This is a genomic window from Halomonas sp. HP20-15 (assembly GCF_033446685.1).
Taxonomy (GTDB): domain Bacteria; phylum Pseudomonadota; class Gammaproteobacteria; order Pseudomonadales; family Halomonadaceae; genus Modicisalibacter.
This window is the reverse complement of record NZ_JAWQLY010000003.1, coordinates 286081-388098: the sequence shown is the minus strand read 5'-3', so window position 1 is coordinate 388098 and position 102018 is coordinate 286081. Positions and strand designations below refer to the sequence as shown.

At 65.9% G+C, this 102018-nt stretch carries 97 protein-coding genes, 1 tRNA gene and 1 pseudogene (1 of these 99 only partly in view); 55 read left to right on the top strand and 44 right to left on the bottom strand.

The window, feature by feature from the left end; translation table 11 throughout:
• From R6258_RS06450 to R6258_RS06430, 5 genes and pseudogenes are all read right to left on the bottom strand, one after another.
• Positions 1-197: pseudogene (locus R6258_RS06450) on the bottom strand (dihydroxy-acid dehydratase); the annotation flags it as partial.
• 11 nt (positions 198-208) lie between these two features.
• Positions 209-1213, bottom strand: coding sequence for an L-arabinose ABC transporter permease AraH (gene araH / locus R6258_RS06445; RefSeq protein ID WP_318448754.1), 1005 nt, complete (start codon positions 1211-1213; stop codon positions 209-211).
• A gap of 25 nt (positions 1214-1238) precedes the next feature.
• Entirely contained in the window at positions 1239-2732 is a 1494-nt protein-coding gene (gene araG / locus R6258_RS06440; RefSeq protein ID WP_318448751.1) for an L-arabinose ABC transporter ATP-binding protein AraG, read from the bottom strand.
• Positions 2733-2792: 60 nt separating this feature from the next.
• Positions 2793-3788 carry an arabinose ABC transporter substrate-binding protein gene (locus R6258_RS06435; protein WP_318448749.1) on the bottom strand — a complete coding sequence of 332 codons (996 nt, stop codon included), beginning with the start codon at positions 3786-3788 and terminating at the stop codon, positions 2793-2795.
• 321 nt (positions 3789-4109) lie between these two features.
• On the bottom strand, positions 4110-5357 hold the full coding sequence (locus R6258_RS06430; protein ID WP_318448747.1) for an aldose epimerase family protein: 1248 nt from the start codon (positions 5355-5357) through the stop codon (positions 4110-4112).
• Between the two features lie 115 nt (positions 5358-5472).
• On the opposite strand from R6258_RS06430, the gene R6258_RS06425 reads away from it, so the two are divergent.
• Positions 5473-6447 (top strand): LysR substrate-binding domain-containing protein, encoded by a 975-nt coding sequence (locus R6258_RS06425; protein ID WP_318448745.1) that lies wholly within the window; start codon positions 5473-5475, stop codon positions 6445-6447.
• Between the two features lie 37 nt (positions 6448-6484).
• Here R6258_RS06425 and R6258_RS06420 read toward each other — a convergent pair whose 3' ends face one another.
• The 3 genes from R6258_RS06420 to R6258_RS06410 all read right to left on the bottom strand — a co-directional run bounded on the left by R6258_RS06420 (position 6485) and on the right by R6258_RS06410 (position 9513).
• Positions 6485-7414 carry a Gfo/Idh/MocA family oxidoreductase gene (locus R6258_RS06420; protein WP_318448743.1) on the bottom strand — a complete coding sequence of 310 codons (930 nt, stop codon included), beginning with the start codon at positions 7412-7414 and terminating at the stop codon, positions 6485-6487.
• A gap of 124 nt (positions 7415-7538) precedes the next feature.
• On the bottom strand, positions 7539-8243 hold the full coding sequence (mtgA, locus tag R6258_RS06415; RefSeq protein WP_318448741.1) for a monofunctional biosynthetic peptidoglycan transglycosylase: 705 nt from the start codon (positions 8241-8243) through the stop codon (positions 7539-7541).
• Between the two features lie 127 nt (positions 8244-8370).
• A complete protein-coding gene (locus R6258_RS06410) occupies positions 8371-9513 on the bottom strand; it encodes a GlxA family transcriptional regulator (protein ID WP_318448739.1) in 1143 nt (380 codons plus the stop codon).
• Positions 9514-9928: 415 nt separating this feature from the next.
• On the opposite strand from R6258_RS06410, the gene R6258_RS06405 reads away from it, so the two are divergent.
• Positions 9929-11575 carry an acyl-CoA dehydrogenase family protein gene (locus tag R6258_RS06405; RefSeq protein WP_318448737.1) on the top strand — a complete coding sequence of 549 codons (1647 nt, stop codon included), beginning with the start codon at positions 9929-9931 and terminating at the stop codon, positions 11573-11575.
• Positions 11576-11611: 36 nt separating this feature from the next.
• Here the strand turns inward: R6258_RS06405 and R6258_RS06400 are convergent, their stop codons facing one another.
• Both R6258_RS06400 and R6258_RS06395 read right to left on the bottom strand, forming a co-directional pair.
• Positions 11612-12220 (bottom strand): LysE family translocator, encoded by a 609-nt coding sequence (locus tag R6258_RS06400; protein ID WP_318448735.1) that lies wholly within the window; start codon positions 12218-12220, stop codon positions 11612-11614.
• A gap of 34 nt (positions 12221-12254) precedes the next feature.
• Entirely contained in the window at positions 12255-12668 is a 414-nt protein-coding gene (locus R6258_RS06395) for a GreA/GreB family elongation factor (protein ID WP_318448733.1), read from the bottom strand.
• 556 nt (positions 12669-13224) lie between these two features.
• Here R6258_RS06395 and R6258_RS06390 point away from each other — a divergent pair.
• From R6258_RS06390 to R6258_RS06365, 6 genes are all read left to right on the top strand, one after another.
• On the top strand, positions 13225-13443 hold the full coding sequence (locus tag R6258_RS06390) for a hypothetical protein (RefSeq protein ID WP_318448731.1): 219 nt from the start codon (positions 13225-13227) through the stop codon (positions 13441-13443).
• A 325-nt stretch (positions 13444-13768) separates the two neighbouring features.
• Entirely contained in the window at positions 13769-14047 is a 279-nt protein-coding gene (locus R6258_RS06385; RefSeq protein ID WP_318448729.1) for an alpha-L-arabinofuranosidase C-terminal domain-containing protein, read from the top strand.
• A gap of 384 nt (positions 14048-14431) precedes the next feature.
• The gene (gene pgaA / locus R6258_RS06380) at positions 14432-16849 is read left to right on the top strand and encodes a poly-beta-1,6 N-acetyl-D-glucosamine export porin PgaA (RefSeq protein WP_318448727.1); all 2418 of its coding nucleotides are present in this window, start codon (positions 14432-14434) and stop codon (positions 16847-16849) included.
• Complete coding sequence (gene pgaB / locus R6258_RS06375) at positions 16846-18816, top strand: poly-beta-1,6-N-acetyl-D-glucosamine N-deacetylase PgaB (RefSeq protein WP_318448724.1); 1971 nt, start codon at positions 16846-16848, stop codon at positions 18814-18816. The genes pgaA and pgaB overlap by 4 nt, the downstream gene beginning before the upstream one ends.
• Entirely contained in the window at positions 18813-20060 is a 1248-nt protein-coding gene (gene pgaC, locus R6258_RS06370; RefSeq protein WP_318448722.1) for a poly-beta-1,6-N-acetyl-D-glucosamine synthase, read from the top strand. The genes pgaB and pgaC overlap by 4 nt, the downstream gene beginning before the upstream one ends.
• A complete protein-coding gene (locus tag R6258_RS06365) occupies positions 20053-20334 on the top strand; it encodes a hypothetical protein (RefSeq protein WP_318448719.1) in 282 nt (93 codons plus the stop codon). Before pgaC ends, R6258_RS06365 begins: the two co-directional genes overlap by 8 nt.
• A gap of 460 nt (positions 20335-20794) precedes the next feature.
• Here R6258_RS06365 and R6258_RS06360 read toward each other — a convergent pair whose 3' ends face one another.
• Together R6258_RS06360 and R6258_RS06355 are read right to left on the bottom strand one after the other, a co-directional pair.
• Complete coding sequence (locus R6258_RS06360; RefSeq protein WP_318448716.1) at positions 20795-21517, bottom strand: DUF2726 domain-containing protein; 723 nt, start codon at positions 21515-21517, stop codon at positions 20795-20797.
• 301 nt (positions 21518-21818) lie between these two features.
• A tRNA-Leu gene (locus R6258_RS06355) sits at positions 21819-21905 on the bottom strand.
• Between the two features lie 191 nt (positions 21906-22096).
• Here R6258_RS06355 and queA point away from each other — a divergent pair.
• From queA to secF, 5 genes are all read left to right on the top strand, one after another.
• On the top strand, positions 22097-23134 hold the full coding sequence (queA, locus tag R6258_RS06350; RefSeq protein WP_318448714.1) for a tRNA preQ1(34) S-adenosylmethionine ribosyltransferase-isomerase QueA: 1038 nt from the start codon (positions 22097-22099) through the stop codon (positions 23132-23134).
• Positions 23135-23190: 56 nt separating this feature from the next.
• Entirely contained in the window at positions 23191-24327 is a 1137-nt protein-coding gene (gene tgt / locus R6258_RS06345; protein WP_412176357.1) for a tRNA guanosine(34) transglycosylase Tgt, read from the top strand.
• Positions 24328-24408: 81 nt separating this feature from the next.
• A complete protein-coding gene (yajC, locus tag R6258_RS06340) occupies positions 24409-24738 on the top strand; it encodes a preprotein translocase subunit YajC (protein WP_318448709.1) in 330 nt (109 codons plus the stop codon).
• Positions 24739-24808: 70 nt separating this feature from the next.
• On the top strand, positions 24809-26653 hold the full coding sequence (secD, locus tag R6258_RS06335; RefSeq protein WP_318448707.1) for a protein translocase subunit SecD: 1845 nt from the start codon (positions 24809-24811) through the stop codon (positions 26651-26653).
• Positions 26654-26665: 12 nt separating this feature from the next.
• Positions 26666-27577 (top strand): protein translocase subunit SecF, encoded by a 912-nt coding sequence (gene secF, locus R6258_RS06330; RefSeq protein WP_318448705.1) that lies wholly within the window; start codon positions 26666-26668, stop codon positions 27575-27577.
• A gap of 66 nt (positions 27578-27643) precedes the next feature.
• Here secF and R6258_RS06325 read toward each other — a convergent pair whose 3' ends face one another.
• Positions 27644-29050 (bottom strand): sigma-54 interaction domain-containing protein, encoded by a 1407-nt coding sequence (locus tag R6258_RS06325; protein WP_318448703.1) that lies wholly within the window; start codon positions 29048-29050, stop codon positions 27644-27646.
• 195 nt (positions 29051-29245) lie between these two features.
• Between R6258_RS06325 and speB the strand changes: the two genes are divergently transcribed.
• The 6 genes from speB to R6258_RS06295 all read left to right on the top strand — a co-directional run bounded on the left by speB (position 29246) and on the right by R6258_RS06295 (position 36987).
• Positions 29246-30199: an agmatinase gene (gene speB, locus R6258_RS06320; protein ID WP_318448701.1), complete on the top strand. Its 954-nt coding sequence runs from the start codon at positions 29246-29248 to the stop codon at positions 30197-30199.
• A gap of 78 nt (positions 30200-30277) precedes the next feature.
• Positions 30278-31675, top strand: a complete 1398-nt coding sequence (locus R6258_RS06315) for a YjiH family protein (protein WP_318448699.1) — start codon at positions 30278-30280, stop codon at positions 31673-31675.
• A gap of 85 nt (positions 31676-31760) precedes the next feature.
• Complete coding sequence (locus R6258_RS06310; protein ID WP_318448697.1) at positions 31761-33365, top strand: 5-guanidino-2-oxopentanoate decarboxylase; 1605 nt, start codon at positions 31761-31763, stop codon at positions 33363-33365.
• 54 nt (positions 33366-33419) lie between these two features.
• Positions 33420-34739 (top strand): purine-cytosine permease family protein, encoded by a 1320-nt coding sequence (locus R6258_RS06305; RefSeq protein WP_318448695.1) that lies wholly within the window; start codon positions 33420-33422, stop codon positions 34737-34739.
• A complete protein-coding gene (locus tag R6258_RS06300) occupies positions 34736-35470 on the top strand; it encodes an MBL fold metallo-hydrolase (protein WP_318448693.1) in 735 nt (244 codons plus the stop codon). The genes R6258_RS06305 and R6258_RS06300 overlap by 4 nt, the downstream gene beginning before the upstream one ends.
• Positions 35471-35478: 8 nt before the next feature.
• Positions 35479-36987: an aldehyde dehydrogenase family protein gene (locus tag R6258_RS06295; protein WP_318448692.1), complete on the top strand. Its 1509-nt coding sequence runs from the start codon at positions 35479-35481 to the stop codon at positions 36985-36987.
• Positions 36988-37072: 85 nt separating this feature from the next.
• On the opposite strand, the gene R6258_RS06290 is transcribed toward R6258_RS06295, so the two are convergent.
• The 7 genes from R6258_RS06290 to R6258_RS06260 all read right to left on the bottom strand — a co-directional run bounded on the left by R6258_RS06290 (position 37073) and on the right by R6258_RS06260 (position 43477).
• Positions 37073-37624: a cytochrome b gene (locus R6258_RS06290; RefSeq protein ID WP_318448691.1), complete on the bottom strand. Its 552-nt coding sequence runs from the start codon at positions 37622-37624 to the stop codon at positions 37073-37075.
• A gap of 26 nt (positions 37625-37650) precedes the next feature.
• Complete coding sequence (locus tag R6258_RS06285; RefSeq protein WP_318448690.1) at positions 37651-38433, bottom strand: copper resistance protein B; 783 nt, start codon at positions 38431-38433, stop codon at positions 37651-37653.
• The gene (locus tag R6258_RS06280; RefSeq protein ID WP_412176358.1) at positions 38426-40285 is read right to left on the bottom strand and encodes a copper resistance system multicopper oxidase; all 1860 of its coding nucleotides are present in this window, start codon (positions 40283-40285) and stop codon (positions 38426-38428) included. Before R6258_RS06280 ends, R6258_RS06285 begins: the two co-directional genes overlap by 8 nt.
• A gap of 56 nt (positions 40286-40341) precedes the next feature.
• The gene (locus tag R6258_RS06275; protein WP_318448687.1) at positions 40342-40860 is read right to left on the bottom strand and encodes a plastocyanin/azurin family copper-binding protein; all 519 of its coding nucleotides are present in this window, start codon (positions 40858-40860) and stop codon (positions 40342-40344) included.
• Positions 40861-40957: 97 nt separating this feature from the next.
• A complete protein-coding gene (locus R6258_RS06270; protein ID WP_318448685.1) occupies positions 40958-41413 on the bottom strand; it encodes a DUF411 domain-containing protein in 456 nt (151 codons plus the stop codon).
• Positions 41414-41514: 101 nt separating this feature from the next.
• A complete protein-coding gene (locus R6258_RS06265; RefSeq protein ID WP_318448683.1) occupies positions 41515-42831 on the bottom strand; it encodes a sensor histidine kinase in 1317 nt (438 codons plus the stop codon).
• Entirely contained in the window at positions 42812-43477 is a 666-nt protein-coding gene (locus R6258_RS06260) for a response regulator transcription factor (RefSeq protein ID WP_318448682.1), read from the bottom strand. Before R6258_RS06260 ends, R6258_RS06265 begins: the two co-directional genes overlap by 20 nt.
• A gap of 309 nt (positions 43478-43786) precedes the next feature.
• On the opposite strand from R6258_RS06260, the gene R6258_RS06255 reads away from it, so the two are divergent.
• Complete coding sequence (locus tag R6258_RS06255) at positions 43787-44038, top strand: SHOCT domain-containing protein (RefSeq protein ID WP_318448680.1); 252 nt, start codon at positions 43787-43789, stop codon at positions 44036-44038.
• A 79-nt stretch (positions 44039-44117) separates the two neighbouring features.
• Here the strand turns inward: R6258_RS06255 and R6258_RS06250 are convergent, their stop codons facing one another.
• Entirely contained in the window at positions 44118-45341 is a 1224-nt protein-coding gene (locus tag R6258_RS06250) for an MFS transporter (protein WP_318448678.1), read from the bottom strand.
• 96 nt (positions 45342-45437) lie between these two features.
• On the opposite strand from R6258_RS06250, the gene R6258_RS06245 reads away from it, so the two are divergent.
• Positions 45438-46013: a TetR/AcrR family transcriptional regulator gene (locus R6258_RS06245; RefSeq protein WP_318448676.1), complete on the top strand. Its 576-nt coding sequence runs from the start codon at positions 45438-45440 to the stop codon at positions 46011-46013.
• A gap of 93 nt (positions 46014-46106) precedes the next feature.
• Here the strand turns inward: R6258_RS06245 and R6258_RS06240 are convergent, their stop codons facing one another.
• Positions 46107-46901 carry an inositol monophosphatase family protein gene (locus tag R6258_RS06240; RefSeq protein WP_318448675.1) on the bottom strand — a complete coding sequence of 265 codons (795 nt, stop codon included), beginning with the start codon at positions 46899-46901 and terminating at the stop codon, positions 46107-46109.
• 158 nt (positions 46902-47059) lie between these two features.
• Here R6258_RS06240 and R6258_RS06235 point away from each other — a divergent pair, with 158 nt between their 5' ends.
• The 14 genes from R6258_RS06235 (at position 47060) to der (ending at position 60945) form a co-directional block, all read left to right on the top strand.
• Positions 47060-47884 carry an RNA methyltransferase gene (locus R6258_RS06235; RefSeq protein WP_318448673.1) on the top strand — a complete coding sequence of 275 codons (825 nt, stop codon included), beginning with the start codon at positions 47060-47062 and terminating at the stop codon, positions 47882-47884.
• Between the two features lie 113 nt (positions 47885-47997).
• Positions 47998-48942 carry a serine O-acetyltransferase gene (gene cysE, locus R6258_RS06230; RefSeq protein WP_412176356.1) on the top strand — a complete coding sequence of 315 codons (945 nt, stop codon included), beginning with the start codon at positions 47998-48000 and terminating at the stop codon, positions 48940-48942.
• A 194-nt stretch (positions 48943-49136) separates the two neighbouring features.
• Positions 49137-49607 carry a Fe-S cluster assembly transcriptional regulator IscR gene (gene iscR, locus R6258_RS06225; protein WP_318448669.1) on the top strand — a complete coding sequence of 157 codons (471 nt, stop codon included), beginning with the start codon at positions 49137-49139 and terminating at the stop codon, positions 49605-49607.
• Between the two features lie 31 nt (positions 49608-49638).
• Complete coding sequence (locus R6258_RS06220; RefSeq protein ID WP_318448667.1) at positions 49639-50787, top strand: aminotransferase class V-fold PLP-dependent enzyme; 1149 nt, start codon at positions 49639-49641, stop codon at positions 50785-50787.
• 63 nt (positions 50788-50850) lie between these two features.
• Complete coding sequence (locus R6258_RS06215; RefSeq protein WP_318448665.1) at positions 50851-51177, top strand: iron-sulfur cluster assembly accessory protein; 327 nt, start codon at positions 50851-50853, stop codon at positions 51175-51177.
• A 161-nt stretch (positions 51178-51338) separates the two neighbouring features.
• Positions 51339-51764 (top strand): nucleoside-diphosphate kinase, encoded by a 426-nt coding sequence (gene ndk / locus R6258_RS06210; RefSeq protein WP_318448663.1) that lies wholly within the window; start codon positions 51339-51341, stop codon positions 51762-51764.
• An 84-nt stretch (positions 51765-51848) separates the two neighbouring features.
• Entirely contained in the window at positions 51849-52976 is a 1128-nt protein-coding gene (gene rlmN / locus R6258_RS06205; RefSeq protein WP_318448661.1) for a 23S rRNA (adenine(2503)-C(2))-methyltransferase RlmN, read from the top strand.
• A gap of 171 nt (positions 52977-53147) precedes the next feature.
• Positions 53148-53897: a type IV pilus biogenesis/stability protein PilW gene (gene pilW / locus R6258_RS06200; protein WP_318448659.1), complete on the top strand. Its 750-nt coding sequence runs from the start codon at positions 53148-53150 to the stop codon at positions 53895-53897.
• A 26-nt stretch (positions 53898-53923) separates the two neighbouring features.
• Complete coding sequence (locus R6258_RS06195; protein WP_318448658.1) at positions 53924-55024, top strand: RodZ domain-containing protein; 1101 nt, start codon at positions 53924-53926, stop codon at positions 55022-55024.
• Positions 55025-55029: 5 nt separating this feature from the next.
• On the top strand, positions 55030-56145 hold the full coding sequence (gene ispG / locus R6258_RS06190; protein WP_318448656.1) for a flavodoxin-dependent (E)-4-hydroxy-3-methylbut-2-enyl-diphosphate synthase: 1116 nt from the start codon (positions 55030-55032) through the stop codon (positions 56143-56145).
• 67 nt (positions 56146-56212) lie between these two features.
• Positions 56213-57493 carry a histidine--tRNA ligase gene (hisS, locus tag R6258_RS06185; protein ID WP_318448654.1) on the top strand — a complete coding sequence of 427 codons (1281 nt, stop codon included), beginning with the start codon at positions 56213-56215 and terminating at the stop codon, positions 57491-57493.
• Between the two features lie 87 nt (positions 57494-57580).
• Positions 57581-58240, top strand: coding sequence for a tetratricopeptide repeat protein (locus tag R6258_RS06180; RefSeq protein WP_318448652.1), 660 nt, complete (start codon positions 57581-57583; stop codon positions 58238-58240).
• Positions 58237-59394, top strand: a complete 1158-nt coding sequence (gene bamB / locus R6258_RS06175) for an outer membrane protein assembly factor BamB (protein ID WP_318448650.1) — start codon at positions 58237-58239, stop codon at positions 59392-59394. Before R6258_RS06180 ends, bamB begins: the two co-directional genes overlap by 4 nt.
• Before the next feature lie 147 nt (positions 59395-59541).
• Positions 59542-60945: a ribosome biogenesis GTPase Der gene (der, locus tag R6258_RS06170; RefSeq protein WP_318448648.1), complete on the top strand. Its 1404-nt coding sequence runs from the start codon at positions 59542-59544 to the stop codon at positions 60943-60945.
• A gap of 18 nt (positions 60946-60963) precedes the next feature.
• On the opposite strand, the gene R6258_RS06165 is transcribed toward der, so the two are convergent.
• Positions 60964-61821: an ATP-binding protein gene (locus R6258_RS06165; protein WP_318448646.1), complete on the bottom strand. Its 858-nt coding sequence runs from the start codon at positions 61819-61821 to the stop codon at positions 60964-60966.
• Positions 61822-62037: 216 nt separating this feature from the next.
• Here R6258_RS06165 and R6258_RS06160 point away from each other — a divergent pair, with 216 nt between their 5' ends.
• On the top strand, positions 62038-62832 hold the full coding sequence (locus tag R6258_RS06160) for a M48 family metallopeptidase (RefSeq protein WP_318448644.1): 795 nt from the start codon (positions 62038-62040) through the stop codon (positions 62830-62832).
• A 21-nt stretch (positions 62833-62853) separates the two neighbouring features.
• Here the strand turns inward: R6258_RS06160 and aroE are convergent, their stop codons facing one another.
• The 5 genes from aroE to R6258_RS06135 form a co-directional block, all read right to left on the bottom strand.
• Positions 62854-63672 carry a shikimate dehydrogenase gene (gene aroE, locus R6258_RS06155; protein WP_318448642.1) on the bottom strand — a complete coding sequence of 273 codons (819 nt, stop codon included), beginning with the start codon at positions 63670-63672 and terminating at the stop codon, positions 62854-62856.
• A gap of 162 nt (positions 63673-63834) precedes the next feature.
• Positions 63835-64758 (bottom strand): oxygen-dependent coproporphyrinogen oxidase, encoded by a 924-nt coding sequence (gene hemF, locus R6258_RS06150; RefSeq protein WP_318448640.1) that lies wholly within the window; start codon positions 64756-64758, stop codon positions 63835-63837.
• Between the two features lie 30 nt (positions 64759-64788).
• Positions 64789-65343: an L-threonylcarbamoyladenylate synthase gene (locus tag R6258_RS06145; protein WP_318448638.1), complete on the bottom strand. Its 555-nt coding sequence runs from the start codon at positions 65341-65343 to the stop codon at positions 64789-64791.
• Positions 65344-65442: 99 nt separating this feature from the next.
• The gene (gene dprA, locus R6258_RS06140) at positions 65443-66531 is read right to left on the bottom strand and encodes a DNA-processing protein DprA (protein ID WP_318448770.1); all 1089 of its coding nucleotides are present in this window, start codon (positions 66529-66531) and stop codon (positions 65443-65445) included.
• Positions 66531-67631, bottom strand: a complete 1101-nt coding sequence (locus R6258_RS06135; protein ID WP_318448636.1) for a LysM domain-containing protein — start codon at positions 67629-67631, stop codon at positions 66531-66533. Before R6258_RS06135 ends, dprA begins: the two co-directional genes overlap by 1 nt.
• Before the next feature lie 214 nt (positions 67632-67845).
• Between R6258_RS06135 and def the strand changes: the two genes are divergently transcribed.
• The 7 genes from def to R6258_RS06100 all read left to right on the top strand — a co-directional run bounded on the left by def (position 67846) and on the right by R6258_RS06100 (position 75452).
• Positions 67846-68352 (top strand): peptide deformylase, encoded by a 507-nt coding sequence (def, locus tag R6258_RS06130; protein ID WP_318448634.1) that lies wholly within the window; start codon positions 67846-67848, stop codon positions 68350-68352.
• Positions 68353-68482: 130 nt separating this feature from the next.
• Complete coding sequence (fmt, locus tag R6258_RS06125) at positions 68483-69463, top strand: methionyl-tRNA formyltransferase (RefSeq protein WP_318448632.1); 981 nt, start codon at positions 68483-68485, stop codon at positions 69461-69463.
• On the top strand, positions 69460-70788 hold the full coding sequence (gene rsmB / locus R6258_RS06120; RefSeq protein WP_318448630.1) for a 16S rRNA (cytosine(967)-C(5))-methyltransferase RsmB: 1329 nt from the start codon (positions 69460-69462) through the stop codon (positions 70786-70788). The genes fmt and rsmB overlap by 4 nt, the downstream gene beginning before the upstream one ends.
• 76 nt (positions 70789-70864) lie before the next feature.
• Complete coding sequence (locus R6258_RS06115; protein ID WP_318448628.1) at positions 70865-71080, top strand: dodecin; 216 nt, start codon at positions 70865-70867, stop codon at positions 71078-71080.
• Positions 71081-71223: 143 nt separating this feature from the next.
• Positions 71224-72597, top strand: coding sequence for a Trk system potassium transporter TrkA (gene trkA, locus R6258_RS06110; protein ID WP_318448626.1), 1374 nt, complete (start codon positions 71224-71226; stop codon positions 72595-72597).
• Between the two features lie 64 nt (positions 72598-72661).
• Positions 72662-74110, top strand: a complete 1449-nt coding sequence (locus R6258_RS06105) for a TrkH family potassium uptake protein (protein WP_318448623.1) — start codon at positions 72662-72664, stop codon at positions 74108-74110.
• A 118-nt stretch (positions 74111-74228) separates the two neighbouring features.
• Positions 74229-75452 (top strand): TraB/GumN family protein, encoded by a 1224-nt coding sequence (locus tag R6258_RS06100; protein WP_318448621.1) that lies wholly within the window; start codon positions 74229-74231, stop codon positions 75450-75452.
• 8 nt (positions 75453-75460) lie between these two features.
• Here R6258_RS06100 and R6258_RS06095 read toward each other — a convergent pair whose 3' ends face one another.
• From R6258_RS06095 to R6258_RS06080, 4 genes are all read right to left on the bottom strand, one after another.
• Complete coding sequence (locus tag R6258_RS06095; protein WP_318448619.1) at positions 75461-75655, bottom strand: SEC-C metal-binding domain-containing protein; 195 nt, start codon at positions 75653-75655, stop codon at positions 75461-75463.
• 74 nt (positions 75656-75729) lie between these two features.
• Entirely contained in the window at positions 75730-76491 is a 762-nt protein-coding gene (locus tag R6258_RS06090) for a tRNA-uridine aminocarboxypropyltransferase (RefSeq protein WP_318448617.1), read from the bottom strand.
• A 158-nt stretch (positions 76492-76649) separates the two neighbouring features.
• A complete protein-coding gene (locus R6258_RS06085) occupies positions 76650-77597 on the bottom strand; it encodes a bile acid:sodium symporter family protein (protein ID WP_318448615.1) in 948 nt (315 codons plus the stop codon).
• 162 nt (positions 77598-77759) lie between these two features.
• Complete coding sequence (locus R6258_RS06080) at positions 77760-78479, bottom strand: SIR2 family NAD-dependent protein deacylase (protein ID WP_318448613.1); 720 nt, start codon at positions 78477-78479, stop codon at positions 77760-77762.
• Between the two features lie 176 nt (positions 78480-78655).
• On the opposite strand from R6258_RS06080, the gene R6258_RS06075 reads away from it, so the two are divergent.
• The 5 genes from R6258_RS06075 (at position 78656) to R6258_RS06055 (ending at position 82290) form a co-directional block, all read left to right on the top strand.
• Positions 78656-79462: a pseudouridine synthase gene (locus tag R6258_RS06075; RefSeq protein WP_318448612.1), complete on the top strand. Its 807-nt coding sequence runs from the start codon at positions 78656-78658 to the stop codon at positions 79460-79462.
• Positions 79459-80289: a tRNA cyclic N6-threonylcarbamoyladenosine(37) synthase TcdA gene (gene tcdA / locus R6258_RS06070; RefSeq protein ID WP_318448611.1), complete on the top strand. Its 831-nt coding sequence runs from the start codon at positions 79459-79461 to the stop codon at positions 80287-80289. The genes R6258_RS06075 and tcdA overlap by 4 nt, the downstream gene beginning before the upstream one ends.
• Positions 80279-80512: a DUF1653 domain-containing protein gene (locus R6258_RS06065; RefSeq protein WP_318448609.1), complete on the top strand. Its 234-nt coding sequence runs from the start codon at positions 80279-80281 to the stop codon at positions 80510-80512. The genes tcdA and R6258_RS06065 overlap by 11 nt, the downstream gene beginning before the upstream one ends.
• Before the next feature lie 176 nt (positions 80513-80688).
• Positions 80689-81195, top strand: a complete 507-nt coding sequence (gene purE, locus R6258_RS06060) for a 5-(carboxyamino)imidazole ribonucleotide mutase (RefSeq protein ID WP_318448607.1) — start codon at positions 80689-80691, stop codon at positions 81193-81195.
• A gap of 3 nt (positions 81196-81198) precedes the next feature.
• Positions 81199-82290 carry a 5-(carboxyamino)imidazole ribonucleotide synthase gene (locus tag R6258_RS06055; protein ID WP_318448606.1) on the top strand — a complete coding sequence of 364 codons (1092 nt, stop codon included), beginning with the start codon at positions 81199-81201 and terminating at the stop codon, positions 82288-82290.
• A 103-nt stretch (positions 82291-82393) separates the two neighbouring features.
• Here the strand turns inward: R6258_RS06055 and bfr are convergent, their stop codons facing one another.
• The 4 genes from bfr to lptF all read right to left on the bottom strand — a co-directional run bounded on the left by bfr (position 82394) and on the right by lptF (position 85574).
• On the bottom strand, positions 82394-82876 hold the full coding sequence (gene bfr / locus R6258_RS06050) for a bacterioferritin (protein WP_136066517.1): 483 nt from the start codon (positions 82874-82876) through the stop codon (positions 82394-82396).
• A gap of 196 nt (positions 82877-83072) precedes the next feature.
• On the bottom strand, positions 83073-83303 hold the full coding sequence (locus tag R6258_RS06045; RefSeq protein ID WP_318448603.1) for a bacterioferritin-associated ferredoxin: 231 nt from the start codon (positions 83301-83303) through the stop codon (positions 83073-83075).
• Between the two features lie 127 nt (positions 83304-83430).
• Positions 83431-84495 (bottom strand): LPS export ABC transporter permease LptG, encoded by a 1065-nt coding sequence (gene lptG, locus R6258_RS06040; protein ID WP_318448601.1) that lies wholly within the window; start codon positions 84493-84495, stop codon positions 83431-83433.
• Positions 84495-85574 carry an LPS export ABC transporter permease LptF gene (gene lptF, locus R6258_RS06035; RefSeq protein ID WP_318448599.1) on the bottom strand — a complete coding sequence of 360 codons (1080 nt, stop codon included), beginning with the start codon at positions 85572-85574 and terminating at the stop codon, positions 84495-84497. The genes lptG and lptF overlap by 1 nt, the downstream gene beginning before the upstream one ends.
• A 164-nt stretch (positions 85575-85738) precedes the next feature.
• Here lptF and R6258_RS06030 point away from each other — a divergent pair, with 164 nt between their 5' ends.
• From R6258_RS06030 to R6258_RS06015, 4 genes are all read left to right on the top strand, one after another.
• A complete protein-coding gene (locus R6258_RS06030; RefSeq protein WP_318448597.1) occupies positions 85739-87262 on the top strand; it encodes a leucyl aminopeptidase in 1524 nt (507 codons plus the stop codon).
• Between the two features lie 223 nt (positions 87263-87485).
• Positions 87486-88586 carry a branched-chain amino acid aminotransferase gene (locus R6258_RS06025; RefSeq protein ID WP_318448595.1) on the top strand — a complete coding sequence of 367 codons (1101 nt, stop codon included), beginning with the start codon at positions 87486-87488 and terminating at the stop codon, positions 88584-88586.
• Between the two features lie 169 nt (positions 88587-88755).
• Positions 88756-89190: a DNA polymerase III subunit chi gene (locus R6258_RS06020; protein ID WP_318448593.1), complete on the top strand. Its 435-nt coding sequence runs from the start codon at positions 88756-88758 to the stop codon at positions 89188-89190.
• Positions 89191-89361: 171 nt separating this feature from the next.
• Positions 89362-92211, top strand: coding sequence for a valine--tRNA ligase (locus R6258_RS06015; RefSeq protein WP_318448591.1), 2850 nt, complete (start codon positions 89362-89364; stop codon positions 92209-92211).
• A 27-nt stretch (positions 92212-92238) separates the two neighbouring features.
• Here R6258_RS06015 and R6258_RS06010 read toward each other — a convergent pair whose 3' ends face one another.
• A complete protein-coding gene (locus tag R6258_RS06010; RefSeq protein WP_318448589.1) occupies positions 92239-93396 on the bottom strand; it encodes a GGDEF domain-containing protein in 1158 nt (385 codons plus the stop codon).
• Between the two features lie 394 nt (positions 93397-93790).
• On the opposite strand from R6258_RS06010, the gene R6258_RS06005 reads away from it, so the two are divergent.
• On the top strand, positions 93791-94195 hold the full coding sequence (locus R6258_RS06005; protein WP_318448587.1) for a DoxX family protein: 405 nt from the start codon (positions 93791-93793) through the stop codon (positions 94193-94195).
• A gap of 20 nt (positions 94196-94215) precedes the next feature.
• On the opposite strand, the gene R6258_RS06000 is transcribed toward R6258_RS06005, so the two are convergent.
• Together R6258_RS06000 and gloA are read right to left on the bottom strand one after the other, a co-directional pair.
• Positions 94216-94890 (bottom strand): uracil-DNA glycosylase family protein, encoded by a 675-nt coding sequence (locus tag R6258_RS06000; RefSeq protein WP_318448585.1) that lies wholly within the window; start codon positions 94888-94890, stop codon positions 94216-94218.
• 25 nt (positions 94891-94915) lie between these two features.
• The gene (gloA, locus tag R6258_RS05995) at positions 94916-95356 is read right to left on the bottom strand and encodes a lactoylglutathione lyase (RefSeq protein WP_318448583.1); all 441 of its coding nucleotides are present in this window, start codon (positions 95354-95356) and stop codon (positions 94916-94918) included.
• A gap of 172 nt (positions 95357-95528) precedes the next feature.
• On the opposite strand from gloA, the gene R6258_RS05990 reads away from it, so the two are divergent.
• The gene (locus tag R6258_RS05990) at positions 95529-96065 is read left to right on the top strand and encodes a DNA-3-methyladenine glycosylase I (protein WP_318448581.1); all 537 of its coding nucleotides are present in this window, start codon (positions 95529-95531) and stop codon (positions 96063-96065) included.
• Between the two features lie 111 nt (positions 96066-96176).
• On the opposite strand, the gene R6258_RS05985 is transcribed toward R6258_RS05990, so the two are convergent.
• The 3 genes from R6258_RS05985 to metE all read right to left on the bottom strand — a co-directional run bounded on the left by R6258_RS05985 (position 96177) and on the right by metE (position 100141).
• Positions 96177-96791 (bottom strand): FMN-dependent NADH-azoreductase, encoded by a 615-nt coding sequence (locus tag R6258_RS05985; protein ID WP_318448578.1) that lies wholly within the window; start codon positions 96789-96791, stop codon positions 96177-96179.
• A 99-nt stretch (positions 96792-96890) separates the two neighbouring features.
• Entirely contained in the window at positions 96891-97667 is a 777-nt protein-coding gene (locus tag R6258_RS05980; protein ID WP_318448576.1) for an MliC family protein, read from the bottom strand.
• 176 nt (positions 97668-97843) lie between these two features.
• Positions 97844-100141 carry a 5-methyltetrahydropteroyltriglutamate--homocysteine S-methyltransferase gene (gene metE / locus R6258_RS05975; protein ID WP_318448575.1) on the bottom strand — a complete coding sequence of 766 codons (2298 nt, stop codon included), beginning with the start codon at positions 100139-100141 and terminating at the stop codon, positions 97844-97846.
• 135 nt (positions 100142-100276) lie between these two features.
• On the opposite strand from metE, the gene R6258_RS05970 reads away from it, so the two are divergent.
• Positions 100277-101191 carry a LysR family transcriptional regulator gene (locus R6258_RS05970; RefSeq protein ID WP_318448573.1) on the top strand — a complete coding sequence of 305 codons (915 nt, stop codon included), beginning with the start codon at positions 100277-100279 and terminating at the stop codon, positions 101189-101191.
• A 10-nt stretch (positions 101192-101201) separates the two neighbouring features.
• Here the strand turns inward: R6258_RS05970 and R6258_RS05965 are convergent, their stop codons facing one another.
• Both R6258_RS05965 and R6258_RS05960 read right to left on the bottom strand, forming a co-directional pair.
• Entirely contained in the window at positions 101202-101651 is a 450-nt protein-coding gene (locus tag R6258_RS05965; RefSeq protein WP_318448571.1) for a lipocalin-like domain-containing protein, read from the bottom strand.
• A gap of 23 nt (positions 101652-101674) precedes the next feature.
• Positions 101675-102018 carry the 3' portion of an ATP-binding protein gene (locus R6258_RS05960; RefSeq protein WP_318448569.1) on the bottom strand. The gene runs 1285 nt beyond the window's last position, so 344 of the gene's 1629 nt are visible here — the last part of the coding sequence; its start codon lies off the right edge, out of view; the stop codon is at positions 101675-101677.

The following is a 102018-nucleotide window of genomic DNA, read 5'->3' as shown; positions in this document are numbered from 1 at the left end:
TCCGACCAGGTGTTGCAGATGCCGATGATCGGCTTGCCCTGGAACTCGTGATCGGGAATGCCCTGGTTCTTCATCCAACTGCGGTACATGAAGCCGTTCTTGTCGGCGCTGCCGAACCAGGCGGCGCTGCGCAGCGGCTTTGCTCGAGAACGCAGCGGTCTGGCTTGAGAGCTAGGCGGACGTTTTTGATCAGTCATGAATCAGCTCCTTACGCCTTCGCTCGCCGGGTCTGCTTCCAGCGATCGAACATCACGGCCAGCAGCAGGATCGCCCCGCGCACCAAGTACTGATAGAAGGTCGGCACGTTGAGTAGGCCCATGGCGTTCTGCACGCAGCCCATGATCAGTACGCCGACCAGCACGCCGGTGATCGACGCCACCCCGCCGGACAGCGACACGCCGCCCAGCACACAGGCCGAGATCACCGCGAGTTCCAGCCCCAGCGAGGTGTTGGGATCGCCCAGGCCCATGCGCGAGGTGAGCAGCACCCCGGCGATGCCGGCGACCACGCCCTGCAGCGCGAACACGGTGATCTTGAGCCGGCGTACGTTGACCCCGGCCAGGCTCGCCGCCTCGGCGTTGCCGCCGGTGGCCAGCACGTTGCGGCCGAAGGCGGTCATGTTGAGCAGCACGCCGAAGATCACGAAACACACGATCATCGTCCACACCGGCAGGGTCAGGCCCAAAAAGGAGGCGCTACCCAGGTCGAAGAACCCCGGCACGGTGATCATCACCGCGTCGCCGCCGGAAGTGATGTAGGCCAGCCCGCGCACGAACTCCATGGCCGCCAGCGTGGCGATCAGCGAGTTGATGCCGAAGCGCGCCACCACGAAACCGTTGAAGGCGCCCACCGCGCCGCCGGCGGCCACACCGCCCAGCACGCCGACGACCACGCTGCCCGAGGTCGAGGTGATCACCGCCGCCACGACGCCGGCGAAGGCGACGATCGAGGCCACCGAAAGATCGACCTCGCCCAGCGCCAGCACCATCATCATGGTCGTGGCGATGGTGCCGATCAGCGTCACCGAAAGCAGCAGGCCGACGATGTTGCGGCCGGTCAGGAAGTCCGGCACCAGTACCGACAGGCCGATGAACAGCAGGATGAAGATGGCGATCAGCCCCGAGGTATCGAGCAGCGTGCGCAGCGGCTTGGGCAGACCGCGCCGTCCCTCGGGCTGCGCCGTCGTGGAGGAGGCGAGTTTTTCACTGGACATGCGTAATTCCTCTCTGAAATCTTCGTCAGGCCGGCAGGGCCAGGCCCAACAGGCGTTCGGGGGTGGCCTCGTCGCGCTCGACGATGTCGATCAGCGCGCCGTCGCGCATCACGCCGATGCGATCGCAGATCGAGCTGACCTCGGCCAGGTCGCTGGAGATCACCACCACGCTCTTGCCCTGCTCGGCGAGATCGTAGAGCAGCGAATAGATGTCGCGGCGCGCGCCGACATCGATGCCGCGGGTCGGCTCGTCCATCACGAACAGCTCGATCTCCTCGGCCAGCCAGCGCGCCACGATCACCTTCTGCTGGTTGCCGCCCGACAGATTGCTGATCGGAGTCTTGGGGCCCGGCGTCTTGATGCTCAACTGACGGATATATGCGTTGGCGTTGTCGGTCTCGCGGCGGGCATGACGGAACAGCCCCCAGCGCATGAAGAAGCGTCGGCAGCTTATGTTGAGGTTGTCGGCGACACTCGCCACCGGAAAGATGCCCTGCGACTTGCGATCCTCGGGACACATGGCGATGCCGGCGCGTATCGCCTCGCGGGGGCTGGCGAAAAGGCACGTATCGCCGGCGAAATTCACCTGCCCCTGGGTGGCCCTCTCGACGCCGCAGACCAGCCGCATCAGTTCGCTGCGCCCGGCGCCGACCAGACCGAACAGCCCCAGCACCTCGCCGCGCTTGACCTCGAAACTGACCGGCTCGCGCACGCCGTGGCCCTTGAGGCCCTCGACGCGCATCAGCGTCTCGCCGTGCTGACGCGGACGATAACCGTACACGTCGGCGATCTCGCGTCCGACCATCTCGCTGACCAGGGTGTCGTGATCGATCCCGGCGAGCGAGTCGTGGGTGGCGATATGGCGGCCGTCGCGGAACACCGTCACCGCATCGCACATCTCGAAGACCTCCTCCATGCGATGAGTGACATAGAGCACCACCCGGCCCTCGTCGCGCAGCCGCGCGACGATGCGCTTCAGATGGCGAATCTCCTGCACTGAAAGGCTGCTGGTGGGTTCGTCGAAGGCGATGATCCGGGTATCGCGCAGCAGCGCCCGGCCGATCTCGATCATCTGCTGCTGGCCGATCGACAGGTCGCGGACCTTGGTGGCGGGATGGATGTTCGCCTCGCCGAGATCCTCGAGTACCTTGAGCGCGCGCTCGCGCAGCTGACGGCGATCGATGAAACCTCGGCGCTCGGGCAATTGACCGAGCAGCAGGTTCTCGGCCACCGACAGATTCGGCGACAGCGTCAGCTCCTGGTAGATGATCGCGATGCCCTGGCTCAGCGCCTCGCGGGCATTGCTGAAGACGTGGCGCTCGCCGCCGATCCACAGCGCGCCGGCGGTGACCTTGTTGACCCCGCTGAGCACCTTGAGCAAGGTCGACTTGCCGGCGCCGTTCTCGCCCATCAGGGCATGGACCTCGCCCGCGCGGGCGCTGAAGCTGACCGTGTCGAGCGCGCGCACGCCGGGGAACTCGACGGTAATGCCGTCGACGCGAAGATAAGGTTCGGACATGGGTCTGGACTCCGAAGGGACGAACAGGGCCCATGACGTGTTCGTCATGGGCCGGGCGACTCAGAGATTCAGGTCCTTACGAACCTGCTCCCAGTTGTCGCGGGTCATCAGCGTGCCGGTGGTTTCGGTGTTGGCCGGCGGCTTCTCGCCTTCGGTGATCCAGGTGTAGAGGTTGTCGGCACTCTGACTGCCGTGCATGGTCGAGCTCACCGCCACGGTGCCGTGGAAACCGGTAGGCTTCTCGCGGGAGAACTCGGCGAAGGCCGCCCCCGAGCCGTTGATGCCGACGCCGATCACCTGGTCGGCGGTCAGCCCGTACTGCTCACTGGCGCGCACGCCACCCAGCACGCTCTCCTCGTTGAGCGCGTAGATCACCCAATGCTCGAAATCGCCGTTCTTGGACAGTACCGGCGATGCCGCGGCGAAGGCGCTGCTGGTATCGGTGTTCTGCTGCGGCGCATCGAAGATGTTGTCCTTCTTGAAGCCGGACTCGAGCAGCGCATCGGTGGCCCCGTCGGTGCGCTCCTTGGCGGTGGGCAGCTCATAGTTGGTGATGCGCAGCGCGGCGACGTTCTCCGGGTCCCAGCCACGCTTTTTCATCTCCGCGGCGATGGCGTTGCCCACCTGCTGGCCGATCTTGTAGCCCGACATGCCCAGGTGCGGCACGTCCTCCATCGGCTCGCCGTCGGCACCCACGAAACGGTCGTCGACGGTGACCACCTTCATGCCGTACTGCTCGGCGCGGTTCATGATCGCTGGCCCCAGGCGCACGTCGGGCGGGCAGATGACGAAGCCCTGAGCGCCCTGCGAGTTGAGGTTGTCGATGGCGCTGAGTACCTGCTGGCCATCCTCGCCGGACAGGCGCACCACCTCGAAGCCCTTTTCCTCACCGAGGTTGGTGGCGGCTTGCTGTTCGTTGATGAACCAGGCCTGCTCCGGCTTCTTGACGATGAAACCGATCTTGACCTCGTCGTCGGCGGCCTGCGCCAACGTGAACGCGCTCAGCGCCAGACCGGCACCCAGCGCAAGGCGTGATAGCGTATGAGTGAATGACATTCGGTTCTCCTGCCCTGGGGGCACAGATTTTGTTGTTGTGATCGGACGACGCGGCGACCGACCCTACGAGCACGAAGTGAAGTTAGTCAGCTCACCGGGAGGCGGCTAATACGCGTTGCTCGCCAGGGGAATATCGTTTTGGTTATCGCATGGTAAGCAGGCTTGGTCAGTTGCGCCTTGCGTCAGCGCCAGCGCGTCAATGCCTACGACTAATGTCAGGCTCGTTGCGACTAAAGTCGCTTGCAACCAGCGCCGCCACCTTGCCCGTGTAACGAAGAAAAGCCGCCCGGTTGGCGGCTTTTCGGTTTGCTCACTGCGGCGTCATTTCAACGCGTCAGGCGACTCGGCGGTCGAAAAGCGATAGACGGTCTGCGACTGATAGGTCTCGCCCGGCCGGAGAATCGTCGACGGAAAGTCGGGGTGGTTGGGCGAGTCGGGGAAGTGCTGGGTTTCCAGCGCAAAGCCGCTGCGATGAACGTAGGGTTGACCGCTCTTGCCGGTCAGTTTGCCGGCCAGGAAATTGCCCGAATAAAACTGTATCCCCGGCTCGCTGGTGGCTACCTCGAGCACCCTTCCCGAGTCGGGCTCCCAGACGCGGGCGGCGAGCACCAGCTCTTCGCTCTGGGGCGATTCACGCTTGAGCACGAAGTTGTGATCGTAGCCCTTGGCGAACTTGAGCTGTTGGTTGTCCTTGTCGATGCGCGCACCAATCGCCGTAAGCTCGGTGAAGTCGAACGGCGTGTCCGCCACGGGACGGATCTCGCCGGTGGGAATCAGCGACTCGTCGATCGGCGTGAAGGCCTCGGCATTGATCATCAGCAGGTGATCGAGAATGCTTTCGTTGCCCTCGCCATCCAGGTTGAAGTAACTGTGCTGGGTGAGATTGACCGGCGTCGCCTCGGTGGTGGTGGCGTGATAGTCGATCTGCAAGGCGTCGTCATCGGTCAGCGTGTAGGTCACTCGGGTCTCCAGGCGCCCCGGGTAACCCTCTTCGCCATCGGCGCTGGTATAGCTCAGGGTGACCCCCGCGCCCTGCTCGTTGGAGAACGGCTCGGCCTGCCAGAGCCGCTGATTGAAGCCCTTGTCGCCGCCATGAAGATGGTTGTCGCCATCGTTGGTCGCCAGCTCATGGGTCTCGCCGTTCAGCGTGAATTGACCGCCGGCGATGCGATTGCCGTAGCGGCCGATCAGCGCGCCGAAATAGGGATTGACCTGCTGATAGGTATCGGACAGATATTTATCCAGCGAGTCGAAGCCGAGCACGATGTCGTCCATGTTGCCCTGCACGTCGGGCGTGCGCAGCGAGACGATGATGCCGCCATAAGTGATCACGCGCATTTCGATGCCGTTGTCGTTGCTGATCCGATAGGCATCCACCTGACGGCCGTCCGGCAACTTGCCGAAGGACGATTTCTCGACACCTTCCAGGGCAGCGCTTTGCTTCGTCGAACCGCTGCCCTCCTGTTTGGCGGTGTCGCCGGCCGATGCCAGGCCGGGCAGCGCGGCGGCCAGGCAGGCGCTTAGCAACAGGTACTGGCCGTGATGTCGATGATGAGTGATCCGAGGCATACAGGATGCTCCTTTCCCGTGGATATTGTTGTCGTTGCCATCGCAGGTTAGACAGCGGGAAAAAGGGCAGCTAATAATGCGCTTCACACAATAGATATCAAAAAAGTTATCGGCTATGAAAGAACGGGATAGCAGGGGAACACTCGCGCCGGATTGGTTTCTTCGCGTAAGACTAAAGTTACGCCATCTGCAGCTGTTCCTGGCCCTGGAGGAACATCGCAACCTGCACCGTGCCGCGGCCAGCCTGGCGATAAGCCAACCGGCGGCGTCCAAGCTGCTCGGCGATCTCGAGTGCCAGCTCGGCGTCACGCTATTCGAGCGTCACTCACGCGGCGTCACGCCCAATTGGTACGGCGAGATCGTGATTCGTCACGCCCGCAGCATCCTTTCCGAACTCCATCATGCCGGCGAGGAACTCAATGCCCTGCGCGAGGGCAATGCCGGCGTGGTCTCGGTGGGCACGGTGATGGCTCCGGCGGTGACGATCCTCACCAGCGCCATCGAGCGGGTTCACCGCGAGCTGCCCGGGCTCAAGGTGAGCGTCGATGTCGACGTCAGCAAATCGTTAATTCCCCGGCTGATGGAGGGCGAGTTCGACTTCGCCATCACCCGCATTCCCGAAGGCTTCCCCGCCGAACAGTTCGTGTTCGAGGAGATCGGCGAGGAGGAGATCTGCTTCGTGTGCCGCGCGGGACACCCGCTGGCCGGCGTGGCGATGCCCGACCTGGCCGACATGGCCGCCTATCCCTGGTCGCTGCAGCCCAGCGGCGCGCTGATGCGCCAGCGTGTCGATCACCTGCTGCTCCAGCACGGCCTGTTGCCGCCGGGGCAGATCATCGACACGCCGGACGTTCTGGTATCGCTGGCGCTGGTCGCCAAGTCCGACACCCTGACCGTGACGTCGCGCCAGGTCGCCGACCTGCTGTGCGCCCCGCAACGCTTTCGCCTGTTGCCGTTCAGCGAGTCGCTGAGCGTCCAGCCCTACGGCCTGGTGAGCCTGCGCAAGCAGCGCCTGTCGCCCGGCGCCGGAGCCTTGATGAGCACCCTGCGCGAACTGATCGCCCACCAGCACCGCCTAGGCTCGGCCTGATAAATCGTCGAGCGAGGGCCCCTTCAGGCCGAGCGATTCAATCGTCGTGGAACGCCTCGACCGACTCGCGCCGGCCGAGCAGGAAGGCGTCGGCGACGTGGCGCAGCGGCGCGACGTCGACGTCCGACTCGCCGCTGGCGATAAGCTCGGCGAAGCGCGCGTAGAGCCCCGGGTACTCCTGCTCCTCGCCGGTGGGCTGGCGTTCGCCGTCGATGTACAACTCGCTGCCGCCCTTGCACAGACTCAGCCGGCCGACATCGGTATCGACATGAATATCCCAGGTCTGCGGCCCGGTCTGACGGAAATCGAAATCGGCCTGGATCGGCGTCTCGTCGGCGTCGCTGAAGCTCAGTTGCGCGGCGATCGGCGCCTGGCGATTTTCCGGTACCTGCAGCGTCGCCTCGCGCAGGTGGAATGCCCGCGGCAGGATGGCGGTGACGATCGACAGCGCGTTGATGCCGGGATCGAACACGCCCATGCCGCCGGGCTCGAAGATCCATGCCTGGCCGGGATGCCATACGCGCACGTCTTCCTTCCATTCGATCGTCACGCCGCGGATCGTGCGCCCGGCCAGCCAGTCGCGGGCCGGCGCCACACCCGGCGCATGCCGCGAATGCCAGGTGGCGAACAGCGTGCGCCCGGCCGCCCGAGCCTGGCGGGCCAGATCCTCGACCTCGCTGAGCGTGGCCCCGGGGGGTTTCTCGAGCATCACGTGCTTGCCGGCGGCCAGCGCCTGCTTGGCCTGGGCGTAGCGCACGGTGGGCGGCGCGCACAGCGACACCGCATCGAGCTCGGGCATCGCCTCGAGCATCGCCTCCAGCGACAGGAAGTTGGCGACACCCGACAATGCCGCGTTGCGGCTGGCGATGGCCGCCAGCTGGTAATCGGAATTGGCTTCGAGGGCGGGCAGGTGCTGGTCGCGGGCGATCTTGCCCACGCCGACGATGCCGATCTTCAAGGGAGTCATCGCAAGGTACCTCAGCAGTAAAATTGCCGATCACCTTACCGGGGGCGCTGCGAGCGTGCCAATACCAATCCCGGCATGCCACGATCACCCTAGACGTATGAGTCCGCAGTCGCCGGGCGGGAATTCACAGCCGCTCGAGGTAGGCCGTGCCGCCGAGCTGGCGCATCTGCCGCTGGATCCACTGACTGCGCTGAAGCGTTTGCGAGGACGGCCGGGCGGCGCTGCGCTCTCGCGGATTGGGCAGGATGGCCGCCAGCCGGCTGGCCTGGGCGACGCTGAGCTGGTCGGCGGAGACACCGAAATAGTGCTGGGCGGCCGCCTCCAGGCCGAACACCCCGCTATCCCACTCGACGATATTGAGATACACCTCGAGGATGCGCTCCTTGGGCCACAGTGTCTCGATGAGCACGGTGAACCAGGCTTCCAGCCCCTTGCGCAGCCAGTCGCGGCCCGTCCACAGGAACAGGTTCTTGGCGGTCTGCTGGCTGATGGTACTCGCCCCGCGCAGGCTGTCACCGGCCTGCCAGGCGGCGATCGCCTGGCGCATCTGAGCGAAGTCGAAGCCGTGGTGGTCGGGAAACCTCTGGTCCTCGGCGGCGATCACCGCCAGCTTGGCGTGATCCGATAGCCTTTCCCAGGGCATCCAGGCCTGGCGGATATTCAATGACTCGCCACTAATCCACGACTCCACCTTGCGTTCGACCATCACCATCGAGCCGAACACCGGCACCACGCGAAAGAACATCACCAGGGCCAGCGAGGCGAGGACGAACGCGGCGATACCCAGCAACAAATAGCGCAGCAGCCTGCGTGACCAGGGGTGAGACATGCGATGGCGATCCCTTGCGTGCGAAGACCCGGCGAGTATAACAACACAAGGCACCACGGCGACGGATGGGCGGCAAACGCAAGGCGCCGACCCGACGATTGTCGGGCCGGCGCGCTTTCGTGTCTCGCTAGCGCAACGTCACGCTGGCGTAGGTCGGCTCGCCCTGGGCCTGGGCCAGCGCCACCACCGCGCTCGACATCGGCTCGGAGGGGGGCGCCGAGAGGGTCATGCGCACACGTGGCTCGTGCCCGCCCGGGGTATCGCGCACCTGGCGGGAGTCGATGCCGTTTCGCTCGTCGCGGGGGGGGATGCCGAAATACTCGCGGTAGCACTTGGAGAAGTGCGGCGTGGACACGAAACCGCAGGCCGAGGCGACCTCGATGATCGACAGCGCCGTCTGCTTGAGCAGTTGGCGCGCCCGGGTCAGGCGCAGCTTGAGGTAGTAGCGCGACGGCGAGCAGTTGAGATATTTCTGGAACAGCCGCTCGAGCTGACGCCGCGAGACGTCGACGTAGCTGGCCAGCTCGTCGAGGCCGATGGGCTCCTCGAGGTTGGCCTCCATCAGCGCGACGATCTCCAGCAGCTTGGGCTGGGTGGTGCCCAGCACGTGCTTGAGCGGCACCCGCTGCTGGTCCTGCTCGTTGCGCACCCGGTCGTAGATGAACATCTCGGAGATGCCGGCAGCCAGCTCGCGGCCGTGGTCGCGGCCGATCAGGTTGAGCATCATGTCGAGCGGCGCGGTGCCGCCCGAGGCGGTGAAGCGGTCGCGGTCGATCGAGAACAGCCGGGTCGACAACGGCACCCGCGGGAACGCTTCCTGCATCGCCGCCAGGCACTCCCAGTGGATACTGGTCTCGTAGCCATCGAGCAGCCCGGCCTTGGCCAGCGCCCAGCTACCGGTGCAGACCGAGCCCAACCGCCGCGAGAGCCGCGACTGGGCCTGCAACCAGGCGATGTGCTCGCGGGTCACGCCGCGATGCGGTGCGACTCCGCCACAAACCACCACCCAATCGAGCGACAGCGGGATATGCGTCGCCGCGTCGGGGGTGATCTGCAAACCGTCGCTGGCCCGCACCGGCTCGCCGTTGTGGCTCAAGGTGTACCAGCGGTAGAGCTCGCGACCGGCCAGCTGGTTGGCCATGCGCAGCGGCTCGATGGCCGAGGCCAGCGAGATCAGGGTGAAGTTTTCCAGTAACAAAAAGCCCAGCGTCTGGGGGACAACGGCCCGCGAGGCCGCCGACGATGCATTTACAGCCTGGGAAGATGCCATCTGCAATCTCCTCTTCCACGGGGTCCGCCCCTCGGTCATACCTCGGGGGCCTGTTGTGATTGTTATGTACCTGTCGTCCTCTGCGTCAAAATACACGCCAAACGCGACATCCTTACAGCTCATTCTTGCGGATAAGCAGGGGGCAACGCACTCATCGGCGACATCGATGTCGCAAACAGGCATTGCGAGGTCGCTTCCCGCGCCACGCTTGTCGTTCAGACCCAGGCGCCGTGCGTCGCCGCTGCGACGAAGCCCCGCCCCCATGCCCACGCCACTCGCCGATGGTCGTGATTGACCGCCGCACGCGCCGACTCCATGCTCAGTTATACCGTGACACGCGGCCCCGCCGCGTCTGGCACCAGCCGACGCCCCCGAGGGGAAGGCTGCGTGAGGAATACTAGAAAGGGAGGTCGCCATGACCGACCACGCGCCGCGCAGCCAGCTCGCCACTCACCGGGTCGACAACCAGCCGCCCGCGCCCCGCGATCGTGATTTTTTCGCGCTCGACCAACCGTTGCGCGAGGCGCTGGCCCGCGAAGCCCCCGACTGGGTGGCGCGGCGACTCGAGGCGCTGGGCGCGGCGGTGGGCAGCCGCGAGGTCCAGGCGCTGGGCGATGCCGCCAATCGCCACCCGCCCGAGTTGCGGCTGTTCGACCGTCACGGCCGACGCCTCGACGAGGTCGTCTACCACCCCGCCTACCATGAGCTAATGCATCTGGCCTTCGACAACGGCTGGCATGCCGTGGCCTGGGAGGAGGAGCATCACGGCGGCCATCAGGCGCATGTCGCCGCGCTCTACCTGCTGACCCAGGCCGAGCCCGGCTTCTGCTGCCCGCTGACCATGACCCACGCGGCGATCCCCACATTGCGCCGCGAGCCGCGCGTCTATGATGAATGGCAGGCCCGGCTGCTGGCCTGGGACTACGACGAACGCGCGGTGCCCGCCTGCGAAAAGCCCGCCGTCACCCTGGGCATGGCAATGACCGAGAAACAGGGTGGCAGCGACGTTCGCGCCAACACCACGCATGCCGAGCGCACCAGCGACGGTTACCGGCTGACCGGCCACAAGTGGTTCTGCAGCGCGCCGATGTCCGATGCCTTCCTGACCCTGGCGCAGACCGACGAGGGCTTGAGCTGCTTTTTGGTGCCCCGCTTCACGCCCGACGGCCAGCGCAACGCGCTCGAGATCCAGCGACTCAAGGACAAGTGCGGCAACCGCGCCAACGCCTCGGCGGAGATCGAATACCGCAACGCCTATGCCGAAGCGGTCGGCGAGCCCGGTCGCGGCATCCCCACGATTCTCGAAATGGTCCAGCAGACCCGGCTCGACGCCGCCACCGCGCCGGCCGGCATGATGCGTCAGGCGCTGCTCGAGGCATGGAGTCACGTCAGTCAGCGCCAGGCCTTCGGCCGCACCCTCGGCGAGCAGCCGCTGATGCGCCGGGTGATCGCCGACCTGGCACTGGAAAGCGAAGCCAGCCTGGCGCTGGTGATGCGCGCCGCGCGAGCCTTCGACACTCCCGAGAACGACCACGAGCAAGCACTGGCACGGCTACTGCCGGCGCTCGGCAAGTACTGGCACAACAAGCGCGGCCCCGGCTTCATGGCCGAAGCCATGGAGTGCCTGGGCGGCATCGGTTACGTCGAGGAAACGCCGCTCGCACGGCTCTACCGCGAGGCGCCGGTCAACTCGATCTGGGAGGGTTCGGGCAATGTGATCTGCCTGGACGTGCTGCGGGTGTTCGACCGCCACCCGGAATGCTTCGACGCGCTGCGCGAAGAACTCGCCGCGGCGCGCGGATTGTCGCCGGTGTTTGCGCGCGCCGTGCAAGCGCTTGAGAAGTCGTTCAGCGAGCCTCGTGCATCGCTCGAGGCCAACGCCCGCTGGCTGACCCAGCGCATGGCCCAGTGCCTGCAGGCCGCCCTGCTTCTGCAGCACGCCCCCAGCGAGATCAGCGACAGCTTCTGTCGCAGCCGCCTCGACGACACCGTCAGCCCGGTCTACGGCGTGCTGCCGATGGACGCGCCGCTGGATGCCATACTCGCCCGCATCGAACCCTGAGATCAGCCCCGGCGGCGCTTGCGCGCCGTCGCGGGTTCAGCCGATGAGCACCCGCACCGCCAAGGCGATCAGCAACACTCCGGTGATGCGGTTGATCCAGTGCGCGCGAGCCTGAAGCCACGGCAGCACCGCGGAGTGCGACAACGCCAGCGCGACCATGACGTACCACCCCCCATCGATCAGCGTCGCCGTGGCGACGATCAGCGCCTTGGCGGGCCACTCCATGTCGGCGCTGACGAACTGACTGAGCAGGGCGACGAAGAACAGGATCAGCTTGGGATTGCCCAGTGCCACCAGCACGCCGTCCCTGGCAGCCTGGACCGGCCCGGTGGCGGCGCCCCGCGCCTCCAGCGCGCCACCGCGCCCGGCACGCAGCGCCTTGATGCCCAACCAGGCCAGGTAAGCCGCGCCGCCCCAGGTGATCAGCATGAACAGCATCGGCTGGCGGCTGATCACCGCGCCCAGCCCCCATACCGTCAGCAGCGCATACAGCCCCACGCCCATGGCATGCATGAGTCCGGCGATCACCCCCGGGGCACGTCCGCCACCCAGCGTATGGCGCAGCACCATCGCCAGGCTGGGGCCGGGCGACATCGCGCCCAACGCACAAACGGCGGCGAGCGACAGCCACAGAGTCAGCGGCATGCGTTGCTCATCCCTGTTTCCTCATGATACCTCCTCAACGGTGAAACTGGCCGGACGCCTCCGGCTGCCAGAGGATCGCGTCGATACGCAGCGTCTGCTGGCTGCCGTCCACGCGCGGCCAGGTCACGCAGTCGCCGAGACAGCGGCCCAGCAGGTCGGCGCCCAGATCGGTGAAGACCGACAGGCCATCCTGAACGTTGTCCAGCGAATGCGGGAAGACCAGCGTGCGGGTGATCGAACGCTCGTCGTTCGGGTCGGTCAGGCGAATCCGGGTGTTCATGCTGACGACGCTGGCTGGCAGCTCCTGCGGGTCGAAGACGATACCCAGGTCGAGCTTGCCCTGGAGCGTACCGGTCAGTCGTTGATCGTCGATATCGTCCATTTCGTCGATCAAGCGCTGCAAGCGTTCTGCGTCCAGACGGTTCAGGGGCATTGCACGGCGTAGCATATAGAGACTCCTTCTCTTGAATGCCATGAGCGTTAGAGCGAAAAAATCAGCCCTCATCCACTGGAATACGCTGCGGACGAGGACTGATATCGCATATTCATCATAAGCCTGAACGCCGTTCGAAGTCAGGCCCGGTCATTCAACTGAAGGTCAATGGACTGCCGCCTACCGTGATCGGTCAGACACGCAAAAAAAGGACCGGCACCCTCTCGGGCGCCGGTCAAACAGGGATGCAGAGATGCATCGCCGCCATTCTAAAGGCGCAAGCCGCTCGCAATTGCAGGAACTGGGCCCGTTTACAGGGTTAAATCCAACCCATCGGGCGTCTGAGAATAACCAATGAAAATATAAGCTTGTGATACGCCTCATGCGCCGATGAACGGCCGGAATCTGCCAACTTCTACCATGCCCTGCACGTTAGGAATCACTCACGGCTGTGCGCGATGCCATCTCCTTGAATATTCGTTTGCCCCTTGAAATCTTTGAAGGTAACCAAATGTGTATTAATGTAATGGGTAAGGGCACGTGACGCCCTTGTACCGCAAAGGAGAGCACCATGGATAAGCAGCAGAGCACTACGGAAACGGCCCACCCCCATTCGGGCATCGGCATGATCTACAAGACCGGGCATACGATCGCCACGGCACGACGCCAGGACGACGAAGGCCCATTGAGCGTAGAGCAAGCCGCCAATGCGCGGCGTGAAGCCGAGTACGTCGCCAGGCGCAACGGCGTCAAGGAACCCCTTCTCCAGCTGTGGAAGGTCATGCATTGAACCGCTGGCGGTTTCGCCCGGAAGGCGAGCCCCGTCACACAAGCCCCCGGCCGCTGAAGCGACCGGGGGCTTGTCGTTTCCGCCACCCTGGAACGTTTATTGTTCCTACTTTGGTGGCCCATCCTTGGTCTAAGCCACCGATTCGGTGTCAGTGCTGGTCCCTCTCCTGCGGTTTCAATAACGATATTCATATGGAGAGAGAAATTCATATATTAGCGAGAATCCAAAAACCCCACCTATATTTCGCAGGCTAAACAAAAATGAGCCCTTCAGAGCCTGCTGTCATGAGCAATACCACACTCAGTGTCCGGGAGAAGCCCCGATCATGACCGAGAGCGACGGCAATGCCTGGCGCCAGACAATTTTCTACCCGCTGTATTTCGCCCCCCGCTTCGGCCGCGGCAAGGCCCTGCAACTGGCCGTCAATAGTCCGCCCTACCGGGCCGGCGAGCTCGACGACATCGCCTATCTGGACGTCTCCGCCGTATACGACGACAGCCAGGGAACTATCGTCCTGTTCATCGTCAATCGGCACGCTAGCGAAGCGCTGGAGCTCGACATCGACTACGGGGGCGGCGCAGATACAAAAGCGGGTAGTCGATGAGCCCGACTACCCTCTGTTTGCCTCTTAATGAAATGGCATGTTTAAAACAATTCTAGCTAGGTTCATTCATGATTCCGCATGAGCAAACACAAACTCTGCATTCATAAATCAATCTTTTTTGCAACATCAAACGACTGCTCACTATAAAATTACCCACCCTCCCGCCGCAGGCTTGCCGCAACAAGCCTTTATCGCGTTTTCTAGTAGCACAGAAAACATTCGTCCAATGAGCCAATGTCAGGTTGGGACGTTTCGCGCCCCCCTTTACCATACCCACATTATTTATCGGTTCGTTACACCGCAATATACATAATTTACTAATAAACCCTTCCTGGACTTATAACGAACCGAGTCACGCCTAAAAGACCAGCAAAGGGATGGGCAATGAACTTAACGAGAACGCTGCTATGTGCCGCGGCATTATTTGCAGCAAATACGGCACTGGCACAAAACGACCTGGATTCTCAACGAGAATCCTGGGTCATCATGGCGCGCCAGGGGCAACTCGACGAAGCGATCGATGGCCTTTCGCGCCTGTACGAGCAAACCGGTGACCGTGCCGTCCTCGACGACTTGATTGCATTGATGATGCGCGACGGTCGTTACCGGCAAGCATTGGATATCTGTACCGAGTGCAGTGTCGACGACTATTCCAATGTCAGCCTGGAAGCACTGGGCCGGGCCGCCCGCCTGGCCGAGGAATACGAGCGCTCTCAGGAGTTCTACCAGACACTGACATTCCGCGACCCCAACAATGCCCAGGGGTGGCTGGGTATCGCGCTGACCAATATCGATCAAGGTTACTACGAGTCCGCCAACTGGGCCCTGACCCGTTACGAGGAGCGCTTCGGGCGTACCGACGACTGGTTCGAGACACGCGCCTACCTGGCGGCACGCAACGGCAATCCCATCGCAGAGCTGCAGGCTCGTCAGTTGCTCGTCGAACGTCATCCCCGCAATGAAAAAGAAATCAAGGCACTCTATCGCCTGGCCGTCACTCTGGGAGCCCGTAGTGCCGCCGGGCAGCTGATGCAGGAAAATCCCCGGTTCTTTACCGAGTCGGATCGTCTCTGGCTGCGTTATTACGATGCCGTGAGCAAGATACGCCTGGCCGAGAGCACCAATGAAGTCATTCGTACCGAGGCCGGCCTGACCGAGCTGGAGTCGGTTATCGCCACGCAGGACGCCGATCCCGGCCTCGTTCAACGCGCCCAGTACGACAGAGTCGTGGCGCTTGCGACGCTGCGTCGCTTCGAAGAGGCCGAGGCCTTGGCAACGCAACTGGAGGCCCGTTACGGCCCGCTGCCCAATTACGTTCTCGAAGCGCGCGCGGATGCGCTCAGCGGCCTGGGCCGCCCGTACGAGGCAAGCGGCATCTACGCCTCGCTGATCGCTTCCAACCCCGAACTTGCGCGCGACCGGGACCAGCCCCGCTACGAGTCGCTGATCTACGCCTATGCCGATGCCAGCCAGTATGACGAAGCCGAGCAGGTTCTCGGCAAATGGAAAAAGGCCGAGCCTCCCTCACGCTGGGACTTTACCGGCACCCGGCGCATCAGCAATTCCAATTACGAGCGCGTGCGCCATCTTGACGTGATGCTCTCCGCCTGGCGCGGCGACGAGGACGTCGCCTCCGAACGCCTGGAGGCCCTGATCGAGCAAGCCCCGGCCAGCGCTTCGCTGTGGCGCATCAAGGGCGATCTCAGCCGCTGGCGCGGCTGGCCACGTCAGGCCGAAGAAGATTATCAGCGGGCCGCCCAGCTTTCGGCGCCCGATGACCGCAATACCCCTACCTACGGGGTGCTCATGTCGCGCCTGGACCGCGGCGACTGGCACGGCAACGTCGAGACCACCGAGCGGCATATCGAGCAGGACCCACCCAGCGTGTCGCTGGATGGCCTGGCCCGGGAACTGCGCGAGCAGCGCGCCGGCGGACTCAGCGTCAAGGCCACCCATGGCGACAGTACCGGGTCCGGCGTGCAGAGTTCGCGCGATTGGCGCTACGAAACGCTGCTGGAAGCACCGCGCAACGACGCCGGCTCGCGCTTCTTCGCCCAGCGCATCGGGATGTACGGCGAGTACGACGGCGAACCGCTGCATGCCGCTTACACCGCCGCGGGCTACGAGTTCAACCTATACCCCGCCAGCTTGAAGCTGGCGGTCGGCGACGGCGCCCAGCTCAACGAGGACCCGCTTCTTTGGAGCGAACTCAGCTATGCCTTCTCCGATCACTGGACGGGTATTTTCAGCGCCGAGATCAATAGCGACGAGACGCCTCTGCGCGCGCTACGCGATAACGTCTATGCCGATCTTTACCGCCTGGAAGGACGCTACCGGCGAGATGAGTCCGGCACGGGCGGCATCGACCTGGCCTTCATGGACCTGGAAGACGGCAATCTGCGTCGTTCCATCTCGGGCTACTGGACCGAGGAGCTCTACGACCACGACGAGTGGAGCCTCACCGGCCAATTATTCGCCGGCGCCTCGAAGAACGACGAAGTCAAGGCCAGCTACTTCAACCCCAGCCAGGATGCCAGCCTCAGCGGCGAACTCGAGTTCGCCCATGCGCTGCCACTGGGCTATCGGCAGTCCTTCGTACAGGCCCTGACCTTGGGCAGTGGCAGTTACTGGCAGGAAGACTATGGCAGCGAGCCGACCTGGTCGGTGGGCTACCAGCACAGTTGGGAGTTCAAGCCCAACGTCATCTTCGAATACGGCGTTAGCCGCCAAAAATCCGTCTACGACGGCGTTCCCGAATACGGCAATTTCATTACCGCCGGTTTTGAATGGAGATTCCTGTGAGCAAATGGATGGCAGTCCTGCTGGCCTTGTCCCTGGCCATGCCGGCGTTTGCGGCCAAGAATTCAGGCCGCGACCCGGGACGCGATCCCGGCGAGTTCAGCGTTATCAGCTACCACGACGTGGTCGACCTGAAGCAGACCCCGGACATGAAGATCTTTCCGCAGACGATCACCCGCAACTTGCTGATCCAGCATTTCAATTTGTTTGCCGAACTCGGCTACCACCCCGTCAGCTATCAACAGATCCTCGACGCGCGCGCAGGAAAGAAGCCTCTGCCCGACAAGGCCATTTTGCTGACCTTCGACGATGGCTATCGCAGCTTTTACGACATTGTCTACCCATTGCTCAAGCTGTATGGCTACCCCGTCATCACCGCCGTGGTCGGTAGCTGGCTCGACGTGCCGACAGGTCAGCAAGTGCCCTACGGCGAAACGACCCTGCCTCGCGAACGCTTCATGACCTGGGAAGAGTTGCGCGAAATGCAGCAGTCGGACCTGGTCGAAGTCGCCTCGCATACCTACGACCTGCACAAGGGAATCGTTGGCAATCCATTCGGCAACCAGCAACCCGCCGCTACCACGAGCGCTTGGTCGCCCTCCGGCTACGAAAGCGAAAGCCAATACCTCTCGCGCATACGCGACGACATGAACATGACCCGTCAGCGCTTCCAGGACGAGCTGGGCAAGGGGCCGCGCATCATGGTCTGGCCGTATGGCGCCTACAGCAACGCAACATTGAAGCTGGCTGCCGGTGCGGGCATGCCACAAACCTTCAGCCTGCTGGAGCACGTCAATAACGTGAACGAAAGCCCCCGGGAGATGGGGCGCTACCTGATCGACCAGGAAACCTCGCTGGAAACCCTCGAGGAGATTCTGGCCGACCGGACCTGGGAGCGTGGCGTCGAGCGCATCGTCCACGTGGATCTCGACTACATCTACGACGAGGACAAGAAGCAACAGGGACGCAACCTGGATGTGCTGCTCGATCGCATCAAGAAACAGGGCGTGAGCACGGTCTATCTGCAGGCCTATGCCGATGACGATGCCGACGGGGTCGCCGAAGCGCTGTATTTCCCCAACCGCCACATGCCGATGAAGGCCGACCTGTTCAACCGCGTCGCCTGGCAGCTCAAGAAGCGCGCCGGGGTCGAAGTCTATGCCTGGATGCCGATCATGGCGTTCGACCTCGGCAAGGGCCATCAGTACGTCGTCGACTCGCGCCTGGGCAAGACCAATCCGGACTATTACCGGCGCCTTTCGCCCTACGTCGAGGAAAATCGCAAGATCATCAGCGAGATTTACGAGGACCTCGGCCGCATGGCCAAGTTCGATAGCCTGCTGTTCCACGACGATGGGCTAATGAACGATTTCGAGGATGCCAGCCCGGCGGCGCTGCAGTGGTATCAAGACGAATGGAATCTGCCCGGCAGCGTTACGCAGATTCGCCAAAACAGTCAAAAGATGGCCGAGTGGACCCGGCACAAGACGCAGTTTCTGATCGACTTCACCTACGAGTTGCGCAACGCCGCCAACCGCTATCGCCAGTACGACAACCAGCGCTTCTTGATCGCCCGCAACATGTATGCGCCGGTGGTCCTCGAGCCCGAAAGCGAGGCTTGGTTCGCCCAGGATCTAGAAAAATTCGGCCGCTACTACGATTACACCGCCGTCATGGCCATGCCGTACATGGAAGGCGCCAAGGACGCGGATAGCTGGCTGAGACGACTCGCCAACGAAGCCTTGAAGCACGTTCCCGCCGAGCGCCTGGTCTTCGAGCTCCAGGCCACCGACTGGCGTGATCAATCGCCGGTTCCCAGCAAGACGCTGGCGCACTGGATGGAAGTGATTCGTAGCGAAGGCATCTACAACTACGGCTATTATCCCGATGACTTCATCAATGGCCATCCCGATCTCAGCGTACTGCGGCGCAACTTCTCACTGGCGAGCCAGTTGGGTGAGGCGCAATGACCGCAATGGAAACGTTGGCCCTGTTTACCATGGGCTATCCCAGCCTGATGGCCACGGTATGGATCTGCGGCGGCCTTTATTACTTCTTCCATTGGGAGCGCAAGCAGACGCAGCGGCCGGCCTCGGCCACTGACCCCGATGCCCAACGCGTCTCGGTGCTGGTGCCCTGCCACAACGAGGGGGCGAACATCGACGAGACGATCGGCCACCTATTCCGGCAGAACTATCTCAATCTCGAAGTGATCGCCATCAACGACGGCAGCCGCGACGACACCGGCGCTCGCCTGGACGCGCTGGCCCGGCAGTACCCGACGCTGAAAGTGCTTCATCAGGTCAACCAGGGCAAGGCCAGTGCCATGAACAATGGCCTGGCCCACGCCAGCGGCGAGATCGTCGTCGGTATCGACGGCGATGCCGTGCTCGACTACGACGCCGTGACCTGGATGGTGGAACACTTCGTGCGCAGCCCGCGGGTCGGCAGCGTGACCGGCAACCCGCGGGTGCGCACACGCTCCACGGCGATCGGCAAGATCCAGACCGGCGAGTTCTCCTCGATCATCGGCTTGATCAAGCGCGCCCAGCGTATCTACGGCATGGTCTTCACCATCTCCGGGGTGATATGCGCCTTCCGCCGCAGCGCGCTCGAACAGATCGGCGGCTGGAGCACCGACATGATCACCGAGGACATCGATGTCAGTTGGAAGCTGCAGCTATCGGGTTGGCAGGTTCGCTACGAACCCCATGCCATGTGCTGGGTATTGATGCCCGAGACCCTGCGCGGCCTGTTCCGCCAGCGCCTACGCTGGGCGCAGGGCGGCGCCGAGGCCTTCCTGCGCCATTTCGGCAAGGCCATTCGCTGGCGCAATCGCCGTTTCTGGCCGCTACTCGCCGAGTACCTCATCAGCATCGTCTGGTGCTACTCGATGGTCACGCTGATCGTCTTGGGCCTGTTCGACCTGGCGATGGACTTGCCGACCTGGGATGCCGCAGAGGCCATTCTCGACTGGTCAGCGGGCCTGCTGATCGTCCTTTGCCTGCTCCAGTTCTGCGTCAGCTTCTACATCGACAGCCGCTATGACCACTCCATGGCCAACTGCCTGTTCTGGAGCATCTGGTATCCGTTCTTCTACTGGATTCTGAACATGACCACAGCCGTCATCGCATTCCCCAAGGCCGTGGTGCGTCGCCGCGGTCAACACGCCATCTGGCGTAGTCCCGACAGAGGAGAAACCTTCCGTGAATAACCAGCTTGGCACAATGATCATCAGTAACCCCAAACGCCGCGGATTGGGTTACCGCTTCAGGGACATGACCCTGGTACTCGCCACTCTCAGCCTGTGGGGGCTGTTCGGCACCGAGACCTACCTGACGGTGACGAGTGCAGAGTTCCTGGCAGAACAGGCCTACATTCTGTCGTTACTCAAGATAACCGCCATCGACTTTGTCGCCGTGTTCATGATCTTTCATGTCTGGGTGCTCTATGAACGCTTGCTGTTCCGCTTGAGGCTGAAGGCCTGAGGGGGCAGCAATGGCGGCAGCCATGAAGCGTACCGTTCGCATTCATATGGCTACAAAGCAAAGCCTGGCCCTGTCTCGCCCAGGGCCCAGGCTATTAACTCCTTGGAGGAGCAGATTTGACGGCTTCCGAAACTGTGAAAATTACAGACTCATCGCAATCAAATAACGCACTCAATAAAAATAGCGTTCCATATAGCACCCTACCCTTTAGTGAATTTTCTTCAGCATCATCAGCGTCAACTATCAACTGGCTATTGACGCGAGGAAGAAAAATCAGCACTACCCCTTCAACCTATTAATCAGTTTTTTTAAATACAAAAATTTTACCAACATCCAATGAAGCCGACTTCAGGGTTAATCCATTATCTAGCTCTATATCCTACTTGCCCGAAAGACCATTGATGTATAGACATACCGTTTCACTTGCTCCGCCAAGCACACAAAACAACCCCACTCAAGTCTAAACTTTAAGTTTTACACTTTTATTAGTCCTGTCTATGACAACCCTTTTTAACACTACCCCGCACAAGCCACAGGCTTTATCAAGGATGGCATCTCTTTTTCTCCTATCCGGGCGCTCATGACTTGGGTCATCTAGTTCTACAGCATATACAATTCTAAAGTCTTTCTTTTCACAAAGCACATAATCAAAATGCCATTGGGAAAGCTGGCGAAACAGCGATTTATACTCTCTTGTCCAGCTGTGGTGCTTCTTCATGTTCGGCTGGATCAGGTCTACTACACGCACCTGACAAAAAATCCGATAGCGGTCTCCATAGGCTTTTTCAAGCACTTGGTATACTTGACGCTCGGAGGGTGACATTAAGTGCGTGCGGGCAACATAGGCACCGCCTTGGTCCATCAGCTTCTCGGAGTAGTTCCGATCCGATTCGGTAGGCTTCTTCGCCAAATGTTCCGGCAAAACATCACCGGCTTTAAAAGGCCCTCCGTCACCAGCCGCGATAGCGCCACCGCGCCGTGCTCCACGGGCGTCGTTCAGTATCGGTGTGATGCGTTCGAAGAACCCTTTAGAGCGCTGCGGCTTTCGTCCGCGCCTGCGCTGCTTCTTCAGCCAAGGCTTGGCCAGCCTCATGGCCAGCACTAACAACAAGATAGGCCACCAATCGGTCAGAAGCGGTTCAAGCCCCTGCCACAGTGCGGCCACGAATGGATTGCTATCCACCGCGCTACCTCCATCCCTATGCGAACCACTTGCTGATTATTTTTTTGGCTTGTCGGTAGCCGTTCCCGTCGGCTGAACTAAAGAGTTAATTTCGGCCGTTGCCGGCAGCCTGCTAGCATCCCGGCTTCGCAATTGCTAATCGATGGCATGCTTTCAAGCCTACCACAGGCGAGATAAAGACGGATTCCGACGATGGAGGGGAGCCTACTTTCAGGTCCACGTGGGCCTGGATCTCCACGAACTGGAGAATAAGGGTAGGCCTTAAACGCAAAACAGCCGCTTATGAGCGACTGTTTCGAGGTGGTGCCGGCGGTCGGACTCGAACCGACACACTGTCTCCAGCGGCGGATTTTGAATCCGCTGCGTCTACCAATTCCGCCACGCCGGCAGCGGGTCAGAATTATACGGGTCTCGTCGGCGTCGTCAATCGCTGGGCCTGACTTAATCGAGCCTGTCGATTATCATGGTGCGCCTTTGCGGGCGGACCCTGCCGGGAAAGCGTCTTCGTGCATCGCTGCGCCGTCCGCAGACAGGTTTGTCCGTCATCGTCTTGCCACCTTCTCGAGCTTTCACGCAGCCATGCAGCGCGCCGACTTCCATTTCGACCTCCCCGACGAGCTGATCGCCCGCTACCCGAGCGAACAGCGCAGCGATTGCCGCCTGTTGTGCCTGGACGGCGACAGCGGCGCCATCGAGCACCGGCGTTTCCCCGACCTGCTCGAGCGCCTGGCGCCGGGCGATGTGGTGGTGTTCAACGACACCCGGGTAATCCCCGCGCGGCTGCACGGCCAGAAGGCCAGCGGCGGACGCGTCGAGATGCTGCTCGAACGCCCGCTCGACGCCCACCGCGGGCTGGCCCACATCCGTGCCAGCAAGTCGCCCAAGCCAGGTACCGAGTTGATCTTCGAAGGCGACGTGCACGCGGTGGTCGAGGGCCGTCGCGATGCGCTGTTCGAGCTGCGCTTTCTCGGCGAGACGCCGTTGATCGAGCTGCTCGAACGCCACGGCCACATGCCGTTGCCGCCGTACATCGAGCGCGACGACGAACTCGCCGACCGCGAGCGCTACCAGACCGTCTACGCGCGGCGCGACGGTGCGGTGGCCGCGCCCACCGCCGGGCTGCATTTCGACGAGCCGCTGATGGAAGCCATGCGCGAGCGCGGCATCGAGACCGCGTTCGTCACCCTGCACGTGGGCGCGGGCACCTTTCAGCCGGTGCGCGTCGACGACATCCGCGAGCATTCCATGCACAGCGAATGGATCGAGGTCGACGAGACGGTCAGCGAGCAGGTGAGCGCCGCCCGGGCGCGCGGCAACCGGGTGATCGCGGTGGGCACCACCAGCGTGCGCTGCCTGGAAAGCGCCTGTGCCGCCAGCGACGACGGCGAGGTCGCGCCGTTTCGCGGCGAGACCGATATCTTCATCTACCCGGGCTATGCATGGCGCTGCGTCGACGCCCTGGTGACCAACTTTCATCTGCCGGAATCGACCCTGCTGATGCTGGTATCGTCCTTCGCCGGCTACCAGCCGGTCATGGACGCCTACCGCGCCGCGGTCGACGAGCGCTACAGCTTCTTCAGTTACGGCGATGCCATGTTTCTGACACGTAAGCCCTGACCCGCAAGACGCGCTGTGCTCGGTGCGCGGCGTCATCCATCACTTTCGAGAATTTCATGCGTAACGAATGCTTCATGAGTTTCGAGCGCCTGGCCAGCGACGGGCGTGCCCGCCGCGGCCGGCTGACCTTCCCGCGCGGCACGGTGGAAACCCCGGCGTTCATGCCGGTGGGCACCTACGGCACCGTCAAGGGCATGACCCCGCAGAGCGTCGAGGAGATCGGCGCCGAGATCATCCTCGGCAACACCTTTCACCTGTGGCTGCGCCCGGGCACCGAGGTGATCGAGGCCCACGGCGACCTGCACGACTTCGCCCAGTGGGACAAGCCGATCCTCACCGACTCCGGCGGCTTCCAGGTGTTCTCGCTGGGTGCGATGCGCAAGATCACCGAAGAGGGCGTGCATTTCCGCTCGCCGGTCGACGGCGCCAAGGTGTTCATGGGCCCCGAGGAGTCGATGGCGGTCCAGCGCTCGCTGGGCTCGGACATCGTGATGATCTTCGACGAATGCACGCCCTACCCGGCAACCGAAGACGAGGCGCGCCGCTCGATGGAGCTGTCGCTGCGCTGGGCCGAGCGCTCGCGCATCGCCCACGGCGAGTCAAAGTCGGCGCTGTTCGGGATCATCCAGGGCGGTATGTATCCGGAGCTGCGCAAGCGCTCGCTGGAAGGGCTCGAGCGGATCGGCTTCGACGGCCTGGCGATCGGCGGGCTCTCGGTGGGCGAACCCAAGGAGGCGATGATCGAGGTGCTGGATTATCTGCCGACCTGGATGCCCGACGACAAGCCGCGCTACCTGATGGGCGTGGGCAAGCCCGAGGACCTGGTCGAGGGCGTGCGGCGCGGCGTAGACATGTTCGACTGCGTGATGCCGACCCGCAACGGCCGCAACGGTCACCTGTTCACCGCCGAGGGCACGGTCAAGATCCGCAACGCCAAGCATCGTCACGACACGCGTCCGCTCGAGGAGGGCTGCGACTGTTACACCTGTCAGCACTTCTCGCGCGGCTATCTGCATCACCTTGATCGGTGTGGCGAAATGCTTGGTTCGATGCTCAATACCATCCACAATCTGCGCTATTACCAGCGCGTCATGGCTGGTTTGCGCGGTGCTATCGAAGCGGGTACATTGGCGGACTTCGTGAAAATGTTCTATGCACGACGCGGTCTGCCGGTACCCGACGCGCCGCAGTGAGCTAACGACGACCCTTTTTCGGTCGAGGCGGCGCCTCGATCTTGCTTTGCAACTCTCGCAACTCTCCAGGAGATAAAAACCATGCTGGATTTCTTCATTTCACAGGCGCATGCCGAAGGCGGTGCGGCTGCGGGTGGCGGCATCGCCCAGATCGTCATGCTTGTCGGCTTCGTGCTGATCTTCTATTTCCTGCTGTGGCGTCCGCAGTCCAAGCGTGCCAAGCAGCACAAGCAACTGATCGGCAACCTCGACAAGGGTGACGAGATCGTCATCGGCGGCGGCCTGGTCGGTCGAGTCACCAAGGTCAGCGACGAGTTCCTGACCATGGAGATCGCCGAAGGTACCGAGGTCAATGTGCAGAAGAACGCCGTCGCAGCGGTCCTGCCCAAGGGCACGCTGAAGTCCCTCTGATAGTTCCTCACGCTGCCGGCCCTCGCGCCGGCAGCGCTCTTACCGCGTCAGCAACAAGGACAGGGCTTCCATGCTCAACCGTTACCCCCTGTGGAAGTATCTGCTGATACTCGTCGTGCTCGTCGTCGGGTTGATCTACGCCCTACCCAACCTGTACCCCGAAGACCCTGCCGTCCAGATCAGCAGCGCCCGTAGCAACGTCAGCGAGAGCCAGCTCGAGCAAATTCGCGGCGCCCTCAACGACGCCGACATCGCCATCGAACGCATCGAAGACCAGCCCAACGGCGTATTGATCCGCATCGCCGACGGCAGCGACCAGCTCGCAGCCCGCGAGATCATCAGCGGGCTGCTGAACGAGGACTACACGGTAGCCCTCAACCTCGCCGAGTCGACCCCCGCCTGGCTCGAGAGCCTGGGTGCCTCGCCGATGAACCTGGGCCTAGACCTGCGCGGCGGCGTGCATTTCGCCCTCGAGGTCGACATGCAGGCGGCCGTGGAACAACGCCTGGAGGTCAACGCCAGCGCAATGCGCGAGGCTCTGCGCGACGCGCGCATTCGCTACCGCGACACCGCGATCGACGGCAACACTCTGACGATGACCTTCGCCAGTGCCGAGGATCGCAGCGAGGCGCGCGACATCATCAGCCGCGAATTCCCCGACTTCCAGTACCAGACGCCCGACGCCGAGCGCGGCGCGCCGCTGGCGATGACCCTGACCCAGCAGAAGGTCGAAGAGATTCAGGACTATGCGGTCGGGCAGAACCTGACCACCCTGCGCAACCGCGTCAACGAACTGGGCGTGGCCGAGCCGCTGGTCCAGCGCCAGGGCCCCAACCGCATCGTCGTCGAACTACCCGGCGTGCAGGACACCGCCGCCGCCAAGCGCGTGGTGGGCGCCACCGCCAACCTGGAGTTCCGCCTCGCCGCGCGCCCCGACACCCCGGAGTCGGAAACCGAAGAGCTGGCGTTTCGCAACAACGAGCAGCGTACCGCCGAGCTGATGCGCGACGTGATCATCACCGGCGAGAACGTCTCCAACGCCAGCACCAGCTTCGACCAGAACGGCCGCCCGCAGGTCAACATCAACCTCGACGGTACCGGCGGTACTTTGATGAACCGCGCCACGCGCTCCAACATCGGGCGTTCGATGGCGGTGGTCTACATCGACAACAAGACCCGCACCCGCACGGTGATGGAGGATGGCAAGCAGGTCGAAAAGCGCGAGCCCTACGTCGAGCGCGGCATCATCAGCCTGGCGACCATCCAGAGCGCGCTGGGCAACCGCTTTCGCATAACCGGGCTGGACTCGCCCACCGAGGCCCAGGAACTGTCCCTGCTGCTGCGTTCCGGCTCGCTCGCCGCGCCGATGTACTTCGTCGCCGAGCGGACCATCGGGCCGAGCCTCGGCAAGCGCAACATCGAGCAGGGCATACTCTCGGTCGAGATCGGCATGCTGCTGGTGGTGGCGTTCATGCTGATCCGCTACAAGGCGTTCGGCCTGATCGCCAACCTGGCGCTGGCCACCAACCTGGTGCTGCTGGCGGCCGCGCTGTCGATGCTCGGCGCCACCCTGACGCTGCCCGGCATCGCCGGTATCGTGCTCACGCTGGGCATGGCGGTCGATGCCAACGTGCTGATCTTCGAACGCATACGTGAAGAGATACGGGCCAAGATGCCGATCCAGCAGGCGATCCATGCCGGCTACGAACGCGCCTTCACGTCGATCGTCGATGGCAACATCACCACCCTGCTGGTGGCGTTGATCCTGTTCTCGATCGGCACCGGGCCGGTCAAGGGCTTCGCCGTGACCCTGTCGCTGGGCATCCTGACCTCGATGTTCACCGCCATCCTGGTGTCGCGGGCGATCGTCAATCTCTCCATTGGCGGCAAGCCATTGAAGAAACTCTGGATTTAAGGGGCTAACGCGATGCGACAGTTCGACTTCATGGGCAAGCGCCGCCTGGCCTTCATCGCCTCCGGCGCGTTGTTGCTGGTCTCGCTCCTCTCCCTGCTGTTCCAGCAGCTCAACCTGGGGCTGGATTTCACCGGCGGTACGCTGGTCGAGGTTCGCTACGCCACCGCGCCGGCGCTCGAGGCCGTGCGCCAGGCGCTGGAGAGCGCCGGCTTCAGCAACGTCTCGGTACAGACCTTCGGTGCGCCCTCGGAGGTCCTGGTACGCCTGCAGCAGGCCTTCGATCCCGGTGTCGGCCAGCAGGTCACCGACGTGCTACGGCAGAGCGGCGAGAACGTCAGCCTGGTGCGCGCCGAGTTCGTCGGCGCCCAGGTCGGCGATCAGCTGCGCGACCAGAGCGGCCTGGGCATGCTGGTGGCGCTCGGCGTGGTAATGCTCTATGTGGCGCTGCGTTTCCAGTACAAGTTCTCGCTGGGCGCGCTACTGGCGCTGGTCCATGACGTGATCATCGTGCTCGGGGTGTTCTCGCTGTTCCAGATCGACTTCGACCTGACCGTGCTGGCCGCGGTGCTGGCGGTGATCGGCTACTCGCTCAACGACACCATCATCATCTACGACCGGATCCGCGAGAACATCCGCAAGTCGCGCATCGATCACATGCCGACGATCTTCAACGAGGCGATCAACCAGACCCTGTCGCGCACCCTGGCGACCTCCGGCACTACCCTGCTGGTGCTGCTGGCACTGCTGCTGCTGGGCGGCGACATGATCCACAACTTCGCCCTGGCGCTGATCATCGGCGTGGGCGTGGGCACCTACTCGTCGGTCTACGTCGCATCGGCGCTGCTGATCTCGGTCAAGCTGCAGCGCGAGGACCTGATGCCGGCCCAGAAGGAAAACGCCGAGGGCGAAGAAGAGTTGCCCTAAGCGCATCCAAGCATCGGCCAGTCACGACACCCCGCCCCGGCGGGGTGTCGTCGTTTGTGCGCAGGCTCAACCCACGTCGCCGATGCGCAGGCCGTGCTTGCGTAGCTTGCGCACCACGCTGGGCTGGCTGATGCCCAATCGCGCGGCCAGCGTATAGGTGCTGGGCAGCTCGGCGCACAGCGTGGCGAGAATTCCGCGCTCTGTCGCGTCGAGCGCCTGCCGCAGCGTCTGGCCCTCGGCCAGCCCCGCCGGGGCGCTCATCGCCGGGCTGCCGGACGGCTCGGGAGCGGCGCCGGCTGGCGCGGCTGCCGGCGCACCGATCAGCTCGCCGGGACTCGCCAGCCAGGTGCGCTCCATCCAGTTTTCCAGCTCGCGCACGTTGCCCGGCCAGTCGCGGCCCATCAGTTCCGGCCATACGCGGGGGTGCAGCACCTTGGACTGGCCGTAGCGCTGGTTGAGCCGCGCGAGCTGCAGCTCCACCAGCCCCGGAATGTCCTCGCGGCGCTCGCGCAGCGGCGGCAGGGTCACGGGAATGACGTTGAGCCGGTAGTACAAATCGAGGCGAAAGGCGCCGCTCTCGACCCGCGCGGCGAGATCCTGGTTCGAGGCCACCACCAGGCGAAAATCGACCCGTCGCGAGCGGGTGTCGCCCAGCCGGGTGACTTCGCCATCCTGGATCACCTTGAGCAGCTTGCTCTGCATCGATAACGGCAGCTCGCCGATCTCGTCGAGGAACAGCGTGCCGCCATCGGCCATCTCCAGCACCCCGGCCTTGCCCTGGCGGGCCGCACCACTGAACGCCCCGGGCTGATAGCCGAACATCTCGGACTCGAACAGCGCCTCGGGAATCGCCGCGCAATTGACGTCGATGAACGCTCTCTCATGGCGCTCGCTCCAGCGGTGCAGTTGGCGCGCGAAGGCGGTCTTGCCGACCCCCGATTCGCCGAGCATCAGCACCGTGGCGCCGCTGGGCGCGACCCGCTTGAGCAGCAGCGCCACCTCGCGCATCACCCCGCTGCGCGCTTCCAGACTGTCGAGCTCGAGATCGTCGTCCAGCGCGGAGGCCCCGCCGCGCTTCAGGTGCTCGCTGAAGCGCCGCTGCAACAGCGCGTACTCGTCCTGCAGCAGCTGCAGGTCGGTGAGATCCATCGAGCGCGAGACGATGCGCACCAGCACGCCGTCGAGAAATACCGGATGCGCCTCGGCGATCACCCGCCGGCCGGTGCCGGTATGCTGCATCAACTGCGCCGGCTGGCGGGTGCGCATCACCTCCTGGGTCACCGACGGCGACAGCACGCCGCGCTCGACCAGTTGCTGAACGGTGCTCGCGCGCAGCTCCTCGCGGCTCAGGCCGTACACCGCCGCGCTACCGGGGCTGACATCGCGGATGCGGCCGTCGGCATCGACGATGAAGAAGTGGTCGTGGGCGGTCTCGACGATGGTCTCGAGCACCGCGCTGTCGATGTCGCTCATGGCGTTTCCGGTCACTGGCCGATGCGTTTTTGCATCACGATACATGTATGAATCGCAATCGGCCATTTTCAATTCATTAATGAATCATATTGCTGACTCAACCCCGTAACCACGCCGCTGAATGGCTGGCACGGTTCCTGCAATGTCCAGGGTGTGAGCAGTGAGCGACAATAACGCCCGATCTCAGGAGATAGCATGGACAAGCCGAACCTCAACCAGCCGCTGGGCGGCAACGAGATGCCGCGCTTCGGCGGCCCGGCGACGATGATGCGCCTGCCGACCCAGGCCACAGCCGCCGGCCTGGACGCCGCCTTCATCGGCATTCCCATGGACATCGGCACCTCCAATCGTCCGGGCACCCGGCTCGGCCCGCGCCAGATTCGCGACGAGTCGCGCATGCTGCGGCCCTACAACATGGCGACCCGCGCCGCGCCGTTCGACAGCCTGCAGGTGGCCGACATCGGCGACGTGCCGATCAACACCTTCAACCTGCCCAGGAACCTCGACATCATCAGCGGTTTCTACGACGAGGTGCTCGCCCACGGCTGCGTGCCGCTGACGTTGGGCGGCGACCACACCCTGACCTGGCCGATCCTGCGCGCCATCGCCAACAAGCACGGCCCGGTGGGACTGATCCACATCGACGCCCACGCCGACGTCAATCCGCACATGTTCGGCGAGGAGGTCGCCCATGGCTGCCCGTTCCGCCGCGCCCAGGAAGAGGGCCTGCTCGACAGCCGACGGGTGGTCCAGATCGGCCTGCGCGGTACCGGCTACGCCGCCGACGACTTCGACTGGTGTCGCGACCAGGGCTTTCGCGTGGTGCCCGCCGAACAGTGCTGGTACCAGTCGCTGGCACCGCTGATGGCCGAAGTCCGCGAGCAGATGGGCGACGGCCCGGTGTACATCTCGTTCGACATCGACGGCCTCGACCCGTCCGTGGCGCCGGGCACCGGCACCGTCGAGATGGGGGGCCTCACCGCCCAGCAGGGGCTCGAGATCGTCCGCGGCGCCCACGGCCTGAACGTGGTCGGCGGCGACCTGGTCGAGGTTTCGCCGCCTTACGACACCAGCGGCAACACCGCGCTGATGGGCGCCACCCTGCTCTATGAAATGCTCTGCGTCCTGCCGGGCGTCGAGCGCCGCTGATCCACGACGGCGTTGGTCGTGGCCGGCCGACGCTTTCCGATCCGCTTTCCTGATCGACAACAACAATGGGTAACCACCATGTCTTCCACGCAAGCCACGGCCGCAGGCCGTAACGACAGCAACGCACCCCACGGCGGGCGAATCAACCCCCGGGCGCTGATCAAGTTCCTGATCCCCTCGCTGATCGGGATCGGCATGTTCCTGATCCCGTTTTCCACCGGCGACGGCATCAATATCGGCATGGGCATGCTTGCCGACGGGCTCAAGGCGCTGCTGGGCGCCGCGCTGCCGGCGATCGCCGTGGCCGTGCTGTGCCTGTCGGCGCTGCTCACCGCGCTGGTCAAGCTGACCCGGCCGGGCTGGGCCCGCGAGGGCGCGGCCAACGAGCTGTTCGACGTCGCGCCGCTGTGGTTCGCCATGCGCGTGCTCGGCGCCGCGTTCGCGCTGATGACCTATTTCCAGGTCGGCCCGGCCTTCATCATCGCCGACTTCACCGGCGGGGTGATGCTCAACGACCTGGCGCCGGTGCTGCTGACGTTTTTCTTCTTCGCCGCCCTGCTGCTGCCGTTTCTGGTCGATTTCGGCTTCATGGAGTTCATCGGCAGCCTGGTGCGCAAGCCGTTCCGGCTGATCTTCGGCCTGCCGGGGCGCAGCGCCATCGATGCCACCGCCTCGTGGATGGGCTCCGGCACGGTGGGCGTGCTGATCACCACCCAGCAGTACGAACAGGGCTTCTACAACCGCCGCGAGGCCGCGGTGATCGCCACCAACTTCTCGATCGTGTCGATCGCCTTCGCGCTGCTGGTGACCAGCTTCATCGGCATAAACCATCTGTTCGTGCAGTTCTACCTGACCGTGGTGGTCGCCGGGCTGATCGCCGCCGTCGTGGTGCCGCGCCTGCCGCCGCTGTCGCGCAAGCCGAACAGCTATTACGAGCCGGTGGGCTGCCGGCTCGATGAAGAGAACACCCGCCAGGTGGGGGTGCTGCGCTTCAGCCTCGGTCAGGCCGTGGCGCGCGCCGAAACGGCCCCGGGTCCGCGTGCCCTGACGCGCAGCGCGATACTCAACGTCGCCGACATCTTCCTCGGCCTGCTGCCGCTGGTAGTGGCGATCGGCACCGTGGCACTGATCCTGGCCGAGTTCACGCCGCTGTTCACCTGGCTCTCCTATCCGATGGTGCCGGTGCTCGAATGGCTGCGCATTCCCGAGGCCCAGGCTGCCGCGCCGGCGACCCTGGTGGGCTTTGCCGACATGTTCCTGCCGGCGGTGCTGGCCAAGGACATCGACAGCGAGCTGACACGTTTCGTGATCGCCTGCCTGTCCTTGACCCAGTTGATCTACATGTCCGAAATCGGCGCGCTGCTGCTGAAATCCAAGATCCCGCTCAAGCTCTGGGAACTGGTGGCGATCTTCCTGCTGCGTACGGCGATCACCCTGCCGATCATCGCCTTCATCGCGCACACCTTCGTGTTCTGAAGCGAAGCGACGAGCCACGCGCCTCGGGCCGCGAGCCAAACCGCTCGAAGCCCGAAGCCCAAAGCCCAAAGCCAAAGGATAAACAATGACCTGCGCCGAACTGCTGATCCGCCTGCTGCGCGAGCGCTACGCCGTCGACACCGTGTTCGGCATCCCCGGCGTGCACACCGTCGAGTTGTATCGCGGCCTCGAAGGTCAGGCGATCCGTCACGTCACCCCGCGCCACGAACAGGGCGCCGGGTTCATGGCCGACGGCTACGCCCGCGCCAGCGGCAAGCCCGGGGTCTGCCTGATCATCACCGGCCCGGGGATGACCAACATCGCCACCGCGATGGGCCAGGCGCTGGCCGATTCTGTGCCGATGCTGGTGATCTCCAGCGTCAATCGCCGCGACACCCTGGGGCGTGGCCAGGGGCGCCTGCACGAACTGCCCAGCCAGCAGCAGACACTTTCTGGGGTGGCACGCTTCAGCCATACCCTGCTCGATCCCAGCGCGCTACCCGAGGTGCTGGCGCGCGCGTTCGCGGTGTTCTCCTCGGCACGCCCGGGGCCGGTGCATATCGAGATCCCCATCGACCTGTTCGCCGCGCCGGTAACGCCGCCCGCGCAGTGGGCCGGGGCGCGGCTGTATCGCCCGGCGCCCGACCCGGCCGGACTCGCCGAGGCCGCCGCGTGGCTGCGCGAGGCCGAGCGTCCGCTGGTGCTGCTCGGCGGCGGCTGCGTGGAGGCCGCCGAGGCCGCAAGGAACCTCGTCGAACGCCTCGACGCGCCGTGCGCCACCACCATCAACGCCAAGGGCCTGCTGGGCCGCGACCATCCACTCGATCTGGGCGCCAACACCGCGTTGCCGGCGACGCGCGAGCTCGCCCGCGAGGCGGACGTGATCCTCGCCGTGGGCACCGAGCTCGGCGAGACCGACTACGACGTAGTGTTCGACGACGGCTTCGCGCTGACCGCGCGACTGATCCGCATCGACATCGATGCCGAGCAGCTGGTGCGCAACCAGGCCACCGCGCTAGGGCTGGTCGGCGACGCCGGCCGGGCGCTGGAACTGCTGCTCGAGCACTTCCCCACGCCACTGATACGCGACGGTAGCCGGCGAACGCGACAGACGCACGAGGCGCTCGCATTGGAGAGCGATCCCACGCTGGCGCCCTTCGTGCCGCTGTTCGCCACGCTGCGCGAAGCCCTGCCCGAGGCAGTGCTGGTCGGCGATTCCACCGCCCCGGTCTACGCCGCCAATCACCTGGTCTCGCAGCCAGCGCCGCGGCGCTTCTTCAACGCCTCGACCGGCTACGGCACGCTCGGCTACGGCCTGCCGGCAGCGCTCGGCGCGGCGCTGGCCCGCCCCGAACTGCCGGTAGTCGCGCTGGTCGGCGACGGTGGCGTGATGTTCACGCTCTCCGAGTTGGCCACCGCGGTGGAGGAGCGCCTACCGGTGGTCGTGCTCTTGTGGCACAACGCCGGCTACGAGGAGATCCGCCGCTACATGGATGCCCACGGCGTCGCCCGCCTGGGCGTCGACCTGCAGGCCCCCGACTTCCAGCAACTGGCCGGCGGCTTCGGTTGCGCGGCGAGCCGTGTCGGCAGTCCATATGAATTAGCCACGGCGCTGGCCAACCGGCCAAGCGGCGCTCCCTACCTGATCGAGATCGATGCCTGCGCCTGGCAGTCGGCCCTCGATCGCTGAGCCTTGCTATCGGGAACAGGACACAATCACGACACCACCGAGGACATAACAACAATGGCACATTCAACGACCCCGGCCTTCGGCCAGGACACCCTCGACGCGGTCAGCGGCGAACGCAGCCTGGGTTTTCCCGGCACCTTCGCGCTGTGGCTGGGTGCCAACGTGGTGGTCACCACGATTCTCACCGGCATGCTGCTGGTGCCGAGCCTTAACTTCCTGCACGCCATGACGCTGGTACTGCTGGGTTCGGCGATCGGTATCGTTCCGCTGGTGCTGATCGGCGCCATGGGTCAGCGCACCGGATTGACCACCATGGTGCTGTCGCGAGGCACCTTCGGTCGCGTCGGCGCCGGCTTCCCGGCCATCGTCAACCTGCTGGCGCTGATCGCCTGGAGCTGGATCCAGGCGCTGCTGGCCGGCATGAGCCTCGACTATGCGGTGGAAAGCCTGACCGGCTACTCCAATGTGGCGCTGTTCACGGTGCTCTGCGAAGGGCTGGTGGTGCTGATCGCACTACGTGGCCACCTGGGCATCGAGACCGCCGAGAAGCTGGCGGCGGTGCTGATGCTGGTTCTTTCAGTCGTGGTGGTGTTCGCGCTGGCTTCGAATTACGACCTGTCGAGCGTCACCGAACTGGCCGCGAGCGGCGGCCTGGGTAGCGGCGTGGCGTTCGACATCGTGGTGGCCACGGCGTTCTCGTGGATCCCGCTGGCCGCCGACTACAACCGCCACTGCAAGAGCCTGCGCGCGGCGGTCATCGGCACCTGGAGCGGCTACGTGGTCGCCACGCTGGTCGCCATGGGCCTGGGCGCCAGCGTCTCGGCGCTGTCGGTGGCGATCGGCTTCCCGCAGACCTACGACCCCACCCAACTGCTCAGCGGGTTCGGCTTCGGCCTGCCGGCGGCGCTGGTAATCTTCTTCTCGGTGCTGACCACCAACGTGATGTGCGTCTACAGCGCCACGCTCTCCTACATGAGCGTGCGTCCGCGCACGCCGTTCTGGAAGCCGGCGCTGGTGATCGGCATCGTCAGCGTGCTGGGCTCACTGATCCCCGGCATCCTCGACCAATTCCAGACCTTCCTGTTGATCATCGGCAGCGTGTTCATCCCGGCCTTCTCGCTGATGATCGTCGACTACTATCTGCTGGGCCGCGAGCGTTACAGCGCCGCCCGCCTGCTTGGCGATGCCGGAGCGTTGCCCGCCATCAATCCGCTGGCCTTCGTCTGCTACCTGGCCGGCGCCGCCCTGGCCTACTACTGGAATTGGGTCTCACCGCTGGACTTCGGCGCCTCACTACCGGTGTTCCTGCTCACCGGCGCGTTCTACTATGTCGCCAGCCTGGGTCTACGCCGTAGGGGATACGCCACGCCATGAACCTGACACGCACAACCGCCGCGCAGTGGTATCGCACCACGCCGCACGCCGATGCCATCACACTGATCGACGAACCGGCGATCAAGCCCTTCTACCGCTGCAATATCTGGCACGTACGCGGCCGCGATCGCGACCTGCTGGTGGATTTCGGCCTCGGCGCGGTGCCCCTGCGCCGTCATGTGCCGCTGGTCGCCGAACGCGACCTAGTGGCCGTCGCCAGTCACACCCACTTCGACCACATTGGCGCCGCGCATGAGTTCGAGTGCTGTCACGTGCATGCCGCCGAGGCTGACATTCTGGCCAGCCCCGACAATGCACGCACCCTGGCCGACGACTTTCTCGGTGAGGCGATGTTCGATGCCCTGCCGCCCGCACCGTTCGAATACCACAGCTACCGCATCGACCCGCCGCGGCGCATCGCTGCTCTCGAGGACGGCGATTGCTTCGATCTCGGAGACCGGCGTTTCGAGGTCATCCATACCCCTGGTCACTCGCCCGGTGGTATCGCCCTATGGGAAGCCGCCAGCGCGACCCTGATCGCCGGCGATATCATCTACGACGGGCCGCTGATCGAGGATCTCTGGCACAGTGATCTCGACGACTACGCCGCCAGTCTGCGGCGGCTGCGACAGCTGCCCGTACGCACCGTGCACGGCGGTCACTTCCCGAGCTTTTCGGGGACCCACCTGCATGCGCTGATCGATACCTGGCTGCGCAACCACGACCTGTGAGGAATCCCATGCAACAACTCGACAAGCAATTCATCGACAACCGCTGGGTGGCCTCTAACGGCAGCCGCCGCCTGGCAGTGGGCAACCCCTACACCGAGCAGAGCCTCGCCGAGGTGACCGCCGGCGACAGCAGCGACGTCGATGCCGCCGTCGCCGCGGCGCGCCGCGCGCTACCCGCCTGGCGGGCGCTGTCGGGTGCCGAGCGCGCGCGTTACCTGGACGGCTTCGCCGAGGCGCTGACCCGGCGCCGCGATGAACTCGTACGGCTGTCGTCGACCAACAACGGCAAGGCGCTGGCCGAGGCGGGCATCGACCTGGACGACGCCATCGACTGCTATCGCTACTACGCTGGCCAGGCGCGCGCGCTCGATGCCCACCAGGGGCAGCCGGTGGCGCTGGAGATGGACGGCCTCGAAGCCGCCTGCTATTTCGACCCGGTGGGCGTGGTCGGACTGATCACGCCGTGGAACTTCCCGCTGGTGACCAGCGCCTGGAAGCTCGCCCCCGCCCTGGCCGCCGGCTGCACGGTGGTCTTCAAGCCTTCGGAGGTCACCCCGCTGCCCGAGCAGGCGCTGGCCGAGATCGCCGAGGAGATCGGCCTGCCCGCCGGGGTGTTCAACCTGGTGCACGGCGATGGCGAGGGCGTCGGCGCGCCGCTCAGCGCCCATCGCGGCGTCGACAAGATTTCCTTTACCGGCAGCAACCGGGTCGGCGAGACGGTGATGCGCGCCGCCGCCGAGGGCAGCCGCGGCATTTCGCTGGAGCTCGGCGGCAAGTCGCCGATCCTGGTGATGGACGACGCCGACGTCGACGAGGCCGCCGACTACGTGATGGCCGGATTGTATTTCAACGCCGGCCAGATCTGCTCGGCGACCTCGCGGCTGCTGGTCCACGCGTCGCTCGCCGAGCCGCTCTATCAGGCGCTGGCCGAGCGCATCGACGCGCTGGTTCTCGGCGACCCGCTGGACGCCGCGACGACCCAGGGGCCCATGGCCAGCGCCCGCCAGCGCGACGCGGTGCGCGGCTACCTGGCGCTCGCCGCCGAGGAAGGTTTGCGTGTAGTACGCGACGCCAGCCATCGCACCCTGCCGGAACAGGGCTATTTCATCGCCCCGACACTGTATCGCGACGTGCCCGTCGAGAGCCGGCTGTGGCGCGAGGAGATCTTCGGCCCGGTGCTCTGCGCGCGCAGCGTCGCCGACGAAGCCGAGGCCATCGAACTGGCCAACGACAGCGAGTTCGGCCTCGCCGCCACGGTGGTCAGCGGCGACGCCGAGCGCGCCCGGCGCATCGGCCGGCAACTGCAGGCCGGCAGCGTATGGTTCAACAGCGAGCAACTGGCACCGCCGCAGGCCGCCTGGGGCGGCTACAAGTGCAGCGGCATCGGCCGCGAACTAGGGCCCTGGGGGCTGGCCAGCTATCAGGAGGTCAAGCACTTGATCGGACCGGCAGGAAGCGGTCCGGCCGGGAACGGTCCGGCCGGGAACGGCTCGGAGCAGCTGTCGACAAGCTGCTGAGCAGATCCAGGCCCTTGAAATCCGGCATGTCGGTCGTGATGCGTCACCCACCGACATGCCTTATTACCGGGGCTTGGCGATTTCATCACCGGCCTCTTCCAGCCATGCGGCCGAGGGTTCCGTCGCGACGCACGAGCGCATGCCATAAAAGCGCCATCCCCGCATGCCCGATGATCAGCGCCAGCAGCGTCCAGCCCAACCAGGCGTGCCACTGCCGCGCCAGCAGCATCTGATCGACATGAGAGCTGCCGCCCTTGAAAAGCGGTATTCCCAGCGGGGCGAACGGCTGGCCGCTGAGCCAGGTCATGTAAAGGCCCAGCGCCGGCATCGCCAACATCAGAAGATAGAGCAGCAGATGCGAGCAGGCCGCCAACCGCGCCAGCAGGCCGCGGTGCGGCGGCCTGCGGGGTAGATTGAACAGTGCCCATGAAGCACGCAGCGCGATCAGCCCCATCAGCAGCGTTCCCAGCGGCCGGTGAGTGGAGATCCACAGCTGAACCCACGCTTCGGGGCCCACCAGCGCTCGCGTTGCCATGCCACCTAGCTGCCAGAGCAACAGGACGCCGATCCCCCAGTGCAGCCAGCGACTGATAGAACCATAGCGGTCAGGCGTATCCCGCCATTGTTGCCGAAGCATCGACCCTCCTTTTGTTTGCCAGTGGCTCAGTACCAGGCGCGCAGCCCCATTACCAGCGCCGTGGTCGACTCATCATGGTCGTAATCACGCTCGTGGCTAATCCCCACATAGGGCGCGAACTCACGCCTCAGCTCATAGCGTAGCCGCAGGCCCGCTTCGCTGCGGTTCATGCCGCGCTCAGTGTCGTACCTCGGCACATCCTGCAGCGAGGCGGCAAGCGCCAACCGCGGCTGCAGAATCAGTCGCTGGGTAAGCAGCATTTCGTACTCGAACTCGGCGCTGGCGCTGATATCGCCCTCATCGCTGATGTAGAGCGCGGTGTCGGTCTCCAGCAGCAGCGGGGCCAGCCCTTGCAGGCCCACCACCGCGAAGCGCCGATCGGGGTCGGGATTGAAAGACTGGCGCACGCCCGCCTGCAGGTTCCAGAAAGGCGAGATCATTCGGCTGTAGAGCAACTGCAGATCACTGCTGTCAGGCCCGCCGCCGCTGATCGGCCCCTCGCCCTCGCTTTTCCACCAGAAGCGGTTTTCATCGCTGCCGAGCCAGCCCTGGGCGTCCCATAGCCAGGCATTGGACGCGCCGAAACTATCGCGGTATTCGAACCGGTCGATGAGGATCTGACTGAACAGCGCGTCGTCGTGTACCGGTTCGGGCCAGTCGGCGGGCGAGCCGCTGTGAACGCTGCGAGGAGCATCGGGAATCACCTCATCGATGCCGGCGCGACCGGGCGGTTCAGCGACAGCAGCGACGGGGAGCCAGAGGACGACGCTCAGCCATGCGCCACGGCAGATGGCTACAGGGTCAGGCATGCTCGAACGCCTCCGCCGGTGCCACCCGCACGACCCGGAACATGCCGGCATCCATGTGGTAGAGCAGATGGCAGTGCAAGGCCCAGCGTCCCGGTTCGTCGGCAGTCAGCAGCAGCGAGACTCGCGAAGCGGGCAGTACGTTGAGGGTATGCTTGAAGGGCAACCGGTCCCCCTGGCCATTCTCCAGCTCCATGAACATGCCATGCAGGTGGATTGGGTGCTCCATCATGGTGTCGTTGACCAGCACCAGGCGGATGCGCTCCCCAAGCACGATATCGATCGGTTCGGAATCGGAGTACTTCACACCCTCGAACGACCACATATAGCGTGCCATGTTGCCAGTCAAATGCAGCTCGATGGTGCGCGACGGCGGACGCCGATCACGCATCGGCGCGACGTTGCGCAGTTGGCTGTAGGTGAGGACGCGATGCTCGACGTCTTCAAGGCCCGTGCCACGCTCGCCGAGGCGATTGCGCGACACCTCGGCGACGTTGATGTTTCCTGAACCGTGGCCGCCGGGTGCGTGGCTCGCCACTGCCGGCCCGGTGGCGACTCCCATGGCGCCATGCCCGGCAGCGCCATGACCCATATCGGCCATGCCGTCATGATCCATGCTCCGGTTCGCGTCGCCGTGGCCCATGCCGGCCATGGCGCCAGGATCCATACCTTCCTGGCTCGCGTCGCCGTGGCCCATGCCGGCCATGGCACCGTGATCCATGCCCATGTCCCTCATGGTGCGCCGGGGAGGCTCCCTGAGCGTCGGCACCGCCGCGCGCATGCCCGCGCGGGGCGCCAGGGTACCCAGGGCGTAACCGCTGCGATCCATCGATTCCGCCATCAGCGTGTAAGCCCTGTCGGCCCGTGGCTCGACGATCACATCGAAGGTCTCCGCCACCCCGATCTGGAACTCGTCGGTCTCGACTGGCTCCAGCTCCTCGCCATCGGTTCCCACCACGGTCATCGCCAGCCCCGGAATGCGGAAGTTGAAATGGGTCATCGCCGAGGCGTTGATCACCCGCAGTCGCACCCGCTCGCCGGGCTGAAACAGCCCCTCCCAACCCACCGCCGGGTGGCAACCGTTCATCAGATAGGTGTAGGTCGCGCCGGTGACGTCGGCGATATCGGTGGGCGCCATGCGCATTCGGTTCCAGGCCAGCCGATCGCCCAGCGTTGTCGTCAGGCCACGTTTTTGTACATCCTCGAAAAAATCGCCCACCGTGCGCTGATCGAGGTTGTAATACTCGCCGGAGCTTTTCAGCCGCGCCATCAGCCGGTGCGGATTTTCGAAGGTCCAGTCGTTGAGCAGGACCACGTAGTCGCGGTCCACAGGGATTCGCGGCGGTTCGGCCGGGTGGATTACCAGCGGCCCGGTCAGGCCGATCTGCTCCTGCATGCCGGAGTGGCTGTGATACCAGTAGGTGCCGCTCTGACGCACCGGAAAACGCACACCGAACGTTTCGCCCGGTGCGATACCGGGGAAAGAGACACCCGGCACGCCGTCCAGTTGGAAGGGCAGCAACAGACCGTGCCAGTGAATCGAAGTGTCCTCGTCGAGATGATTGTGCACCCTAAGCCATGCCTCCTGCCCCTGCCAAAGCTCGATCAGCGGCGCCGGAATGGCATGATTGAGAGTAATGCCACTGGCGTGGCCGCCGGCGATGGCGACCCGCTCACGACGCACGGCGAGATCCAGCGAGACCGGCTGCGGAGTGCCACCCGGCACCCGCGCGGCCAGTCTTGCCTGCGAGGAGAGCGCCTCGCCGCGGGCGTAACCCGGCAGCAGTGTCTCCAGCCCCGCCAGCGCGCCAGTACCGGCCAGCGCAAAAAGAAAACGCCGGCGATCGCTATCCATCGAACGGGGTTTCACGAAGTTCGGCTCCCGAAGGCTTGGCGGCGAAGGGTCATGATCTATGCGTCCGCATTCAGGATGACCGTGCCCTTCATGCCCGCCTTATAGTGGCCGGGAATGAAGCAGGCATATTCGATGCGCTCGCCCTGCTCGGGGGCGGTCCAGACCAGTGTTTCGGTCTCGCCGGGCGCCACCGTGACGGAAGCGCCTTGCATCCCCCCGTGATTTGACATCCCGCCATGACCTGACATGTCGCCGTGGTGATCGCCCATCGTGTCGCCCTGGGTGTCGCCGCCGTGATGTCCACCGCCCTGCTGCATCATCTCCCGGTGCATCCGCTGCATGCGTTCACTGCCGATCGAGAATTCATGTTTGATCATGGCCGTGTTTTCGATGCGAAAGCGCACCGTCGTACCCGGTGCGATCTGCAGCTCATCAGGGTCGAACCACATGCTGCCGGCCTTGATCTCAATGGTACGTGAGGGTTCCGGTGTATCGCCGCCGTGACCGTGCCCGGCATCAGCCAGTGCCGAAGTGCTGAGGGCGGCGAAGGTGAAAAGCGTCAACAAAAACCTCATGGCAAACCTCCAATGGATGAAAGGTGGGGTCGCGACGGTGCCGCCCTTCCCCGGGGAAGTCGAAAGAAGAGAGAACAGAAGCGCCACGCCCGGCGCATCAGCCGGCTTCGGCCGGCAGGATCATGAAGGTCGCCGTGCTCTCATCATCGAATTGATGAACGGTCAGCTCCTGCTGGCGCTCGCCAGGCATACCGGGCGTGCCGGCAGGCATGCCGGGCAGCGCGATACCCGCTACCTCGGGGCGTTCGGTGAACAGCCGGTCGAGTGCCGCGCCGGGCACATGCCCTTCGATGACATAGCCGTCCATTTCGAGGCTATGGCAGCTGCCGAGGCCATGAGGAATCCCGAGGCGACTTTTGGTCTCGCCAAGATCCTGCGTCTGTACTACCTGCACAGCGACGCCGCGGCTTTCCAGATAATCGGCATAGGCGGCACAACAGCCACAACTCGGGCTTTTGTAGAGTGTGGCTTGCTGGGGCAGCGAGACCTGGGCAGCCTGTGCGCTCATCGCGAAGCTGGCGGATAATAGCAGTGCGGCGGTAGTACGCGGCATGACGGAACTCCCGGACGTTATGGTTACCGCGAATCAGTAGACACCGACAGTCTGAAAATAAGCTGAAAGGCAATTCGCGCCGGACGGGCACCGCAAACGTATCAGGGGTGGGCGAAGGTGACCTCGACGCGCAGTCCGCCCAGCCGCGCGCGGGCGTAAGTCACGCGCCCACCATAGCGCTCGGCGAGCTGCGCCAGGATGGAAAGCCCCAGGCCGTGACCCCGACGTTGCTCGTCGAGCCTCAGGCCGCGCTGGCCCAGCTGATCGAGCATTTCATCGGGCACGCCCGGTCCGTCGTCCTCGCAGACCAGGCAGCACGGCGTGGCAAGCAGCGTCAGCTCGACCCGCCCATGAGCCCATTTACCGGCATTGTCGAGCACGATCCCCAGCATCTCCATACCATCCTGGCGCTCTAGCGGCAGCCGGTAGTCGACGATTTCGGGTCTATCGAGCACGAAGGTTCGACCAGGATAGAGGATACGAAACATATCGAGCATGGAGGTCAGCTCTACCAAGCCGGTGTGCTGCTGGCCGGCAGAGCGGCCGGCGATGCGCGAGCGACGCAACTCATTTTCCAGCTTCCCGTCGATATCATCGAGACGCTCTAGAATGCGCGTGCGGCGCTTGTCATCCAACGTTCGCTTCGAGCGTAGCGCCTGCATAGCGGCCGTCAGCGGCGTTCTGATTGCATGAGAGAGATTGGCCAGCGACTCGCGCGAACGCTGTTGGCGACGCTCCTGCTCGTCGAGGAAGGTGTTGAGCTGCTCGATCGGCGCCTGCAGTTCGGAAACGGTTTCGATTTCAAGGCGCCGGCGCTCGCCGCGCTGCAGCTCGGCAAGCTGAAGCGATAGCCGCCCGAAAGGGCGCAGGGCGCGGTTGACCGCGATTAGATTGAGCAGCAAAAGCAGCAGCAGTAGCGCCATTGCCACCACGCCGATCCACCAGTGCAGCCGCGAAAGGCCCCGTTCGATGCTGGCAAAGTCCTCACCCACCGTCAGCGTGGCCGGCTCTCCTTCAAGCGTTAAGCGAGTCCGCCACAGCAGCAGGCGATGATCGCGCCATTGCACCAGCTCGGCGCCCTCCGTGATTCCTTCAAGCAGCGGCGACAACTGCGGCAGCAGCGCGTCATGAGTACCGAAAACGCGCTCGCCGACACGCAGCAGGTAAAAGTGATGGAAGGTCTCGGCGGGATCGGCATCGGGCGGCAGCGGCAGCGATTCCGGGCCGCCGACGCGCAGGCGGCGGGTGACGAAATCGGCCTCCTGCTGCAGGCGATCGGCAAGAAAGTCCTGCGCCAGCCGTTCCAGCAGCAGGCCGTGCAGCATCCAAGTGCTCCCCGCCACCAGTAGCGCCACGATGCCCAGGCCGCTCAGCAACCGCAGACGTAGGCTGCGACGGTCAGGCCGAGACAAGCACATACCCTTCGCCGCGGCGGGTCACGATACGCTCACGTCCGAGGCGGTGACGCAGCCGTCCGATGTAGACCTCGACGAGATTGGGCGCCGCGGCGTCCTGTTCAAGAGCATAGAGTTGATCGAGCAGGTGGCGCTTGGAATGAATGCGATCGGGATGGCGCATCAGGTATCGCAGCAGCCGGAACTCGGTGGAGGTCAGCGACTGCCACTCCTGATGGTCGAGGCTGTACTGCTGGCGCGCCTCATCGAGACGAATACCGTTGATCTCGAGCAGATCCGAAAAAGTATCCATCCGGCGGCGCAGCAGCGCCTGCAGCCGCGCCAGCAGCTCCTCCTCGTGAAAAGGTTTGGTCATATAATCATCGGCGCCGACGCGGAGCCCCTCCACCTTGTCCATCCAGCTGTCCCGGGCGGTCAGGATCAGTATCGGCAACGGCCATTTCGCTTTTCGCCAATTGGCGAGAAGGGTCAGTCCGGCGCCGTCCGGCAGACCGAGATCGAGAATCACCAGCGCGTAGCACTCGACAGTCGCCAGCGTCGTCGCCGTCTTGATATCCGGCGCGATATCGGTGCGATACCCCGCATCATCCAGTAATTCCGCCAGGCTCTCGGCAAGTAACTCGTCATCTTCGACAAGCAGTATTTTCATAATCCTACTGCTCCCGTCCTTGTAGATTGGAGAATGCAGCCTGAAGCCCACTGAAGCGTTGGCCAGAATTTATCGCAGCATAGCGCCAAGAGAGGCAAGACCGAACAGCGGGGCCGTCACTGATGACATCTTTTATCGGGAACGACGCTTGACCCTTGGGTAGCCTGCAACTCCTACACTAATCGTCATGCTCGGTCCTCTCGGATCGAGCAGCTCGGGGCCAGCAGTCGTCGGGTTGGATGCGATAACTGACGACGTTTCGTCCCGTTACCGAAGAAGAGAGTGGACGACACACAGAGAGAGACGACCATGTGGCATGACACGATGGGATACATGGGCGGCAACGGCTGGGGGCATATGCTCTTCGGCGGCGCCATGATGCTGGTCTTCTGGGGGCTGGTAATCGCGCTGATCGTGATACTGATCAAGCACTTTGCCAAGCAGCGCCCCCACGCGCGGGCGATATCCCCGGATGCTTTGGATATCCTGCGCGAACGCTACGCGCGCGGCGAGATCGATCGCCAGGAGTATGAAGAGCGCCACCGCGACCTGTCATCGTAAGCGCTGCCCAGGCTTAGCTCGCCGACATCCGACTCTATGGCGGTGCGGAAGTCTGTTGTATCGCCGGGGACGGGGCGCTTCAGCCGTCGGGGCATGCCACTGCGCGGCGGCGCCCATCGCCGAGAACGCCGACCAGCGCCAGCACGGCCAGCCCGATCACCACCGAGCCGTAGGCATAGGTGGTCGTTTCCAGGCCCACGCGCTGAGTTGCAGCGCCCGCGATCAACGCCGGCACGCTCGCCGAGAGGTAGCAGATCACGTAGAGCGCGGCCATGAGTGCCGAGCGCTCCGAGGCCGCCGCCAGCGGGGTAATGGTGCGGATCACGCCCATGAAACCGGCACCAAAGCCGGTGCCCGCCACGGTGGTGCCGACCAGCAGCAGCCAGGCGGCATGCTGGTGCACGCCGACCAGCATCAGCGCCATGCCCGCGGCGAGCCCCCAGCCGCCGACCAGCAGCGCCAGCCGCGTCGCCTGATGGCGCAGCACGAGCACGCTGCTGCCGCCCACGAACGGCAGCAGAAAGGCCAGCAGTCCGCCCATCGCCGGGCTGTGCAGGCCGATCACCTCGGCGATTAGCGAGGGCCCCAGCGACAGGGAGAAACCGCCGAGCGCCCAGGCGGCGATGCTCACCGGCACCACCCGCAGCAGGGCGGCGCGCACGGCTGTCGGGACCTGCACTCGCGGGCGCAGCGACAGCCGTTGCCCGGGCGGTGGCATGGCCGTCTCGCGCATTCGCGGCAACCACGCCAGCTGTAACAACAGTGCCCCCAGCAGTAACGCGAATACCAGGCGCAACGGTGCCGGTGCATAGCCCACCAGCAGCCCCGAGAAAAGCGCCCCGAAGGCCATGCCGTAGAGCGGCCCGACGCTGGTCATCAGTGGGCCATGCCGCGCGTGGCTATCAAGCATCGCCGCCGCCAGCGCACTGGTGGCGATGCCGGTGGCCACGCCCTGCAGAATGCGTCCGGCGAGCAGCCAGCCAGGGCCGTCGGCGAGCAGGAAGACACCCATCGACAGCGCCTCGAGCGCCACCGCCAGAGCGATGACCGGTTTGCGCCCACGCTGATCGGACAGCGAGCCGCTGACCAGCAATGTCAGCAGCAGCGCGAACATGTAGACCGCGAATATCAGGGTCAGTAGCGTCGAGGAGAATCCCCAGACCTGCTGATATAACGGATAAAGTGGCGTGGGCGCGCTCGAGGCAGCGAGGAAGACGATCAGGACACCCAGATAGAACAGGGCCTGCCCCCCACTTGGGGTGCCGCCGTCCATCGTACGTTCGCGGGATGAAGAAGCTGCCATGACCAACTCCTTAATGCTAAAATTTTGCGTTAATGCGAAGCATGAGACTTTCGCCCCACTAAAGCAAATATTTTGCGTTAATAGCCGATGAACCAAATGACCACCCCGCGCCCCGGAGGCCGCAGCGCCCGCATCCAGCGAGCCGTCCACCACGCCGTCCGCGAACTGGAACGCGAGTTGCCGCGCGAGGCCCTGACTCTGCCACGGATCGCCGAGCGTGCCGGCGTGACGCCATCGACGCTCTATCGCCGCTGGGGAAACCTGGCCGAGTTGCTTGCCGACGTGAACCTCGAGAGCATGCGCCCCGATAAGCCACCGGCCGATACGGGTACGTTGACCGGCGACCTGCAGGCGTGGAGCGAACAGTACTATGAGGAATTGGCCTCGCGCCCCGGCCAACGCATGCTGCGCGATGTGCTGGCCAGCGACGATGCCGATCGGCGACGCTGTTGCAGTGACCTGAACCGGGCCCAGATGCAGACGATCCTCCAGCGCGCCCATGAGCGTGGCGAAGCCGCGCCTGCCGTCGAGACGCTGATGGAGCGCCTCGTCGCTCCGCTGATCTACTATCTGCTCTACGACGCCGAGGCCGTTGACCGCTCGCACCTCGAACGCTGGGTGGAAGAGGCGGTGAGCCGGGGCCCTGCGGGCCGGCCAGAGACCAGGAGGTGAAACATCTTATCGAGCCCGCGGATTGACCGCCGGGCATAAAAAAACCCGCTCGAATCGAGCGGGTTTTTCGTTGTCGACACCTAGCCGACGGTCTCAGAGATGCGGTTGCAGAGTCTGCACCAGCGTCTTGTAGAGGCGCGGGCCGGCGGCCATCAGCCGGCCTTCCGGGGTCACGCCGGGCGAACCGTCGGGACCGCCCATCAGCGCACCGGCTTCCTTGAGCAGCAGCGTGCCGACCAGGCTGTCCTGCTCCTCGAGGCCCAGCACGAACGCCGCGTCGACTCGGCCGGCGGCCAGCTCGGCGATGTCGAGCAGCGGACAACCGCTGGCGGTCAGCGTGTCGATGCGCGGGCCGAGCTGCTGAGCCAGCGTCAGGTAGGTCGGCAGATGGCGCGAGCGCAGCCAGCTTTCCGGCAAGCCCATCGCCAGGCGCGTGCCCTCGATCTGGGTGGCCTTGCTGACACGGATGCGCTTGCCGTTGTGCTGCGCGCCGCGGCCGCGGCTGACCAGGTACTCGTCGTCGCTGAACGGGCAGATCACCACCGCGTGCTCGGGGCGCCCCTTGACCAGGCACACCAGCGACAGTGCGAAGCCATTACCGCCGGTGCTGAGGTTGGAGTAGCCGTGAAAGGGTTCGATCCGCCACAGCATGTCGCGGCCTTCGCCTTCACCGTCGCGGTGCGGGGTAAAGCGACCGGCGACGCCGTGCTGCGGATAACCGCGCGCCAGCTGGCGGACGATGAGGGTCTCGGCGTTGCGTGCGGCGTCTTCGAGCAGTTGGTCGATCTTGCGATCTTCGTGAGCGACATCGATACGTTCGCGGATGCGCACAAACTGCTCGGCGGCACTGCGCGCGGCGCGCAGTGCGTATTGGACCATCGGATGCATGATCGGGCCTTGAGGATTCGGTAACTGTTAAAGAACGCCGCGCATGCTAGCAAAAAGCCGCCGTCGCGGCCATGACAAATCGCGCCGTCCCTCGCTAATCCACGCATGCTAGACTCTACGGCGCACCGCGCCAACGACCAGACCGGACCCGAATTCCCATGCCCGACCAGCCCTTTTCGCTCGACCAGCTCCGCATCGTGCTCATCGGCACCAGCCACCCCGGCAACATCGGCGCCGTGGCCCGGGCGATGAAGAACATGGGGCTTGCCGATCTCGCCTTGGTCGCGCCGCGCTGCGAAGTCCAGACCAGCGAATCGATCTCGCGGGCCTCCGGTGCCGACGCGCTGCTCGTCGGGTCCTCGCTGCACGAAAGCCTGGACGACGCGGTCGCCGACGCCACGCTGGTGGTCGGCGCCAGCGCCCGCTCGCGCACCCTGCCCTGGCCGATGATCAGCCCGCGCCAGCTGGGCGCCGCGCTGCCCGCCGAGCTGTCCCGCCCCGAGGCCCGCGTGGCGCTGGTGTTCGGCCGCGAGGATGCCGGGCTGACCAATGCCGAGCTGCAGCGCTGCCACCGTCATGTGCACATCCCCACCAACACCGAGTTCAGCTCGCTCAACCTGGCCGCCGCCGTACAGGTGCTGAGCTACGAGTGCCGACTCGCCTGGCTGGATGCCGGCGATACCGCGCCCGCCCGGCAGACGGCCATGGCGAAGGGCACGGCGCCCGCTGGCGAGGCGCCCTTCGGTGAGGCGCCCTTTGGCGTCGAGTGGGACAATCCGCCGGCCAGCCATGCCGATCTCGAGCGCTACTTCGCGCACCTCGAACGGGTGCTGGTGGCCATCGGCTTCCACGATCCCGAACGGCCGCGGCAACTCATGGCCCGGCTGCGCCGCCTGTATCTGCGCGCGCGGCCCGACAGCCTCGAAATCAGCATCCTGCGCGGCATTCTCACCGCCATCGAGAAACATACCGGGCGACGCTGAAGGCACCGCGCCAGCGGGGCACCTTGCAGCCCGGCCGACGCGCCCCAATAATGAATGGCCACCCCGATCATCGGCGGGCCGCTGCCGCGCCGTCGTTCAACAAGGATCGCTGCATGTTTCGCCGCCTGCGTGAAGACATCCATAGCGTGTTCGACCGCGACCCGGCGGCACGCAACTTCCTCGAAGTGCTGACCAATTACCCTGGCCTGCATGCGCTGCTCGCCCATCGCCTGGGTAGCTGGCTGTGGCGTCACAACCTCAAGTGGCTGGCCAAGACCATCTCGACCCTGGCGCGCTGGCTGACCGGCATCGAGATCCATCCCGGCGCACGCATCGGTCGGCGCTTCTTCATCGACCATGGCATGGGCGTGGTGATCGGCGAGACCGCCGAGGTCGGCGACGACGTCACGCTCTATCAGGGCGTCACCCTGGGCGGTACCAGCTGGAACAAGGGCAAGCGCCACCCCACGCTGGGCGACGGAGTGATCGTCGGCGCCGGCGCCAAGATCCTTGGCCCGTTCACGGTCGGCGCCGGCGCCAAGATCGGCTCCAACGCGGTGATCACCAAGGAAGTCCCGGCCGGCGCCACGGTGGTCGGCATCCCCGGCAAGATCGTCAAGCGCGCCGACCCGGACAGCGAGGAAGTGCCGAACTTCGATCCCGAGCGGCGCGAGGCGATATGCCAGAAGTTCGGCTTCGACGCCTACGGGGTCAGCCAGGACATGCCCGACCCGGTGGCGCGCTCGATGCAGGCGATGCTCGACCACATGCACGCCGTCGATCAGCGCATCGAGCTGATGTGCAACACCCTGCGCAAGCTCGACGTCAGCTATCGTGCCGGCAATCTGCCCGAGTTGCGCGACGAGGACTTCGCCGAGATCCTCGCCGACGTCGACAGCTGCTGCTCGCCCGATCCGGCGTTACCGCCCAAAGCTCCGGAGACGAGCGCCCCGGCCTCCCCCGAAGCGTCCTCTTCTCAGCCCGCCGAAAACGACGCCGCCGCCTCGCCGGCCGACCAGGAAACCGCCCGGCGGCGACGCTCGGGCGCTCAACGCTGAACTGGCCCGGCAATTGTTGACCATTCTACTGGGTTTTCTCATAATGGCCGCAGCATAGCGTCCGGCGGCCGTCAAAAAAGGCGTGCCGGACGCAGTTTTCGGCCTGTCGACCGACGGGCCTTTTGCATCAAGCATCGAGCGCCCATGCTTGCGATCACCGTTCTCGACCATCCAACGCGGCTTTTGACTCCCTTATGCGCCTGACCACCAAAGGACGATACGCCGTTACCGCCATGCTCGACCTGGCCCTGCACGGCGAACAGGGTCCGATCAGTCTGGCCGATATCTCCCAGCGCCAGGCGATTTCGCTGTCGTATCTCGAACAGCTGTTCGCCCGCCTGCGTCGTGCGCAGCTGGTCAGGAGCGTGCGCGGACCGGGCGGTGGCTATCTGCTGGCGATCACGCCCGACCAGGTCTCGGTAGCGCGGGTGATCGACGCGGTCAACGAGTCGGTGGACGCGACGCGCTGCCAGGGGCTGTCGGACTGCCAGCAGGGCAACACCTGCCTCACCCATCATCTATGGTGTGAGCTGTCCCACGAGATTCACGGCTTTCTCGACGGCATCAGTCTGGGCGAACTGGTCGAGCGCCAGGAAGTACGCCAGGTCGCCGCACGGCAACGCCAGGAGCTCGACGCCAATACCATCGCCACCTCAGCGCCGTGAAGCCGCGCTCACCGAGGCCAAGTAAAGAACCATGAACGCACCCGTGTACCTCGACTACGCCGCTACCACCCCGGTCGACCCCCGCGTTGCCGAGGCGATGTCGCGTCATCTGGGACTCGACGGCATCTTCGCCAACCCGGCCTCGCGCAGCCACATGGCCGGCTGGCAGGCCGAGCAGGCGGTGGAGAGCGCACGCCGCCAGGTCGCCGACCTGATCGGTGCCGACCCGCGCGAGATCGTCTGGACCTCGGGCGCTACCGAGGCCGACAACCTGGCGCTGATCGGCTTCATGCGCGCCAACCGCGCCCGCGGCCGGCACCTGGTGACCTCGACCATCGAGCACAAGGCGATCGTCGACACCGCTCGCGCCCTGGAGGCCGAGGGTTTCGAGGTGACCTGGCTGGAGCCGGAACACGACGGGCGCGTCTCGCCGTCGAAGCTCGCCGCGGCGATGCGCGATGACACCACGCTGGTGTCGTTGATGGCGGTCAACAACGAGCTCGGCGCGATCAACGACCTGGCCGCCCTGGCGGCCGTGGTGCATGCCCGCGACGCGGTATTCCACGTCGATGCCGCCCAGGCCACCGGACGCCTGGCGCTCGACGTCGTCGAACTGGGCATCGATCTGATGTCGCTGTCGGGCCACAAGGTCTACGGACCCAAGGGTGTCGGTGCGCTCTACGTCAAGCGCAGCCCCGACATTCGCATCGAGGCGCTGATCCACGGCGGCGGCCATGAGCGCGGCATGCGCTCGGGTACCCTGCCGACCCATCAGATCGTCGGCATGGGCGAAGCCTTCGCGCTGGCCGCCGACGAGGGCGAGGCCGACCAGGCGCACATCGCGGCGCTGACGAGCCGCTTCCTCGCCGGGCTGAAGGATATCGAGGGCATCCATCGCAACACCGACACCAGCGTCTCGGTGCCCAATATCGTCAACCTGTCGTTCGACGGCATCGACGGCGAATCGCTGCTCATGGCGCTGCGCGGCATCGCGGTCTCCACCGGCTCGGCCTGCAATTCGGCGAGTGTCGAGCCATCCTATGTATTGACGGGTATCGGCGTACCGCGTGTCCGGGCGCTGACGGCGCTGCGTTTCAGCTTCGGCCGCTTCACCCGCGAAGCCGAGATCGACACCGCCGTCGCCGACCTGCAACACGCCGTCGCCACACTACGCCGCTAGCGGCACTGTCCCGGTATCATCCGGCCGCTGATCATTAGCCGCACAGAAGTCAGGAGGTTCATCATGGCGCAACTATCCATCACCACCGCCGCCGCTGAGCAGATTCGCCGGGTCCTCGACGAGCGCGGCCACGGCCTGGGGCTGCGCGTCAGCGTCAAGCCCAGCGGTTGCTCGGGCTACAGCTACGTGCTCGATTTCGCCGACGAAGCGGCCAATGACGACGTCTCGTTCGAGGAGCACGGCGTGCAGGTGTTCGTCGCCCCCGACGCGCTGACCATGCTCGACGGCAGCGAGGTCGACTATGTCAACGAGGGGCTCAACCGCTTCTTTCGCTTCAACAACCCCAACGTCAAGGACGAGTGCGGTTGCGGCGAAAGCTTCAGCGTCTGAGGCCGTGCGCCGTCGCGGATGCGTAGTCGTCCGCGAACCGCTATAATGGCGCGCTCTCAGCGCCCGCCGCTTCACGGCGCCGGAACCCCGACCCTCTGCGCGCCGCCATCTGCGGCGCGCAGCCGTATCAGCGACCACTTGTTTTCACGGAGAACGACACCATGGCTAACCAGCGCACCCTGTCCATCATCAAGCCCGACGCCGTCGCCAAGAACGTGATCGGCGAGATCGTCAGCCGCTTCGAAAAGGCCGGCCTCAAGATCGTCGCGGCCAAGATGCTGCAGCTGTCCCAGGAACAGGCCGAGGGTTTCTACGCGGAGCACAAGGAGCGCGGCTTCTTCGGTGAGCTGGTTGGCTTCATGACCTCCGGTCCGGTTACCGTGCTGGTGCTGGAAGGCGACGACGCCATCGTCAAGAATCGCGAGCTGATGGGCGCCACCAACCCCAAGGAAGCCGCGCCGGGCACCATCCGCGCCGATTACGCGCAGTCCATCGACGCCAACGCCGTGCACGGTTCCGACTCGCCGGAGTCCGCCGAGCGCGAAGTGGCCTACTTCTTCGGCGCCGACGAGATCTGCCCGCGCTGAGTCGACTCGCGGGAGCCGGCCGGCTCCCGCGGTTGCCCAGGCAGGGCCAGCCTCCCCTCACGCCCCACCGACCGGTTGACCACCATGACCGCCACCGCCATTACCCCCCGCACCAATCTGCTTGGCCTGTCACGCGAACAGATGGAAGCCTTCTTCCTGTCGATCGGCGAGAAGAAGTTCCGCGCCAATCAGGTGATGAAATGGATCCATATCGAAGGCAGTGACGACTTCGACGCCATGACCAACCTCTCCAAGCCGCTGCGCGCCAAGCTCGCCGAGGTAGCCGAGGTGCGGGGGCCGAGCGTGGTCTACGAGGGCACCTCGAACGACGGCACCCGCAAGTGGGTGCTCGAGGTCGAGGACGGCAGTTACGTGGAGACCGTGCTGATTCCGTCGGACAACGGCACCCGGCGCACGCTGTGCGTGTCGTCGCAGGTCGGCTGCTCGCTCGACTGCAGCTTCTGCTCAACCGGCAAGCAGGGCTTTCAGCGCAACCTGACCGCCGCCGAGATCATCGGCCAGGTATGGGTGGCGCAGCGCAGCAGCGGGCCGCGGCGCGATACCGCCAATCGCCCGGTGACCAACGTGGTGATGATGGGCATGGGCGAACCGCTGCTCAACTATGACAACGTGGTGCCGGCGATGAAGCTGATGCTCGACGACAATGGCTACGGGCTGTCCAAGCGCCGCGTCACGCTGTCGACCTCGGGCGTGGTGCCGATGATCGACAAGCTCGGCGACGAGATCGACGTGAGCCTGGCGATTTCGCTGCACGCCGCCAACGACGAGCTGCGCAACGAACTGGTGCCGCTCAATCGCAAGTACAACATTCGCAAGCTGCTCGATGCCTGCCAGCGTTACCTGGCCAAGTGCCACGACACCCGACTGGTGACCATCGAGTACACGCTGATCAAGGACGTCAATGACCAGCGTGAGCACGCCGAACAGCTCGCCGCGCTGCTCGAGGAACTGCCGTGCAAGATCAACCTGATTCCGTTCAATCCGTTCCCGCATTCCGGGTACGAGAAACCCTCGCGCAACCAGACCATGCGTTTCCAGCAGTGGCTGTTCGATCTCGGCTACACCGCTCCGATTCGCGCCACGCGGGGTGACGACATCGATGCCGCCTGCGGCCAGCTGGTCGGCCGGGTCAAGGACCGCACGCGGCGCCACGAGCGCTACATCCAGTCGATCCAGCTCGACGCCGACTGATGGGGCGGTTCCGCCCTTGGGCCTCGACCCAAGGGCGGAACCTTGACTTCGACTGGTCGCGGCGCTTTTATGAGTACGCTTCGCAGCTTGCGCACAAGCGATTTCTTACAACGTATAGAGTCGACCGGAGGCCGTTCGCCGCGAACGATCCGCTACCGTCGAGAGGAGTGCATGATCCGCCGTCCACGCTCGCTAACCGCACCCCGGCTGGGTGCCGTCCTACTCGCTACGCTGTGGCTCTCCGGCTGCGCCACCACGCAGCAGGACGGCCTGGAAAGCGATGCGGACCCGGAGCGGGCGGCCAAACTCAACGTGGCGATGGGTATCGAGTACATGGAACAGGGCAACCTGTCGCGTGCCCGGAGTAAGCTCGAGCACGCCCTGGCCATCGATCCCGGCAACGCCGACGCCCTGCAAGCCAATGCGCTGCTCTACCAGCGCCAGGGCGAGAACCAGCTGGCCCGCGAGTTCTTCGAGCGCGCGCTGGCGGCCGAGCCCGACTTGACCCGCGCCCGTAACAACTACGCGGCGTTCCTTTATCGTCAGGGCGAGATCGCGGCGGCCTGCGAGCAGCTCAAACGAGCCAGCCAGGACATCCACTACGACAACCGTGCCCAGCTATTCACCAACCTGGGCCGCTGCCAGTTAGAGCGCGGCGCGCTTGCCGACGCCGCCGAGAGCCTCGAACGCGCACAGAACATCGACCCACGCCATGCGCCCAGTTATCTGGCGCTGGCCAGAACGCTCACCGCACAGGGCGAATACGATCGCGCCTGGGACCAGTTGCAACGCTTCATCCGGTTGGCCGGCACCCCCCCCGAGAGCCTTCGCCTGGCAGAGCAGATCGCCAGCGCTCGCGGTGACGGTGCCAGCGCCGCTTTCTATTCGCGGCAGCTGAAAGAGTCTCAGCGCGCTCCCTGATCACAAGATAAGAGGACTGCTCAGTCATGAGCGACGCACAACAGCGACAGGAAGCCAGTCTCGACCCCGAACTCTCATCCGGCCGGCACTCTTCCGGCGAGATGCTCAAGCGCGAACGCGAGCGCCAGGGCCTGACCATCGACGAGGTCGCGGTCCAGCTCAACCTGCGCCCGGCGGTCGTCAGCGGCCTCGAGTCCGACCAATACAGCGAAGTCCCGGTCGCCGCCTATCGTCGTGGCTACCTGCGCGCCTACGCGCGCCTGATGGGTATCGACGAGGCCCCGGTGGTCGCCGCCTACAATGCCCAGCACGGCGACACGCGCAGCGACGTCGAACGGCGCATCGCCCCGGTGCAGCGCGCACGCCGTCCGTCGCGGGTCGGCGCCTGGATCTTCAAGCTGTTCACCCTGCTGGTGATTCTCGGCCTGATCGGCTTGACGCTGCTGTGGTGGCAGAGCCGCAACGGCAACGACCTGCTGGGATTGAGCGGCTCCGGCGAGAGCAATGTCAGCGAATCGACGAGCGATGCCGGCAATGGCAATACATCGGCCGGCGACGCGGCCCAGGACGAGTCCATGCCGCCGTTGCCCGAGCAGGAGGACGAGCTCGGTCTGGTCGAGTCCAACGACGCAGCCGCGCCGAGCGGCGCGAACACCGCCGCCAGCACCGACGCCCCGGCCACCGGCACGAACGGCAAGGCCGCCAGCGCACCGCAGCCCGGCGCCGCGACGGGCACCGCCGACGAAGCCACAGACGCGACCGGCGATACGCCGCTCGTTGCCAACCCTGCTGCGGATGACGCGGCCGGTGGCGCCACCGGCGAACAGACCGACAGCACCACGCCGGCGGCCGAACAGAGCGCCACTCAGACGCCGGCCGTCAACGAACGGCAACTATCGCTGACGTTCAATGAGCAGTCGTGGACCGAAATCTACGACGCCAACGACCGCCGCATCCTGGTCGGCCTGCAGTCCGCCGGCACCCAGGCCACGGCCGAGGGCGAACCGCCGTTTCGCCTGACCATCGGCAACGCCACCGGCGTCGAGCTGAACTACCGTGGCGAAGCCGTCGACCTGAGCGCCCATACCGGCGGTAACAATGTCGCCCGCTTTACGCTGGGAGAGTAATCACCATGCACGCTCAGTCCCCCATTCAGCGGCGCAAGTCGCGCCAGATCCATGTCGGTTCGGTCGCGGTGGGCGGTGACGCGCCCATCTCCGTGCAGAGCATGACCAACACCGACACCCTGGACGTTGCCGCCACCGTCGAGCAGATCAAGCGCCTGGCCACCGCCGGTGCCGACATCGTCCGCGTCTCGGTGCCGACCATGGACGCCGCCGAGGCGTTCGGGCGGATCAAGCGCCAGTCACCGGTGCCGCTGGTCGCCGATATCCACTTCGACTACAAGATCGCCCTGCGCGTCGCCGAACTCGGCGTCGACTGCCTGCGCATCAACCCCGGCAACATCGGCCGCGAGGATCGGGTGCGCGCGGTGGTCTCGGCGGCCCGCGACAACGGCATCCCGATCCGCATCGGCGTCAACGCCGGCTCGCTGGAAAAGGACCTGCAGAAGAAGTACGGCGAGCCGACACCGGCGGCGCTGGTGGAATCGGCGATGCGCCACATCGATCATCTGGATCGCCTCGACTTTCCCGACTTCAAGGTCAGCGTCAAGGCCTCCGACGTGTTCATGGCGGTCGGCGCCTATCGCGACCTGGCCGGCCGCATCGAACAGCCGCTGCACCTGGGGATAACCGAGGCCGGCGGGCTGCGCTCGGGGACCGTCAAGTCGTCGATCGGCCTGGGCATGCTGCTGATGGATGGCATCGGCGACACCATCCGCGTGTCGCTGGCCGCCGACCCGGTCGAGGAGGTCAAGGTCGGCTTCGACATGCTCAAGAGCCTCAAGCTGCGTGCCAAGGGCATCAACTTCATCGCCTGCCCCAGTTGCTCGCGCCAGAACTTCGACGTCATCAGCACCATGAACGCCCTCGAGGAGCGCCTCGAGGACGTCATGACGCCGCTCAACGTCTCGGTGATCGGCTGCGTAGTCAACGGCCCCGGCGAGGCCAAGGAGACCGACGTCGGTCTGACCGGCGGCAGCCCGGCCAACCTGGTCTACCTGGACGGCAAGCCGGCCTCCAAACTGCGCAACGACCACCTCGTCGACGATCTCGAGAAGCTGATCCGCGACAAGGTGCGCGAAAAGGAACAGGCCGAGCAGAACACCATCGTCCGCGAGCGTTAACCCACAGATCGCACGACCCGCAGTGGTCCGGCGGCGGCGCGCCGCCGGTTGTCAGGAGCAAACCCCGTTGAGCAAGAAGATCCAGGCCATTCGTGGCATGAACGACCTGTTGCCCGAACAGTCGCCGCTGTGGCAGTACTTCGAGGGCCAGGTCAGGACGCTGATGCAGCGTTACGGCTATCGCGAGATCCGCACCCCGATCGTCGAGCAGACCGCGCTGTTCGCGCGCTCGATCGGCGAGGTGACCGATATCGTCGAGAAGGAGATGTACACATTCGACGATCGTAACGGCGACAGCCTGACGCTGCGCCCCGAAGGCACCGCCGCCTGCGTGCGCGCCGCCATGGAGCACGGGCTGCTCTACAACCAGACCCAGCGGCTGTGGTATCAGGGCCCGATGTTCCGCCACGAGCGCCCGCAGAAGGGCCGCTATCGCCAGTTCCATCAGGTGGGCATCGAGGCCTACGGCATGGACGGCCCGGACATCGATCTCGAGGTGATCCTGCTCTCGGCACGGCTATGGAAGCAGCTCGGCCTGTACAAGCATGTCACCCTCGAGCTCAACTCGCTGGGCTCGCCCGAGGCGCGTGCCGCCTACCGCGAACGGCTGGTGGCGTACTTCGAGCAGCACCTCGAGGTGCTCGACGAGGATTCGAGGCGTCGCCTGTCGAGCAATCCGCTACGCATCCTCGACTCCAAGAACCCCGACATGGCCGAGATGCTCGAGGCCGCGCCGCAACTGCTCGACCATCTCGACGCCGAATCCCGGGTGCACTTCGAGACGCTCACCGCGCGCCTCGATGCGGCGGGCATCGGCTATCGCATCAACCCGCGGCTGGTGCGCGGCCTGGACTATTACAGCCGCACCGTGTTCGAGTGGACCACCGACGCGCTGGGCAGCCAGGGCACGGTGTGCGCCGGCGGCCGCTACGACGGCCTGGTCGAGCAGTTGGGTGGCAAGCCGACCCCGGCGGTGGGCTTCGCGATGGGCGTCGAGCGGCTGATCCTGCTGCTCGAGACCCTCGAACTGGTCCCCGACGAGAGCCGGCGCGGCCCCGATGCCTATCTGCTGGCGATGGGCGAGCGCGCCGAACACGCGGCGCTGCTGCTCGGCGAGCGGCTGCGCGATACGCTGCCGGCCCTGACCCTGCAGGTCCATTGCGGCGGCGGCGGCTTCAAGAGCCAGATCAAGAAGGCCGACAAGAGCGGCGCGCGGCTGGCGCTGATCCTCGGCGACGACGAGGTCGATCAGGGCCTGCTGGGCATCAAGTTCCTGCGCGAGGAGCGCGATCAGGAGACCCTGCCCCAGCAAGCCGCCCTCGCCCGGCTCGCCGAACTGCTCGGTTGAGCGTCGCGGCGTCAACGCGCCGCGGCCGGAAAGCACAGTAGACCCGGATGCCCAGTGGCGCCGAATGCACAGTAAAGGAGACCGCCCGTGGCGGAGCTTAGAACGGAAGAAGAACAGCTCGATGCGATCAAGCGCTGGTGGAAGAGCAACGGCACCTCGCTGATCATCGGCGTCGTCGTCGCCGCGGCCGGCGTGTTCGGCTGGAATGCCTGGCAGAGCTACCAGAACTCGCAGGCCGAGGCGGCCTCGGCGCAATATCAGCAGTTGATTGCACTGGCCGGCCAGCAGGATCTCGGCGACGACGCCATAAGCCAGGCCGAAGGGCTTATCGATACCCTGGTCAACGAATACGGCGACACCCGTTATGCCGAGCTCGCGATGTTGATCCAGGCCCGCCTGGAGATCGCCGCCGATGATCATGAAGGCGCCAGTCAGGCCCTGCAGCAGGTCATCGACGGCGACGCCGACGACTACCTCAAGGGCCTGGCGCGCCTGCGTCTGGCGCGTATCCAGCTCGCCGACGGGCAGCCCGAGGCGGCGCTCGGCACCCTCGAGGCCGGCATCCCCGAGGGTCTGGCCGCCCAGCGCGCGATTACCCGCGGCGATACGCTGGTCGCGCTGGAGCGCCCCGACGAGGCTCGCGAAGCCTACCAGCAGGCCCTCACGCTGTCCCGCGAGTCCGAGCAACCGGTCTACGGCGTGCAGCTCAAGCTCGACAATCTCGGTGCGGAGGACGCCACCCTATGAAACTCGCTCAACTGCTCGCTCCGACACTCACGCTGGCGCTGCTGGCGGGCTGCACCGGCAACGTCGAGCCACAGTATCCGCCCAAGCCGCTGACCGATATCGACCGCCAGGTCGAGATGACCCGGGAGTGGAGCCAGGAGATCGGCGACGGCCTGGGCGTGGCCCGCTATCCGATCACACCGGCGCTGGACGACGATCGCCTGTTCGCCGCCGACCAGTCGGGGCTGCTGCGCGCCATCGACACCACCAGCGGCGAGAGGCTGTGGCAGATCGAGCTCGACACGCCGGTTTCCAGCGGCCTCACGGCGGCGGCCGGGCAGATCTACCTGGGTACCCGCAACGGTGAAGTGCTGGCCCTCGACCAGGACGACGGCTCAATCGTCTGGCGTTCGCGGGTGTCCAGCGAAGTGCTCGCCGCGCCGCAGCCCAACAGCGAGTTGCTCGTGGTGCAGAGCGTCGACGGCGCAGTGACCGCGCTCGATCGCGCCAGCGGCGAGGAGCGCTGGGTCTACACCAGCAGCCAACCGGCGCTGACCCTGCGCGGCACGGGCACGCCGCGGGTGATCAACCAGGTCAGTTTCGCCGGCTTTGCCAGCGGCCGGCTGGTGACGCTCGACAACCGCAGCGGCCAGCCGCTGTGGGACATGCGCGTCGCCGTACCGACCGGGCGCACCGAAGTCGACCGGCTGGTCGATCTCGACGGCCAACCGCTGCTGACCCGCGACGGGCGGCTCTACGTGACCAGCTACAACGGCCGCCTGCTGGCGCTCGAGGCGACCACCGGCAAGATCCTCTGGGAGCGCGAGGCGTCGAGCTATCTGACGCCGATCCTGGTCGGCGATTTCCTGTTCACGGTCAACGAGGACAGCCACGTACTGGCGCTGGATGCCGCGTCGGGCCGCGTGATGTGGGAATCCGACGCCCTCGAGGGGCGCAGCCTGACCTCGCCGACCTTCATCGACGGGCACATCGCGGTGGGCGACTTCGCGGGTTACGTCCATCTGCTCGACGCCGAGAGCGGCGAGCTGGTGGGACGCAGCGAGCTCGGCACGGCGATCAGCCTGTCTCCGCTCGCCGACGGCCAGCGCCTTTACGTGATGGATGACGACGGCGAGCTAGCCGCCTATCACCTGCGCGAACGCAACAGCGACTGAACCGTCAGCCGGCGGGCCGCCCGGCCCGCCGGTTCCCTGCCCTGGCCCGCCTCGCAATGAGTGGGCGCCGGGGCGCCGGCGATGATAGAATCGCGCCCCTGGCATCTGCCACCCCATTCCTGACCTATTTCCGAGCTTCGCCACCCCATGAATCCCGTGATCGCCTTGGTCGGCCGGCCCAATGTCGGCAAATCGACTCTTTTCAATCGTCTGACTCGCTCACGTGATGCGCTGGTGGCCGACTTTCCCGGCCTGACCCGCGACCGCAAGTACGGCAACGGCCAGCTCGGCGGCAAGGAATACACCGTCATCGACACCGGCGGCATCAGCGGCGACGAGCAGGGCATCGACGCCGCCATGGCCGAGCAGTCGTTGCTGGCCATCGACGAGGCCGACATCGTGCTGTTCCTGGTCGATGCGCGCAGCGGGCTGATCCCCGCCGACGAGGCGATCGCCAACCACCTGCGGGTCAACCAGAAGAAGACCTGGCTGGTGGTCAACAAGACCGACGGTCTCGAGGAACACTCGGCGATGGCCGAGTTCTGGACGCTGGGCCTGGGCGATCCCCACCCGATCGCCGCCAGTCATGGCCGCAACGTCACCGCGCTGATCGACGAGGTACTGGCGCCCTTCCCCGAGCGCGATGAGCAGGCGCCGCCCCCCGACGCCGAACGCGGCATCCGCATCGGCGTGATCGGCCGGCCCAACGTCGGCAAGTCGACGCTGGTCAATCGGCTGCTCGGCGAGGAGCGCGTGGTGGTGTTCGACGAGGCCGGCACCACCCGCGACGCCATCGAGATTCCGTTCGAACGGCGCGGGCGGCGCTATGTGCTGGTCGACACCGCCGGGGTGCGGCGACGCAAGAACGTCAGCCTGACCGCCGAGAAGTTCTCGATCATCAAGACACTGGACGCGATCAAGGAGTGCCATGTCGCGGTGATGGTGCTCGACGCCCGCAACGGCCTGGTCGAGCAGGACATGCACCTGCTCGACTACGTGCTCAACTCGGGACGCGCACTGGTACTGGCGGTCAACAAGTGGGATGGCCTGGAGAGTGAACAGCGCGAAAAGATGCGCAGCGAGATCAAGCGCCGGCTGGGCTTCGCCGACTATGCCGACCTGCACTTCATCTCGGCGCTGCACGGCACCGCGGTGGGCGATCTCTACCCGTCGATCGAGCGCGCCTTCAAGGCCGCCACCGCCCACTGGTCGACCAACCGCCTGACCACCCTACTGCAGGACGCGGTCAGCGAGCATCAGCCGCCGCTGGTCCACGGCCGGCGCATCAAGCTGCGCATGGCCCACCAGGGTGGCAGCAACCCGCCGATCATCGTCGTCCACGGCAACCAGACCCAGGCGCTGCCGGAAGCCTACAAGCGCTACCTGACCAACACCTTCCGCAAGGTGCTCAAGGTGCGCGGCACGCCGATCCGCTTCGAATTTCGCTCGGGCGACAACCCCTACGATCCCGATGCCGGCGCCAGCGATCGCGAGAAGGCCAAGAAACGCGAGTTGGGACGCAGCCGCGAGGCGCGCAAGAACCGCCGCTGAGCGCCGGCGCCCCGCCCGCTATGGCGTTGCGCTACCCACCCAGTAACAAGCGAACTGCCAGGCGGCACGCCCGCTGCGCACCCCGCGCAGGGTGGCATAGCGGACCGCTTCGGCCCGCGCCTCCTCGGTCCAGCGCGCCTCGTCGGCGAGATGCGCCACCCAGTGGCGACAGGCCTCGAGGTAGCTGTCCTGGTTGAACGGATGGAACGCCAGCCACAGGCCGAAGCGATCCGACAGCGAGATCTTCTCCTCGACGGCGTCGCCGTGATGCAGCTCGCCGTCGACCAGTCGCGAGGCGTCGTTGTCGCCGATCGCCTCGGGCAGCAGGTGGCGGCGGTTGGAGGTGGCATACAGCAGCACGTTCTCCGGCGGCCCGGTGAGGGTGCCGTCGAGCACGCTCTTGAGGGCCTTGTAGGCATCGTCGTGCCCCTCGAACGACAGATCGTCGCAATACACCACGAAGCGGTGCCGGGTATCGCGCAGCCGCTGGACCATCGCCGGCAGCCCGATCAGGTCATGGCGATCGACCTGGATCAGCCGCAACCCCTCGCCAGCCAGGCTGTTGAGCAGCGCCCGCACCAGCGACGACTTGCCGCTGCCGCGCGCGCCCCACAGCAAGGCATGGTTGGCCGGCCGGCCGTGCAGGAACGCCCGGGTGTTGGCCAGCAGCTCGCGCTTCTGGCGTTCGATGCCGATCAGGTCGTCGAGCCTGACGTCGTCGCGGGTGGCGACCGGAATCAGTTGGCCGCCCAGCGCGTTGCGCTGCCACAGCGCGGCGATATCGCGTTCCCAGTCGACCGCCGGGGCCGGTGGCGGCAGGGCCTCCTCGACCCGGTCGAGCAAGCGATGCAGTCGCTGTGCGAGCTCGGCATCCATTCAAGCAATCTCCTCTGTGGTAATCGATCGCGAATGAGTTCGCTCCCACTCATTTCAGTGGGAGGGAACTCGTTCCCGAGGGGCATATTAGGTGCATCCCGGTTGACCCCTAAGCCCATCGGGGTATCTTGGAGCCGATCAGCGTCGCGGTCCATAGACCGCAACGAATGGACGCATGACCGAGTCATCGGCACGCACAGCAAGGAGAGACAAGCGATGCACTGGAAGATCCGTGGCGCCGTCGGAGCGCTGGTACTGACGCTGGCCGCCTGCAGCCAGACGCCGACCGGGCGTTCGCAGTTGACGCTGTTTTCCGACCAGGAGCTCGATCAGATGGGCGAGCAGAGCTTCGCTCAGTATCAGCAGCAACTGCCCACGGTCGGCGGCCAGACGGCCGCGTACGTGCAGTGCGTGGCCCAGGCCGTCACCCAGGCCGCGAATACCGGCGAAAACTGGGAGGTGAAGGTCTTCAAGGACGACTCGGCCAACGCCTTCGCGCTGCCCGGCGGGCATATTGGCGTCAACACCGGTTTGCTCGAGGTCGCCAAGAACCAGGATCAACTCGCCACCGTGATCGGTCACGAGGTCGCCCACGTGCTCGCCCATCATGCCAACGAGCGGGTCTCGACGCAGGCGGCGACCCAGACCGGACTGGCGGTGCTGCAATCGGCTGCCGGCATCAACAGCCAGGGCGGCCAGCAACTGATGGGACTGCTCGGCATGGGCGCCGAATACGGCATCATCAAGCCCTTCTCGCGCACGCAGGAGAGCGAAGCCGACGTTCTGGGGCTCGAGCTGATGGCCCAGGCCGGTTTCGATCCGCGGGCGAGCATCAACCTGTGGCAGAACATGGAGGCCAACAGCCAGGGCCAGCCGCCGGTGTGGATGTCGACCCACCCCAGCCACGGCCAGCGCATCGAGGACTTGCAGGCGAAGATGGACCGGGCGCTTGACGCCTACCAGCAGGCCCAGGCCAGCGGTCGCACGCCGAACTGCCAGCGCCCGGGCTGAGCCGCCCGGCAGCGTCTTCCGTCACAGCGAGCGCCGCAGCCGCTCGCGCACCGCCGCGGTGTCCGGCCGGACACCGCGCCATAGATAGAACGATTCCGCCGCCTGCTCGATCAGCATGCCCAGGCCGTCGACGGTACGCGCACCGCGCTCGGCGGCCCAGCGCAGGAATACCGTCGGCTCGACGCCGTACATCATGTCGTAGGCCAGCCCGTCCGCGGCGAACAGCGCATCGGGCAGCGGCGGCAGATCGCCGGCCAGGCTGGCGCTGGTGCCGTTGATCACCAGGTCGAAACGCTCCTCGTCGGCCAGCATCTCGAAGCCGCCACCCTCGATGGGCCCCAGCTCGGCGAAGTCCCCGGCCAGTTCGCGGGCCTTGCTGGCGGTGCGATTGGCGATTACCAGCTGCGCGGGGCCGGCCGCCAGCAGCGGCTCGAGCACGCCGCGCACCGCGCCGCCGGCACCCAGCACCAGAATGCGGGCCTCCTTAAGCGGTGCGGCGTGGGCGACCAGGTCGCCGACCAGCCCGACGCCGTCGGTGGTGTCGCCGTGCAGCCTGCCGGCCTCGTCGAGCAGCAGCGTATTCACGGCGCCGGCACGCTGCGCTCGTGGACTCAACACGTCGGCCAGGCGCCAGGCGTCCTCCTTGAACGGCACGGTGACGTTGGCGCCCCGCCCGCCGGCGGCGGCGAACGCGCGCCAGGCGCCGGCGAAGTCGTCGACCGGCGCCTCGATGGCCTGGTAGCTCAGCGCCTCGCCGGTCTGCTCGGCGAAGGCGGCGTGGATCTGCGGCGACTTGGAGTGGCCGACCGGGTGGCCGAACACGCAGTAGCGATCGCTCATCAATCTCTCCTTAGTTTCCGGGAAGCGCTGAATAAACCGGCGAACGATGCGAAGCGCAAGGCGCCCGGAGCACAGAAACCGGAACCTATGGGTTTATAGGAGGATTTCGACCGGGCTGGCGCACCAGAACCGCGTAACGCAGCGATTCGCTCGTGCAGATGATTATTCAGTGTCTTCCCCGAGCCAGTCACGCGCGCGCAGATAGTCACGGTAGAGCGTTTCCTCGGCGCTGCCGGGTTCCGGCGTCCAGCCGTAGTGCCATTCGACCACCGGCGGCATCGACATCAGGATCGACTCGGTGCGCCCACCGCTTTGCAGGCCGAACAGCGTGCCGCGGTCCCAGACCAGGTTGAACTCCACGTAGCGCCCGCGCCGGTAGAGCTGGAAGGCGCGCTCGCGCTCGCCGTAGGCGTCGTCGCGACGGCGCCGCACGATCGGCAGGTAGGCGTCGAGGAAACTGTCGCCCACCGCGCGCTGGAAGCCGAAGCAGGTCTCGAAGTCCCAGGCGTTGAGGTCGTCGAAGAACAGCCCGCCGACGCCGCGGGTCTCGTCGCGATGCTTGAGATAGAAGTATTCGTCGCACCAGCGCTTGAAGCGCGGGTAGACGTCGTCGCCGAACGGTGCGCAGGCGTCGCGGGCCACACGATGCCAGTGCAGCACGTCGTCGTGCACCGGGTAGAACGGCGTCAGGTCATAGCCGCCGCCGAACCACCAGACCGGCTCCTCGCCGGGCTTCTCGGCGATGAAGAAGCGCACGTTGCCGTGGCTGGTGGGCACATGCGGATTGCGCGGGTGCACTACCCAGGAGACGCCGACGGCGTGGAAGCTGCGCCCGGCGAGCTCGGGACGCGCGGCACTCGCCGAGGGCGGCAGCGTGGCGCCGTAGACGTGCGAGAAATTGACCCCGCCCTTCTCGAACACGGCGCCGTTCTCGATCACCCGTGAGCGGCCACCACCGCCATCGGCGCGCTCCCAGGAATCCTCGCGGAAGGCCGCCCCCGCGTCCTCGCTGGCCAGCGCCTGACACAGGTTATCCTGCAGGTCGAGCAGGTAGCGCTTGACGGTGTCGAGATGAGGATGGGACACGCAAATCTCCTTGGGTCGGTTAAGAATCGCTCATTCGCGCAGCCACTCGCCGCTGCTCAGGTCGCGGATGCGGCTGGGGCGGGACTGGCCGCCCAGCGGGCCATCGAGGATCGTCACCGCATCGCCGAAGTAGTCGCGCACGGTGGCGGCGTCGCGGGCCGGGGTTTCGCCGGCGCGATTGGCCGAGGTCGACACCAGCGGTCCACCGAAGGCGCTACACAGCGCGATCACTCCAGGATGATCGCTGACGCGTACGGCGACGCGGTCATGATCGCCGCGCAGCAGCGCCAGCGAGCGGCCGTTGTCGGGCACCAACCAGGTCAGCGGGCCCGGCCAGCTGTCGGCCAGCCGTTGCCGCAAAGGCGCCGCGAGCCCGTCCAGCCAGGGCTCGAGCTGGGTCATGGAAGCGGCGATCAGGATCAGTCCCTTGGCGGGATCGCGTTGCTTGAGCGCAAGCAGCTGGGCGAGCGCGGTCGGATCGTCGGGGTCGCAGCCCAGCCCCCACACCGCCTCGGTGGGATAGGCGATCAGCCCGCCTTCACGCAGGCGGGCGACGGCGGTTTGCAGGATAGCGGCTGAGTACATTAGGCGGGACTCCCTTCGACGAGCTCCGACGCGCGGTAATGGCGCGGCCAAGTCTAGCATGCGCCGGCGCGCCCCGGCAGCCGTGGCGCTTGACCGGGATCAGCGCCGCACCCAACCACCCGGCGCCTGGCTCACCCAGCCCTCGAGTTCGAGTTCGAGCAGGCGCTGCTGGCAGAAGCCGAAGTCCCTGCCGGAGAGCTCGATCAGCAGGTCGAGCGGCGTCGGCGAGCCGCTGAGCAGGTCGAGAAGTGGATCGCCGCTCGGCGCCGTCGGGCCTGACGGGTTCGTCGCCGTCTCCGGCGCGGTGTCGGCCGTGGCCCAGTGACCGAGTTCGAGGAGGATGTCGGCGAGCTCGCTGACCAGCGTCGCCCCCTGCTTGAGCAGCGCCAGGCAGCCCTGGGCCTGCGGATTGTTGAGCGAACCGGGCAGCGCGAACACCTCGCGGTTCTGCTCGGCGGCCAGACGCGCGCTGATCAACGAGCCGCTCTTCTCGGCCGCCTCGATGACCAGCACGCCCAGTGACAGCCCGGTTATCAAGCGATTGCGGCGCGGGAAGAACGCCGGGTTGGCACGGGTCCCCGGGGCGTGCTCGCTGAGCAGCAGCCCGCCCTCGACGCGCATGCGCCGATAGAGTTCGGCGTGGTGCGCCGGGTAGGTGACATCGATGCCGCAGCCCAGCACGCCGATGCTGCGGCCCCGCGCATCGAGCGCGGCCTGATGGGCGCGCCCGTCGATGCCCAGCGCCATGCCGCTGGTCACGCACAATCCGGCAGTGGCGAGCTCGCCGGCGAAGCGTGCGGCATTGCCGAGTCCCTCGCGGGTTGGGCGCCGGGTGCCGACGATCGCCAGCCCCGGGGCCTCGAACGCGTCGAGATCGCCGATCGCCCACAATAGCGGCGGCGGGTCGGGAAGTTCGTCGAGCAGCGTCGGCCAGGCGGCGTGGCCGGGATAGAGCAGATGCTGATCGGCCGCCGCGGCCTGCCAGGCCAGGGCGCGCTCGACGAGCACCGAGAGCGGACTGCGCGCCGGGTGATCGAGCCATAGCCGCAGGGCGTCCCGCGCCGGCGCCGGCAGCATGGCCAGCCAGCCCTGCGGCCAGTCCGGCGCCTGGCGCTGCAGCTCGGCCAACCGGCGCGGCCCCATGCCCGGCAGGTGAGCCAGCGCCAGCGCACACTCCGGTGTGGGCATCACGGCCGCAGCGACGCCCCGGCGAGCAGGTCCTCGCTGCGCGGCGCGTGGACCCGATCGCCGACCGCCAGGCTGCGCGTGGCGTGCATCACCAGCGCATAGCTGACCCGGTCGTAGAGTCGGAACACCATCAGCCAGCCGGCATCCTCGCCGGGCAACTGCACGGGTTCGCCGGTCTGCGGGTCGGTGATCGTCTCGCCCTGCTGCTCCACCGCCAGCACCGCGCCACGGCTCAGGCCGTCGCGCTGGCCCAGGTCGAGGGCCACCACATCCAGCCGACCGATGAACTGCACGCCGCCCGGCACCGCCAGGATGTGGCCCTCGAGCGGATGCCCGGGGGCGTGGGGCTGAAAGGCCGGCGTCACCGGCAGCGATTCCTGGGCCAGCAGCCGATCGCCTTGGCGAATCTCCTGGCGCGACATGGTGACCCGCAGCAGCGAAACCTCGCCGTCGCGGCGCAACAGCCGGGCCTCGCCGAGGGTTTCCAGCTCGAGGCCGAGAAACTCGCCGCTATCGGGATCGAGGTAACGCTGGCCGCGGCGATAGATGCCGAAGCGCTCGCCGGGTGGCAACTCGCCGCGTACGTAGATGCGATCGCCGGCGCCGCTGACGATCCGCCGGTCGTCGCCGGCGATCACGTAGGCGGCATTGTCGAGTTCGCCCGGGCCGACGATGCGGTTGGCCTCGAGAAAGCGCTGCACGCTTTCCAGCGGCAACGGTGGAATCGCCTCGCGACGCGGCACTTCACGAACCTTGGGCGAGAGCCGCACGATACCGCCCTGACCGGGCTCCAGGCCCAGCCGCGGCTGGCCATTCTCGTGGTAGAGATAGACCACGTCGCCGGGATAGATCCAATGCGGATCGTCGATCTGCGGATTGCCGTCCCACACCTCGGGCCACTGCCAAGGATGGGCGAGAAAGCGGCCGGCGATGCCCCACAGGGTATCGCCCGACGCCACGGTGTAGCGGCTCGGCGCATCGTCGCGCAGCGTGGCGGCCGCAGCGATCTCGAGCGGCAGCAACCCGCCGAGGGCGGTACCCAGGACCACGCCCCAGGCCGCCAGCCAGCGCCGGCGTCCGCCGGCAGTTTGTTCACTCATCCCCTGCGCCTCGTTATTCTGATATCAAGCGGTGTCGCTTAACGCCGGCCAATCGCTCAGTGGCGTGGGTCCGGCGTGTCCAAGCATTATCGTCAATGCCGCGCATAGTCTTAAACTATCATGGCGATATTCCGGGCATGGTTCCGTTCCATGCTACCGCGTCCTACAATACGGTACATATCCCTGCTTAACCCGAAACGGTATTTTCAACGCCATGGCCAAGCTAGAGATCCTCGAATTCCCCGACGAACGCCTGCGCACCAAGGCTGCGCCGGTCGCCGAAGTCGACGACGAGGTGCGCACCCTGATCGACGACATGCTCGAAACCATGTACGACGCGCACGGCATCGGCCTGGCGGCCACGCAGGTCGACCGGCACCGTCGCGTCATCGTCATGGATGTCAGCGACGACCAGTCCCAGCCACGGGTGCTGATCAATCCCGAGTACGCGCCGCTCGACGACGAACGCGAGCCACTACAGGAAGGTTGCCTGTCGATTCCCGAGTTTTACGCCGAGGTCCCGCGCGCGTTGCGCGTGCACCTCAAGGCGCTGGATCGCGACGGCACGCCCTACGAACTCGATGCCGACGGACTACTGGCGCACTGCATCCAGCATGAGTGCGACCATCTCGAAGGTCGGCTGTTCGTCGACTACCTGTCGCCGCTCAAGCGCGATCGCATCATGAAGAAGATGCAGAAACGCCACAAGCAGATGGCCTGACGCCGTCCGCCATCCATAACTGGTTACGTCGTATCTTACGAGCGCCGGGGCCCTTGAGGGGCGCCGGCGTTTTTCGTCCGCGGGGCGATCCGCTACCATGGCGGCGTCTCCCGTCAGCAAGGCCCTTTCGATGACCCGACCGTTGCGCGTGATCTTCGCCGGCACACCCGACTTCGCCGCGCACAGCCTGCAAGCGCTGCTCGCCAGCCAGCACCAGCTGCTCGCCGTGTACACCCAGCCCGACCGCCCCGCCGGTCGCGGCCGCAAGCTCACGCCCAGCCCGGTCAAGGCGCTGGCCCAGCAGCACCAGTTGCCGGTCCACCAGCCGCAGAGTCTCAAGGACCCCGAGGCCCAGCGCGAGCTCGCCGACTATCGGGCGGACGTCATGGTGGTGGTCGCCTACGGCCTGCTGTTGCCGCAGGCGGTACTCGACGCCCCGCGGCTGGGCTGTCTCAACGTCCACGCCTCGCTGCTGCCACGCTGGCGCGGCGCGGCGCCGATCCAGCGCGCCATCGAGGCCGGCGATGCGCTGAGCGGCGTGACCATCATGCAGATGGACGCCGGGCTCGACACCGGCGACATGCTGCTGACCCACGAGACGGCAATCGACGCCACCACCACCGGCGGCGCTCTTCACGACCGACTGGCGGCGTTGGGCGGCGAGTCGATCGTCAGCGCGCTCGACGCGCTGGCCGGGCCGGGGCTGACCGCCACACCGCAACCCAGCGCCGGGGTAACCTACGCCGCCAAGCTATCCAAGCCCGAGGCAGCCCTCGACTTCACCCGCCCCGCGGTGGAACTCGCCGCCAGGATTCGCGCCTTCAACCCCTGGCCGGTGGCCTGGACGACGCTCGACGGCGCCCCGCTGCGGCTGTGGTTCGCCGAATCCGAGGCCGGCGAGCAAACCGCCGCCGCCACGCCCGGCACCCTGCTCGAGCACGACGGCGAGGCGTTGCGCATCGCCTGCGGCGCCGAGGGCCGCGGCGTGCTGCGCGTGACTCGCGCCCAGTTGCCGGGTGGCAAGCCGCTTGCGGTACGCGACCTGCTCAACGCCCGCGGCGAGCGTTTCACGCCCGGCAAGCGACTGACCCGGGAGGAGCCGAGCACATGAGCCAGACCGACGTTCGCGCCACCGCCGCGCGCCTGCTGGTGCCGGTACTCGACGGCCAGGGTTCGCTCGGCCATCTCGACGGCGGCCTCGCCGCGGCGGGCATCGCCAACCGCGATCGCGGCTTCGCCAAGGCGCTGTGCTACGGCGTGTGCCGCGCCCTGCCCCGCCTCGAGGCGCTGTCCAGCGAGCTGCTGCGCCAGCCCTTCAAGCGTCGCGACCTGGATGTCCAGGCACTGCTGCTGCTGGGTCTCTACCAGTTGCTCTACATGCGGGTGCCGCCGCACGCGGCGGTCGGCGAAACCAGCGGCGCCGCACGCTCGCTGGGCAAGGATTGGGCGACCCGCGTGCTCAACGGCTGCCTGCGGCGCTTCCAGCGCGAGAGCCAGGCACTCCAGGCCAAGGTCGATCGCGATCCGAGCGTGGCGCTGCTGCACCCGCCATGGCTGCTCAAGACCCTGCGCCAGGCCTGGCCCGACGATTGGCAAGCGATCGCCGAGGCCAACAACCAGCCAGGGCCAATGACGCTGCGCGTCAACCGCCGCCGCACCTCGCGCGAGGCCTATCTTGAGCGACTCGTCGAGGCCGGCTCGGCGGCCCGCACCACGGCGCATGCCGCCCAGGCGCTGACCCTCGACGAGTCGTGCGACGTTCAGACGCTGCCCGGCTTCAGCGCGGGCGAGGTCAGCGTGCAGGACGAAGCCGCTCAGCTCACCGCCGAGCTGCTCGCCCCGGCGCTCGAGACGCGGGCCGGGGCGCGGGTGCTCGACGCCTGCGCGGCGCCGGGCGGCAAGAGCGCGCACCTGCTCGAAGCCTTCGATATCGCGCTCACCGCACTCGACAGCGACGCCCAACGCCTGTCGCGCGTCGAGGCCACCCTCGCACGGCTGGGTCTGACGGCGACGCTGGTCCACGCCGACGCCGGCGAGCTCACGTGGTGGGATGGCCAGGCGTTCGACGCGATCCTGCTCGACGCGCCCTGCTCGGGCAGCGGAGTCATCCGCCGTCATCCCGACATCAAGCGCCTGCGCCGGCCCAGCGACATCCGCACGCTGGCCGGTCAGCAGGCGCGTCTGCTCGACGCCTTGTGGGAGACGCTCGCGCCGGGCGGCACGCTGCTCTATGCCACCTGCTCGGTGCTGCCCGAGGAAAACAGCACGCAGATAGCCGCCTTCCTGGCACGCACCGCGGATGCCCGGGCGACGCCGATCGACGCCGACTGGGGCCGCCCGGCCGGGGCCGGGCGCCAGCTGTTGCCCCAGGCCGGTGGCCATGATGGCTTCTACTACGCCCGGCTGGTCAAGGAGTCGACAGGCCCCGGTGGCTAGCCTCTATACTGGGTGATGGGTCCGTGAACGCCTCGGCGTGCCGCGGGCCGCACTCATTCCGGCATAGGAGTTGCCCATGTCCACCCACGTCTACAAGCACATCGAACTCACCGGGTCTTCGCCCAAGGGAATCGAGGACGCCGTGGAGCAGGCCATCGCCCGGGCCAACGAGAGCCTGCACGACATGCGCTGGTTCGAGGTCACCGACACCCGTGGCCACATCGAGCATGGCCGCATCATGCACTGGCAGGTCACCGTCAAGGTCGGCTTCACGCTCAGCGAGCCCGAGTGAGGCTCCTATGGAAATAACGGGCCCGGCCCACCGGGCCCTGTCCCCGCCCCGCCCGACTGGTTTATGCTTGCTCGCGTTCAAGAGCGAACCCGGTTGACCGCTCTTCTCCAATCCCGGACCTTGCGCACGCGGACCCGACAACGATGAAAATTATCATTCTGGGCGCCGGCCAGGTGGGTGGCACGCTGGCCGAACACCTCGCCCATGAGGAAAACGACATCACGGTGGTCGATACCAGCACCGAGCGGCTGCGCGATCTGCACAACCGTCTGGACATCCGCACCGTGACCGGGCCCGCCTCCTACCCGATGGTACTGCGCCAGGCCGGCGGCGAAGACGCCGACATGCTGATCGCGGTGACCAACTCCGACGAAGTCAACATGGTCGCCTGTCAGGTCGCCCACACGCTGTTCCGCACCCCGACCAAGATCGCCCGGGTGCGCGCCGCCGCCTATCTGACCCGCAAGGGACTGTTCGCCAACGACGCGGTGCCGGTCGACGTGCTGATCAGCCCCGAGCAGGTGGTCACCGACCATATTCGCCGGCTGATCGTCTATCCCGGCGCGCTGCAGGTGCTCGAGTTCGCCGGCGGCCAGGTCCAGCTGGTGGCGGTCAAGGCCTACTACGGCGGTCCGCTGGTCGGCCAGGAACTGGGCTTTCTGCGTCGCCACATGCCCAATGTCGATACTCGCGTGGCGGCGATCTATCGCCGCAACCGGGCGATCATCCCGCGCGGCGACACGGTCATCGAGGCCGACGACGAGGTGTTCTTCATCGCCGCGCGCAAGGACATTCGCGCGGTGATGAGCGAGCTGCGCAAGGTCGAGCGCGACTTCCGCCGGGTACTGATCGCCGGCGGCGGCAACATCGGCCAGCGTCTCGCCGAGCATCTCGAGCACAGCCATCAGGTCAAGATCATCGAGCACGATCTGGAGCGCTGCACGATGCTCTCCGAGCGCCTCGACCGCACCGTGGTGCTCCACGGCAGCGCGACCAGCAAGCGGCTGCTGATCGAGGAGAACATCGAGGACTGCGACATCTTCTGCGCGCTGACCAACGACGACGAGGTCAACATCATGTCGTCGATGCTGGCCAAGCGCCTGGGCGCCAAGAAGGTGTTGACGCTGATCAACAACGCCGCCTACGTCGACCTGGTCCAGGGCGGCGAGATCGATATCGCCATCTCGCCCCAGCAGGCGACCATCGGCGGCCTGCTGACCCACGTGCGACGCGGCGACATCGTCAATGTGCACTCGCTGCGCCGCGGCGCCGCCGAAGCGATCGAGGCGATCGCCCACGGCGACTCGCGCTCGTCCAAGGTGGTCGGCCGGGCGATCGACGAGATCGACCTGCCCGCGGGCACCACCATCGGTGCGGTGGTGCGCGGCAAGGAGGTGCTGATCGCCCACGACGACGTGATCGTCGAGTCCGGCGATCATGTCATCCTGTTCGTCGTCGACAAGCGGCGTATCCGCGACGTGGAACGTCTGTTCCAGGTCGGCCTGACCTTCTTCTGAGCGCTTTTTCGAACCACGGACACTGGCCGGTTACGATGCCCCATTCGACAAGGAACCTGCGCGCTTGAGTCCCCGCGTGACCCTGCGCATCCTGGGGCTGTTGCTGATGCTGTTCAGCCTGACCCTGCTGCCGCCGATCCTGATCTCGTGGCTGTTCGGCGACGGCGTGTGGGAAGCCTTCGCCTTCGCCCTGGCCATCACCGCGGCGACCGGCGCGCTGCTCTACGTGCCCAACCGCCGTGCGCGCAAGGAGTTGCGCACCCGCGACGGCTTCGTGATCACGGTGATGTTCTGGAGCGTACTGGGGCTGTTCGGCTCGCTGCCGCTGATGCTCGCAAGCGACCCGGCGCTATCGTGGACCGATGCCGTCTTCGAGTCGTTCTCGGGACTCACCACCACCGGCGCCACGGTGATCACCGGGATCGACCTGCTGCCCGACTCGATCCGCTACTATCGCCAGCAACTGCAGTGGCTGGGCGGGATGGGCATCGTGGTGCTCGCGGTGGCGATCCTGCCGACCCTGGGCATCGGCGGCATGCAGCTCTACCGCACCGAGATTCCCGGCCCGCTCAAGGATTCGAAGCTCACCCCGCGCATCACCGAGACCGCCAAGGCGCTGTGGTACATCTACGCGGCACTGACGCTGGCCTGCTTTCTCGCCTACTGGGCGGCCGGCATGCACTGGTTCGACGCCCTCGGCCATAGTTTCTCGACCGTCGCCATCGGCGGCTTCTCGACCTATGACGCCAGCATCGGCTACTTCGACAGCGCGACCATCGAGCTGATCTGTGTGTTCTTCATGATCGTGTCGTCGATCAGCTTCGGCCTGCATTTCGCCGTGTGGCGCGAGAAGCGCATCAGGCACTACCTGGCCGATCCCGAATTCCGCTTCTTCGTGGGCTTTTTGCTGTTGCTCAGCCTGATCAGCATCGTCACCCTGTTGATCACCCAGACCAACGACGACTTCACCGCGCTGCGCCATGGGCTGTTCGAGTCGGTGTCGATCGCCACCACCGCGGGCTTCGGCGTCGCCGACTTTTCGACCTGGCCCGGCGCGCTGCCGTTTCTGCTGTTCGTCGCCGCCTTCGTCGGTGCCTGCTCGGGCTCCGCCGGCGGCGGCATCAAGGTGGTGCGCATCCTGCTGATTCTCAAACAGGGCATGCGCGAGGTTGTGCGGCTGATTCACCCCAACGCGGTGATCTCGATCAAGATCGGCAAGGTGCGGATCACCGACAACGTGGCCCAGGCGGTATGGGGCTTCTTCTCGGTCTACGTGATGCTGTTCCTGCTGATGCTGATCGGCCTGCTCGCCACCGGGCTCGACCAGGTCACCGCCTGGTCGGCGGTGGGCGCGGCGCTCAATAACCTGGGGCCGGGCCTCGGCGACGTCGCCAACGACTACGGCGACATCCCCGCGCTGGCCAAGTGGATCCTGGTCGCGGCGATGGTGCTCGGGCGCCTGGAGATCTTCACCGTGCTGGTGCTGTTCACCCCGGCATTCTGGCGGCGCTAGGACCTGCAGCAGGCTTCGCTGGCCTGGCCGCCGACGGCGCCCGCCAGGCCATCGCCGTTTGGCCTGCCCGGCCGCGATATGGATAATCGAGCTTCTGCCTTTCAGCCAGCGAGCGCTCATGACCGACACGCAGGACATTGCCTCCCCGGATGCCGCCAGCGGCCCACGCGAAGTGGTCGTCAGCGGCGATACCCGCTACACCCTGCTGGGCACCGCCCACGTTTCCCGGGCCAGCGCCGACGAAGTGCGCGAGCTGATCGAGACCGGTGACTTCGACGCGGTGGCCATCGAGCTGTGCGCGTCGCGTCACCAGAGCCTGACCCAGCCCAATACGCTCGCCGACCAGGATCTGTTCCAGGTGTTCCGCCAGGGCAAGGCCGGGATGGTCGCCGCCAGCCTGGCGCTGGGCGCCTTTCAACAGCGCGTCGCCGAGCAGTCGGGCATCGAGCCCGGCGCCGAGATGCGCGAAGCGGTCAAGGCCTGCCGACGCGCCGACCTGCCGCTGCTGCTGATCGATCGCGACATCGGCGTGACGCTCAAGCGCATCTACGCCAACGTGCCCTGGTGGCAGCGCGCCAGCCTGATCGGCGGGCTCGCCGGCAGCCTGGTGTCGCGCCAGAAGATCTCCAGCGAGGATATCGAGCGGCTCAAGCAGGGCGACGTGCTGGAATCGACGTTCGCCGAGTTCGCCCAGCAGTCCGAAACGCTGTATACCCCGCTGATCAGTGAGCGCGACCGCTACATGGCGCTGCGCCTGGCCGAGGAAAATACCCCGGCGCGCTACCGCGAGGTACTGGTGGTGGTCGGGGCCGGTCATCTCAAGGGGCTGGCCGAACACCTCAGGGCGCCGCTGCCCACCGAGCCGGCCGATGAGCGCGCCGCGCTCGACGCCATCAAGCCGCGGGCACGCTGGTGGAAGGCCATTCCCTGGCTGGTTACCGTGCTGGTGCTGATCGGCTTCGCGATCGGCTTCTCCCGCGACACCCAGCTCGGCTGGCAACTGATCGGCGAATGGTTTCTTATCAATGGCGTGCTATCCGGGCTCGGCGCGGCGATCGCCCTGGCCCACCCGCTGACGGTGCTGGCGACCTTCTTCGCCGCCCCGCTGACCTCGCTCAACCCGACCATCGGCGCGGGCTTCGTCGCCGCCGGCGTCGAGCTGGCGATGCGCCGGCCCAAGGTCGGCGACTTCTCGCGGCTGCGCCACGATGTCGCCTCGCTGAAGGGCTGGTGGCGCAACCGGGTCTCGCGCACGCTGCTGGTGTTCCTGCTCGCCACCGTGGGCTCGGCGGCCGGCACCTGGATCGCCGGGCTGCGTATCGCCGGCCAGTTATTGGGCTAGCGCGCTGCTCAGCCGCCGTGGCACTTCTTGTACTTCTTGCCGCTGCCGCATGGACAGGGGTCGTTGCGGCCCAGTGCCTTCAAGGCGTTGCGCACCGGCGTCTGCGGACCGTGGTTGCAGTGCGGACCATGAACGTGGCCGGCAGGGCCCGCGTCGTGAGTGTGGCGGCAATCGGGACCGTGCACGTGGGGGGCTTGGGTCATCGGCTGGCTCTGGTAACGGACGAAGCGGCATTATCGCCGTCGTCGCGGCGAAAGAGAATCCCTGACGTGGCCATTCAGCGCCCGCGCCTGTCCAGCAGCCGCTGCATCGCCGCGGTCGGGGCCTCGAGCTTGCCGTGGCGTCGGCTGGCCGCGTAGCTGTCGTTGAAGGCATCGAAGTAGTCGTCGAGAGTCGCCGCCGCCTCGCCGTCGCCGGCCTGGTGCAGCAACTCGGCGGCGACCTCGGCGGTACACAGGTGCTCGCTCGAGGCTGGCTTGCGCAACCGGTAGCGGGTGGTGCGCGCGCTGTGCAACGGCAATACCGGCAGTCGCTCGAGATAGGGGCTCTTGCGAAAGATCCGCCGCGCCTGACGCCAGGTGCCGTCGAGCAGGACCAGCACCGGAATGCGTCCCGCGCGCTTGGCGGCGTGCACCGCCTCGGGGCCGACCACGCGCTCGGCGTAGTCCGGCTGATCGTCGGGGAACACCACGAAAGGCGCGAACCGCGTATCTTCGAGGCGCGCCAGCAGCGTCGGATCGGGCGCCGTGCGATACCAGGTGAAGACCTCGGTGGTATCCAGGATATCGCCGATCAGCCGCCCGGTGTTGGTCGGCTTGTAATGCTCGTACGGGTGGGTCAGTAGCCACACGCGGGTCTCGCTGGCGGCGGCCACCTTGTAGGGACACAGGCAGTTGAGGCTGGGCAGCCGACACGCCTCGCAGCGCGTCACGAAACTGCCGCGGGCATTGAACGGCTTGCGCCGCGGGGCGTCGCCCGACGCGTCGGCCCCGGGCTGGGCGCCCCGCTCACGACGAGGCTCGCTATAACGATTCACCATAGGCTCACACGCATCGGGCTCGGCGACCCTGCTTCGGTCATCCAAGTAGCAAAGCTAAACAACCAGTAGCAACGCTAAATAAAAAGGCCGGGCAGTCTAGCATGCCCGGCCCCGATTCCCGTCAAGCAGCTCGTCGACGGCCATCTGCGCGCGCTTCGTCAGCGCGAGGCCAGCGCCGGCTCGGCCTCGTCGCCGCCCGGACGGCGCTTCCAGTAGCCCGCCAGCAGCGAGCCGGAAACGTTGTGCCAGACCGAGAACAGCGCCCCCGGCAACGCCGCGGTGACGGTGAAGAACTGGTTGGCCAGCGTCACCGCCAGGCCGGAGTTCTGCAGGCCGACCTCGAAGGCGATGGTGCGAGCGGTGCGCTTGTCGAAGCGCAGCGCCCGGGCCAGCGCGTAGCCGCCGCCCAGGCCGATCGCGTTGTGCATGATCACCGCCAGCGCGACGATCGGTCCCAGGGTGGCCAGCCTGCCGGCGTTGAGGGCGACGACGATGGCGATGATCAACACGATGGCCGCCATCGCCAGCGTCGCCAGGGCCGGCTCGACGCGCTGGATATGCGCGCCGAGCAAGTGATGGATCACCACCCCCAGCACGATCGGCGCGACCACCAACTGGGCGATGCTCATCAGCATGCCGGCCACCGGCACTTCGACGCTCTGACCGACCAGCAGCAGCGTCAGCAACGGCGTGGCGAACACCGAGATCAGCGTCGAGACCATGGTCATCGATACCGACAACGCCACGTGGCCGCCGGCCAGCCAGGTCATGACGTTGGACGAGGTACCGCCGGCGGTGGCGCCCACCAGCACCATGCCGGTGGTCAGTTCCGGCGACAGCCCCAATACCAGCGATACCAGCAGCGCCGCCAGCGGCATGATCAAAAATTGCAGTCCCACGCCCACGGCGATCGGTTTGGGCGACTTGATCACTCGGGCGAAGTCGTCCTTGGAGAGCGTCAGCCCCATGGCGAACATGATGATGACCAGTAGCGTCTTGATGCTGCCGGCCAGGCCGCTGAACAGTTCGGGCAGCAGGGCGGCGACGACCGCGAGCAGCACGGCCCACACGGGAAACAGACGGTTGATGCGTTCGAAGATCGACATGACGTGTCCTAGGCGTTGGAAGTCCGGATAGACGATGGCCGCTATGCGCTCTGATCCGCGCGGCTCTGGTTGGGCAACGCCGCGCTATAGCGAGCATTGCTTAGCCCGCTATCATGCCGTAACGCCCGGGCGGCGGAAAGTCGTTCCTGGCACGGGCACGCATCATTCGGGGAGCGTCAGCCGTCCCCGACCCAGCCAGTAGTCGGCCAGGCGCGGCACGCCCTGGCTGGCGGGTTCGTCGAGGGTGGTGACCCAGCGCGGCGCGATCGCGCTGGCGTTGGGGTCGACCAGCACGCAGGGGCATTCGAGCGGCGCCTGGTCGAGCAGCATCGCCGCCGGCATCACCGCCAGCGAGGTGCCCACCACCAGCAGCAGGTCGGCTTCGGCGACGATATCGCAGGCCAGCGGATAGGCGGGCACCGCTTCGCCGAACCACACCACGTGGGGCCGCAGCTGGCTGCCCTTGTCGCACAGATCGCCGAGCCGGATGCCGCCGCGTGGCAATGGATAGCGCAGCCGCGGGTCGACGCTCGAGCGGGCCACCATAACCTCGCCGTGCAGGTGCAGCACGTCGCGCGAACCGGCCCGCTCGTGCAGGTCGTCGATGTTCTGGGTGACCAGGCGCACGTCGAAGTCCCGCTCGAGGCGCGCCAGCGCCTGGTGGGCGGGATTGGGACGCGCCTGGCGAACCTGTTCGCGGCGCTCGTCATAGAAGCGCAGCACCAACGCCGGGTCGCGCTGCCAGGCTTCGGGGGTGGCGACATCCTCGACGGCATGGTTTTCCCACAGGCCATTGCCGTCGCGGAAGGTCTTGAGGCCGCTTTCGGCGCTGATACCGGCGCCGGTGAGCACCACCAGGCGCGGCTTGGAATCTTCGGACATGGATCGCTCGCTAGTCGCTACAGGGCCGTTCGAGACCGCGGGCCATGAACATAGCATCGCCGCGCGCGGTCGACCAACGCCCGACCCGCCGCCCCGAGGGTGACAGAGCGGGCCCGGGGCGGCGACAATGCCCGCCCTGTTACGTCCGTTTGGCGCTCTCGATGAATTCAGTGACGATGCCCGCAAGCGATCTCCTGCCGATCGTCTACCGGGACGATACCCTGGTCGCGGTACGCAAGCCCTCGGGCCTGCTGGTCCACCGCAGCGCCCTGGCCCGCGGCGAGACGCGCTTCGCGCTGCAGCTGCTGCGCGATCAGTTGGGCCAGCGCGTCTATCCGCTGCATCGCCTCGACCGGCCGACCTCGGGGCTGTTGCTGTTCGCCCTCGATCCGCAGACGGCGCGCGAGCTGGGCGAGGCGTTCACCGCCCGCCAGGTCGCCAAGCGCTACCTGGCGGTGGTGCGCGGCGTGGGTCCCGAGCATGAACGCCTCGAATACCCGCTGCGCGAGGAGGATGGCTCCCGACCCAAGGCCGAGATGCCCGCTCAGCCGGCCTGCACCGAGATCCGCCGGCTCGACAGCGTCGAGCTGCCGGTACGCATCGACCGCTATCCGCAGGCGCGCTACTCGCTGATCGAAGCGCGCCCGCTCAGCGGCCGGCGCCACCAGATTCGCCGCCACCTGTCGCGGCGCGGCTACCCGATCATCGGCGACGCCAAGCACGGCAAGGGGCTGCACAACCGCTTCTTCCGCGACCAGCTCGGTTGCGCTCGCCTGCTGCTGGCCGCGGTGGAGCTCAGCCTGTGGCATCCCGGACGCCGGGCCATGCTGCACCTGAGCGGCGCGCTGGAATCCGACATGCAGCGGCTGTTCGCGCATTTCGGCTGGGCCGGCCATGCACCGACCGACGCCCATCGCTGGAGCGACGCACCGCGCCCGGATGCCGCTCTCGTCTCTGCCCATGCCTGCGAGGAGCCGTCATGAGCGACGACTACGATTTCCGCTTCGACGGCATTCGCCGCCTCTACGGCACCCAGGCGGCGTCGCGTTTCCAGCGCGCCCATGTGGTGGTGGTGGGCCTCGGCGGCGTGGGCAGTTGGGCGGCCGAGGCGCTGGCCCGCTCAGGGATCGGCAGGCTGACGCTGATCGATCTCGACGACGTCTGCGTCTCCAACGTCAACCGCCAGTTGCACGCGCTGGACGGCACCATCGGCCGGCCCAAGGTCGAGGTGCTCGCCGAACGCTTTCGGGCGATCAACCCCGAGCTCGAGGTGATCGCCGACAGCGCCTTCGTCACGCCCAGCAATCTCGAGGCACGCATTCCCGAGGATGCCGATCACGTCATCGACGCCATCGACAGCGTGGTCGCCAAGGCGGCGCTGATCGCCTGGTGCAAGCGCCGCAAGCTGGGCCTGACGGTGACCGGCGCCGCCGGCGGCCAGACCGACCCGACGCGCATTCGCACCGCCGACCTGACCCGCACCGAACACGATCCACTGCTCGCCAAGGTGCGTGCCCGGCTGCGCCGCGATTTCGGCTTCTCGCGCAACCCCCGCCGCCGCTTTAGCGTCGAATGCGTCTATTCTGACGAACAGCTGGTCTATCCGGGCAGCGACGGCGAGGTCTGCCTGCAAAAGCCGGGGCTCGGCGAGGCGACCCGGCTCGATTGCGCCAGCGGTTTCGGCGCGGCGACCTTCGTCACCGGCAGCTTCGGTTTCGTCGCCGCCTCACGGGCCCTGGCCCGCCTGGCCGAACGCGCCCGCCGTGAAGCCGCTACCGCCACTCGCGAGGAGTCCTCCGATGCATCATGAAGCGTCCCGACCGGTCCCTGGCATTTACCGTCACTACAAGGGTCAGAGCTACGAGGTGCTGGGCCTGGCCCATCACAGCGAGACCGAGGAGCCGATGGTAGTCTACCGCGCGCTGTACGGCAGCTATGGACTCTGGGTGCGCCCGCTGGCGATGTTCGTCGAGACCGTCGAGGTCGCCGGCGAGCCGGTCGCGCGCTTCGCCCTCGTCGCGGCCTTCCCCTGACACTCCGCATGCGTGCGTCGCATGCCCTGCCGTGCTGGCGATGGTATACTGCGCCGCTTGTTTCACGGTCGGCTGAAGCGGTTTCCGGCGGCGGCGCATGGGTCGGCACGGCGGCCCCGGCACACTGGCCACTCAGCGACCACGGCAGGCAATCTGGCTAACCAAGCGGAGGCAGCATGAGCGCACTGGTAGGCGTCATCATGGGATCGAAATCGGACTGGTCGACGTTGTGTCACACCGCCGAGACCCTCGAACGGCTGGGCATCGAGCACGAGGTTCGGGTGGTTTCCGCGCACCGCACCCCGGACCTGCTGTTCGACTACGCCGATGGCGCCGCCGAGCGCGGCCTCGAGGTGATCATCGCCGGGGCCGGCGGCGCCGCCCATCTGCCGGGCATGGCCGCCGCCAAGACGGTCTTGCCGGTGCTCGGCGTGCCGGTCCAGTCGAGCATGCTCAGCGGCGTCGACTCGCTGCTGTCGATCGTCCAGATGCCGGCCGGCATTCCCACCGGCACGCTGGCGATCGGCCGCGCCGGAGCGATCAACGCCGCCCTGCTGGCGGCGGCGATGCTCGGCAACAAGTATCCCGAGATTCGCGCCGCGCTCGAGCGTTACCGCGCCGAGCAGACCCGGGCCGTGCTCGACGCGCCGGATCCGCGGCCGTCCTTGACAGGGGAGCGTTGAGCGATGCGTATCGGAATCGTCGGTGGCGGCCAGTTGGGCCGCATGCTCGCCGAGGCCGGCGCCGGCTTCGACGCCCGCTTCACCTTTCTCGACCCGGGCGAAACGCCCTGTGCGGCGCTGCATGGCCGCCACCTGCACGCCGCCTGGGACGACGCTGAGGCGCTCAGCGCGCTGATCGAAGCGAGCGACGCGCTGACCTTCGAATTCGAGAACGTCGACCCTGCGGTCGTCGCCCGCCTCGCTGAGCAGCGCCCGGCCTACCCGCCCGCCAGGGCGCTGGCTACCGCACGCGATCGCTGGGCCGAAAAGACGCTCTTTCAGGAGCTGGAAATTCCGCTGCCGCCAGTGGCACGCATCGACAGCCAGGGCGAGCTGGACAGCGCGGTCGCCGAGATCGGCCTGCCCGCGGTGCTCAAGACCCGCACGCTGGGCTACGACGGCAAGGGCCAGAAGGTGCTGCGCGAGAGTGCCGACGTCAGCGGTGCCTTCGCCGAGCTGGGCGGGGTACCGCTGGTTCTCGAGGGCTTCGTCGACTTCGATCACGAGGTCTCGCTGATCGCGGTACGCGATCGCGTCGGCGAGACGCGGGTCTGGTCGCTGGTCCGCAACGAGCATCGCCAGGGCATGCTGCACTGCTCGATTCCATTGATCGACCATCCGCTGCAACGCCTCGCCGCCGACTACGCCCAGCGGGTGCTCAGTAAGCTCGATTATGTCGGCGTGATGGCCTTCGAATTCTTCGTCGACGGCGACGCGCTGCTGGCCAACGAGATCGCCCCGCGGGTCCACAACTCCGGTCACTGGACCATCGAGGGCGCCACCACCAGCCAGTTCGAGAACCACCTGCGGGCGATCGCCGGGTTGCCGCTGGGCGCCACCGAGCGGCTGACGCCGTGCGCCATGCTCAACGTGATCGGCGCCCTGCCGGAACGCGAGGCGGTACTCGCGGTGCCGGGCACACGCTGGCACGACTACGGCAAGGCGCCGCGCCCGGGCCGCAAGATCGGCCACATCACCGTGCTCGCCCCCGACGAAGCCAAGCTCGACGAACGTATCGAAGCCGTCGAAGCGCTGTTGGTCAACGATCTCGGCTGAGCCGGTCGCAACCAGCGCCCACCAAAAAGGCGCCCCGAGGGGCGCCTTTTTGGCAATTGCGGCCAGCTAGCTCATCTGACCGCGGCTTACGAGTGCTTCACGATCAGCCCTCGTCGGATTCGTGCATCTTCTTCTGCAGGTAGTTCTCGAGACCCACCTTGTCGATCAGGCCGAGTTCGGTCTCGATGATGTCGATATGCTCCTCCTCGTCGTCGAGGATCTTGCGGAACAGGTCGCGGCTGACGTAATCACGCACCTGCTCGCAGTAGGCGATCGCCTCGATCAGGTCGTTGCGCCCCTCGTGCTCGATGGCCAGGTCGCTTTCGAGCATCTCGCGGGTGTTCTCGCCGATGCGCAGCTTGCCCAGGTCCTGCAGGTTGGGCAGCCCCTCGAGAAACAGGATGCGCTCGATGTAGGCGTCGGCGTGGCGCATCTCCTCGATCGATTCGTCGTATTCCCACTTGGCCAGACCGAGCAGCCCCCAGTCCTTGTACATCTTGGCGTGCAGGAAGTACTGATTGATCGCCACCAGCTCGTTGCCCAGCGCCTTGTTGAGGTGCTCGATGACCTTGCTATCGCCTTTCATGGGAATCTCCTCATACGCATTGTTCTGCCAGCGCCGGACGCACGGCTACGCCCCAGCATCGTCGATCCTGGGAGTATCGTCCATAGGGAGGAAAAAGTCCAATCGCGCCAATATGTTACGTATACCCACTCGCAAATGACAAGGGTTGGCGGATCATAACGAGGGCCACTGTGATCGCTGATCCGGCGACACTGGCTCAGAGGGCGTAAGCCAGCTCGGCCAGCATCGGCTGACGCATCGCGACGGATTGCGCAGCGGCGGATTGCTCCATGGCATCGCGGGCGATCGTCTTGCCCATGCAAGCGCACTTGCCGCACTGGGTCGCGCAGCCGGTCTGCTCGCGGACGTCGCGCCAACTACGCGCCCCCTGTGCCACCGCCTGGCGGATGGCCTTGTCGGAAACGCCCTTGCAAAGACATACGTACATAAACACCTCGCTTGGCATCGCGAAGTTAAATGTAAATGATTCGCATACTGAACCGCAACCCTGATCGCAAAAAAACAGGCTCGCAACTGCCGGACGCTAACGCATGCTCTGGGCGCGTCCCAGCCTCCTAGCCGCTGCGCCGCAGCAGATACAGGCCCAGCGCTGCACAGCCCAGGGTCGGCGCCAGCACCGCCCAGATCGGCGAGAAGCCGAACACCGTCGAGGCCGGCGCCAGCAGGTCCTGCAGATACTTGAACGACAGCCCGACGATCACCCCGTAGAACACCCGCGTTCCCGCGGCGACGCTGCGCAACGGACCGAACACGAACGAGGCCGCGACCAGCACCAGCGATACCAGGGTCAGCGGCATGACCAGCTTCTGCCAGAAGTACAGCAGCGGCTGGGTGGCGGCGAGCCCCTGCGAATGCAGAAACTGCGCATAGGCCCACAGCTCGCTGGGCGCCTGGCTTTCGATATCGCGCAGCAGGCGGTTGAGCTGGGCCGGCGAGAACTCGGTCTGCCAGGCCTGGCGGCGAACGTGTTGCGTTTCGGTACCACCGTCGGTGAAGCGGGTGGTGTCGACGTTTTCGAGCACCCAGTGATCGTCCAGCCACACGGCGCGCTGCGCATGGGTGGCCTCGACCAGCCGCTGGCCCGCGAAGCGATAGCGAGTCAGGTCGATGACGGTATCGTCGGCGCGGATCGCCCCGAAGCGATAGAAGTCGTCGCCCTCGCGTTGCCAGCCACCGCGATGACTGAGTACCGCGCCGGCACCTTCCAACTGCTCGAGCCGCCAGGCCTCGGCGAACTGCTCGCTGCGCGGCGTCACGAACTCGGCGATCACCAGCAGCAGGACCACCACCAACCCGACCGGCTTCATCACCCCCCAGAGAATACGCACCAGCGATCGCCCGGCAGCGCGCATCACCGTCAGCTCGTTGCTCGAGGCCATGCTTCCCAGTCCGACCAGCGCGCCGATCAACACCGCCACCGGGGCGTACTGGTAGAACCGCCAGGGCAAGCGCAGGCCCAGATAAAGCAACACGTCGAACGCGCTGTAGTTGCCCTCGACGTCGTTGAGGTCGTTGATGAAGCTGATCACCAGGTCGAGCCCGAGCAGGACCAGCTGCACCACCAGCATCGCCGCCAGTACGTTGCGGGCGATGTAGCGGTCGAAACGATCGGCCAGCATCAGCGATTGCCTCCCAGTTGCGAACGCCGCAGCAAGCCTAGCCCGAGCAGCAGATAGACCCCGTGGATCGGCCACATGCCGATGGACGGCGACAGCGAGCCGCGACCGATGGCATCGAGCGCCGCCAGCAGCAGGCTGAGATAGCTGATATGCAGGAATATCGCCGGCATCAGCTTGGCGAAACGCCCCTGGCGGGGATTGACCCGCGACAGCGGCAACGCCAGCAGGGTCAGGATGGGGATCATCAGCGGCATGCTCAGCCGCCACTGCAGTTGGGCCAGCGCTTCATCGGAGCCCGAGGCGATGAGCGCCGGTGTCGAGGCGTATTCGGCCTCGTCGAGCTGGGCCATCTCCGCAGCGCGCGACAGGCGCACCGCATAGGTGCCGAACTCCAGCCGCTCGGCGACGTTGCGTCCCGGCTCGACGCTGTAGCGCTCGCCGTCGGTCAGTACCAGAAAGCGGCTGCCGGTTTCCTTGTCGGTGGTCTGGTAGCCGCCCTTGGCCCGCGTCACCACGGTTTCGGGGGTACCGTCGTCGCGCCGCTGGCGCTCGCTGATGAAGACCTGCTGCATACGCGTCTGGTCGTCGTTGAATGCCTGGGTATAGGCGGTGCGACCGTCACCGAAATCCTGGAATCGCCCCGGCGTGAGCGCCGAGAAATCCAGTCGACTCTGCTGCTCCTCGATCAGCATCTCGTTGTAGCGCCCCCCCGCCGGAGTCAGCCACAGGCTGCACAGCGCCACCAGGATGGTGATCAGCGCGGCGGGCAGCATGGTCACACGCAGCAGCCGGTTGGGACTGGTGCCGCAGGCCACCAGCACGGTGATCTCGCTATTCAGATAGAGCTGGCCGTATGCCAGCAGGATGCCTAGGAAGAACGACAGCGGCAGGATCAGCTCGAGAAAGCCCGGCAGGTGGTAGAGCATCAGGGTGCCCAGCATGCTGACCGGGATCTCGCCTTCGGCGGCGCTGGAGAAATAGCGGATGAAGCGACTGCCCATGATGACCAGCAACAGGACACCGGCGACGGCGCCCATGGTGACCAGTATCTCACGGGTCAGATAACGGAAAATGATCAAATCGGTCTCCCTGACGCTATATGACGATCCATGCAATGGCACAGTGCTTTGCGTACACTGGGGGAGTTCAGCCGGCCACGTGTCAGTGTCGGCATTATCCAGAATCCCGGCTCGCCTGTCTCGTCAGCAAGCCAGTCGCGAACAATATCCGTCATGGAGATGCCATGGAATTTCCTGTTCTCACCGTCAACCCGGCCAAGGTCGAGACGGCCTGCCTCGTGGTCCCGGTATTTACCGATGGTGACTTGCTCCCGGTAGCCGCCAAGCTCGACGACGCCAGCGAGCGCCTGATCGGCCAGCTGATCGAGCGTGGCGACTTCGATGCCGGACTCGGCAATGTGCAGCTGATTCCCTTCGCGCCGGGCCTGGCCGCCGAACGCCTGATGCTGGTCGGCCTCGGCATGCGCGCCAAGTGCAACGAGACCAGCCTGCGCACCGCGCTGGACGCCACCTTCCCGGCGCTGGCGAAGCTGCCGCTCGACGAGGCGGTGGTCGCCTTCAGCGACGCCCCGGTGCCCGACCGCGCCGGCGACTGGAAGGCGCGCATGATCGCCGAGGCGGCCCAGCGCGCCGTCTACCGCTTCAGCGAGTTCAAGTCCGAGCCTTCCCCCGCCCCGCGCCTGTCGCGGGTCGGCCTGCTGATCAGCGACGCCGCCGAAGCCACCGCCAGCGAACGCGGCGCCCGAGTCGGCCGTGCCGTCGGCGAAGGCGTCAACTATGCACGCACCCTGGGCAACCTGCCGGGCAACGTCTGCACGCCGCGCTACCTGGCGGCGCAGGCCGAGCAGCTCGGCCGCGATTCGGCCGGCGCGCTCGGCGTCGAGATCCTCGACGAGGAAGCCCTAGAGCTGCTCGGCGCCCATTCGCTGCTCTCGGTGGGCCGCGGCAGCGAAGAGCCCTCGCGGCTGATCGTCATGCGCTACCAGGGGGCCGACGACGCCGAAGAGGCGCCCCACGTGCTCATCGGCAAGGGCATCACCTTCGACACCGGCGGCATCTCGCTCAAGCCGGGCGCCGACATGGACGAGATGAAGTTCGACATGTGCGGCGCCGCCAGCGTGTTCGGCACCGTCAAGTCGCTGCTCGCGCTCAAGCCCAGGATCAACGTGGTGGCGATCGTCGCCAGCGCCGAGAACATGCCCGACGGCCGCGCCACCAAGCCCGGCGACATCATCAAGACCTTGAAGGGGCTGACCGTCGAGGTACTCAACACCGACGCCGAGGGGCGTCTGGTGCTGTGCGATGCGCTGACCTACGCCGAGCGCTACCAGCCGGCCAGCGTGGTCGACATCGCCACCCTCACCGGCGCGGCGGTGATCGCCCTGGGCCACCATGCCACCGGGCTGTTCGCCAACGACGACGACCTGGCGCTGGACCTGCTCGACGCCGGCGAAGCCGCCTGGGATCGTGCCTGGCACATGCCGCTGTGGGACGAGTACCAGAGCCAGCTCGACTCCAACTTCGCCGACCTGGCCAACATCGGCGGGCGTCCGGCCGGCTCGATCACCGCGGCGTGCTTCCTGTCGCGCTTCACCGAGACCTACCCCTGGGCGCATCTCGACATCGCCGGCACCGCCTGGACCTCGGGCAAGCAGAAAGGCGCCAGCGGCCGTCCCGTGGGCCTGCTGACCCAATACCTGCTGGATCGCGAAGTCGAGCTGGGCGAGACCCCGGAAAACGTCGAGTAATCCGCGCAGCGACCGGCACTTCGCAACGCGTCATTCGCATGCTAATTTTCGTTGCATCGTCACGACACGAGCCGGGCTTCCCCGGCTCGTGTCGTGTATGTCATTCTCGCAGTCATTGTCCGCCACGCTGGCCTAGAGTCGCGTGGCGTGGCCCTAACCGCAACGGCCCACGGCCCGGCGATTCGCCGCACGCCGGGGCCCAGCCCTGTAACGGAGACCCCCGGTGACCACCTCTGGCTTCGACGTACGGCCTACCGCCCATCCCACGGATGCCACCATCCGCGACGAGATCCTCGGCAATTCGGGCTTCGGCCGCTATTTCAGCGACCACATGGCGCACATCCGCTGGACCGCGGACGATGGCTGGCACGGTCATGAAGTGCGCCCCTACGGCCCGCTGACCCTCGACCCCGCCGCCGCCGTGCTGCACTACGCCCAGGAGATCTTCGAAGGCATCAAGGCCTACCGGCATGCCGACGGCTCGGTGTGGACCTTCCGCCCCGAGAAGAACGCCGCGCGCTTTCGCGCCTCGGCGCGGCGACTGGCGCTACCCGAGCTCAGCGACGAAGACTTCATCGGCTCGCTGAAGGCACTGGTCGCCCAGGACCACGCCTGGGTGCCCACCCCGGCCAGCGCCGCCGAGGAAACCAGCCTCTACCTGCGCCCGTTCATGATCGCCAGCGAGAAGTTCCTCGGCGTACGCCCGGCGAAGGAGGTCGACTACTACGTGATCGCCTCGCCGGCGGCCGCCTACTTCAAGGGCGGCGTCAAGCCAGTGTCGATCTGGCTGTCGTCGAACTACAAGCGCGCCGCCCCCGGCGGCACCGGCTTCGCCAAGTGCGGTGGCAACTATGCCGCCTCGCTGGCCGCGCAGAAGGAAGCCGAGCAGCATGGCTGCGACCAGGTCGCCTTCCTCGACGCGGTGGAGAACAAGTGGGTCGAGGAGCTCGGCGGCATGAACCTGTTCTTCGTCTACCGCGACGGGCGGATCGTCACGCCCAAGCTGACCGGCACCATTCTCGAGGGGGTGACCCGCGATTCGATCATGCAGCTCGCCCGCGACGAGGGCCTGACCCCGGAAGAGCGCCACCTCAGCATCGACGAATGGCGTGAAGGCGCCGCCTCCGGCGAGATCCGCGAAGTCTTCGCCTGCGGCACCGCGGCGGTGGTCACGCCGATCGGCGAACTGGTCAGCGACGACGAGCGCATCCGCCTCACCGCCGACGGCGGCGGCGAGATTGGCAAGCGCCTGCGCACCAAGCTGCTCGATCTGCAGTACGGGCGTTGCGAGGATGCCCACGGCTGGCTGACGCGCCTGACTTAAGCCATCAAATCGAGCGACGGGCTGCGAGTCGCGGGCAGTACAGCGCCGACTCGCGGCCGGGGTGGGAGGGAACTTGTTCCCGATAGCGGAGGCTTCGAACCAACCCCTTCGCGAATAAATTCGCTCCCACGAACGCCCGTAGCCCCTAGCCCATCATCAGGCCATAGCCGTGACCCAAGTCGATTTCTACATCCTGCCCGATACCACCCGCGAGGCGCGGCTCGACTTCGCCTGTCGGCTGGCCGAGACCATCTATCGCAAGGGCTATCGGCTGCACGTGCACACCGAGGACGAAGACGAGGCCCAGGCGTTCGACGAGCGGCTGTGGACCTTCCGCGAGGACAGTTACGTGCCGCACGCGCTGAGCGGCAGCGGCCACGACGTGCCGGTGACGATCGGCTGGCAGGCGCTACCCGAACCGGCGCTCGATGCCCCGGGCATCGAGGCGATGCTCAACCTGAGCCTGACGATCCCCGAGTGGTTCTCGCGCTTCGAGCGGGTCGCCGAGATCATCAACCAGCACCAGGACATCCTCACCGCCAAGCGCGACTGCTGGCAGACCTACAGGCAGCGCGGCTATCCGGTGAAGGCGCACAAGCTTTAGCTTTTAAAGAAGCCTAGCCTTCTGACCACTCATGACGCTGACGCCCTCGGGCGCTATAATCGGGCCCATTTTCCGCCAGCCGTTGGGTCGAGCCCGCCCGCGCCACTCACTTGCACAACTTAGCCGCGCCGGTCGGCCGGGCCGATGCCGCCATCTTCACAAGAGCGATCCATGGACAAGACCTACCAACCCGAACAGATCGAAAGGCGCTGGTATCAGCGCTGGGAAGCCGATCAGCGCTTCGCGCCCTCGGGCGAAGGCCAGCCCTTCTCGATCATGATCCCGCCACCCAATGTCACCGGCAGCCTGCATATGGGTCATGCGTTCCAGGACACCATCATGGATACGCTGACCCGCTACAAGCGCATGCAGGGCCGTAACACCCTGTGGCAAGTAGGTACCGACCACGCCGGGATCGCCACCCAGATGCTGGTCGAGCGCAAGATCGCCGCCGAGAGCGGTCAGTCGCGCCACGACCTGGGCCGCGACGCCTTCATCGACAAGGTCTGGGAGTGGAAGGCCGAATCCGGCGGGCATATCACCCGCCAGTTGCGACGGATGGGCGCCAGCGTCGACTGGAGCCGCGAGCGCTTCACCATGGACGATGGCTTCTACAAGGCCGTCCAGGAAGTCTTCGTGCGGCTGTTCGACGAGGGCCTGATCTACCGCGGCAAGCGCCTGGTCAACTGGGACCCGACGCTGCACACCGCGATCTCCGATCTCGAGGTGGAAAACCGCGAGCAGCAGGGCCAGTTCTGGCACTTCCGCTACCCGCTGGCCGATGGTGCGACCACCGATAACGGCAAGAATTACCTCGTCGTCGCCACCACCCGTCCCGAGACGCTGCTCGGCGACACCGGCGTGGCCGTCAATCCGGACGACCCGCGCTATGCGTCGCTGGTCGGCAGGTTCATCGAACTGCCGCTGGTCGGCCGGCGCATCCCCATCGTCGCCGACGAGCACGCCGACATGGACAAGGGCTCGGGCTGCGTGAAGATCACCCCCGCCCACGACTTCAACGACTATGCGGTGGGCAAGCGCCAGGGCCACGTGCTGATCAACGTGTTCACCCCCGACGCGCAGATCCGCGACGCCGCCGAGGTCTTCAACCTCGACGGCACGCCCAACGCCGACGTCGACCCGACGCTGCCAGGCGCCTACCAGGGGCTCGACCGCTACGCCGCCCGCGAGGCGATCGTCGCCGACATGCAGGCGGCGGGGCTGCTCGAGAAGACCGAGAGCGTCACCAATACCCTGCCCTACGGCGACCGCTCAGGCGACGTCATCGAGCCGCTGCTGACGGACCAGTGGTTCGTCGCCGTCGAGAGCCTGGCCAAGCCGGCGATCGAGGCGGTGGAGAACGGCGCCATCGAGTTCGTGCCCAAGAACTACGAGAACATGTACTTCGCCTGGATGCGCGACCTGCAGGACTGGTGCATCTCGCGCCAGCTGTGGTGGGGCCATCGCATCCCCGCCTGGTACGACCCCGAGGGCGGCGTGTACGTCGCGCGCAGCGAGGCCGAAGCGCGCGAGAAGTACGGCCTGGCCCCCGAGGTGATCCTCACCCAGGACGACGACGTACTCGACACTTGGTTCAGCTCCGGGCTATGGACCTTCGGCACCCTGGGCTGGCCCGAGCAGACCCCCGAGCTGGCGACCTTCCACCCCACCAGCGTGCTGGTCACCGGCTTCGACATCATCTTCTTCTGGGTCGCGCGGATGATCATGATGACCCTGAAGTTCACCGGCGAGGTGCCCTTCAAGCAGGTCTACGTGCACGGCCTGGTGCGCGATGCCCAGGGCCAGAAGATGTCCAAGTCCAAGGGCAACGTGCTCGACCCCATCGACCTGATCGACGGCATCGACCTGGAAAGCCTGGCCGCCAAGCGCACCGGCAACATGATGCAGCCGCAGAAGGCGCGCGCCATCGACAAGGCCACCCGCGACGAATTTCCCGCAGGCATCGAATCCCACGGCACCGACGCGCTGCGCTTCACCTTCCTGTCGCTGGCCACCACCGGCCGCGACATCAAGTTCGACATGGGCCGCCTCGACGGCTTCCGCAACTTCTGCAACAAGCTGTGGAACGCCTCGCGCTACGTGCTGATGAATACCGAAGGCGAGGACCTGGGCGACGGCGGCCAGGCGATCGAACTTTCGCTGGCCGATCGCTGGATCGTCTCGCAGTTGCAGCACACCGAGACCCAGATCACCAAGGCGCTCGACGAGTATCGCTTCGACCAGGCTTCGCAGGCTCTCTACGAGTTCGTCTGGAACGAGTACTGCGACTGGTATCTGGAGCTTTCCAAGCCGGTGCTGTGGGACGAAGCCGCCAGCCCTGCCGCCAAGCGCGGCACCCGCCGGACCCTGGTCCGCGTGCTCGAGACGATCCTGCGTCTGGCGCAGCCGATGATGCCGTTCATCGCCGAGGAGATCTGGCAGCGCGTGGCGCCGCTGGCCGGCAAGGCGAGTGGCGACGGCGCGCAATCGGTCATGAACCAGCCGTGGCCGCAGGCGGAAACCGACAGGATCGACGCGCAGGCCGAGCGCGACATCGAGTGGCTCAAGGGGGTGATCGTCGCGGTGCGCAACATTCGCGCCGAGATGAACCTGGCGCCGGGCAAGTCGCTCGACGTGCTGTTGACCAAGGGCGGCACGGCCGACCGCGAGCGCCTCGCCGCCAACCGGGTGTTCCTCGCCAAGCTCGCCAAGCTGGAAAGCGTCAACTGGCTCGACGACCCGGCCACGGCGCCGCTGGCGGCGACTCAACTGGTCGGCGACATGGAAGTGCTGGTGCCGATGGCCGACTTGATCGACAAGGACGCCGAGCTCAAGCGCCTGAACAAGGAGCTCGACAAGCAGGACACGTTCATCGGCGGCATCGAGAAGAAGCTCGGCAACGAGGGGTTCATCGCCAAGGCGCCCGCCGCGGTGGTCGACAAGGAGCGCGCCAAGCTGGCCGAGGCCAAGGCCAGCCGCGCGGTGCTCGCCGAACAGCGCGACAAGATCGCCGCGCTGTAAGACAGGAACGAGTTGCAGCGGGCCGGACTAACTGGCCCGCTGTTCGAAGACCGCGCGCATCTCCTCGGCCGCCCGGTCGAGCACGACCGGAATCTCGCCTTGCATCGCCGGCGTATCGGTACCGCATACCCGATCGCGACCGTCGCGCTTGGCCTGGTAGAGTCGCCGGTCGGCCAGCGCGATCAGGCCGTCGATATCCTGGGCCTCGCCATTGACCGCCACGCCGATGCTGATGGTCATGTTCAAGGCGCCACGCTCAAGCGTATAGGGCGTTTCGCGTACGGCCATCGCCAGGCGCCCGGCGGCGCACAAAGCCTCGCCATGGCTCTTGCCATGGAGTACGGCGATGAACTCCTCGCCGCCGTAACGGCCCAGGGTATCCTCGTCGCGCAGGCTCGCCCGCAGGCATTCCACCAGATGGCACAGCGCCCGGTCGCCCCGCTTGTGACCGTACAGGTCGTTGATCGTCTTGAAATGATCAATGTCGATCATCAACAGCGCAAACGGCCGTGCGTTGTCCAGCGCGAGTTCGATCTCGTGCAGCACGGCGCGACGATTGAAGACTCCGGTCAGGGCGTCGTGATGGGCCTGACGCCGATAGCTTACCTCGAGACGCTGGGAGACCCCCTCCAGCCGGCGCAGAATCACCGCGAACAGCACCCCCAGGGTCGCCAGGTTGGCGATCAGCAGGATCTGTGGCGCCCAGCCTCCCAGTCTGTCGACCACCGTCGCTTCGGGGGTTCCCATCAACTGGTAGGTCGTCAGGCCCATCACCACCAGGCTGATTCCGAGCTTGGCGATCTGGCGCAGGGCACTGATGTAGGTGACCAGCAGGATCAGCGCGAAGTACAGCTCGAAGCCCAGCCCGCTGCCGTAAGTGCCGATCGAGGCCAGCATGTGCGCCGTCATCGTGATCAGCATCAGCGTCACCCCGGCACCCATGTGGCCTCGCCGATGCAGCTCGCGGGCGACCAGGGTCATGCCCAGCCCCGTCACGCTGATGACGAGTAGCCGCAGGTCGCCCAATAGCCAGAACATCGGGATGAAATCGAACAGGTAGACGACGGTCGCGATCAGGTAGAGCTGTGATAGCGTGTAGAAATAGCGCTGCCGGTCCGCAGGTAACGGACAGGTGGGTAATGACAGCGCGCGCCAGCTTCCGAGGTTACGGAACTTGCCGTTCATGGAAATCCTTTTCTCCTTCCGCCACCGTGATGGTTGCGGTCTTCGACTCGCCTTCGTGGCGATATCGCTCGGTTCTGGTTGTTACCGACCCTGGCGCTAGCCGACATCGGCACGATGCGACAGCTTGCGTTGCGCCATTTGTTCCGGCTACGACGAGACCACGCCACTCCTTGGCGGGACATATGCATTTACGGGCGTCGCAGCGACACCAGACGTTCTAAGCCGGAAGGATCAGCTACAGGGTAGACCGTTTAGCGCATGGCCCGCTACCCCCAGCCCCCGATGAGCGAGTCCGCGGCGCCACCGACACGTCCCGTTCAACACGATCGCACTGTGCTCGAAGCGCCCGGCATGGGATAGTAACGCCTTGATTCGAACAAGAGATACGCGCCCCATGCTCAACGCCCTGCATAACGAGGCCCTCGGTAAACTGATTCTGCGGCTCAGCGTCGGCTGCCTGATTCTGTTGCACGGCATCGCCAAGCTGATCGAACCCGGGACGCTGAGCTGGATTGGCGGGCAGATCGCCGCCCAGGGGTTGCCGACCTTCCTCGCCTACGGCGTGTTGATCGGCGAAGTGATCGCCCCATTGATGGCCATCCTCGGCTGGCAGGCGCGCCTGGCCGGGCTGTTGATGGCGGCCAACATGGTGGTGGCCATCATCCTGGTGCACAGCGGCGAGCTCTTCACCCTGGCCGGCAACGGCGGCTGGGCGCTCGAGCTTCAGGGACTTTATCTGTTCGGCGCGCTGGCCATCGTCTTTCTCGGAAGCGGGCGCATGGCGCTGCGTCCCGATTAGCGCACCTCGGTAACCCGACGTCAGGAAATACCCAGGGACTCGAGGCGCGCTGCCAAAAGGTTCGGAAAGCGCTTGAACCAGGTCTGGTTGAGGGGCGAGGGATGCGGCAGCGGATGCAGCCGAAACGTCGCCTCGTGGCCCTCGCCATCGGCCAGCAACGTCTCATGGCTGGCCGAGAAGCGATCGTCGCGCTTCCAGAAAGCTTCCAGTTCCTGACGCACCTCGCGTGGCTGATTGATGGCGAACCACAGGAAGGCCTCGCGGCCCAGCGTGACCAGTTCGCGACCCTGCCACGCCTCGATCAGCAGCCGTGCGATCAGGGGCTGAAAGCGCTTCTTGACCGCCATCGACCACGCCTTGTTGCCCTGCGGCTTGTAGGGCACGGTATTGGCCCAGAAGAAATGCCGCCCGATCTCTCGTGAAGCCTCGAAATCGGGCATCGGCTCGCCGTGCAGGGCCCGGTATAGCCCCTCGCGGACCTTCTGGCCGCCGGCGCCGATGAACGGCTCGCCCCACTTCACTTCCTGACGTCCCGGGTCGCGACCGAAGATGCCTACCTGAGCTTCGCGCGGCCCCAGGCCGATTATCGGCTCGCAGGGGTCGCGCTCGAAGTCGTGATAGACCTGTTCATCGATCCCCTCCAGCGTCTGCGCTTCGCGTCGCAACGCGGCATGCAGCGTCGCATCCAATGCCATCCGATCGCTCCTTGCGCGGGATCCATCACCAGCTTCCGGTATTCCCCATCGACGCCCAAGGCTCCTGCGGCGGTAGGTCGTCGCCCTGCTGCAGCAGCTCGATGGAGATGCCATCGGGCGAACGGACGAAGGCCATGTGGCCGTCACGCGGCGGCCGGTTGATGGTCACGCCGTTGGCCTGCAGGCGTTCGCATAAAACGTAGATGTCCTCGACGCGATAGGCCAAGTGGCCGAAATTGCGGCCGCCGCTATACTCCTCGGGATCCCAGTTGTAGGTCAGCTCGATCATCGCGGTGCGCTCTTCCCGGGCACGCTGCCGGTCGTCCGGCGCGGCGAGGAATACCAGCGTGAAGCGCCCCTTTTCACTCTCCTTGCGACTGATTTCCTCGAGTCCCAGCAGCTCGCAGTAGAAATGCAGGGAAGCATCGAGGTCGCTGACGCGAACCATGGTATGTAGATACTGCATCGTCTTCCTCTCTGGCTGTGTTGGATGCGAGGCATTGGCTGGCTCGCATCGACTGACATCGGCGTAGCGCCTCGGCGCCCGCTTTCCTCGCCAAGACCACTGGGGCATCATGCCCGATGACAATCGCACCGTCACATCAGGCGTGCACCGGCAGAGGCAGGGAGAACCCGCAATGTCCGACTACTGCGAGCATGCGCCGCAGCACCCCTATCATGGCCCCTATCACGATGATGAATACGGCTTCGCCGTGGCCGGCGACGACGAACTGTTCGAGCGGCTCATCCTCGAGATCAACCAGGCCGGCCTCTCGTGGCTGACCGTGCTCAAGAAGCGCGCGGCCTTCCAGGCGGCGTTCGAGGGCTTCCGGGTAGAGCGGGTGGCGGCCTATGGCGCGGCCGAGCGCGAGCGGCTGCTCAACGATGCGGGGATCATCCGCAACCGCCTCAAGGTCGACGCCGCCATTCACAACGCCGGCGTGATCCGCACCCTGCAGGCCGATCACGGTAGCTTCAAGGCCTGGCTGGACGCCCACCATCCCCAGCCGTTGGCCGACTGGGTGCGGCTATTCAAGCGCACCTTCCGCTTCACCGGCCCGGAAATCGTCAACGAGTTCCTGATGAGCACCGGCTACCTGCCCGGCGCGCATCACGACGATTGCCCGGTACAGGCGCGCATTCGCGCCTCCCGGCCGCCCTGGCTGCAGGGCTGACATGCCCTTGCCATCGCTTGCCGGGCGGTCGCCGTCTCGACGGGCCATGCCAACGCAATGCGGCGCCCGAGGCGCCGCATTGAAAGAACTTCGCGAAACGCCGAGCCCGCTCTACAGCCGTGCCACCAGGGCGCCGATCGCCTGCTTGGCTTCGCCAATCGACGCCTCGCGACGTCGATCGCCCATCGCCAGACCCTCGGCGTAGACGAAGTCGACCTCGGCGATCCCCATCAGCCCCAGCATGTGACGCAGGTGAGGAGTCTGCGAATCGAGCGCGGTGCCGGCGTATTGCCCGCCACGCGCTGTCAGCACGACCGCCCGCTTGCCTTCGACCAGCCCCTGGGGGCCATTCTCGGTGTAACGGAAGGTCTTGCCGGCGCGCAGCACCCGATCGAACCAGGCCTTGAGCTGCGAAGGAATACCCAGGTTATAGAGCGGTACCGCCAGTACCAGCACATCGTGAGCGAACAGCTCGGCGAGCGCCGCCTCGGAGCGTGCCGCCAGGTCGCGCTGCTCGGCGCTGCGCTCCTCCTCGGCAACCATCCAGCTGGCGAGTTCGGCGCCATCCAGGTGCGGCAGAGCGTCGGCAACCAGATCGCGCTCGGTGATCTGCACATCGCCACGCTCGGCGGCCTGACGCTTGAAATGCTCGGCAAGGCCACGCGATTGGCCGTTGTCGCCAAGGATCGAACTGTTGAGCAACAAAATTTTGGTCGGAGTCGTCATGATCCAGTCTCCAGCAAGGGTAATGACGACCATTATTAGATGGTTTTTTTGCAATATAAATCGCAAAAAAACGCGCTAACCATTCGATTTAAACGATTGTTACTGGCGCTCGATACCCTGCCCGCAACCTCGCAAGGTGCGCTCGGGGGTTTCGACACTCACCCGTACCGGATACGGCTGTCCGCTCATCGCATCGAAGCAGGCGCGCGCCTCGAGACGCACCGTGACAGGCTCGGCGGCATCGTTGCTACGCAGGGTAACGCTGGCCTGTTGACCGTTATTGAGATTGACCAGGTGATAATCCAGGGTGCGGCGCTGCTCGCCATAGTCGGTAACCAGCGTCATCTGCGGTGACGCGCGATCGAGATCCAGCGTCCAGCCCGGCTCGTTGCCCAGCGCATGGAAGATCGACTGCGGGTAATCGGCGCGCGTCAGGGTCTCACGGCGGATATCCTGCTGGCATTCGAGGCGCCCGTTGTCGCTCTCCACCATCGCCTTCTCGCCCTTGTTCCAGAACGTCAGGTCGTCCTTGACGTAGCGCACCCCGGAGGCCACCACGGCGCGCTCGAGCCGGTAATGGCCCTGGCCCGACCACAGCCGCAGGTAGTCGTCGGGAAACGCCGCGATCAGATCCTGCGCCGGCGTACAGCGCCAGGCGATGAACGCCTCGGCGCCATCGCCGAAGAACGCCGAGGGCAGCAGCGGCGACTGCGGCTTGGCCGGCTCAGACGGGGTGTCGTCCGGCTCGGGCACCTTGGCCGCCGCCGGCTGGCGCGCGGCGAGATCCTCGACCGCAGGCGCGGGGGCAGGGGTCGGCGAGGGACCGGCACAACCGGCCAACAGCACGGCGGCGCCGAGCAACGAAACGATACGCATGAGGACTCCTTGAAATCACCGAGTATGACGATGCTCATTATTTAGTGTCAGGATACCAATCGGCGGCGGCGACGGCTGCCTTGAATCGCCACCTATCGATGCGCGCCCCTGCACATGAAAAAACCGCTGCGGCGTTGCTCGCCACAGCGGTCGCTTTGCCACGCTCGGATCACGCTTCAGCCATGGCGCTTGCGCAACGTCCTGGCCGCCTCGACCATATTGGCCAGCGCCGGTTCGACCTCGGCCCAGCCGCGCGTCTTGAGCCCACAGTCCGGATTGACCCACAGCCGCTCGGCGGGCACCTTCTCGGCGGCCTTGTCCATCAACTGGACCATCCAGTCGACCTCGGGAATGTTCGGTGAGTGGATGTCGTAGACCCCCGGCCCGATCTCGTTGGGATAGGCGAAGTCCTGGAAGGCGTCGAGCAGCTCCATGTCCGAGCGCGAGGTTTCGATGGTGATCACGTCGGCATCCAGCGCGGCGATGGCAGCGATGATGTCGTTGAACTCGGAATAGCACATGTGGGTATGGATCTGCGTCTCGTCACGCGCCACGGCCGCCGATAGCTGAAAGCACTCGACCGCCCAGGCGAGATAGCGCTGCCAGTGCGCCTGGCGCAGCGGCAGGCCTTCGCGCAGCGCCGGCTCGTCGATCTGGATCGCCTTGATGCCGGCCGCCTCGAGATCGGCGACCTCGTCGCGCAGCGCCAGAGCGATCTGCCGGCATGATGTCTCGCGCGGCTGATCGTCGCGCACGAACGACCACTGCAGGATGGTCACCGGGCCGGTCAGCATGCCCTTCATCGGCCGGTCGGTCAGCGATTGGGCGTACTCGCTCCAGCGCACCGTCATCGCCGCGGGCCGGCTGACGTCGCCGAAGATCACCGGCGGCTTGACGCAGCGCGAGCCGTAGCTCTGCACCCAGCCGTTGGCGGTGAAGGCGAAGCCGTCGAGTTGCTCGCCGAAGTATTCGACCATGTCGTTGCGCTCCGGCTCGCCGTGTACCAGCATGTCGATGCCCAGCGCTTCCTGGCGTTCGACGGCGAAGGCGATCTCCTCGCGCATGCGCGACTCGTAGGCCGCCGCGTCGAGTTCGCCGCGCTTGAAGGCGCGCCGGGCGGCGCGGATCTCGCCGGTCTGCGGGAACGAACCGATGGTGGTGGTCGGGAACAGCGGCAGATCGAGCCGCTCGCGCTGTGCCCGGGCCCGCTGCGGGTAGCCACTGGCGCGCCGGGCATCCGCCGCGCTCACCGCCGCCAGCCGCTCGGCGACGGCCGGCTTGTGGATGCGCGCCGACTGGCGCCGCGACTCGAGCGCTTCGCTGGCGGCCTCGAGATAACGCCGATCGGCAGCGTCGCCGCGACCGTCGAGCAGGCGCGCCAGGGTTGCCACCTCGTCGAGCTTCTGGCGAGCGAAAGCCAGCCAGCGCTTGAGCTCCGGATCGAGCTGGGTTTCGGCGTTAAGGTCCACCGGCACGTGCAACAGCGAGCAGCTCGGCGCCAGCCACAGCCGCTCGCCGAGGCGCATGCGCGCGGTGGCCAGGCTCTCGCGCAGCGTCGCCAGGTCGGCGCGCCAGATGTTGCGCCCGTCGATCGCCCCCACCGAAAGAATCTTGTAGGCCGGCAGCCGGTCGAGCACCCGCTCGAGCTGCTCCGGGGCGCGTACGCAGTCGATGTGCAGGGCGTCCACCGGTAGCCCGGCGGCCAGGCTCAGGTTGTCGCCCAGCTCGCCGAAGTAGCTCGCCAGCAACAGCTTGACCGGCGCCGACTGCAGCTTGTTGTAGGCCGTCTCGAAGGCCTGTTGCCAGCTGCGCGGCAGGTCCTGGACCAGCGCCGGCTCGTCGAGCTGAACCCATTCCACCCCCTGCCCGGCGAGCCGCGCGAGAATTTCGCCATAGACGGCGACCAGGCCGTCGAGCAGTTCGAGACGATCGAAGCCCGTACTACCCTCCGCCGCTTTCTCCTTGCCCAGCCACAGCCAGGTCAGCGGACCGGTCAGCGCGACCTTGACCGGGTGACCGGCGCCATGGGCCTCGTCGACCTCGCGGAACAGCTGCTCGCTGGCGAGGCGAAAGGTCTGGCCCGGGTGCAGCTCGGGGACCAGATAGTGGTAGTTGGTATCGAAATACTTGGTCATCTCGCAGGCCGCCGCGGGCGTGCCGGTCGGCGCTCGCCCGCGGGCCATGCGGAACGTGGTATCGAGATCGACGCTTCCGCCGTCATGACCGAAGCGCGGCGGCACGGCGCCGATCAGCGCCGAGACGTTGAGCACCTGATCGTAGAAGGCGAAGTCGCCGACCGTGACGAAATCCAGCCCGGCGTCGCGCTGCGCCTGCCAGTGGCGGGCGCGCAGATCGGCGGCGGTGGCGTGAAGCGCTGCCTGGTCGGTATCGCCTTTCCAGTAAGCCTCGACGGCTTTCTTCAGCTCGCGCCCAGCGCCTATACGGGGATAGCCCAGAGTGTGTGCCAGCGTCATCGTTGCTTCCTCGGTTGGTATTAGCCGGTAAGATGGTGCGGCTTGCACCGTCGCCGTTGACCGAGAAGTCTCGCTGGCACCGTCAGGTGAATCAAACTAAATTAACTAATCATCAACGTGAATGGCTTTCATGACATGCTCGAGCTACGTCATCTCCGCACCCTTATCGCCCTGCGTGATGCCGGCTCGCTGGTGGAGGCCGCCGAGCGCGTCCATCTGACGCAGTCGGCACTGTCGCACCAGATCAAGGATCTCGAGGCACGCCTGGACAATCCGCTGTTCCAGCGCAAGACGCGACCGGTGACCTTCACCCGCGCCGGCGAGCGCCTGCTGGCGCTGGCCGACCAGATCCTGCCGCAGGTACGCATGGCCGAGCGTGACCTGGCACGCCTGGCCGGCGACGAGCAGGGCCGGCTGCACATGGCCATCGAGTGCCACAGTTGCTTCCAGTGGCTGATGCCGACCATCGACCGGTTTCGCAACCACTGGCAGGAAGTCGAAGTCGACATTCCCAGCGGCCACAACTTCGATCCGCTGCCGGCACTGGCCCGCGAGCAGCTCGACCTGGTGATCACCGCCGATCCGCAACCGCTGCCCGGGGTCCACTACGAACCGCTGTTCCGCTACGAAGGCCTGCTGGCGGTAGCCAAGCAGCATCGGCTGGCCGAACACGCTTTCGTCACCCCCGCGCAACTCGCCGACGAGACGCTGATCACCTACCCGGTCGAGCATGCGCGACTGGACGTGTTCAGCCAGTTCCTCGACCCGGCCGGATTGGCGCCACGCGAGGTGCGCACCGCCGAACTGACGATCATGATGATGCAGCTGGTGGCCAGCGGCCGGGGGGTCTGCGCGCTGCCCAACTGGGCGCTCACCGAATATCTCGAGCGCGGTTACGTACGCGCGCTGCCGCTCGGCGAGCACGGCGTGTGGAGCACGCTGTTCGCGGCCATCCGCGAGGAGAGCCGCGAACTGCCGTGGATGGAAGATTTTCTGCGCACCGCACGCGAGACCTCGTTCGCGGTACTGGAGGGCATCAAGCCGGCCTGATGGGCAGCCGCTAACGCACCCACTCGAGAATCGTCACATATCCGCCCTCGGGCAGCTGCGGGCTGGGCTGGTCGGTGGTCAGCGTCAACCGGTCGTCCTGCAGCCGTACCGTGCGGGTCAGCCGCGTGTCCTCCCAGAACACCAGACTGGCCAGGTCGACGTCGTGGTGGACCTGGTCGCCCTCCAACGTCCATTGGCCGCCATAGGCGAAGCCGCTGCGAAAATGCGCCGCCAGGCTGGCCTCGCTGGTCATGTCGAAAGGCGGACGGTCGCGCGCCACGACCTGTACCGCCATGCGCCCGGGCGCTGCGTCGTCGTCGAGCAGGTAGCACAACTGGCCGGCGGCATCGCCCAGCGGCGCCAGCTCACGACCATCCGGCCAGCGGTAGACGAAGCGCACCAGGCGCCAATGACCGGCCAGGTCGTGGGGCGTAGGCGTCGCTGAGCGAGAAGCGGTCATGGTGATACCTCGTGATGGGTCGGTCAGTTACCGATACGCGATGGCGAAGCGGTACCCGGCAGCAGCAGGCTGAAACGCGCGCCACCCAGGGTCTTGCTATCGTCGACGACGACGCTGCCACCATGCCAGAGCATGATCTTCTGCACGATCGACAGGCCCAGACCGTAACCGCCCGAGCGCCGGGCCCGGCTATCGTCGAGCCGGGCGAAGGGCTTGAAGACCTCCATGCGTTCGTGTTCGGGGACCCCGGGACCGTCGTCCTCGACGTCCAGACGAACCGCCCGGGCATCGTGGGACAACTTGATCAGCACTCGCGACTCGGCGTGCCGGCAGGCGTTGGCGACCAGGTTCTGTAGCGCACGCTGCA

What these genes read in the sequence shown, in the direction of transcription:
- R6258_RS06405 (WP_318448737.1), top strand. Translation starts at nt 9,929, where the DNA reads ATGACCGACCACGCGCCGCGCAGCCAGCTCGCCACTCACCGGGTCGAC.
- queA (WP_318448714.1), top strand. Translation starts at nt 22,097, where the DNA reads ATGCAGCGCGCCGACTTCCATTTCGACCTCCCCGACGAGCTGATCGCC.
- rsmB (WP_318448630.1), top strand. Translation starts at nt 69,460, where the DNA reads ATGAGCCAGACCGACGTTCGCGCCACCGCCGCGCGCCTGCTGGTGCCG.
- R6258_RS06165 (WP_318448646.1), bottom strand. Translation starts at nt 61,821, where the DNA reads ATGGATGCCGAGCTCGCACAGCGACTGCATCGCTTGCTCGACCGGGTC.
- R6258_RS06075 (WP_318448612.1), top strand. Translation starts at nt 78,656, where the DNA reads ATGCCCGCAAGCGATCTCCTGCCGATCGTCTACCGGGACGATACCCTG.
- pgaC (WP_318448722.1), top strand. Translation starts at nt 18,813, where the DNA reads ATGACCGCAATGGAAACGTTGGCCCTGTTTACCATGGGCTATCCCAGC.
- R6258_RS06395 (WP_318448733.1), bottom strand. Translation starts at nt 12,668, where the DNA reads ATGCTACGCCGTGCAATGCCCCTGAACCGTCTGGACGCAGAACGCTTG.
- fmt (WP_318448632.1), top strand. Translation starts at nt 68,483, where the DNA reads ATGACCCGACCGTTGCGCGTGATCTTCGCCGGCACACCCGACTTCGCC.
- R6258_RS06030 (WP_318448597.1), top strand. Translation starts at nt 85,739, where the DNA reads ATGGAATTTCCTGTTCTCACCGTCAACCCGGCCAAGGTCGAGACGGCC.
- speB (WP_318448701.1), top strand. Translation starts at nt 29,246, where the DNA reads ATGGACAAGCCGAACCTCAACCAGCCGCTGGGCGGCAACGAGATGCCG.
- R6258_RS06260 (WP_318448682.1), bottom strand. Translation starts at nt 43,477, where the DNA reads ATGAAAATACTGCTTGTCGAAGATGACGAGTTACTTGCCGAGAGCCTG.
- R6258_RS06005 (WP_318448587.1), top strand. Translation starts at nt 93,791, where the DNA reads ATGCTCAACGCCCTGCATAACGAGGCCCTCGGTAAACTGATTCTGCGG.
- R6258_RS06100 (WP_318448621.1), top strand. Translation starts at nt 74,229, where the DNA reads ATGACCGACACGCAGGACATTGCCTCCCCGGATGCCGCCAGCGGCCCA.
- gloA (WP_318448583.1), bottom strand. Translation starts at nt 95,356, where the DNA reads ATGCAGTATCTACATACCATGGTTCGCGTCAGCGACCTCGATGCTTCC.
- rlmN (WP_318448661.1), top strand. Translation starts at nt 51,849, where the DNA reads ATGACCGCCACCGCCATTACCCCCCGCACCAATCTGCTTGGCCTGTCA.
- R6258_RS06305 (WP_318448695.1), top strand. Translation starts at nt 33,420, where the DNA reads ATGGCACATTCAACGACCCCGGCCTTCGGCCAGGACACCCTCGACGCG.
- R6258_RS06310 (WP_318448697.1), top strand. Translation starts at nt 31,761, where the DNA reads ATGACCTGCGCCGAACTGCTGATCCGCCTGCTGCGCGAGCGCTACGCC.
- R6258_RS06250 (WP_318448678.1), bottom strand. Translation starts at nt 45,341, where the DNA reads ATGGCAGCTTCTTCATCCCGCGAACGTACGATGGACGGCGGCACCCCA.
- R6258_RS06220 (WP_318448667.1), top strand. Translation starts at nt 49,639, where the DNA reads ATGAACGCACCCGTGTACCTCGACTACGCCGCTACCACCCCGGTCGAC.
- R6258_RS06055 (WP_318448606.1), top strand. Translation starts at nt 81,199, where the DNA reads ATGCGTATCGGAATCGTCGGTGGCGGCCAGTTGGGCCGCATGCTCGCC.
- metE (WP_318448575.1), bottom strand. Translation starts at nt 100,141, where the DNA reads ATGACGCTGGCACACACTCTGGGCTATCCCCGTATAGGCGCTGGGCGC.
- araG (WP_318448751.1), bottom strand. Translation starts at nt 2,732, where the DNA reads ATGTCCGAACCTTATCTTCGCGTCGACGGCATTACCGTCGAGTTCCCC.
- R6258_RS06315 (WP_318448699.1), top strand. Translation starts at nt 30,278, where the DNA reads ATGTCTTCCACGCAAGCCACGGCCGCAGGCCGTAACGACAGCAACGCA.
- R6258_RS06160 (WP_318448644.1), top strand. Translation starts at nt 62,038, where the DNA reads ATGCACTGGAAGATCCGTGGCGCCGTCGGAGCGCTGGTACTGACGCTG.
- R6258_RS06015 (WP_318448591.1), top strand. Translation starts at nt 89,362, where the DNA reads ATGGACAAGACCTACCAACCCGAACAGATCGAAAGGCGCTGGTATCAG.
- aroE (WP_318448642.1), bottom strand. Translation starts at nt 63,672, where the DNA reads ATGAGCGATCGCTACTGCGTGTTCGGCCACCCGGTCGGCCACTCCAAG.
- R6258_RS06435 (WP_318448749.1), bottom strand. Translation starts at nt 3,788, where the DNA reads ATGTCATTCACTCATACGCTATCACGCCTTGCGCTGGGTGCCGGTCTG.
- ispG (WP_318448656.1), top strand. Translation starts at nt 55,030, where the DNA reads ATGCACGCTCAGTCCCCCATTCAGCGGCGCAAGTCGCGCCAGATCCAT.
- purE (WP_318448607.1), top strand. Translation starts at nt 80,689, where the DNA reads ATGAGCGCACTGGTAGGCGTCATCATGGGATCGAAATCGGACTGGTCG.
- R6258_RS06245 (WP_318448676.1), top strand. Translation starts at nt 45,438, where the DNA reads ATGACCACCCCGCGCCCCGGAGGCCGCAGCGCCCGCATCCAGCGAGCC.
- R6258_RS06425 (WP_318448745.1), top strand. Translation starts at nt 5,473, where the DNA reads ATGAAAGAACGGGATAGCAGGGGAACACTCGCGCCGGATTGGTTTCTT.
- mtgA (WP_318448741.1), bottom strand. Translation starts at nt 8,243, where the DNA reads ATGTCTCACCCCTGGTCACGCAGGCTGCTGCGCTATTTGTTGCTGGGT.
- ndk (WP_318448663.1), top strand. Translation starts at nt 51,339, where the DNA reads ATGGCTAACCAGCGCACCCTGTCCATCATCAAGCCCGACGCCGTCGCC.
- R6258_RS06080 (WP_318448613.1), bottom strand. Translation starts at nt 78,479, where the DNA reads ATGTCCGAAGATTCCAAGCCGCGCCTGGTGGTGCTCACCGGCGCCGGT.
- bfr (WP_136066517.1), bottom strand. Translation starts at nt 82,876, where the DNA reads ATGAAAGGCGATAGCAAGGTCATCGAGCACCTCAACAAGGCGCTGGGC.
- trkA (WP_318448626.1), top strand. Translation starts at nt 71,224, where the DNA reads ATGAAAATTATCATTCTGGGCGCCGGCCAGGTGGGTGGCACGCTGGCC.
- R6258_RS06295 (WP_318448692.1), top strand. Translation starts at nt 35,479, where the DNA reads ATGCAACAACTCGACAAGCAATTCATCGACAACCGCTGGGTGGCCTCT.
- R6258_RS06195 (WP_318448658.1), top strand. Translation starts at nt 53,924, where the DNA reads ATGAGCGACGCACAACAGCGACAGGAAGCCAGTCTCGACCCCGAACTC.
- R6258_RS06010 (WP_318448589.1), bottom strand. Translation starts at nt 93,396, where the DNA reads ATGAACGGCAAGTTCCGTAACCTCGGAAGCTGGCGCGCGCTGTCATTA.
- pgaA (WP_318448727.1), top strand. Translation starts at nt 14,432, where the DNA reads ATGAACTTAACGAGAACGCTGCTATGTGCCGCGGCATTATTTGCAGCA.
- iscR (WP_318448669.1), top strand. Translation starts at nt 49,137, where the DNA reads ATGCGCCTGACCACCAAAGGACGATACGCCGTTACCGCCATGCTCGAC.
- R6258_RS06135 (WP_318448636.1), bottom strand. Translation starts at nt 67,631, where the DNA reads ATGAGTGAACAAACTGCCGGCGGACGCCGGCGCTGGCTGGCGGCCTGG.
- yajC (WP_318448709.1), top strand. Translation starts at nt 24,409, where the DNA reads ATGCTGGATTTCTTCATTTCACAGGCGCATGCCGAAGGCGGTGCGGCT.
- R6258_RS06300 (WP_318448693.1), top strand. Translation starts at nt 34,736, where the DNA reads ATGAACCTGACACGCACAACCGCCGCGCAGTGGTATCGCACCACGCCG.
- R6258_RS06115 (WP_318448628.1), top strand. Translation starts at nt 70,865, where the DNA reads ATGTCCACCCACGTCTACAAGCACATCGAACTCACCGGGTCTTCGCCC.
- R6258_RS06090 (WP_318448617.1), bottom strand. Translation starts at nt 76,491, where the DNA reads ATGGTGAATCGTTATAGCGAGCCTCGTCGTGAGCGGGGCGCCCAGCCC.
- R6258_RS06390 (WP_318448731.1), top strand. Translation starts at nt 13,225, where the DNA reads ATGGATAAGCAGCAGAGCACTACGGAAACGGCCCACCCCCATTCGGGC.
- dprA (WP_318448770.1), bottom strand. Translation starts at nt 66,531, where the DNA reads ATGCCCACACCGGAGTGTGCGCTGGCGCTGGCTCACCTGCCGGGCATG.
- R6258_RS06145 (WP_318448638.1), bottom strand. Translation starts at nt 65,343, where the DNA reads ATGTACTCAGCCGCTATCCTGCAAACCGCCGTCGCCCGCCTGCGTGAA.
- secD (WP_318448707.1), top strand. Translation starts at nt 24,809, where the DNA reads ATGCTCAACCGTTACCCCCTGTGGAAGTATCTGCTGATACTCGTCGTG.
- cysE (WP_412176356.1), top strand. Translation starts at nt 47,998, where the DNA reads ATGTTTCGCCGCCTGCGTGAAGACATCCATAGCGTGTTCGACCGCGAC.
- R6258_RS06000 (WP_318448585.1), bottom strand. Translation starts at nt 94,890, where the DNA reads ATGGCATTGGATGCGACGCTGCATGCCGCGTTGCGACGCGAAGCGCAG.
- R6258_RS06385 (WP_318448729.1), top strand. Translation starts at nt 13,769, where the DNA reads ATGACCGAGAGCGACGGCAATGCCTGGCGCCAGACAATTTTCTACCCG.
- def (WP_318448634.1), top strand. Translation starts at nt 67,846, where the DNA reads ATGGCCAAGCTAGAGATCCTCGAATTCCCCGACGAACGCCTGCGCACC.
- R6258_RS06215 (WP_318448665.1), top strand. Translation starts at nt 50,851, where the DNA reads ATGGCGCAACTATCCATCACCACCGCCGCCGCTGAGCAGATTCGCCGG.
- R6258_RS06325 (WP_318448703.1), bottom strand. Translation starts at nt 29,050, where the DNA reads ATGAGCGACATCGACAGCGCGGTGCTCGAGACCATCGTCGAGACCGCC.
- R6258_RS06240 (WP_318448675.1), bottom strand. Translation starts at nt 46,901, where the DNA reads ATGCATCCGATGGTCCAATACGCACTGCGCGCCGCGCGCAGTGCCGCC.
- R6258_RS06410 (WP_318448739.1), bottom strand. Translation starts at nt 9,513, where the DNA reads ATGGCATCTTCCCAGGCTGTAAATGCATCGTCGGCGGCCTCGCGGGCC.
- R6258_RS06420 (WP_318448743.1), bottom strand. Translation starts at nt 7,414, where the DNA reads ATGACTCCCTTGAAGATCGGCATCGTCGGCGTGGGCAAGATCGCCCGC.
- R6258_RS05970 (WP_318448573.1), top strand. Translation starts at nt 100,277, where the DNA reads ATGCTCGAGCTACGTCATCTCCGCACCCTTATCGCCCTGCGTGATGCC.
- R6258_RS05965 (WP_318448571.1), bottom strand. Translation starts at nt 101,651, where the DNA reads ATGACCGCTTCTCGCTCAGCGACGCCTACGCCCCACGACCTGGCCGGT.
- tgt (WP_412176357.1), top strand. Translation starts at nt 23,191, where the DNA reads ATGCGTAACGAATGCTTCATGAGTTTCGAGCGCCTGGCCAGCGACGGG.
- tcdA (WP_318448611.1), top strand. Translation starts at nt 79,459, where the DNA reads ATGAGCGACGACTACGATTTCCGCTTCGACGGCATTCGCCGCCTCTAC.
- R6258_RS06280 (WP_412176358.1), bottom strand. Translation starts at nt 40,285, where the DNA reads ATGGATAGCGATCGCCGGCGTTTTCTTTTTGCGCTGGCCGGTACTGGC.
- der (WP_318448648.1), top strand. Translation starts at nt 59,542, where the DNA reads ATGAATCCCGTGATCGCCTTGGTCGGCCGGCCCAATGTCGGCAAATCG.
- R6258_RS06095 (WP_318448619.1), bottom strand. Translation starts at nt 75,655, where the DNA reads ATGACCCAAGCCCCCCACGTGCACGGTCCCGATTGCCGCCACACTCAC.
- R6258_RS06290 (WP_318448691.1), bottom strand. Translation starts at nt 37,624, where the DNA reads ATGCTTCGGCAACAATGGCGGGATACGCCTGACCGCTATGGTTCTATC.
- pilW (WP_318448659.1), top strand. Translation starts at nt 53,148, where the DNA reads ATGATCCGCCGTCCACGCTCGCTAACCGCACCCCGGCTGGGTGCCGTC.
- secF (WP_318448705.1), top strand. Translation starts at nt 26,666, where the DNA reads ATGCGACAGTTCGACTTCATGGGCAAGCGCCGCCTGGCCTTCATCGCC.
- R6258_RS05990 (WP_318448581.1), top strand. Translation starts at nt 95,529, where the DNA reads ATGTCCGACTACTGCGAGCATGCGCCGCAGCACCCCTATCATGGCCCC.
- R6258_RS06265 (WP_318448683.1), bottom strand. Translation starts at nt 42,831, where the DNA reads ATGTGCTTGTCTCGGCCTGACCGTCGCAGCCTACGTCTGCGGTTGCTG.
- R6258_RS06430 (WP_318448747.1), bottom strand. Translation starts at nt 5,357, where the DNA reads ATGCCTCGGATCACTCATCATCGACATCACGGCCAGTACCTGTTGCTA.
- R6258_RS06255 (WP_318448680.1), top strand. Translation starts at nt 43,787, where the DNA reads ATGTGGCATGACACGATGGGATACATGGGCGGCAACGGCTGGGGGCAT.
- R6258_RS06400 (WP_318448735.1), bottom strand. Translation starts at nt 12,220, where the DNA reads ATGCCGCTGACTCTGTGGCTGTCGCTCGCCGCCGTTTGTGCGTTGGGC.
- R6258_RS06270 (WP_318448685.1), bottom strand. Translation starts at nt 41,413, where the DNA reads ATGCCGCGTACTACCGCCGCACTGCTATTATCCGCCAGCTTCGCGATG.
- R6258_RS06235 (WP_318448673.1), top strand. Translation starts at nt 47,060, where the DNA reads ATGCCCGACCAGCCCTTTTCGCTCGACCAGCTCCGCATCGTGCTCATC.
- R6258_RS06065 (WP_318448609.1), top strand. Translation starts at nt 80,279, where the DNA reads ATGCATCATGAAGCGTCCCGACCGGTCCCTGGCATTTACCGTCACTAC.
- R6258_RS05980 (WP_318448576.1), bottom strand. Translation starts at nt 97,667, where the DNA reads ATGCGTATCGTTTCGTTGCTCGGCGCCGCCGTGCTGTTGGCCGGTTGT.
- bamB (WP_318448650.1), top strand. Translation starts at nt 58,237, where the DNA reads ATGAAACTCGCTCAACTGCTCGCTCCGACACTCACGCTGGCGCTGCTG.
- R6258_RS05985 (WP_318448578.1), bottom strand. Translation starts at nt 96,791, where the DNA reads ATGACGACTCCGACCAAAATTTTGTTGCTCAACAGTTCGATCCTTGGC.
- araH (WP_318448754.1), bottom strand. Translation starts at nt 1,213, where the DNA reads ATGTCCAGTGAAAAACTCGCCTCCTCCACGACGGCGCAGCCCGAGGGA.
- lptG (WP_318448601.1), bottom strand. Translation starts at nt 84,495, where the DNA reads ATGCTGGCCGATCGTTTCGACCGCTACATCGCCCGCAACGTACTGGCG.
- R6258_RS06285 (WP_318448690.1), bottom strand. Translation starts at nt 38,433, where the DNA reads ATGCCTGACCCTGTAGCCATCTGCCGTGGCGCATGGCTGAGCGTCGTC.
- R6258_RS06085 (WP_318448615.1), bottom strand. Translation starts at nt 77,597, where the DNA reads ATGTCGATCTTCGAACGCATCAACCGTCTGTTTCCCGTGTGGGCCGTG.
- R6258_RS06045 (WP_318448603.1), bottom strand. Translation starts at nt 83,303, where the DNA reads ATGTACGTATGTCTTTGCAAGGGCGTTTCCGACAAGGCCATCCGCCAG.
- R6258_RS06275 (WP_318448687.1), bottom strand. Translation starts at nt 40,860, where the DNA reads ATGAGGTTTTTGTTGACGCTTTTCACCTTCGCCGCCCTCAGCACTTCG.